Source organism: Roseiconus nitratireducens, from assembly GCF_008629675.1.
In the GTDB taxonomy this organism is placed as follows: domain Bacteria; phylum Planctomycetota; class Planctomycetia; order Pirellulales; family Pirellulaceae; genus Stieleria; species Stieleria nitratireducens.
In genome coordinates this window covers 346029-461371 of sequence record NZ_VWOX01000006.1, presented here as the reverse complement: position 1 = coordinate 461371, position 115343 = coordinate 346029, and the positions used below count along the sequence as shown (strand labels likewise).

The 115343-nt window shown below is 60.3% G+C and carries 74 protein-coding genes (2 of these 74 cut by a window edge); 42 read left to right on the top strand and 32 right to left on the bottom strand.

The genetic code is table 11. The features are described from left to right. From FYK55_RS29095 to FYK55_RS13420, 3 genes are all read left to right on the top strand, one after another. Positions 1-4260 carry part of the coding region annotated (locus FYK55_RS29095; RefSeq protein WP_201743709.1) for a beta strand repeat-containing protein on the top strand (this coding region is incomplete at its 5' end). 105 nt of the annotated region lie to the left of the window's left edge, so 4260 of the 4365 annotated nt are shown. Then, entirely contained in the window at positions 4257-6890 is a 2634-nt protein-coding gene (locus FYK55_RS13425) for a response regulator (protein ID WP_150076930.1), read from the top strand. The genes FYK55_RS29095 and FYK55_RS13425, both read left to right, overlap by 4 nt. Positions 6891-7049: 159 nt before the next feature. Next, on the top strand, positions 7050-8585 hold the full coding sequence (locus FYK55_RS13420) for a sulfatase family protein (protein ID WP_150076929.1): 1536 nt from the start codon (positions 7050-7052) through the stop codon (positions 8583-8585). Positions 8586-8587: 2 nt separating this feature from the next. Here FYK55_RS13420 and tmk read toward each other — a convergent pair whose 3' ends face one another. Both tmk and FYK55_RS13405 read right to left on the bottom strand, forming a co-directional pair. Further along, positions 8588-9235, bottom strand: coding sequence for a dTMP kinase (gene tmk, locus FYK55_RS13415; protein ID WP_150076928.1), 648 nt, complete (start codon positions 9233-9235; stop codon positions 8588-8590). A gap of 775 nt (positions 9236-10010) precedes the next feature. Further along, positions 10011-11021, bottom strand: a complete 1011-nt coding sequence (locus tag FYK55_RS13405; RefSeq protein WP_150076926.1) for a helix-turn-helix transcriptional regulator — start codon at positions 11019-11021, stop codon at positions 10011-10013. Positions 11022-11500: 479 nt separating this feature from the next. Here FYK55_RS13405 and rsmG point away from each other — a divergent pair, with 479 nt between their 5' ends. Next, a complete protein-coding gene (gene rsmG, locus FYK55_RS13400) occupies positions 11501-12232 on the top strand; it encodes a 16S rRNA (guanine(527)-N(7))-methyltransferase RsmG (protein ID WP_150076925.1) in 732 nt (243 codons plus the stop codon). 222 nt (positions 12233-12454) lie between these two features. Here rsmG and FYK55_RS13395 read toward each other — a convergent pair whose 3' ends face one another. The 4 genes from FYK55_RS13395 to FYK55_RS13380 all read right to left on the bottom strand — a co-directional run bounded on the left by FYK55_RS13395 (position 12455) and on the right by FYK55_RS13380 (position 21288). After that, positions 12455-15871 (bottom strand): aminotransferase class I/II-fold pyridoxal phosphate-dependent enzyme, encoded by a 3417-nt coding sequence (locus tag FYK55_RS13395; RefSeq protein WP_235908661.1) that lies wholly within the window; start codon positions 15869-15871, stop codon positions 12455-12457. Positions 15872-16289: 418 nt separating this feature from the next. Beyond that, positions 16290-17771, bottom strand: coding sequence for a sulfatase (locus FYK55_RS13390; RefSeq protein ID WP_150076923.1), 1482 nt, complete (start codon positions 17769-17771; stop codon positions 16290-16292). 232 nt (positions 17772-18003) lie between these two features. Further along, the gene (gene folE2 / locus FYK55_RS13385) at positions 18004-18828 is read right to left on the bottom strand and encodes a GTP cyclohydrolase FolE2 (protein ID WP_150076922.1); all 825 of its coding nucleotides are present in this window, start codon (positions 18826-18828) and stop codon (positions 18004-18006) included. Positions 18829-19398: 570 nt separating this feature from the next. Continuing rightward, positions 19399-21288, bottom strand: a complete 1890-nt coding sequence (locus tag FYK55_RS13380) for a tetratricopeptide repeat protein (protein WP_150076921.1) — start codon at positions 21286-21288, stop codon at positions 19399-19401. Between the two features lie 354 nt (positions 21289-21642). On the opposite strand from FYK55_RS13380, the gene FYK55_RS13375 reads away from it, so the two are divergent. Then, on the top strand, positions 21643-22329 hold the full coding sequence (locus tag FYK55_RS13375) for a DUF2293 domain-containing protein (RefSeq protein WP_150076920.1): 687 nt from the start codon (positions 21643-21645) through the stop codon (positions 22327-22329). Positions 22330-22358: 29 nt separating this feature from the next. Here FYK55_RS13375 and FYK55_RS13370 read toward each other — a convergent pair whose 3' ends face one another. From FYK55_RS13370 to FYK55_RS13350, 5 genes are all read right to left on the bottom strand, one after another. Next, on the bottom strand, positions 22359-22826 hold the full coding sequence (locus FYK55_RS13370) for a hypothetical protein (RefSeq protein ID WP_150076919.1): 468 nt from the start codon (positions 22824-22826) through the stop codon (positions 22359-22361). A 241-nt stretch (positions 22827-23067) separates the two neighbouring features. Then, a complete protein-coding gene (locus FYK55_RS13365) occupies positions 23068-23865 on the bottom strand; it encodes an SDR family NAD(P)-dependent oxidoreductase (protein ID WP_150076918.1) in 798 nt (265 codons plus the stop codon). Positions 23866-23922: 57 nt separating this feature from the next. Continuing rightward, entirely contained in the window at positions 23923-25272 is a 1350-nt protein-coding gene (locus FYK55_RS13360; protein WP_235908660.1) for an NTP/NDP exchange transporter, read from the bottom strand. Positions 25273-25502: 230 nt separating this feature from the next. Further along, the gene (locus FYK55_RS13355; RefSeq protein WP_150076917.1) at positions 25503-26543 is read right to left on the bottom strand and encodes a tetratricopeptide repeat protein; all 1041 of its coding nucleotides are present in this window, start codon (positions 26541-26543) and stop codon (positions 25503-25505) included. A 137-nt stretch (positions 26544-26680) separates the two neighbouring features. Beyond that, positions 26681-29707 (bottom strand): hypothetical protein, encoded by a 3027-nt coding sequence (locus FYK55_RS13350; RefSeq protein ID WP_150076916.1) that lies wholly within the window; start codon positions 29705-29707, stop codon positions 26681-26683. 131 nt (positions 29708-29838) lie between these two features. Here FYK55_RS13350 and FYK55_RS13345 point away from each other — a divergent pair, with 131 nt between their 5' ends. The 8 genes from FYK55_RS13345 to FYK55_RS13310 all read left to right on the top strand — a co-directional run bounded on the left by FYK55_RS13345 (position 29839) and on the right by FYK55_RS13310 (position 38699). Continuing rightward, positions 29839-31218, top strand: coding sequence for a hypothetical protein (locus FYK55_RS13345; protein WP_150076915.1), 1380 nt, complete (start codon positions 29839-29841; stop codon positions 31216-31218). A 29-nt stretch (positions 31219-31247) separates the two neighbouring features. Continuing rightward, a complete protein-coding gene (locus tag FYK55_RS13340; RefSeq protein WP_150076914.1) occupies positions 31248-32567 on the top strand; it encodes a hypothetical protein in 1320 nt (439 codons plus the stop codon). A 184-nt stretch (positions 32568-32751) separates the two neighbouring features. After that, positions 32752-33699, top strand: coding sequence for a malate dehydrogenase (mdh, locus tag FYK55_RS13335; protein WP_150076913.1), 948 nt, complete (start codon positions 32752-32754; stop codon positions 33697-33699). A 623-nt stretch (positions 33700-34322) separates the two neighbouring features. Then, positions 34323-35168 carry an alpha/beta hydrolase gene (locus FYK55_RS13330; protein ID WP_161604486.1) on the top strand — a complete coding sequence of 282 codons (846 nt, stop codon included), beginning with the start codon at positions 34323-34325 and terminating at the stop codon, positions 35166-35168. Between the two features lie 127 nt (positions 35169-35295). Further along, the gene (locus FYK55_RS13325) at positions 35296-35727 is read left to right on the top strand and encodes a response regulator transcription factor (RefSeq protein ID WP_150076911.1); all 432 of its coding nucleotides are present in this window, start codon (positions 35296-35298) and stop codon (positions 35725-35727) included. Then, positions 35724-36137: a DUF423 domain-containing protein gene (locus tag FYK55_RS13320; RefSeq protein ID WP_150076910.1), complete on the top strand. Its 414-nt coding sequence runs from the start codon at positions 35724-35726 to the stop codon at positions 36135-36137. The genes FYK55_RS13325 and FYK55_RS13320 overlap by 4 nt, the downstream gene beginning before the upstream one ends. Positions 36138-36396: 259 nt before the next feature. Next, positions 36397-37392, top strand: coding sequence for an aspartate carbamoyltransferase catalytic subunit (locus FYK55_RS13315; protein WP_150076909.1), 996 nt, complete (start codon positions 36397-36399; stop codon positions 37390-37392). Then, a complete protein-coding gene (locus FYK55_RS13310) occupies positions 37389-38699 on the top strand; it encodes a dihydroorotase (protein WP_150076908.1) in 1311 nt (436 codons plus the stop codon). The genes FYK55_RS13315 and FYK55_RS13310 overlap by 4 nt, the downstream gene beginning before the upstream one ends. Positions 38700-38873: 174 nt before the next feature. Here FYK55_RS13310 and FYK55_RS13305 read toward each other — a convergent pair whose 3' ends face one another. Beyond that, positions 38874-41387, bottom strand: a complete 2514-nt coding sequence (locus FYK55_RS13305) for a DUF1549 domain-containing protein (RefSeq protein WP_150076907.1) — start codon at positions 41385-41387, stop codon at positions 38874-38876. Positions 41388-41471: 84 nt separating this feature from the next. Next, positions 41472-42848 (bottom strand): DUF1501 domain-containing protein, encoded by a 1377-nt coding sequence (locus FYK55_RS13300; RefSeq protein ID WP_150076906.1) that lies wholly within the window; start codon positions 42846-42848, stop codon positions 41472-41474. 432 nt (positions 42849-43280) lie between these two features. On the opposite strand from FYK55_RS13300, the gene FYK55_RS13295 reads away from it, so the two are divergent. Next, positions 43281-44132 (top strand): class I SAM-dependent methyltransferase, encoded by an 852-nt coding sequence (locus FYK55_RS13295; RefSeq protein ID WP_201743708.1) that lies wholly within the window; start codon positions 43281-43283, stop codon positions 44130-44132. 123 nt (positions 44133-44255) lie between these two features. Then, a complete protein-coding gene (locus tag FYK55_RS13290; protein WP_235908670.1) occupies positions 44256-45494 on the top strand; it encodes a protein-L-isoaspartate(D-aspartate) O-methyltransferase in 1239 nt (412 codons plus the stop codon). A gap of 13 nt (positions 45495-45507) precedes the next feature. Here FYK55_RS13290 and FYK55_RS13285 read toward each other — a convergent pair whose 3' ends face one another. Beyond that, positions 45508-49056: a serine/threonine protein kinase gene (locus FYK55_RS13285; protein ID WP_150076903.1), complete on the bottom strand. Its 3549-nt coding sequence runs from the start codon at positions 49054-49056 to the stop codon at positions 45508-45510. Between the two features lie 596 nt (positions 49057-49652). On the opposite strand from FYK55_RS13285, the gene FYK55_RS13280 reads away from it, so the two are divergent. Continuing rightward, positions 49653-51032 (top strand): EF-hand domain-containing protein, encoded by a 1380-nt coding sequence (locus FYK55_RS13280; RefSeq protein ID WP_150076902.1) that lies wholly within the window; start codon positions 49653-49655, stop codon positions 51030-51032. Positions 51033-51055: 23 nt separating this feature from the next. Here FYK55_RS13280 and nrdR read toward each other — a convergent pair whose 3' ends face one another. Next, complete coding sequence (gene nrdR / locus FYK55_RS13275) at positions 51056-51526, bottom strand: transcriptional regulator NrdR (protein WP_150076901.1); 471 nt, start codon at positions 51524-51526, stop codon at positions 51056-51058. A gap of 220 nt (positions 51527-51746) precedes the next feature. Here nrdR and FYK55_RS13270 point away from each other — a divergent pair, with 220 nt between their 5' ends. Then, complete coding sequence (locus tag FYK55_RS13270) at positions 51747-52154, top strand: GYF domain-containing protein (RefSeq protein ID WP_150076900.1); 408 nt, start codon at positions 51747-51749, stop codon at positions 52152-52154. Between the two features lie 230 nt (positions 52155-52384). Here FYK55_RS13270 and FYK55_RS13265 read toward each other — a convergent pair whose 3' ends face one another. Together FYK55_RS13265 and FYK55_RS13260 are read right to left on the bottom strand one after the other, a co-directional pair. Beyond that, entirely contained in the window at positions 52385-53755 is a 1371-nt protein-coding gene (locus FYK55_RS13265) for a hypothetical protein (protein WP_150076899.1), read from the bottom strand. 105 nt (positions 53756-53860) lie between these two features. Then, positions 53861-56251 (bottom strand): pilus assembly protein N-terminal domain-containing protein, encoded by a 2391-nt coding sequence (locus FYK55_RS13260; protein ID WP_150076898.1) that lies wholly within the window; start codon positions 56249-56251, stop codon positions 53861-53863. Between the two features lie 321 nt (positions 56252-56572). Here FYK55_RS13260 and FYK55_RS13255 point away from each other — a divergent pair, with 321 nt between their 5' ends. Genes FYK55_RS13255 through FYK55_RS13235 form a run of 5 tightly spaced genes read left to right on the top strand, consistent with a single transcriptional unit; the run spans position 56573 to position 68180 of the window. Beyond that, complete coding sequence (locus tag FYK55_RS13255; protein ID WP_150076897.1) at positions 56573-59461, top strand: PD-(D/E)XK nuclease family protein; 2889 nt, start codon at positions 56573-56575, stop codon at positions 59459-59461. Next, complete coding sequence (locus FYK55_RS13250; RefSeq protein ID WP_150076896.1) at positions 59458-62004, top strand: UvrD-helicase domain-containing protein; 2547 nt, start codon at positions 59458-59460, stop codon at positions 62002-62004. The genes FYK55_RS13255 and FYK55_RS13250 overlap by 4 nt, the downstream gene beginning before the upstream one ends. A gap of 54 nt (positions 62005-62058) precedes the next feature. Continuing rightward, a complete protein-coding gene (locus FYK55_RS13245) occupies positions 62059-63396 on the top strand; it encodes a metallophosphoesterase family protein (RefSeq protein WP_150076895.1) in 1338 nt (445 codons plus the stop codon). Beyond that, the gene (locus FYK55_RS13240; RefSeq protein ID WP_150076894.1) at positions 63393-66944 is read left to right on the top strand and encodes a YhaN family protein; all 3552 of its coding nucleotides are present in this window, start codon (positions 63393-63395) and stop codon (positions 66942-66944) included. The genes FYK55_RS13245 and FYK55_RS13240 overlap by 4 nt, the downstream gene beginning before the upstream one ends. 57 nt (positions 66945-67001) lie before the next feature. Then, positions 67002-68180 carry a hypothetical protein gene (locus FYK55_RS13235; protein WP_150076893.1) on the top strand — a complete coding sequence of 393 codons (1179 nt, stop codon included), beginning with the start codon at positions 67002-67004 and terminating at the stop codon, positions 68178-68180. Here FYK55_RS13235 and FYK55_RS13230 read toward each other — a convergent pair. Beyond that, a complete protein-coding gene (locus FYK55_RS13230; protein WP_150076892.1) occupies positions 68177-69676 on the bottom strand; it encodes a hypothetical protein in 1500 nt (499 codons plus the stop codon). The genes FYK55_RS13235 and FYK55_RS13230 overlap by 4 nt on opposite strands. A 316-nt stretch (positions 69677-69992) precedes the next feature. Further along, the gene (locus FYK55_RS13225; RefSeq protein WP_150076891.1) at positions 69993-70931 is read right to left on the bottom strand and encodes a TIM barrel protein; all 939 of its coding nucleotides are present in this window, start codon (positions 70929-70931) and stop codon (positions 69993-69995) included. Positions 70932-71707: 776 nt separating this feature from the next. Here FYK55_RS13225 and FYK55_RS13220 point away from each other — a divergent pair. Together FYK55_RS13220 and FYK55_RS13215 are read left to right on the top strand one after the other, a co-directional pair. Next, positions 71708-74065: a DUF1588 domain-containing protein gene (locus tag FYK55_RS13220; RefSeq protein WP_150076890.1), complete on the top strand. Its 2358-nt coding sequence runs from the start codon at positions 71708-71710 to the stop codon at positions 74063-74065. Further along, on the top strand, positions 74052-75377 hold the full coding sequence (locus FYK55_RS13215) for a DUF1552 domain-containing protein (RefSeq protein ID WP_150076889.1): 1326 nt from the start codon (positions 74052-74054) through the stop codon (positions 75375-75377). The genes FYK55_RS13220 and FYK55_RS13215 overlap by 14 nt, the downstream gene beginning before the upstream one ends. Positions 75378-75543: 166 nt before the next feature. Here the strand turns inward: FYK55_RS13215 and FYK55_RS13210 are convergent, their stop codons facing one another. Next, entirely contained in the window at positions 75544-76122 is a 579-nt protein-coding gene (locus tag FYK55_RS13210) for a hypothetical protein (RefSeq protein WP_150076888.1), read from the bottom strand. A gap of 187 nt (positions 76123-76309) precedes the next feature. Between FYK55_RS13210 and FYK55_RS29730 the strand changes: the two genes are divergently transcribed. Continuing rightward, on the top strand, positions 76310-76678 hold the full coding sequence (locus FYK55_RS29730; RefSeq protein ID WP_150076887.1) for a hypothetical protein: 369 nt from the start codon (positions 76310-76312) through the stop codon (positions 76676-76678). A 312-nt stretch (positions 76679-76990) separates the two neighbouring features. On the opposite strand, the gene FYK55_RS13200 is transcribed toward FYK55_RS29730, so the two are convergent. Continuing rightward, entirely contained in the window at positions 76991-78577 is a 1587-nt protein-coding gene (locus FYK55_RS13200; protein ID WP_150076886.1) for a PDZ domain-containing protein, read from the bottom strand. Positions 78578-79055: 478 nt separating this feature from the next. Here FYK55_RS13200 and FYK55_RS13195 point away from each other — a divergent pair, with 478 nt between their 5' ends. Genes FYK55_RS13195 through FYK55_RS13185 form a run of 3 tightly spaced genes read left to right on the top strand, consistent with a single transcriptional unit; the run spans position 79056 to position 82116 of the window. Next, positions 79056-79433 (top strand): ATPase, encoded by a 378-nt coding sequence (locus FYK55_RS13195; protein ID WP_235908659.1) that lies wholly within the window; start codon positions 79056-79058, stop codon positions 79431-79433. A 2-nt stretch (positions 79434-79435) separates the two neighbouring features. Next, a complete protein-coding gene (locus FYK55_RS13190) occupies positions 79436-80923 on the top strand; it encodes a hypothetical protein (protein WP_161604484.1) in 1488 nt (495 codons plus the stop codon). Positions 80924-80934: 11 nt separating this feature from the next. Continuing rightward, positions 80935-82116: a FliG C-terminal domain-containing protein gene (locus tag FYK55_RS13185; RefSeq protein ID WP_150076883.1), complete on the top strand. Its 1182-nt coding sequence runs from the start codon at positions 80935-80937 to the stop codon at positions 82114-82116. A 129-nt stretch (positions 82117-82245) separates the two neighbouring features. Here FYK55_RS13185 and FYK55_RS13180 read toward each other — a convergent pair whose 3' ends face one another. Then, on the bottom strand, positions 82246-83544 hold the full coding sequence (locus tag FYK55_RS13180) for a DUF1501 domain-containing protein (RefSeq protein ID WP_150076882.1): 1299 nt from the start codon (positions 83542-83544) through the stop codon (positions 82246-82248). A gap of 76 nt (positions 83545-83620) precedes the next feature. Next, positions 83621-85621, bottom strand: a complete 2001-nt coding sequence (locus FYK55_RS13175; RefSeq protein WP_235908658.1) for a DUF1549 and DUF1553 domain-containing protein — start codon at positions 85619-85621, stop codon at positions 83621-83623. Between the two features lie 500 nt (positions 85622-86121). On the opposite strand from FYK55_RS13175, the gene FYK55_RS13170 reads away from it, so the two are divergent. Beyond that, positions 86122-86655, top strand: coding sequence for a hypothetical protein (locus tag FYK55_RS13170; protein ID WP_150076881.1), 534 nt, complete (start codon positions 86122-86124; stop codon positions 86653-86655). 8 nt (positions 86656-86663) lie between these two features. After that, positions 86664-87623, top strand: coding sequence for a hypothetical protein (locus FYK55_RS13165; RefSeq protein WP_150076880.1), 960 nt, complete (start codon positions 86664-86666; stop codon positions 87621-87623). 122 nt (positions 87624-87745) lie between these two features. Here FYK55_RS13165 and FYK55_RS13160 read toward each other — a convergent pair whose 3' ends face one another. Then, on the bottom strand, positions 87746-88081 hold the full coding sequence (locus FYK55_RS13160; protein WP_150076879.1) for a tetratricopeptide repeat protein: 336 nt from the start codon (positions 88079-88081) through the stop codon (positions 87746-87748). A gap of 41 nt (positions 88082-88122) precedes the next feature. Beyond that, on the bottom strand, positions 88123-90828 hold the full coding sequence (gene acnA, locus FYK55_RS13155) for an aconitate hydratase AcnA (protein ID WP_150076878.1): 2706 nt from the start codon (positions 90826-90828) through the stop codon (positions 88123-88125). A gap of 272 nt (positions 90829-91100) precedes the next feature. Between acnA and FYK55_RS13150 the strand changes: the two genes are divergently transcribed. Then, positions 91101-92249: a hypothetical protein gene (locus FYK55_RS13150; RefSeq protein WP_161604483.1), complete on the top strand. Its 1149-nt coding sequence runs from the start codon at positions 91101-91103 to the stop codon at positions 92247-92249. A 133-nt stretch (positions 92250-92382) separates the two neighbouring features. Here FYK55_RS13150 and tyrS read toward each other — a convergent pair whose 3' ends face one another. The 3 genes from tyrS to FYK55_RS13135 form a co-directional block, all read right to left on the bottom strand. Further along, positions 92383-93672 carry a tyrosine--tRNA ligase gene (gene tyrS, locus FYK55_RS13145; protein ID WP_150076876.1) on the bottom strand — a complete coding sequence of 430 codons (1290 nt, stop codon included), beginning with the start codon at positions 93670-93672 and terminating at the stop codon, positions 92383-92385. Continuing rightward, positions 93647-94381 carry a 2-C-methyl-D-erythritol 4-phosphate cytidylyltransferase gene (gene ispD / locus FYK55_RS13140; RefSeq protein ID WP_201743707.1) on the bottom strand — a complete coding sequence of 245 codons (735 nt, stop codon included), beginning with the start codon at positions 94379-94381 and terminating at the stop codon, positions 93647-93649. The genes tyrS and ispD overlap by 26 nt, the downstream gene beginning before the upstream one ends. Before the next feature lie 72 nt (positions 94382-94453). Then, entirely contained in the window at positions 94454-95614 is a 1161-nt protein-coding gene (locus FYK55_RS13135) for a Gfo/Idh/MocA family protein (protein ID WP_150076945.1), read from the bottom strand. Positions 95615-96193: 579 nt separating this feature from the next. Here FYK55_RS13135 and FYK55_RS13130 point away from each other — a divergent pair. Beyond that, positions 96194-96799, top strand: a complete 606-nt coding sequence (locus FYK55_RS13130; RefSeq protein ID WP_150076875.1) for a hypothetical protein — start codon at positions 96194-96196, stop codon at positions 96797-96799. 15 nt (positions 96800-96814) lie between these two features. After that, a complete protein-coding gene (locus tag FYK55_RS13125; protein ID WP_150076874.1) occupies positions 96815-98833 on the top strand; it encodes an ATP-dependent helicase in 2019 nt (672 codons plus the stop codon). On the opposite strand, the gene FYK55_RS13120 is transcribed toward FYK55_RS13125, so the two are convergent. Then, the gene (locus FYK55_RS13120; RefSeq protein ID WP_150076873.1) at positions 98823-100985 is read right to left on the bottom strand and encodes an amylo-alpha-1,6-glucosidase; all 2163 of its coding nucleotides are present in this window, start codon (positions 100983-100985) and stop codon (positions 98823-98825) included. The genes FYK55_RS13125 and FYK55_RS13120 overlap by 11 nt on opposite strands. A gap of 166 nt (positions 100986-101151) precedes the next feature. Further along, the gene (locus FYK55_RS13115) at positions 101152-102243 is read right to left on the bottom strand and encodes a glycosyltransferase family 4 protein (RefSeq protein ID WP_150076872.1); all 1092 of its coding nucleotides are present in this window, start codon (positions 102241-102243) and stop codon (positions 101152-101154) included. 536 nt (positions 102244-102779) lie between these two features. Between FYK55_RS13115 and FYK55_RS13110 the strand changes: the two genes are divergently transcribed. From FYK55_RS13110 to FYK55_RS29725, 4 genes are all read left to right on the top strand, one after another. Next, on the top strand, positions 102780-103259 hold the full coding sequence (locus FYK55_RS13110) for an Hsp20/alpha crystallin family protein (protein WP_150076871.1): 480 nt from the start codon (positions 102780-102782) through the stop codon (positions 103257-103259). A 204-nt stretch (positions 103260-103463) separates the two neighbouring features. After that, on the top strand, positions 103464-103670 hold the full coding sequence (locus FYK55_RS13105) for a dodecin family protein (protein ID WP_150076870.1): 207 nt from the start codon (positions 103464-103466) through the stop codon (positions 103668-103670). Positions 103671-103724: 54 nt separating this feature from the next. Further along, positions 103725-104435 carry a protein-L-isoaspartate(D-aspartate) O-methyltransferase gene (locus FYK55_RS13100; protein ID WP_150076869.1) on the top strand — a complete coding sequence of 237 codons (711 nt, stop codon included), beginning with the start codon at positions 103725-103727 and terminating at the stop codon, positions 104433-104435. A gap of 839 nt (positions 104436-105274) precedes the next feature. After that, positions 105275-106390, top strand: a complete 1116-nt coding sequence (locus FYK55_RS29725) for a cytochrome P450 (protein ID WP_235908657.1) — start codon at positions 105275-105277, stop codon at positions 106388-106390. A 72-nt stretch (positions 106391-106462) separates the two neighbouring features. Here FYK55_RS29725 and FYK55_RS13090 read toward each other — a convergent pair whose 3' ends face one another. Then, entirely contained in the window at positions 106463-108406 is a 1944-nt protein-coding gene (locus FYK55_RS13090) for an aconitate hydratase (RefSeq protein ID WP_150076867.1), read from the bottom strand. A gap of 377 nt (positions 108407-108783) precedes the next feature. After that, on the bottom strand, positions 108784-108984 hold the full coding sequence (gene hemP, locus FYK55_RS13085; protein WP_150076866.1) for a hemin uptake protein HemP: 201 nt from the start codon (positions 108982-108984) through the stop codon (positions 108784-108786). 403 nt (positions 108985-109387) lie between these two features. On the opposite strand from hemP, the gene FYK55_RS13080 reads away from it, so the two are divergent. The 5 genes from FYK55_RS13080 to FYK55_RS13060 all read left to right on the top strand — a co-directional run. Beyond that, entirely contained in the window at positions 109388-110449 is a 1062-nt protein-coding gene (locus FYK55_RS13080) for a DUF1559 domain-containing protein (protein WP_150076865.1), read from the top strand. Between the two features lie 179 nt (positions 110450-110628). Then, positions 110629-111840: a PepSY domain-containing protein gene (locus FYK55_RS29485; protein ID WP_201743706.1), complete on the top strand. Its 1212-nt coding sequence runs from the start codon at positions 110629-110631 to the stop codon at positions 111838-111840. 460 nt (positions 111841-112300) lie between these two features. Further along, the gene (locus FYK55_RS13070) at positions 112301-114520 is read left to right on the top strand and encodes a peroxidase family protein (protein ID WP_150076863.1); all 2220 of its coding nucleotides are present in this window, start codon (positions 112301-112303) and stop codon (positions 114518-114520) included. A 222-nt stretch (positions 114521-114742) separates the two neighbouring features. Then, positions 114743-114988 carry a hypothetical protein gene (locus FYK55_RS13065; RefSeq protein WP_150076862.1) on the top strand — a complete coding sequence of 82 codons (246 nt, stop codon included), beginning with the start codon at positions 114743-114745 and terminating at the stop codon, positions 114986-114988. Between the two features lie 141 nt (positions 114989-115129). Then, positions 115130-115343, top strand: partial view of a sulfatase family protein gene (locus FYK55_RS13060; protein WP_235908655.1) — the 5' end (the start) only. The gene runs 1253 nt beyond the window's last position; the window shows 214 of its 1467 coding nt (coding positions 1-214); the start codon lies at positions 115130-115132; its stop codon lies off the right edge, out of view.

Below are 115343 nucleotides of genomic sequence, written 5' to 3'. Positions count from 1 at the left end.
GTTCTGATTGCGGATGGCGACGCAGTCCTCGCTGATGTTGACAGTGCAAACCTCGCTTCGTTGACGGTCACCATTTCCAACCTGCTCGACGGTTCTGCAGAAACTCTGACGGCAGATACGACGGGCACCTTGATCACAGCCAATTACTCCGGCGGCGTGTTGACACTCTCCGGCTCGGATACGATTGCCAACTACGAGCAAGTCCTGCGCACCGTTCGTTACGACAATGCTTCTGCGAACCCTGATTCCACCGACCGGATCGTTGAGTTCGTGGCCAATGACGGGTTTGCTGACAGCAATACGGCGACGGCCACGATCTCAATCACGACAAGCAATGATGCTCCCACGCTGGACCTAGATGCGGATAATTCCAGTGGAGCGGTAGGCTCCGACTTCACGGCGAACTTTGTCGAGGGAGGTGGCGCCGTTCTGATTGCGGACGGCGATGCGGCACTCGCAGATGTTGACAGTGCGAACCTTGCCTCCTTGACGGTCACAATCACCAATCTGCTGGATGGGACCGCGGAAGTTCTGACGGCAGATACGACCGGAACTGCGATCACGGCCAGTTACTCCGGTGGCGTGCTGACACTCTCCGGCTCGGATACGATTGCCAATTACCAGCAAGTTCTGAGGACCGTCCGCTACGACAATGCTTCTGCGAGCCCTGATTCCACCGACCGGCTTGTGGAGTTTGTCGCTAACGATGGTTTGCTCGACAGCAGCACCGCTATCGCGACCGTCTCGATCTCCGCGAACAATGATGCTCCGACGCTGGACCTTGATTCCGATGATTCCAGCGGCGCTTCCGGTTTCGATTTCACGGCGAACTTTGTCGAGGGCGGTGGTTCCGTTCTGATCGCCGATAGCGACGCGGCACTCGCAGATGTCGACAGTGCGAACCTTGCCTCCTTGACCGTCACGATCACGAACTTGCTGGACGGCGCGGCGGAATCTCTGACGGCGGCTACCACCGGAACTGCGATCACGGCCAGCTATTCCAGCGGCGTGTTGACGCTCTCCGGTTCGGATACCGTTGCCAACTACCAGCTAGTTCTGCGAACCGTTCGCTACGACAATGCCTCGGCTAATCCAGATGCCACCGCCCGGCTTGTGGAGTTTGTCGCTAACGATGGTTTGCTTGACAGCAACACCGCTATCGCAACCGTTTCAATCACGACAAGCAACGATGCTCCCAATTTAGACCTGGATGCGGATGATTCCAGTGGAGCGGCAGGCTCCGACTTCACGGCCAACTTTGTCGAGGGCGGTGGCGCTGTTCTGATTGCAGATGGCGACGCAGTACTCGCAGATGTTGACAGTGCGAACCTCGCGTCCTTGACGGTCACAATTACTAACCTGCTCGATGGGGCGGCGGAATCTCTGACGGTAGATACGACGGGGACCTCGATCACGGCCAGTTTTTCCAGCGGCGTGTTGACACTTTCGGGTTCGGATACGATTGCCAACTACCAGCAAGTCCTGAGAACCGTCCGCTACGACAATGCTTCTGCGAACCCTGATTCCACCGACCGGCTTGTGGAGTTTGTCGCTAACGATGGTTTGCTCGACAGCAGCACCGCTATTGCGACCGTCTCGATCTCCGCGAGCAACGATGCTCCGACGCTGGATCTTGATTCCGATGATTCCAGCGGCGCTTCCGGTTTCGACTTTACGGCGAACTTTCTCGAGGGCGGTGGCGCCATTCTGATTGCGGATGGCGACGCAGTCCTCGTTGATGTTGACAGCGCGAACCTTACCTCCTTGGCGGTCACGATCTCCAACCCGCTAGACGGCGCGGCGGAAGTTCTGACGGCGGATACCACCGGAACTGGGATCACGGCCAGCTACTCCAGCGGCGTATTGACACTCTCCGGTTCGGATACCGTTTCCAATTACGAGCAAGTCCTGGGCACCGTTCGCTACGACAACGCTTCTTCTAATCCCGATTTGTCCGATCGTCTCATCGAGTTTTTGGCCAACGACGGCGTTGCTGACAGCAATACGGCGACGGCCACGATCTCAATCACGACAAGCAATGATGCTCCCACGCTGGACCTGGATGCGGATGATTCCAGCGGCGCTTCCGGTTTCGATTTCACGGCGAACTTTGTCGAGGGCGGTGGTTCCGTTCTGATCGCCGATAGCGACGCGGCACTCGCAGATGTTGACAGTGCGAACCTTGGCTCCTTGACCGTCACAATCACGAACTTGCTGGACGGCGCGGCGGAAACTCTGACGGCGGATACCACCGGAACTGCGATCACGGCCAGTTACTCCGGTGCCGTGCTGACGCTCTCCGGCTCGGACACCGTGGCCAATTACCGGCAAGTGCTGCGCACCGTTCGCTACGACAATGCCTCCCCAAATCCTGATTCCACGTCGCGAACCATCGAGTTCGTGGCGAATGATGGTTTCATCGACAGCAGTACCGCGACGTCCACGGTTGCCATCACGTCCAGCAACGATCCGCCGACCATCGATCTGGATGCGGATGACTCCGGCGGTGCGACCGGTGCTGATTATTCCGCCAGCTTTGTCGAGGGCGGTGGCGCGGTGTTGATCGTAGACGGAACCGATGCGGTGCTGTCGGATTCCGATGACACGCAGTTGATGTCCCTGACGGTGACCGTGACCAATTTGCGAGACGGGGCGTCGGAGTCGCTTTCGGCGGACACGGCTGGAACCGCGATCTCCGCCAGCTATTCCGGGGGCACGTTGACGCTGAGCGGCGTTGATAGCGTCGCCAACTATCAACAAGTCCTCCGAACGGTTCGGTATGACAACCTGGACGCAAACCCCAACACTTCGACACGCCGGATCGAGTTCGTGGCCAACGACGGCATCAAGGATAGTCAAGTCGCGGTCGCTCGAGTCACACTGTCTGCAACGAACAACGCTCCGATCATTCGTACATCCGGATCGATTCGCGGACTGGAGGACACGGCGACATCCATTGACGGAATCCGGATCCAGGATCCTGACGTGGGGCTAGGGACGTTGGCGGTACGGTTCGCCGTGGGCGTTGGAACGTTGACCGTGGATACTTCCGTGGCCGGTGGCATCGGCGCGTTGAACGTCTTGGGCAATGGAACATCCGTCGTGATTGTGGTGGCCACTCCACTTCAATTGAACGAAACACTTAACGCATCCGATGGGCTGACCTACTTGGGGCCAAGCAACTTCTATGGGGCCGATACACTATTGATTTCGGCCACGGATTTGGTCGCCACCACGAACGAGTCCGTTTCGATCGAAATTGAGGGCGTCAATGACCCGCCGGTCGCTGTCGCCGACTTCTTCTCGACTGTCGGCTCGGATCCGTTGCAGATCACCGTTTCGGATCTGGTCCAGAATGACATTGACGTCGATGGCGATGTGCTTTCGATCACCGCGGTCAGCGATCCCAGTGCGGGAACGTTGTCCGTTGCTGCAGACGGATCTCTGGTTTTTGAAGCTTCCGAGACGTTCAGCGGGCTGGTCACCTTTTCTTACGCCGTCGATGACGGATCTGGAAGCGGTACACACGCGACCGTCCAGATTGACGTCGCACCAGGTCCCAGAATTACCGACATTGACAGCCCGACGTTTGATGACCAGGACCCCGACCCGAATCCGCCTTCAGAAGAACCGGCGACGGAGAATCCCCCCGTCACAGATTCGGATCCGGTGAGTCCCCAACCGCAGAACGCGTTTACATCAGCGGGCAACGACTCCGTCCGATTGGCTCGACTCCTCGCATCGGATACCGATCCGTTCGACGGAGTTGAAATCGAGCAGTTGGGATCTGGATCCTACAGCTATGACGCGGGAGTCCAATTCGACTTGGCGTCGCCTGGAATCGGATCCGCGTTCACGAGTCGCCTGAATTCACAATTGCTGGAATCGCCAGTCGACCGAAACATCTATCAACCGGTCGATAGCAATGTCCTGTGGGAGGAGTTCACCCAGTTGCGTGAGCAGATGGGCCAAGCCGTGGTGTCGCCATTCCTATTCGCAGGCTCGGTCGCAGGACTCTCTGGCGCGCTTTCGTTGGGATACGTGCTATGGACCGTTCGAAGCGGTTTGTTGCTGACCAGTCTTCTGGCGCAGATGCCGGCCTGGCGGATGGTCGATCCGCTGTTGGTGCTCAGCTATCTCGACGAGTTGGATGAGAACGGTGAAGACGATTCACTTGAGAACTTGGTTGAAGACAACGACAAAGACGAACAAGACGATGCCGCAGACGATTCCACGCCTGCCCGGTCGGAGCCATCATGAAATCACCAAAACTGAACGCCAAAACACGAGTGTCAATCGGGCTCGGCTGTATTCTCTTGTCGGTGTTGAGCACCGCCATGATGTTGGGCTTGGTGCCCGAGCAGGAGACAGCCGTTCGCGAGGGACGAGGACGTCTGTGTGAGGCAATTGCCCTGGCCAGTTCCGACTACATTTCGCATGGTGAACGACGTCGGCTGAACGAAACGTTGCGCGCGTTAGTTGAACGCAATCCGGATCTGATGTCGGCTGGAGTTCGCAGAAAGGATTCCACGTTGATCGCGGCGTTCGGAGGGCATGAAGCAAATTGGTCGACGCGCGACAGTGGTTTTTCCAATGAGACGCACGTGTTGGTCCCGATCCGCAATGGGGGCGAACGTTGGGGAGCCGTCGAACTTTCTTTCCGCCCGATGCACGTCAGTGGAGTGATGGGATTCCTCCACCGCCCCTGGATCCAGCTCAGCCTGTTTGTGTGTCTGTCAAGTTTTTTGCTGTTCCAGCTGTACTTGAAAAAGATGCTGGCGCAATTGGATCCTGCGAAAACCGTTCCAAAACGAGTTCGCACCGCGTTGGATTCGCTGGCCGAAGGGTTGCTCGTTTTGGACCGCCATGAACGCATCGTGTTGGCGAATCAGTCGTTTGCCGAATGGTTGCGACGGGATGCGGAGTCTTTGCTGGGGATTCAAGCGGATTCACTCAATTGGGACTTCGACGAGAATAGTGAGACAAGTCCCTGGACGGAGGCAATGAACGGCGAGAGTGTTGTCGCGGGAAAGATGATCGAATTGACCGCGGCCGATGACACGCGACGAACCTTGATGGCCAACGCTTCACCCGTGCTGGGACATGAAGGTCAATGCAAAGGTGTCCTTGTCAGTTTTGATGACGTCACGCAGCTGGAAGAAACCAAACGCGATTTGACCATCGCCAAGCGGATGGCCGATGAGGCCAACCAAGCCAAGAGCGATTTCCTGGCGCGCATGAGCCACGAAATTCGCACGCCGATGAATGCCATTTTGGGATACACCGATGTCCTGCGACGCGGGTTTGATTCGAATGAAAACGACCGGCAGGAGTATCTAGACACAATCCATCAAAGCGGAGAACACTTGCTGGCATTGATCAATGACATTTTGGACCTCTCCAAGGTGGAAGCCGGGCAAATGGAGCTTCAGATGGAACGTTGCTCGCCGTATGCGCTGATCAAAGAGGTGGTTTCCTTGCTGCGGCCAAAAGCCGACGAGAAGGGAATCAATCTCGAGTTCCGCTGCGAGGGTGCATTTCCGGAAACGATTCTGGGTGACGCCGTTCGCTTGCGGCAGACGATCGTCAATCTGGTTGGAAACGCCATCAAGTTCACCGAACGCGGCGGCGTTGAAGTCCTGGCAAGGTTGGAAAGTCGCGATACCGACGCCACGAAGGACGACGAGAAGCATTCCGGCACGTTTCTCGCCATCGACGTCATCGACACGGGAATCGGGATCAGTCGTGAAGCGTTACACAAAGTGTTTGACCCCTTTGCCCAGGCAGACACGTCGATCACGCGTCGATTTGGTGGAACCGGGTTGGGATTGGCCATCAGTCACCAGCTGGCCACTGCGATGGGGGGCGGCATCTCGGTCCAGAGTGAAGAAGGACATGGAACGACGTTCACGTTGCGTGTCGCCGTCGATTCGATCGACGAACTGGTGCTGGTCGATGCGGCGCAGTTGCAGCAGACCCGGCAGTCGATCGGTGCTCCGGCAACCAGAATGGAACGCCTGCCCGGCTGCCGCGTTTTGGTCGCCGATGACGGGTCGCCCAACCGCAAGCTGATCCGGTTGGTGTTGGGCAAGGCCGGCGCGGAGGTCGTGACGGTATGCGACGGCCGTCAGGCGGTCGATCACGCTGCCAAGCAGGAGTTTGACCTGATTCTGATGGACATGCAGATGCCCGTCATGGACGGTTACACCGCGACACGCGAACTTCGGGCGCGGGGGTATGCTGGGCCGATCATCGCGCTGACCGCCAACGCCATGCAGGGGGATCGTGAGAAATGCTTCGCCGCCGGCTGCACCGGGTTCGTCGCCAAACCGATCAAAATTGACGTCCTGATCGCCGAACTGTCCGACCATTTCCACGCCCAGTCGGACTCCCGAGGCGATCGCGTGGAGCCCACGCAGGAGTTCGTCGCGGAGTCGACCAGCACGGCGGTCGAATTGCCCGCCGCAACATCGGGTTCTCGAGAGCCGATCCTGTGCAGTTATCCGCTGGACGACGAGGAGTTCTTGGAGATCGCCACCGATTTTGTCGCGAGACTGCAAGAACGGTTGCCGGCCATGGTGCGGGCCGCGAAGACGGGTGACGACCAACGTCTGGCCGAGGATGCACACTGGTTGAAGGGAGTCAGCGGGAGTGCAGGGTTCCCGCAGTTCATTGAGCCTTCCTCGCGGCTGGAGGCGGTCGCCAAGCAGAGGGATCGTGACCAGTACCACGATCTCATGGAAGAACTTCGCAGTTTGGCGTCACGCATCGATTTGCCAGCGGGAATCCTTGGAGGCCTAGCACAGGAAGGAGATGCCCGTGCGCCGGCGACGGAGGAGACGAAGAGGGGGGATATCCAGGGCATCGAGTCGCGAAAACTTTCCAGCTGACATGGGACGCTGCCGATACGAGGCTGCGACAAGCTGGCATCCTCTTGCGGTTTCCCAGCAGGACACTGCGGTCTGATCTAGAATGAACTCCCGGCAATTCTCCCCGAGTGGAGATTCCGTCGTCGGACTTCCTTCCCACTCTCCCCCCAGTGTCTTTCAATGCCACAGCGTTTCTGGATTCCCCTCTGCGTCAGCTTGTTGTGCGTGCTTGGTTTCACCGGCAACAACAGTCGTGGCGCGGAGCGAAATGTCATTTTTATCATCACGGATGACCAAAGTCCGACGTTGGGATGTTATGGCGACCCCGTCGCCAAGACCCCGGCGATTGACGCGATTGCTGCGGACGGGCTGGTGTTTCGCAACGCCTTTGCGACGACTGCATCGTGCAGCGCCAGTCGTAGCGTGGTGATGAGCGGGTTGCACAACCATCGCAATGGTCAATTCGGACACCAGCACCACTATCACAAATTCGCATCCTTTCACGACGTGGTTTCTCTATCGTTGCCGCGTGTGATGCAGCGAGCGGGGTACCGCACTGGGCAGATCGGAAAGTACCACGTTGCGCCGGAAACCGTTTATCACTACGAAACCTACCTGCGTGGGAATTCTCGCAACGCCGTTGAGATGGCGGAGAAATCGCGAGAATTCTTGACGGACGCGAGCGATGACCGTCCTTTCTTCTTGTACTTCGCCACCTCGGATCCCCACCGTGGCGGCGGCAAGGATCAGTCCAGCGAGCAGGCGTTGAAGCCCGATTTGTTTGGCAACAAGCCGAACCGCGGTGCCTATCCCGGGGTCGACGAAGTCTTCTACGATCCGGCGGAAGTGGTTGTGCCGCCGTTTCTCCCCGACACGATTGAAACGCGAGAGGAGCTGGCCAACTACTACCAGTCTTGCTCCCGAGTCGATGCCGGCGTGGCACGGCTGGTCGAAATCCTGAAGGAAGCGGATCTGTACGACAAAACGATGATCGTGTTCACCAGCGACCACGGGATGGCGTTTGCCGGTGGAAAGACGACCGTGTATGAGGGCGGCCTGAAAGTTCCCTTCGTGGTTCGCGACCCTTATTCGGATCAGCGAGGCAAAGAGACCGAGGCATTGGTCAGCCACATCGATATCACGCCCAGTCTGCTGGACTTTGCCGGCGGATTGGATCGAGAAAAGAACCGACCGAAGAACATGCTGGATCCGGACAATTTTTGGCGCGAGCGTGATGAGGCTGTTAACGAGAATCGCGATGGGAACAAGCCATTCGCTTCCTATCACGGTCAGACTTGGATGCACCTGCTAGCCGATCCGAGTCAGTCGCATCATGAGGCGATCATGGCCTCGCACACGTTTCATGAAATCCAGATGTATTACCCGATGCGTGTTGTGCGCGACAAGCATTACAAATTGATTTGGAACATCGCCTATCCGCTTCCGTTTCCGTTCGCGTCGGATCTTTGGGCTGCCAGCAGTTGGCAGGCGCAGCTGGCCAAAGGGGACGATGCGCCCTACGGTCAAATGACCGTTGGAAGATACGTCCAACGCCCGGAGTTCGAGCTGTATGACATGCAGACGGACCCCAATGAATCAACGAATCTGGCGGACAGCAGCGGTCATGCTGATGTACTGGAAGAGTACAAAGAAAAACTGAAGGCGATGCAGAAAAAGTACGACGACCCGTGGATCCTGAAGTGGCAATATGAATAGCGCTACCGGGGACGTTTCTGCTGCAGGAAACTCTGGACCGCTTCACGCACGGCCTGGGTGACCCGCTCCACCGGCTGCTCGGCCGCGATCACGGCGGTCGCATCGCTGGCCCGAGGCAGCTGCTGAAGGAATGCCTGACGCACCGCCTCCATGTACTCGATCCCCCGGGATTCCATTCGGTCGGCGGGGCGGTCGATCCGTCGCAGGGATTCGGCTGCCGGCATGTCCAGCAGCAGCGTCAGGTCCGGTCGCAGGCCGCCGTTGGCCAAGTCGCCCAGTTGCCATAGTAGGTCCGGGGGAACGCCTGAGCCGTCCGACGCGATGCTCTGATAGACGACGTTGGCCAGAAGGAAACGATCGGAGATGACGCAGTGTCCCTCGGCCAATGCGGGGCGAATCGTCGTTTCGACCATTTCACATCGGCTGGCCATGAACAGCATTGCCTCGGTACGGCGATGCATTTGTAGTCGGCCGTCCAAAAGCAGCGATCGCAGCTTGAGCCCGATTTGACTGCTTCCGGGGTCTCGCGTTAGCACCGGGGCGTAGCCGGCGGCCGTCAGCCAGTCGGTCAGCGCGGCGATCTGAGTCGATTTGCCGACCCCATCGATGCCATCGACCGAGATGAAAACAGCGTCGGAGGAGGGCGACATGGTGACTCCCCCCTGGCCGAGGGTTTTGCTGGTGGTTCGGATTTCGGGGAAAGCGGCTTGCAAATCAGTCTCGGACTGGCCACAGTTGAGGGCGCGAACGGGCAAGGCTCGGCAAGTGTCTATCAAACTATCAGCCGTCGAAACACGGGGCTTTCGGCGGAAATCGCTTGAGACGACGCTGGCGAAGATCGCTTTTCGGCATTTTTCGCTTGATTAGCGGCCGGCGAAGGGGTATTTTCTTCCCTTGTTGCCCGTCCGATTCGGAACCTTCTCTTCTGGAGTGGCACATGAATTCCACAACGCTCATACGATTCTCGCGTTCTTGCCCGACGTGTGGTCGGCGAATCCAGATCCGTAGTTCCCTGTTGGGTCGCACGGTCGCGTGCCGTCACTGCAACGCCGAGTTTGTTGCGATGGCGAACGACGAATCCGTCGGTCAGGTGGATGAAAGCGATCGACTGATGGCTCGGGTTGAATCCGCGTTGGTCCGCAGCCAGGCGGCATTGTCCGTGGGGAGATCGACTGCCAACCTGAGTTGAGCCGGGAGTCCACCGACGCCGACCTGTCCTGGCGTTGGCGGCCCGTGACACGATTGTCAAACATGATCACCCGAGCCTTTGGATGGCTCGGGTGTTTTCGTTTTGCGGCCAGGAATTGAAACCAGGAATTGAAACCAGGAATTTGAAGCCAGGAATTTGAAGCCAGGAATTTGAAGCCAGGAGGATGCGTGCGTGGCCCAGACTGGCGGGCGTGGCCCAGACTGATCGTCCAGCCATCACTGGTAGGCGTCGGCCATGGCCTGGACGGTGTCGGCGACCGTTTTTCGGAATTCTTCCGGCTCAAGAACTTCTGCGTCGGCTCCCAACGCGAGCACCTTCGGCAGCAACTCGCGTGGATGCGACGCGGGGACCGTCAGAATCGTGGCCTCGTCGTCGACACGGTCGAGTGTCTGTTCGGGGTGCCAGGGATCCTCGCTGAGGTAGGATGCGCTGCGGCGGCCGAGTTTGATTTTGACCGTGGCCGGCGAGTCACCGGAAAAGATCCCGATGCTTCGTCCAAGATGTTTGGAAAGGTCGATCTTTGGATCGGGTTTGAAATATTCATCGAGCAACTTGGCGTGATGAAAGCGATCAAGCTTCCAGTTCCGCAAACGCTCCTTGCTGTCGGCAATCTCCGGTGCCGCTGCGACGACGTAAATGCTGCTTTGGTAGACCGCCAAACCGTAGGGTTCGATTTTGCGAGTGGACACCGGTTTTCCGATCGATTGATATTCGATCTCGACGACCCGATGTTCCAAAATGGCACGGTTGATCGTCTTCAGCATGCCCTCCTGACGCTCATAGGATTTGTTCGGTGAACCGAACACGTGCAGTGCGGCACGATAGCGGGCATAGTGGTCGAAAACGCCGTTGGGGACAGCTTCTTGGACTTTGTTCCAAAAGGTTTCGATGCCCCGCCAGTATTGAGTGCCCATCAGCGGGTACAGCAGTTCCCGGCCGATTGATAGTGCGATCAATTCGGTTGCCGAGATGCCAATTTCGTGCACGTCAGTGGTGTTCTGGCCCAGTTTGAAAACGCGGCCTCGCTGGACCGTTTCGGATTGGATGTCAAAACCAGCTGCTTGCAACGCTTCGATGTCCCGGCGTACCGTACGCTCGTGCAATTTGCTCAACCCGAGATCGGCCACCAGATCCGCCCGCAACTCTTCCAGGGTTCGTCCGAAGCGAGACAATTCCAGCAACTGTAAGAGTTTGTGCTGCCGAATCAGCTGTTCATTTCGTGCCATCGGAGTAGCGTTTCCTTGCCTGGATGAAGTGTCGAACGGGATCCGGAAACGGAATGTGAATGCAACCGGTGGGACGGCCAGTCGTCCGTTCGGGCGGTGCTACGCCGAATGCCGGAACCCCGGACTCTGATTCTACCCGGATCCTGATTCTAGACGCCCTTGGCCGGAATGAGCAGTGGCCGCGATCCGTATTCGCCAGCGCTTCGAGATCACGGCCTTCAAGGTGCGGTAACGGCCAGCGGGCACCGCGTGAATGTGGCACCGGGCCTGAGCGGGCAGGCCTGAGCGGGCGGGCCTGAGCGGGCAAGTCTGGAGCGGGCAAGTCTGAGCTGGCGATCCATTGACGGGTGGACGGATCGATGGAAGGGACGGTCCCAGAGTCACAGATGCGGACCGCGAGCGCTATGTTCCCAAATCGAAGCGTCTGCATCATCATAGCGTTGTCATCGTTGACCCACTCTCCAAACAACTGTCCTGCCATGTCCTTGGATCCAGATTTTGCCGCCGCGCTCCAATCCCGCTCGATCGAATTGGATGAGGAAGTCGCCCAGCGTCTGCAGTCCTACGTGTTGGCGATGTGGCGATGGAACGAGCAACTGAACTTGACGCGGCACACCACCTGGGACCTGTTCGTCGGAAGGGACCTGAGAGATTGCCTCCAATTGGCGCCCCTCTTGTCCCCCGGGGAGGAAGTGCTGGATTTGGGCAGCGGCAACGGCGTGCCCGGGATTCCCCTGGCAATCTTGCGAGACGATCTGGACGTCTCTTTGGCCGAATCGGTCGCCAAGCGGGCCAAGGTCCTCAGCGAAATGATCGACGAATTGGGACTGCCGGTTCCCGTTTACGCTTCCCGCGGCGAGGACCTGTTGGACGACTTTCGGTTCAGCACGCTGGTCTGTCGTGCGGTCGGCAGCGTGGCCAAGTTGTGCCGCTGGATCGAGCCCCATTGGACGAACATCGATCGCATGCTGTTGATCAAAGGTCCGCGGTGGGTTGAGGAACGGAACGAAGCCCGACACCTGGGGCTGATGAACGAGTTGCAGATGCGGAAAGTCGCTTCGTACCCGTTGGGCGACGAGCCCCCGTCGGACGATCGACCCGCGGCCGACGAGGCGGACTCCGACGCAGACGCGGACTCCGATTCTTCGTCGGATCAGGGAGTGATCATTCAAATCTGGCCCAAAGGCCGCGTGCTGACCGTCGGCAACTAGATGGCTCTTCGAAGTCCGCCGTTGCCGCGATCAGGGTCGCAAGACCACTCGCCGGCGAGCAGCACTGCCCCGGTTCGCGGCCGGCCGGGCCCACTGTCTTCCGGCTGAGCAAACTCGGTCGGCATCCGGGTTCAGTGCACACGGGGGCAGTTCGCACAGGGAGCCAGTCCGCACAGGGTTCCAGTCCGCACAGGGTTCCAGTCCGCACAGGGGACGGGATCCTCAGGAAGCGACCGTGCTCTTGATCTCGTATCCGAGTTCAGAAAGGTGATGAGCGGTCCGCTCGACCGCATAGCGAATTTGAGCTTCGGAGTGCTCGCTGGTGACGAAGAATCGCAATCGGGCCGCTGACTCGTCGACGGCCGGATACAGAATCGGTTGAACGTTGATGCCGTCGGCTTTCAATCGGTTGGACAATCGCAACGCCAGCATGGAATTTCCGGTGATGACTGGGATCACTGGAGTCCCCTCACTCGCACCGGTGTCCAGTCCCGCTTCCTGGCAAAGCCGCAGAAACAGTTTGCTGCGTTCTCGCAACCGTTCGACCCGTTGGGGTTCCTTCTCCAGCGTGTCCAACGCTGCAATCGCCGCGGCGACCTGTGCAGGCGGCATTCCCACGCTGAAAACGAATCCGGGGGCGGTGTACCGAAGCAATTCGACCAAGGCACTGCTGCCGGCAATGTAGCCACCGCAGGACGCAGCCGACTTGGAAAGCGTGCCCATCCAGATATCGACATCGCGGGCATCCAAACCGAAGTGCTCGGCCATGCCGTGTCCCGTTTTTCCCATCGTGCCAAAGCTGTGCGCCTCATCAACCATCAGCAAGGCTCGATGGCGCTGCTTGACCTCGATGAAGGCGGGGACGTTGCTGAAGTCGCCGTCCATGCTGTAGACGCCTTCGATGATAATCAACACCCGTCGATACCGCGAACGCACCTCCGTCAGGATTCGGTCCAGCGCCTGATAGTCGTTGTGTGGAAAGGGCCGCCGGCGGGCTCCCGAGAGCAGAGCCCCCTGCACGATGCTGTTGTGCGCAAGTGCGTCGTGAAGGATCAAATCCCCTTCGCCGACCAGATGGCCGATCGTGGTTTCGTTGGTGGCATGTCCGCCGACCATCAAGATGGCATCGTCGACACCGATCCAGTCGGCGATCTTTCGTTCCAGTTCGCCGTGAATGGGCTTTTCCCCGGACACCAGCCGGCTGGCTGAGACGCTGGTGCCGTACTTTTGCACCGCGTCGGCAGCGGCTTTGGAGACTGAGGGGTGCCCGCTGAGGCCCAGGTAGTTGTAGCTGGCAAAGCTGATCAGTTCCTGCCCGTTGATGATCGTGGTGTCCGCCACGATGCTCTCGTGAACGCTGAAGTACGGATTCGGAACGCCAGTCATCCGCATCTGTTCCATCGTGGTTTTCAGCCGTCGGTACTCCGCGAATTGCTCCACGTCGTCTTCGGGTTCGACTTTCGGCGATTCGGGGGCGGGTGTGTCGATGGCTGGTCGGTCGGCGGTGGCCCGTTGCATCGAGGTGTTGCCCGAAAGCATTGCCTCGGCGCGGGCGTCGGCCCCCGGCGGAAGGTATCGCTGAATTGCCAGGGCCGTCTGTCCAATGGTTTCAATTTCGTCCAGGACCTGCTCGGGAAACCGGCCGCCGAACGTGCGTTCCAGGTTGCGAGCAATCTCCAAACGCTCCAGGCTGTCCAGCCCCAGATCCAAAACGATGTTGGTCTCCAGGGTCAGCCGAGTTGCCCGTTCGCCGGCGACGCTGCGGACGTGGTATTGAATCGCCGCCACGACCAGCGGATTGATGTCGGCTTCATCGACGGCTTCGCCGTTGCGGCTGGCGGCCGCCTTCATCATCGGCGCAGAATCGCTCAGGAACGGGCTGCCGGTCGCTTCCTCCCAACGGACCCATTTCGCGATCAGTTTCAATTCTTCGTCTTTGACCGCATGCAGACAGGCGTGACGCTGGATCTTGCCGCTGCTGGTTTTGGGGACGCTACTGTTACGAACCAGGTACACGGCATCGGGCGGAAGGTCGTGTTCCTGGGTGACCGCGCGGCGGATGGCTTGGATTTCCGAGTCCCAATCCACGTCTCGGATGCGGACCGTTTCCGCCACGATCGCCAACTGTTCCCGCCCGTCGTGTTCCATCGCAAACGCCCCGACGGCGCCGGCCTGGACCACGCTGCTGGCCTGTTCGACCGTTTCTTCGATGTCCTGCGGATAACGATTGACGCCGCGGACGATGATCATGTCTTTCAAACGGCCGGAGACGTACAGCTGGCCTTGATAAAGAAAGCCCAGGTCGCCGGTCCGCAGGAAGGGACCACGCTGGTCGGTTGTCATCGCCTTGAAGGTTCGTTCGGTCGCTTCTTTGCGGTTGTAGTAACCCGCACCGACGGAGGGGCTGTCGACCCAGATTTCGCCAATTTGGTCTTCGGCCAGCGGCTCACACGTTTGCGGATCGACGATCAGCACGGTCTCGCCCGGAAGCACCGCACCGCATCCCACCAGTCTGCGTGCCGCAGGATTGTCATCGGCGATCGGAACAACGTGTTTCTGGTCCAGTTCCGTCCGGTCAAATGACTGCATGATCGGCCGAGGCTCGCTGGGGCCGCCGGTGACGATCAAGGTGGTTTCCGCCATCCCGTAACAGGGCAGACTGGCGGACGATCGGAACTGGTACGGTTCAAACTTTTGGCGGAATGCTTCCAGCGTATTGGGACGGATCGGTTCAGCGCCGTTGAAGGCAATATCCAACGTGCTCAGATTCAATCCTTCCATTTCGTGCGGAGCGATCTTGTCCACGCACAATTGATAGGCGAAGTTCGGCCCGCCCGTGATGGTGACGCCATACTTCGTGATCGCACGCAGCCAACGCACCGGGCGCTGGAGGAAAGTCATCGGGCTCATCAGCACATTGGTGCAACCCAGGAACAGCGGCATCAAGATGCCGCCGACCAGGCCCATGTCATGGTAGGTCGGTAACCACGACAGCCCGACCGTTTCCCGCTTGGGTTCAAACGCATGCCAGATCAGTTGGGCGTTGGCGACCAGGTTCTTCTGAGTCAACATCACGCCTTTGGGCGATCCCGTCGATCCCGACGTGTACTGCAATACCGCCAGCGTGGAAGGATCGATGGCCTGGGGCCGGTAGCGCGGAAGGTCTCGGCAGGCCGGGCTGTCGGTCCCCAGAACCTGAACGCCGACCAAATCCTCGTGCCAGGTTTGACCGGTCAACCTTTCGGCGATCCCCGTCGTGGTCAGGGCCCATTTAGCGTCCGCGTCCACCACAATGGACCGGATCCGAGACGCCTTGCGATTCGAACGAGGCGGAAATGCTGGCACCGCAATCGCGCCCGCCGCGTGGCAAGCAAAGAATCCGACGATGAAATCCAACCCGGGCGGATACAGCAACAACACGCGATCGCCCGGACGAATCCGGCACCGTCCTTGCATGTACCCGGCCAGCGCGCGTACTTGGTCCCATAATTCCGAAAACGTGAACGCCTGGTCGAGCGTTTCGACATCGGTGAACCGAAACGCGACGCTGTCGGCACGGTGGTTTGCCCAGTGCTCAAGGATCGAGACGTAGTGGTCTGTCGGGGGGGCGACGTCGCCGAAGAATTGCTGGAAGTCCACGAAGTAAACCAACGAGCGCGGTGGAACCTGGAGTCGAATGCCGCGAGTCCTTGCGATACAAGCCCCCATCCCTGGAACGAATCGACAGAGAAAGACCGGTCGACCCTCGGCCAATTTCGGATGTCGCGAACCGCGTGAATCAATCGCATCGACACCAATCCGCCCAGCGGGCCTTCGGCCCCGCCGGAGATGACAATTTGCGCGATCGTAACGCGACCCTTCAGGATAGTCGGAAATGGCGTCTCTTTACGACGCCCCTGACGCATTTAGACCCGCGACCGAGCGTCACTGTCAACCTTGCGGTCCGGCCCTCCCACCGAAGCGGCACTCACAAATGTCTGTACAAATGACCATATTCGCGTTTGGGTCGGGTTTAGCGAATGGGTGGTGCCAGACGCGAATTGCCCAGTTTAACCTCCTAGCGTTTTGATTTGACCATTCGCGGAACCGTCGTTTCGGTCCGTTTGAACCCTTCGGGCACCCGATTCGCTTGGTCGATCCGCTCGCGAAGTTGCCCGGAAAGTTGCGTCCTCACCTGCCGCAGGTCTTCGTCGTCGGCCCGGTTGTGCAGTTCCTCCGGGTCAGCCCGCCGGTCGTACAATTCGGCGCCCGCCGCCCCGTCCGGGCCCCATTCGGTGTAGCGGTACCGTGCCGTTCGCAGACTGTAGCCCCCGTCGAATTGCGTCAGAGCGGACTCTCGGACCACCTGCGTCGGATCCTGCAATGCCGGCACCAAACTGGTTCCGGACAGCATCGGCGGGATCGGAAGCCCAGCCAGCTCTGCCAGGGTGGGATAAAAGTCGGTCATCTCGGCCATCGTCGCTGCAACACCGCCCCGGTGCAAGCCAGGTCCGGCCAGGATCAATGGCACGTGGGTGGCATTCTCAAACAAGGTGGTTTTTTGATAGTGCCCGTGTTCGCCCATGTGGTAGCCGTGGTCCGACGTAAACAACACGATGGTGTTGTCTGACAGATTCAATCGCTGCAGTGCGTCGAGTATCCGGCCAAGCTGCGCGTCGGCGAACGTGATCGAAGCGCGGTATGCCTGGATCGCCTGTTTCGCCAGGGCGGGATCCAAATTCACTTGTTCCTTCTTGCGAGTGATCGACTGCGCCGCGGGTTTGGGAAGTGTTTCCAAGTAACCGTCCGGGACGGTCGGAACGTTGATCTCGTCGATCGGGTAGAGGTCGAAATATTTTGTCGGGGCGACATACGGGGTGTGCGGCCGATACAGGCCGACCGCCAAAAAAAACGGTTCGCCTGTTCCGGCATGATGTTCCAAACGTTCGATGGCGTGATCCGCCGCGATGCCATCGGTCTGTTCCTGATCGTCGCCTTCGGCGGCAAACCAGCTGAGCGTTCCGCCGTACTGACCGGGGCGAAGCGAAAACACCTGATCCTGGTCGATGACGTCCCGCCCCCGCGGGTTGATGGTCTGGTCCCAAGAGTAGGGATCGTCATGGCCGCCCGTGCCGATGTGCAGCGGAACGTTGTAGTGAAAAATTTTGCCGATCCGGGTGGCCAAGTATCCCGCGTCGCGAAAATGCTGTGCGACGGTCAGGGCCTGGGGCGCCCGCTCGCGCAAATGAATCGCGTTGCGGTGGATCAGAGTCTGATCCGGGTACCAGCCAGTCATCATCGACGCCCGGCTCGGTCCGCACAGCGGGTATTGGCAGTAGGCGTTGGCAAATCGCACACCGCGGTTGGCCAACGCGTCGATGTGCGGCGTCTGGACCTGGGGATGCCCGTAACAACCGATGTCACAGTTGAGGTCATCGCAAATCAAAAACAAAACGTTCGGGCGTTCGGCAGAAGACACCTGGGCCGGGGTGCCGACGCAAGCCAAGACAACCGCAAGAAAAAGCACGCGGCGTAGCGTCCGAAAGGGCGTGAAACGCATGGGGGGAATCCGAGAATCGTCAGCGGGTGGGGAAGACCGGAGCCGACCAGCATAACCTCCACGGTCGATACCCGCTTGACACAGCGCTCTTGCCAATCGTTTCGCTCAGGCGGCGTTGCTGTCGCCGCTTCGCGGCGAGTGAGATTCGGAGACGATTTCCGTCGGCTTGCGCCGACAGCAGGGAGCTGTCTTCGCTTTGCGATTCAGTCGGGTTGCCGCACCGCCAACTGGATCAACCTTCGCGTTTGTCGCATTCGATGAACGCGTAGGCGTTATGGTTGTGAATCGACTCGTAGTTCTCACTGCTGCACTGGTACCAGACGATTCGGTCGTCGTTGTTCAACGCCACGGCCAAGTCTCGGACGATGTCTTCGACAAACTTCGGGTTCTCGTAGGCTTTTTCCGTCACCCATTTCTCGTCGGGCCGCTTGAGCACGCTGAACACCTGCGTCGAAGCGCACTGTTCGACGATCGCGAACAGTTCTTCGATCCAAAGGTGCACGCCTTCAGCCATTCGAACCTTCACGGTCATGTCGCAACGCTGATTGTGAGCGCCGTACTGCGAGATTTCTTTGGAGCAGGGACACAAACTGGTCGCGGGAACCTTCAATGTCATGACGAAATCGTCGGTCCCGTTGCTGGCCAATTCAAAGGTCACGTCGAAGTCCAATTTGCCCGACTGGCCGGTGACCGGTGCCGCCTTGTCGATGAAGTACGGAAAGGTGACTTCCAGGTAGGCATCCCTGGCCTTCAGCTTTTCTTTCATCCGATGGGCCACCATCGGCAGCGTGTCGCTGCACAGCTCCTGGTGGTACTCGTTAAGTACTTCCAGGAACCGGGACATGTGGGTGCCCTTTTCGTGATGCGGTAGCGAAACCATCATGTTGATCGTCGCGACCGTGTGGAGAAACTCGTTGCCTTTGCCCTTCCCCGGCGTTCTCAGCGAAATCGGATAGCGCACGTTCGTGACACCGACTTTATTGATCGCGACGCGGCGGCGATCCCCGGTTGATTGAATGTCAGGCAGGACGGGCGATGGCGTGGCGACGTCGGACATGGGGAGGAATTCAAATCTGGGGCGAATAGAAAGGTTTGGAACGGCATCCCGGTCTACCGGTGACCGCGTTCGCCCTTCAAGGCATAACACGTTGGACCGGCGGGACGGGCAGCCCGATCCCTAGGGCGCGCGGAGCGAATCCCGAGGGAGCGATCGAGTTGGGAGCGAAAGCAGCCGACGACCTTACAGCCGCGGACAGCAGATTGCGGGCACATCGGTCCGCGTTCCGGTTTCCGGCGGCGGAATCACATTCCGTCGCCCGCCGGCAGGCCGTCTGGTGCGTCTTCCCAACGGGGGTGCGGTGGTTCGAAACAATCGAGCAAGAAGAGGCGGCTACCGCGGGCGAGCCTTTCCTTGCTGGCGGGAGTTCGTTGCCTGGAACCGCCCCGATTTCGTCATCGAGAGGCTCCTAGGCCGTTTGCGAGTGCAGTCGTCCCGGCCGTTCTAGTGTGACGTGATGACAACCCCTCGACAATGCTTGGAGAACGGATTGGCTGGGCATCTGCTCTTTTTACGCGAAAAAAACGTCCAGCTTCCGCAGTGATCTGGAATTGACATTTTTGCAACGCGTCAGGGAGTGACCAACGGAGGTGCAGTCCTGTTTGCGGCGCTGCTCGGTGGAGAGGATTGAATCGTGGCGGCGGCATCGAAGCATTCCTGGGCCAGGGCGTCCTCGCCGAGCCGCTCGTGCAGTCGGCCGAGGGATCGAAAGGCGTGGGCTTGAGTCTGACCTTGCGTGGCGAAAATCGCTTCCATCAGGTAGGCCTTGGCAGCAGAGTTTTCCCCCCGTTCGGCCAGCAGTTCTCCATAGGGGAGCAACGCTCGGTCGAAGGTTCCGGTCTGAAACAGCGTCCGATATTGGTCCAGTGCGGCATCCTCCTGACCCGAATTCGCCAAGCTGTCGGCCAACACAAATCGGCTTTCCAGGTCGGTGGGCGAGAGTCGCAACGCGTCGCGGGCGCTGCGGCTTGCTTCGTCAAATTTGCCGGCCCAATGCATGACTTTGGCAAGGTTGCGGAACGCGATCGTTTGTGCCCTGCGATCGATCCCGCCTTCGATGGTGCGTCCCGCCCGGCCAACCTCTTCGGTCGTGGGAGTCCGCTGGACAACGTGCTCCCGCACCAGCGCGGCGATGATCGCCCTGGCGAGCAGGCCGTGGGCCTCGATCGAGGGATGGACGTGGTCCAAAAAACTCTCGTTGCCAAGACAGCGGTGACCGATCTCCGCCTCGACGTGATCGGATAGTTTCTTTTCAAAGTCGACTTGGATCACATCGTCACGCCGCGCTACTTCACGAAGAATCCGCTTGATCGGGCGTGTGGCGCGCAACGGACAGACGTCTTCATCGATCGCATTCTGCATTGCCGCCAACGCGGTCTCCGGTTGTTCTTCTGCTAACAGACCATTGCCGAGCAGGAATTGCACCTCGGCGTTTCGGGGATCGGTGGCAGCAATCGGAATCAGCCTTTGCAAGCCGCCTTCGGCGTCGCCGACTTGCAGAGCAGTCTTCGCCTGCCGGAGTTGCTCGGACAGTGCCGCGGTTTCTGCTTCGCTGAGGGATGCGTCGAAACTCGATTTGAAAGGGGCACAGTCGCGTAAGTTGGAAGCGGGATTGACCAGCACCAGCCTCGCGCCGGCAGCGGAGGCGATGTCGCACATGCGGTGTAAGTTCAGGCGAAAATGGCTTTCCACGCCACGGTGCCAGGCGTCGTCACGGTCATAATCGACCGGGCCAATCGTATGGTTCAAGATCTCATCGACTTCGCCGGACAACAGGGTCTTGCTCGCGGCATCGTCCTGCGGTGTTTCGAATCGTTCCACCAGATCCGAAGCCAATCGTCCTAAATGAGTGGCCAACGCGAACCGCGAAATTCGTGCGGTGAGTGTTGGCGGACCCATCAAATCGCCATAGGTGCGCTGCTCCAGAAACTCATTCTGTCCGGTGTACAAGATGAACAGGTCAACCTCGTACGGTGAGAACTCCTGCATCACCCTCGCGACCCGATAGCTTGCGTAGCTGATGCCCCCGGCGTTGATGACTTCCCAGTTTCGTTCGTCGTCGACCATGGGAAGCAGGTGTCGAAGCCAACCGCAAAACGACGTGGAATCGTCAAACGGACGACCGAAGGTTGTTGAACCACCCAGGCAAACAATGCGGTAAGTGCGCGGCGGCTTGTCGGCCAGAAACGATTGGTTGTTGAACCACACCAACTTTGCACGATTGAATCGGACCAAACCGCGTCCGGTTGAATCTTGTTGTTCCTCCAACAACGGCAGACTGCCGGCGAATCCCACATATGGATCTTCCAGCGAAGCCTGCCGTGAGGGCATGGTTGCGGCGAGTAGCAACTCAATCGCAACCACAAATCCCGCCGTCGCGACAACGGCAAAAAGCAGCTTCTTTCCGATCCCGAGGGATCGGGATTTCAATTCGGGCGAGGTTGCGGGCGAGGATTTCATCGTGGGAAGGACTTCAACGACGGAGGGCGCGGTTGCGTGTCGGGGAACAGGGACGTTCGATCGGTTCCATTCTGGGACGCCAGGAATAGGAACGCAGCGTGGCCGTTGCAGCGGCGCGAATTGAAATCTGACGAAATCTCAGCATCAGTATACGCATCGGTGTCGTCCGATCCGATCGCAGTTGTCGGTTCCGATTCGGGATCTTTTCAGATTGCGAGGGTTGTTTGGGCGCGGGCTTCGTGGCACAACGATGCCTGCCGGATCGGCCGAGATGAAAGGGACGGTCCTCCGAATTCCTTCTCTTGTTCATGACCCGCAAAAAACGCTTGGAGCAAGATGCCCCCGACATCCAAGATGCCTCACAAATCGTTGAACGTTTCCCCGGGCAAGACCGACCGCCAAGTCATCGACGCCGAAGGTTCGGTTCGGCAAGTCCCTGAGGGCTGGGAATTGTTGGCTCCCGGGGATGCCGGACTGACGCGTCGGGTCAAAGCGGCCGGGCCCAGTTGGACGGTGAAGGAAAAGAAGGGGCGTCGCGTTTTTTCCCGTGGCGTCTGGGCGGACAGCCGTCAGATTGCTGCCGAACGGGAGAAGTTGGACGCCGAGCGTTCCACCGAACAGTACGCCCGCCGTCGCCAGCAGGATCTGCGGCGGCGTGAAGTCAAACAGGATGCTTACGTCCGTGAATTTGAATCCGCGGTCGTTGCGTTCCTGGACTTCGACCCCGTGCATTCCGATTTGGCCAAGCAACTAGCGCGGGCGGTCACCGCTCACGCCACACCGGTGGGAAGTGGAACGGTCGCGCGCACCGAACGGATCCCGGTGGAGCGTCGTGCCGAGTCGGCCGTGATCGCGTGGATGCGCCATCAGACGACCGCGTACGATTCGATGAAGATACCCCGCGTGCGAGGCAAGCGACGTGAGGTCCGACGGATGCTGGCGGCGGAGTCGAAACGGTTGCTGCAGGTCTACCGGCAGGGACGGCCGGTCACGGGGACGTCATGCCCACTGCAAAACGCATTGCAGCAACCGCCGGCGTGAATTCCGCAGTTGAACGTGTTGCTGTTCAGTTAGCACGGGGCTTCTTTCGGGGGCAACAATTGAGCCGCGGTGTGATTCAGTTCGGAGAGTTTGCGGCCATAGCGTTTGTTTGCAAATTCAATCAACTGGGTCCCGATCGCCCAGTATCCGCCGCCGAGTCGCTGGATGTGGCGCACGTCGCCCAGAAAGTACCAGGGTTCGACCATCTCGACCGACTGTAGCCAGTATCCCAATACCACCTGCTCGTGACGCAGCGGCTGATTCAGTATCACGCGGACGCCGCGGTCGGACAGGTCACTGGTCAAACAGATTGTCATTTCTTCCTTGATCGGTGCTCCGTCGTCCCAGGGACACAGCAGCGTTGGCAGTGCCCGATTGAAACGGTCTTCCGATCGGCCCGTGACGGTTGTTGCGAGGTTTGGGGTGGTCAGATCGCAGATCCGCCGAACATAGGGATAGAGTTCGACCGTTTTTTTGTTTTTTGCGAATGAAAACATTTTGGTGCCCCAGCAGGTAGCAGATGTTCCGCGAACGCCGACCGGTGTGGCCAAAGCCTTCTGCAAGCTACATAGTTCCGGTCTCGAGCTTCCGCAGGGACCGGTTCGATCGACCCGACCGGAATGACGGGCGGCGGGGGGCAACAGATCGCAGGATCGCCAGAATCCGAATCAGGAAGGGACCGCCGGGCCGGTTGTTGATCGATCGATTCGCCCGCGGCAATCCGGTTCGGCGGGTGGTTCATGGGTGGTCTGCGGGAGGGTCGGGTTGTTGCCACACGCTCATCCCTCCATCGACATACAGCGTTTGTCCGTGAATATGACTGGCTTCGTCCGAAAGTAGAAAAACAGCTGCGCCGGCGCAGACCTCGGGCGGTGGAACCTGCCCATTGGGTGTGTGCAACTGCATCCATTCAAGCAACCCGTTGTCCTGGTCCAACACGGTATTGGTCAACGGCGTTCGGACGAGCCCGGGAGCGATCGAATTGACGCGGATCCCATGCGGGGCCAATGAGACGCACAACGATCGAACCATCGCCGCAACGGCTCCCTTGCTGGTGTCATACGCGGTGTGGTCCGGTTCAGCCAACAATCCATTGATGGAGCCGGTAAACAAGACGCGTCCGTTGACCTTTTCGGCGACCCAGCGTTTCGCAAACGCCTGCGTCAGGAAGTATCCGGCGGTCACGTTCAAGTTCATGGTCCGTTGATAGCGCTGCAAATCCATCTCCAGGAAGCCGACGTCGACATAGGTCCCGGCATTGTTGATCAGGGTGTCGATGCCCGGAAGTGTTTTCTCGGCACGTGTGATCAGGTCGTCGACGTACCGGTCGGGAGATTGCGAAAGATCGACGGTCAGGAGATCCGCCTTCACACCTTGTTGACGACAGTCCGCCAGGGTCTGCTCGGCTGCCTGGTCGTGTTGCAGACCGACTAGCAGCACGTCCGCGCCCGCTTTGGCCAAGGCAATCGCGATCTCCGCGCCGACGCCCTGCGTGCCACCGGTGATCAGGACGCGACGGTCTGTCAGTTGAAACATGGAACACAACTCGGTCGATGAAGGTGAAACGGAATCTCCGACGAAGACTATCGAGCGTCAACTTTCAGTGCTCTGCTGTTGTGACAATTCGGTTTGTCGCCGTCCAAGTTGCAGCGCGGTCCAGGCCCAGACGATGACGGCCGGAATGGCCCAAACGTTCAAAGTCGCGAAGCTGAATCCGGCCAGGTTTCGCAATGATCCGAACACCTGGCTGGCCGCCGCATCGCCGCCGCGCAGTACCACGGTATCGATAAAGCTCTTTGATTTGTATTTGTCTTCACGGCTGACAACAGTGAACAGAACTTCGCGAGCCGGGACCGTGATCCCGTAGCCGGTGGCACGCGCGGCGACCATGGCCGCCGCCAAGATGACAAGCGTTCCGTGAAATGCCAACGCCACGAACGAGACCAGGTACACGACGGGAAGCACCAACAGCGTGAGTCCGACGCCAAAGCGTCGAAGCAGTGGGCCGGAGATGACCAATTGTGCGATCAAGGTCAGTGACTGCGTTGCGAAATCAATGTAGGCAAAGAATTCCATCTTCTCCTGGTGGTCCGATATCGCACCCGCGACGATTTCCGCTTGTTGAAAATACAGATGGGTTCCGGCCGCCTGAACGAAGACCAAAAACACACAGATCAGCGCCAGATAAGAAGACTTGAAAACGTGTGTGATGCCGTCCAGCAATCCGCCGGCGGCGGGCTGATCGCCGGTTTGGCCGCCGGTGTTGCCGAATTCGTCTGGCAACAATCGCACCACGCGTTCAAGACGCCACGCGCACCACAGTCCCAGCTGAAGCGTGACGATCGGTAGCAGTAGCAATGAGGCAGTCGGAACGCGTGTTGCAATTTGACTGGTCAACAACGATCCGGCGATGGCGCCCGCCGTACCACCGGCAGCAATCCGTCCGAACAAACGTTTCCCCTGGTCGCTGGACAGCAAATCGGCCAGGACGGACCAAAACACGCTGGTGACGAACAGGCCAAAGACGTTGACCCAGACGAAAAACACGCGTGCTGCCACGACTCGAAGCGATTCGCTTCCCGCGTTCATTGCCACACTGAATGCCAACAGTGAAACGCAGAAAAAGTGGAAAACGATCCGCACCAGCCATCGCCGCGGCAGCCGATTGACCAGCACCGAATAGATCGGCACGGCGACCAGCATCACGAAAAAGCTGACCAGCATCAGGCCTTGCAATTGCATCGTGCCCGCAATGGCGCCCATGGTTTCGCGGACCGGCCGAACGACTGAATAGCTCAGCAGAATAAAGAAGAACCAGGCTGCCGCCCACGGCACAACGCGTGATTCCCCCAACGCATGCTCCGTCGGTGGACCGTCGTCCGGCGACGGTCCTGCCGTTGCTTCCGACGGCTCGGAGGGACGGTAAGGGTTGAAATCGGCCAACGCTTAGCCAATGTCCACGGGTAAAAATCAGGCGACCGAGCCATTGTCGGCGGCTGCATCGAAGCTTTCCGACGGCATCGTTTGCCGCATCGCCGCAGGGCGCGAGCACCGGTACTGTAGCAAGATTGGCGCGGCGGGGCACTCCGCGTGCCGCCATGCCGCGCCGGCTACCACGTCAAGCATTCGGCAAGCGGGGCGATCGCGATCCGAGTGTTCGCAACGCCGGAAGCTCAATCGGCAAAGCCGGGGTAGCGTTGCTGCAGCTCCTGGCGGGCTTCAGCGGCCCGTTCCGTCCGCCCGACTTTGGGCCACAGTTCGACCAGGCGCTGGAGCGCCTTGACGTGCGCATCCGGCTGGCTGGAAAACATCAACTCGGTGTGCAGGTACGCCATGATGGCTCCCTCGATATCACCGGATGCTTCGTAGCTGGCTCCCTGAGCATTGTAGATCTGGGCGGCCATTTCGATATCGGTCGGATTGAGCTGCGAGATGACCGAGTTGACCAGGTTCAAACCTTCCTGGCCCTTGCCGCTTTGGGCCAGCGCGACGGCTTGTCCGGCTTTCGCCAGGGTCTTCAGCCGCAGTGCTTCGGTGGATTGGACGTCGACCGATGCCACGTCGGAAAAAGCCTTCTCGGCGGCCGGCACGTCCCCCTTCTCCAGCATTGCCAAGCCGGTCAGGTAGCGCGACAGGATCTTCTTTTCGGCCGAGGGGGCTCGTGACAGGTACCCGTAGTACTGAACGGCTTTGTCATGGGCTCCGGTCGCCATCGCCAGATCGCCCAGCAGTCTTGCGACCGAGAAGAAGTGGTAGGAGTCTCCATGATTCTTGGCAAAATCGATAGCCGCCGCGATGGCGGCGTTGCGGTCTCGCTGTCCCGCCAGGGCCAGCTTCGCATAGCAGAGCACCTTGTAATAGGTTGCGTCGGCCTTGATCAGGTCGCGAGGAAGCCCGTTGATGTTCAGCCCCTCCAGTTCATCGAGTGCTTGCTCGTATTGGCCGTCCGCCGCAAATTCTCTCGCACGCGTCAGTTCCGCCGGATCGCCTTGGAATGCGATCTTGCGAATCTCGTTTTCGTCAAAGTCTTTGGTATTCGAACCCGTCTTCAGCTGCACGCCGTTCTTGGTCGCCTGCGTCACCGTCCCGGCCGACGCGTTGGTGTTGCCCACGGTGTAAACGCGATCCAACTGGCCGTGGGCGGTCCCGATCAGGGCGCCAAGAACCAGGAAGGGAACGAGCGTCAGGGGACGAGCAAGTTTGAAGTGAATCATGGAACGGATGCGAGGCAGGATGAGAGTAGCGTTGGCGTTGAGGGTGGCATTTTGCGGCGGGCAACCGGGTGACCGCCGAGTGATAGGTCCTGGCGGTCCGGTGAAGTGATGTGCCGCGTTCACCGGGGGGCAAGGGACTAAGAACCGGAAGCAGCCGATGGTGTTTCCAGTCCGGTCGGTTTGTCGCCGACCGCTCGCTGGGCTTCTTTCAGCAAGGCGTTGTACTTGCCCCGCTGGGCAGGACCGCCCATCTCCGGGTACAGCGTCGCGATTTGCTTGATGTCCTTGATCGCTTTGCGGATGTCCGAGTCGCGATCGGCCGCGCGGCCCATCAGAAACAGGCACAGAGCGACGTGATAGCGAGACTCAAAGAATTTCTCCTTGAAGGCCGGATTGCGGTTGGTCTGCTTGCTGATTTTCGCCCAGCCCCAAATGGTGTTCTGCTTGTCGGTATCGTTTGGGCGAGCGCCTGTCAGTGCGGCGGTGTAGGCCTTGTAGGCGACGGCCGGTTTCAATTCGCCGGCCCAAGATTCGTACGCCTGGGCACCTTCAAATTGGGCATCCAGCATGGTCGGCTTGTCCACCAGGATCTTTTCCAACGCGTCCAACGCGTCCTTGTACTCACCGACCAGCCGCTGCGATCGGGCCAACAGGTAGGCGGTGGTCACGTCGTCGGTGTTGTCCAGTGACTTGAACGTTTCGGCCGCTTGCGAGATCAGATCGGCCGCCTGACCGGTGGCTTTGTTCTGTCCCGGCTCCATCAGCGATTCGCCCATCGACATCAACGTTTGTCCGACCCATCGAAGCGTGGCCTGATCACTGGTGGAGTCGGAAATGCGTTTGAGCATCTCGCGAAACGCTTCGATCAGTTTGCCCCGCTTGGCCGGGGAGGCGGAATCGAGTTGCTCTCGCAGGTCGCTCGCCAGTCGCATGTACGTTTGGGTCAATCGCGTTTGCGACTCCGGTCCGTCGAACGATTCTCGCAGCGTCTCCATCGTCTTGGTCATCCGATCGAGATACGTTCCCGGATCCTGGCTGTTGAGCATTTGGCCGACGAGGGCTTTCAATTCCGTGCTGTAGACGTCGCCGGCAAAGTTTTCCGAGGGCGCATCGATTTTTCCCAGCAGATTCAGAGGACCATATTTGGGATGGTCCAACACCTTCAGCGCTTCGGAGGATTCCCCAAGCAACAGGTGAACCTTCGCCAACACGGCGGCGGCTTGCATGCCTTCCGTTTCAACCAGGTTGCCTTCAATTCCATCCAGCCCCGCCTGCAGACTTGCTTTCGCTTCGCCGACCAGACGGTCCGCGGTGGTCGGATCATTCTTCTGAGATCGCGTCATGATCGACTGGTTCCACAGCAGCTGGCCCAGCAACCGTCGGAACATCGCACGTTCGTTGCCGGCGGCCATTTGGTCGATCAACTCTTTGGCGCCTTGGAAGTCGTCCTTCTGCAGCATCAGCCGGATTTGAATTCCCTTGGCCGCCGCCGCTTGGGGATCATTCGGCCAGGTTTTCGAAAGGTAGTCCCCCAAGGATTCCAGCTGGCTGATCAGGCCGCCGTTTTCTTCCTCCGGGACTTCGCTCAACAGCATCTGCAGCGAGGTGAGCGCCATCAGCCCGCCCTTGAGTCCGACGTCGGATCCGGGGGCGTTGCGGGCCAAGAAGCTGCCCACGACGGCGGCGTCCCGGTGCTTTTGGTCCTGGTACAGGAAGTAGGTCAAAATTTGTCGAGCCTGGTTGACCGATTCGTTGTCCGTGTCGGAATTGATCATCGCCAAACCGGCGCGGAGCGTTTGGATTCCGATCGACCGCGATTCGCGAATCTGCTGTTCGATGTCGTCTTTCTGCTGTTGCAAATCCGAATTCGATTCATCCCGCTTGGCCAGAATCTCCAACGCCTTTTCCAGGTCACTGGTGACTTGCAGCACCTCGCGCGCTTTTTCCATCGCGTCGTCGAAACTCTTCGGCGGCTCGGCCGTGGGAAGCGTCTCGGTGTCTTGCTCGATTCCCAGATCGGCCAGCATTTGCTGGGCCTGTTCGACGTGCGGGCCCGGCACCTTGCTGGCGGCCAGCAGCAGTTGTCGGCCCTCGGATTTGGCTCGGCCGATCTCACCTTTTTTCAAGGAATCATCGGCCGCTTTTGCCAGATAGGCTTTGGCCAACTCCATTCGGAATTCCTGCACCGAAGGCGTGGATTCTTCGTTGGGCCGGATCTCGCGGACCCACCCTCCGACGCGATCAATCGCGTTGGAGTACTTGGGCGGATCGGATTTCAGGTACAGGCGAATCAGTCCGCTGGCTGCTAGGAATTTGGCATCCCGCAACGGGGCGGCGTCCGGCTGGTCGAGCATTTCCAGGTACCGGTCCATCGCCGCCTGATCGTTGCCCTGCAGTTCGTTCACTTGGCCCAGGTGCATCAATGCCAACGCCCCGGGGACGTAGCTGGCGTACTTTTCATTGAGCTCGGTGAACCGCTTGGCCGCATCCTGCAATTGTGACTTGGCGTTCTTCGCGGGGTCTTCGTCGGTCTTGGCAGCCAGCGTGATCGCCTCGGCGGCATTCAGCTGTGACTGCAGGAACTCAAACCGGTACTGGTCGCGGAGCGCGGCGGCTTGGGGATCGGTCGCGGGGTCGATTTTCTGTCCACGCATCTGCTCCAATTTCTGACGCAGGTCACCAACGATTCCGTCAAAGGTCTTTGACGCGGCCAGATAGCTCTGCTTGGCCTGTTTCTGCTTGGCTGGGTCGGGCTCTCCGGCGAGCAATTGGGCGGCCCGGATCATTTGCAGCTTGCCCAGCTGTAGCCTGGCCTCCGACGCCCGCGGGTGGTCGCCGTCGGTTAGAAATTGTTGCAACGCGGCTTCGGCGTTCGCAAAGGCTTCGTCGCGTGCTTCGGCGTTCCGCGACCGCAGCGCCATGTCGATGTAAGTCTGGGCTTTCTCCAAGGGGATCGCGGCGACAAAGGACGGGTCGACCCCGGGGAGCTGGTCGGCACGTTCCAGATACGCGATCGCGGTGTCGAAGTAGCCAGCGTTTCGCAGCTGTTTGATGAAGGCTTCGGCCGGTTCTCCCTCGGCGCGTAGGGCGGGCGTCAGGCATGCAGACGAAACGGCGAGGGCCAGAACCAATCGAAAACCGGGGGCGCGAATCAGTTTCGTCATGCCGCAGGGGGGGCGAGAGAGAAGAAGTATTGCGAAAGAGGTTGGCTGGAACGGTCGTACGCCGCACAATCTAGAGTAGAGACGGATAATCCGTCATACAAGCGCGACCACCGCGTCTCGTCGGAGCAGACATGCGAATCCCCTCGCAATTTAACGATTCCAGCCTTTATCGTGTCCGAAGCGACTCCGATCAGCGCGGTCGCCGCAACCCAGGTCGCCGCAGCCCGGGTCGCCAAATGATCCGGCTGTGCGTTGCATTGTTGCTAGTCCTGGTGGTCATACGCGAAGCGAGCAAGCCTGGTTTGTACGAATCGTTTTTCGTCGACCCGAATGCCGCCTGGACTCCGATCCCGCCCGGGGACTTCGCTCAAGCCGCCGATGGGGCCGCGTGGACGACCACAGCGAACGAAACGCTGGTGGTGACCGAATCGCTCGCTGGCGGAGTCGCCCAAGCAAGCCCATCCGGCCAAGCAGGCCAAGCCGACTCGCCGGCGCCCGATCAAGTCACGCGGGCCGCTTGGAGTGATGCGGGCCGCTGGGTCGCTGCCATGGATCTCGCGATGCAACGGGAATGGATGCAGGGCTTGGTGCAGTTGCGCCGGGGAGTCGCCGACGGCGAACGGCCGATCGACGATGACACGTTGGAACGTTCGAAGCAGTTGCTGATCGAGCAGGCCGGGGGCGACGCTTCAGCGGCCCCGTCGGAACGCGTCATCAGCGACCTGAATGCGTGGACATCGGATTCTCTGCCCAACTGGGCGCAAATCTCTTGGTGGTCGCAGCCGACGCTTGACGCGCTGGACTCCGCGGCGCTGCGTCGAGTCGTTGATGGAACTTTCTGGGCCGGGGCCGATAGCGATGCTTTTTATCTGCAATTGTCTCAGGTGGACACGCTGACCAGCGACGGTGCCGTCCAGACAGGCACCTTGCCGCTGCTTCAACAGCCTGACGTCTATCGGGGTCAGAGGGTGAAGGTCGTTGGCCGGCTTGGGATGGCTGAACGGCAAGCGGCCAAAGAAAACGACTTCGGAATCACCGAGTACTGGACGTTGTGGATCGTTCCCGAGGATGGCGGAATTCGTCCGACCGCATTGGTGACCCCGCAGTTGCCCGACGCGTTGCGAACCCATTTGGATTCCGAAGGGCGGTGGATCCCTCAGCAGGACACCGGCAACCCGGAAGGACGGCTGATTGCGGTGGGGAGATTCGTCAAACGGTTGCCCTATCGATCTTCGGTTGGTGCGGACCTGGCACCGGTATTGATCGGACGGGTCACGGCGGTGCGCGACGAACAGGACAATTCGGTTTCGGCGACCGGTTCGAATTCACAGCGCGAAGATGAATCCGAGGGAACTTGGCGCAGCATGGGACTGGTGGTCGCCGCAATTTTGGGGATCGTGATCGCTGCGGGGTTGATGTACCGGGCCAAGCTGGACCAGCGGCGAACGCGAAGGCTGCGCTCGCAGGGGCAACTTGATTTAGACCTGGACCACATGCGGGAGGACCCGTGATGCGAACCATCGGATTCCGTCGAAGCCTGATGTCTGTCTTGATCGCGATGGCGTGGGTGGTTTCGTCCGCCCGGGCCCAATCGGCGCTGGACCTGATCGGTGGGTTCGACCAGCAGCGTTTGGAGAGTTGCTATCCGATCGAGAATCTCCGACAGGCCGAGGACGTCGCAAAGTTGCTGTACCGGCTGCGCACCGTCGACCCGGCCCAGTTGCGTGAGCGTGTCTACGAGGGATTGGACCAGCTACAGGTCGGCGACGCGAACCCCGTCGAAGGAGTGATCGAGAAACTGCGGCGTTATCGCGTGCCGGAGAACCTGGCGCCTTACTTGGAAATGGAATCCTTCTACGAAATCCGGTTGGCTCCCCGTTCGGACGAAGCCGGCCTGAGTCGGCCATCGGTCACGCCGTCGGCCCTTTTCGTTCCCGAAATCAGTTCGCACGCGGCCGTGGGTGACCGGATTGAATCCATCGGCGTGGTGCTGGCGAATCACCAGCGGGCGCCGGTGTTGGCTTGCGGACAGGTGTCCTGGTTTCCGGCCGCATCCGATTCCGCGGGCTGGAAGCTGCTGGCGGACCTGGGCGTGGATCTAAGCTTGGTGGATACCGCCCGGCAGCGAGACCGGCACACGCTGGGGGCCGAAGATGGAAACGCCTTTTACGGTTTGCTAGGTGCTGCGGAGAAACTTCGCCAGCGGGCTGAGGCGGAAGAAGTCGTTCCGGCAGCCCTGCCAATGGATCCGATCGAACTGTTGAAGGATTCAGGATCGCACCACGGAGATTGGATCACGATGAGCGTTTCGACGGTGCGGGTGACTCGCGTCGACGTGACCGATCCGGGGCGACAACGTCAGTTGGGACAGGATCATTATTATCAGGTGGATGCCAGCGGAGACCTGGGGGACACGATTGTCGAATTGAAGCGTCCGGAAGGTGAGCCCGGGGAGCCAATACGGATGAGCGGCATCTACCCGGTCTCATTGGTATCGGTGGAGTTGCCGACGGAAATTCGTCAGCCGCTCGAGACGCAAGGGTCGGTCACCGCGATGATCCGTCAGCCGGTGCGGATCGAAGGTTTTTATTATCGGTTGTGGAGCTACAGCAGCGAGTTCATGACGCGGGAGGGTGGCGGGAAGCAAGTCGCCCCGCTGGTGGTCGTTGCGGACTGGGAGCCGCTGGAGCTTGCTCCGCTTCCCGAGCAGCAGGTGGCGATTCTGGGATACATATTGGCGGCGGCGATTGCTGCCGCGATTGTGGGCATTTTTCTGTGGACGCGGCGCAATGCGGCCCAGGACGCCTCGGCCAGAGCAGCGCGCGAACCGCCGGCGCGCATTGACATTCCCCGCCAGTAGCGGTCCGAATTGCCAAGCGGGCCGGACCGTCCTCGGCAGGTGGTCCTGTCGGAGGAGCCGTTTGTGCGCGGGACCGCCGCAATGCATCCGACGTCCTCTTGACCCCGGCGTGGGCAATGGGACGATAGCGGGCGCTGTGATCTGAACCCGCACCGTTCCCCACCCTCTTGAAAAGAATCCTGCTATGCGCCGCGCAAAAATTTCGATCATCGGAGCCGGAAACGTCGGAGCCACGTGTGCCCACTGGTGTGCCGCCGCTGAATTGGGCGACATCGTCTTATTGGACATCCCTGCAACCGAAGACATGCCGCGCGGCAAGGCACTCGACTTGATGCAATCGTCACCGATCATGGGTTTCGATTCCAACGTCGTCGGCACCACCAGTTATGACGACACCGCAGAAAGCGATGTGATCGTGGTGACGGCGGGGATTCCGCGAAAGCCGGGCATGAGCCGTGATGATTTGTTGAGCACCAATGCCAAAATTGTCACCAGTGTCGGGGAGCAGATCAAACAGAGCAGCCCGAACGCCGTGGTGATCGTCGTCAGCAACCCGCTGGACGCGATGGTCCAGCAGATGTGGAAGGTGACGGGCTTTGATCCCGCCCGTGTCTGCGGTCAAGCCGGCGTGTTGGACACGGCTCGCTATCGCACCTTTTTGGCGATGGAGCTGGGGGTCAGCGTGGAAGACATCAGCGCGCTCCTGATGGGTGGTCACGGCGATACGATGGTGCCGATCCCCAGCTGCACCAGCGTGGGCGGAATCCCCGTGACACAGCTGATCGATGCGGGCCGCTTGGAAGAGATTGTCGAACGCACGCGAAAGGGCGGTGCGGAAATCGTTTCCTTGTTGAAAACCGGTAGCGCCTACTATGCCCCGGCAGCGGCGTGTGCCCAGATGGTCGAAGCCGTCGTCAAGGACAAGAAGCGGCTGATTCCGGTCGCTGCACTGTGCGACAAAGAATACGGAGTTGGTGGATATTATGTCGGCGTGCCCGTGGTGATGGGCAGCGGTGGTGTGGAGAAGGTCATCGAATTGAAATTGACCGACGCTGAAAAGGCCGACTTCCAAAAGAGCGTCGATGCCGTCAAGGGATTGGTGGCGACGATGGACGAATTGCTTTCGGCATGAGCTGACTAGCAAGCGTTCGACGCACATCGCTCGATTGATAGCAATATTCGGCCGCTGGCAAGAAGCGGTCGGTTTTCCGTCATAAAGCAAAGCGGTCTTGCGGGGGCGCCTCGTCTCGCGGAAGAACGTTGTCCACGCTTGTTCGATGAGCAACGTTCGTTCGCAAAAATGTCCTGCGCAAGGGAGACGATGTGGGCGTTCGCGTTGTTGAGAAGCTGGTGTCGCTCACCGAGCGGGTGTCGGGTTGTGGTTCGCAACGGGGTGCGCCGCGAGTGCGAACGGAGCCGACTTTCAAGTCAAATTTGATTCGGTTGGCACGCCAGTTAAATTTGGTTTTTGGTTGTGACTTTGTTGTCTTCAGCGTTGACACATCCGATAGGCCAACCCTACGTTTGTAGCCTAGTCGTGAGCGAGCGTTTCGGGGTGTTGGCGGTGGCCAAACGAACCGGCGCACGAGACGAACCGAGAACGCCGACGGGGTGACGGCGATTCAAAAAAACTGTTCGCAAAAGTGCCAGGTGTTGATCATGATTGGCGAGTCCGATGGTGATCGACTGAGCGGGCAACGTTGGTGAATGGTTTCCAATCTAGTTCCACGCCTTCAAGATGAGCACCGGTTTCCTATGAACCGATTTGATGCTTCCCTGCTTTGGAACTCGGTTGCCGACGACTCGGCGGATGATTCTTGCGAGCTTGAGGAGCCTGCGTCGTATGGGACTTTCGATGAGTCCTGCGACGAATCGGACGGTGAATGCTCATCGGTTTTGCAATCCGCTCCGGCCGGCGAAACCTTTTTCGTACCGCTCAGCTACGAACCGAATTACCGCTACCCGTTGATCGTCTGGCTGCACAGCGACGGTTTCAACGAGAACCAGGTATGTCACGTGATGCCGCACGTGAGCACGCGGAATTATTTGGGCGTGGGCGTTCGTGGGACTCAAGCGATTGATGCCGCGGGGCATCGATTTGACTGGCACAGCAGTTCCGCCGCGATGGATGTTGCCCAGCGACGCGTTCTGCACGCGGTGCGTGCGGCGACTTCAAAGTACAGCGTGCACCCGGACCGCATTGTCTTGGCCGGCTATCAGCGCGGCGGCACCATGGCGATGCAAATCGCGATGCGAAATCCTGAAATGTTTGCCGCGGCAATCTCGCTCGGTGGTACACTGGGGCGAGTCGGCGGGGCCACGATCGACCTGGATCAGCTTCGTCAGCGACGTCTTCCGATGCTTTGGCAGTGGTCCATTCAGGGTGACCACTATTCCCAGGAGACGTTGGTCAAAGAAATCCAGTTTGTGATGAATGTCCGATCGCAAATTGAAATTCGGCAGTACCGAAACGATGACGAGATGAACACGGTGGTGCTTTCCGATCTGAACCAGTGGGTGATGGACCACGTGGTCGGCGGCGCCCCGGTCGCAAAGATAAATCCTTGGGATTCCAGTCCCACCTCATTCTCTGAGAACTGACCTGCGTTGGTCGTTTTCATTGCCCGCCTTGCCCTCCCCGCGTCGGCGTTTGATTCTTCCGCTGCACCTTCCTCGAATCAGACCCGATTGCAGTGTCCCCGCCGATCCGTTGCCCGCACCTTGATTGATGACCGATCAAAAAAACAAACTGACCTCCGGTAATGAGTCCGTGGGAAAGCACGACGCCGATTCCCCGGCGAAGATTCTGATTGTCGACGACGATGCGGAGATCATCGAATCGGTCCGTTACGCGTTGGAAAGCGAAGGGTACGAAGTCGTGATTGCCCGTGACGGGAATCAGGGGCTGGCGTTGGCCGAAAGAGAATCACCTTCGCTGATCATCTTGGACATGATGATGCCCAAGCGAAGCGGCTTTCTGGTGTTGGAGAAGCTGCGTCGGATGTCCGACCAAATGGTTCCGGTGATCATGATCACCGGCAATGAAGGCAGCCGGCACAAAGCCTACGCGGAATTGCTGGGTGTCAGTGCTTATCTTCGCAAGCCGTTTCAAATGGACAAACTTCTGCGAGCGGTGGAAGAACAGCTCGCATCGACATGAGTTCGTCGGCTGTCCGTTGGCTGATCGTTGTCGCTGCCCTTGCCGGTGCCAGCGGTGTCATCATCGGGGCCTTCGGCGCACATGGCTTGTCGGGTTTTTTGGAAGACCGTGGGGCGTCGGCTGAACTGCTGGAGAAACGACTCGCACAGTTTGACACCGGCGCCCGCTATCACTTGGTGCACGCGGTCGCCCTCTTGGCCTTGGTCGGAATTCGACCGGGCCGTCCACGCGTGCTGCAGGGTGTGGCCATCCTGTTTGTCGCGGGCATCGTTCTTTTCAGTGGCAGTCTGTACTTGTTGGTGCTGACCAACACACCGTGGCTGGGGGCGGTCACGCCGTTGGGGGGCGTCGCCTGGATCGTCGCGTGGGCCCTGTTGGCCTTTTGTCGCCCCGTCGCCGCGGTCGACTGATCGGCCCCGTCGGTTGATCGGCCCTGTCGGTGCGCGACAACCCCGAGTCAGAGGTTGCCTGTCCTGGTGGGGGCGCCGTAGATTTCCGTTCAAGCTGCCAAAACGGGCAAAAACAGGACGTCAATTCGGCTGAAAGCCTGGCTCCCGTGGCGGCTTCAAAAATGGTGCCGGGGCCGCTCGCGAAATCGCGGACGATCGTTTAGGTTACGACTTCGCAGGGCATCTCTTCGATGCGCCCAAAGCGAGTGAGTGAAGCCGAATGACTGAAATTCCAGATCTGGATCCGTACGTCGAACGTTGGAATCGTCGACATTTACTTGATTTGGAACGTTTGTCCGAGGATGAACTGGTCACACTGCTGGATGTCGCGCAGATCTTGAAGGATGCGACGGAGGGTTGTCGCCGCAAGGTTCCGCTGCTGAGCGGGCGAACGTGTGCCAACCTGTTCTTCGAAAATAGCACGCGGACGCGGAACAGCTTTTCTTTGGCCGCCAAACGATTGGGCGCCGACACCGTGGAATTCGGTTCCAGCGGTTCCAGCATTGCCAAGGGAGAAACGTTCACCGATACGGCGAAGACGATCGAAGCGATGGGCGTGGACTGGGTGGTGACCCGCCATCAGACGCCCGGGACTCCGCACTTGTTGTCGCGTGAATTGGACTGCTGTGTCCTCAATGCCGGCGACGGTCCGCACGAGCATCCCACGCAGGGTTTGCTGGATTTGTTGACAATCCGGCAGCATCGTGGATCTTTCGCAGGACTGACCGTTGCGCTGGTGGGGGACATCGCTCACAGTCGGACGGCGCGCAGCAACATCTGGGGTCTGAAGAAATTGGGCGCCCACGTCATCATTTGCGGCCCGCCGACCTTGGTCAGCCAGCGATGGCAGGAAATCGGATTCGAAGTCGCCCACCGGCTGGATGAGATCCTGCCCCGTTGCGACGTGTTGAATCTGCTTCGCATCCAGTTTGAAAGACAGAATGCACGCCCTTTTCCCAGCGTCCGCGAGTACGCGGCGCTGTACGCGATGAACGCCAGTCGGATGAAGCGAGCCAAGGATGACATCCTGATCATGGCTCCGGGGCCAATCAATCGCGGCGTCGAGATCACGCCCGAAGTCGCCGACGGACCGCACTCGGTCATCTTGGAACAGGTGACCAATGGGATCGCGGTCCGAATGGCAGCGTTGTATCTGCTTGCGGCCGCCGACGAAAAACGCGCGCACACCGGACTTGAATACCAGAGCGTTGTATGAACCGTCCGCTTCTGATTGAAAACGGAACGCTGGTGGATCCCAGCCAGAATTTGAACCGCGTGGGTCGTTTGCTGATCCAGCAGGGAATGTTTGCCGCGTTGGATCCATCCGATGACGATCTTCCCGAGCAGTGTCAAAGGTTGGACGCCACGGGCTGCCTGGTGACACCGGGTTTGGTTGATCTGGGAGTCGAACTCCGTGAACCGGGCTATGAGGAAGACGAAACGATCCACACCTGTTCGCACGCGGCCCTGGCCGGTGGGTTCACCACGATTCTGGCCACGGCTAGCACCGACCCGGTGATCGACTCTCACGGGGCAGTTGAGTTTGTTCGTCAAAAGGCGACCACCGCACGTGGTGCCCGCGTCCACGTGCTGGGATGTTTAAGCAAGGGACGCGACGGAGAACAGATGGCGGAGTTGGGGCTGCTAGCCGAGGCCGGCGCGGTGGGCTTCAGCGACGCGCCCCGTGCGGTCCCCAACGATGCGTTGTTGAAACGCACGCTGGAATACTGTCGGATGCTGGACCGGCCCATTTTTGACCGGCCGGAGGTGCCGGAGCTGGCGACGGGCGGGGTGATGCACGAGGGCCAAGTGTCGTTGGTGTTGGGGTTGAAGGGGCTGCCGACCGAGGCGGAAGATTTGGCCGTGGCCCGTGACGTGCGTCTGGCCGAAGCGACCGATGGACGGTTGCATGTCGGACCGGTCAGCACGATGGGGGCGGTGGACATGCTGCGTCGCGTGAAGGATCGCGGCATCCCCGTGACCGCATCCTGCTGTCCGCACAACCTGCTGCTGAGCGACGCCGTGATGCGCACCTACGAATCTCGATTCAAGGTGCATCCTCCGCTGCGGAGTCCACGACATGTCGAAACGCTACGACAAGCGGTCCGCGATACCACCATCGACGCGATCCAGTCGGGGCACATGCCTCGCAGCCGCGAAAAGATGATGAACGACTTGGATCAAGCGCCGTTCGGAATCTCGGCGCTCGAAACCGCGCTGGCGGCCAGCGTGACCGCACTGCTGCAAACGGGGATTGTTGACTGGCCAACGCTGATCAACCGCATGGCAACTCGTCCGGCGCAGATCGCCGGGTTGGAGGCAGGAACCCTTCAAGTCGGGCGTCCGGCCGACGCCATCGTGATCGACCCTCGCGAAAGTTGGACCGTCGATCCGAACGCATTCCGCTCCAACTGCAACAGCACGCCGTTCGAGCGGATGGAACTGATGTCACGCGTCAGTCATGCCTTGGTCAGCGGGGAAATTCGCTTCGCCCGTGACGAAGTGATCGCGGCTGCGAAGTAGCCGAGCTGGCGAAGCATTGGTACTTCCAATGCAGCTGTTAAGGCGAAGGAAGTTGAAGCAAAACGGCATGACCTCCGCTCGCGAAGCGATGAAAGCTCCCTGCCGTCGACGTAAGGCGACGGAAACGGCTTCCCGGAACTTCACCAGCCGCGAAACGGCGGATCGCGGTACTGCTTAGTGGTTGAACGTGAATTCGGTGCTCGTCAGGATGCTCCAAGCGGCGTCACGAAGTCCGGTGATCCGTTCTTCGGCGGAGTATTCGTTCAGCACCGCAAGAATTCGTTTCCGTTCGCCGGGTTCCGGTTTTCGAGCCAGCGCCCGGACGAATAGTCGGTCGATGATTTCGCGCTCCGGCGTTCCTTCGGCGACCAGCCGCGACACCACGTTGTGATCCGCCGCCAGTTTGGGGTTCAGGGTTTCGCCGTTGGAAAGGTGCAGCACCTGCACCATGCTTGGTTCCTCGCTGCGTTCACATTCACAGGTGATCTCGCGAGGGTTTCTTCCAAACGTCTGTAAGAAATAGGAGTTCACCGCGGCATCGTACAGTTCGATTGCGCGTGTGCCTTTGTCATAGAAATCCGTTTTCTGGCGGTCGGCGCCGGGAAACGCGATTTCGTTGAATGTCGTGGACGTTTCCAAGACCTGGTCGATCGAATCCAGCAGGACTTCCGCCATCAGACGCTTGGGGTAGTACCGGCTATGGTAACGGTCTTCGGCACGGTTTTGATCCAGCGGACGACTGCTTCGCTGGTAAGTTTCGCTTTGCAGAATCGTCCGCATCAGCTGCTTCAAGTCGAAGCCGGCGTCCACCAGGTGACGGCTGGACGAATCCAGCAACGATTCATTGGAAGCAGGATTGCTCAATCGCAGATCATCGACCGATTCCACCAGCCCGCGCCCGAAGAAGTTGGCCCAGACGCGATTGGTAATGGCGCGAGCAAAATACGGATTGTCCGGGTCCGTCATCCAGGCGGCCAGAACTTCGCGCCGGTCTTCGCTGCTATCCGATTCGACCGGCGGGGCGTCCAGGGGCGCCGGGGGTTGAGGCTTACCGGTTGTCGGTTGAATCAGGTCTCCGGTGGCTGCGACGTACAGCGTCCGGATACCGTCTCCGTTGCGTCCGTCTCCGCCCCAGCCTTTGGCCCGCACCCGCGCGAACAGGTTGGCCATGGAGTAGTACTGGTCGTTGGTCCATTTCTCCAGCGGGTGGTTGTGACACTTCGCGCATCCGATCGACAACCCCATGAACGCCTGGCACGCGTTCTCGGTCATTTCCTCGGGCGTTTGGTGCAACGCGTAAAAGTTGGTCGCACCGTTTTCATCGCTTCGGCCGGTTGCGGTCAAAATCTCGCGGACGAATTCGTCCCAGGGTTGGTTCTGTTTGACGCGCTGGTAGACCCAGTCGTAGTACGTCTTGACGGCAACCGGACGCAGTCGCGTGCCGTTGATCAGCAGCAGGTCGGACCACTTGTAGGCCCAGTAAGCGACGAAATCCTCGCTGGCAAGCAGCCTTTCGATCCATTGGTCTCGGCGCGTTCTGGGGTCCCAGGCCAAAAACTGCTGGCGTTGTTCCGGAGTGGGGAGTCGGCCGATGGTATCCAGGGTGGATCGACGCAGGAACGTTTCGTCGTCGCAGCGTGGCGAAGGGCGCAGGTGCAGCGTTTGCAGCTGTTGCAGGTTCTCGTGATCGATGAAATTTCGTTGCGGGGCTTGCTCGTAGATTTCGGCGTCAACTTCGTATTCGAACGGGACCGTCATCCGGGCCAAGGCCACTTTGCTTCCGAACCAGACCAGCACGGCGCCTTCACCGGCACCGTTGACGGTGGCGACGCCGTCTTGATCGACGCTGGCGACCGTTTCATCGGTGGACGAATACTGGGCCCAGTGCGTCACGTCCACCACGCGTCCGTCATCGTAGTTCGCTTGCACCAGGATTTGCGATTGTTCACCGGGAGCCAGCGAAGCGACGGCGGGCAAGACCCGAATTCCCGTCAACCGGGCATCGCTGGAAGTCGGCCGCGGAGCGCCGCTGGCGATCCACTCGGCCAGAATCTGATAGTCGCGAGAGTTCGGATCCAATCGCAAGCCGCCCTTGTGCGGCAACGCGCCGGTTGGTTTTGCCAACAGCAGGCTTCTGCCGGGGTCGGCCAATTCGATGCGGCGACCACGCGCCTCACGAGTGATCGTGAAAAAATCCTGGTCGCTGTCGTAGCCCCGCAAAGACAGTTTGAATCCGCCTTTGCCAGCCAAGGCACCATGGCAAGCGCCGGCATTGCATCCCGCTTTGGCCAGGATGGATTGAACATCGTTGCGGAAGCTCCAGCGGTGGTCTGCTTCCACCCCGCGGACGACAATCGGCACCGATCGAGTTTCGTCACCCACCTGCACCACCAACTCGGTCACTCCATTTCCCACGGCGCGAACCAGCGATCCTTCGATGGTCGCGACGGATTCGTCCTTGACCGTCCATTGCAGGTCGGACGGGGAAACCATCGCCGAAGGCATTTCGTTGCGGCGCGTGACCACGGAGACCCGCTGACGGGCTTCGCCGCTGTCCAGTTTGATTTCGCGAGGCAGCACTTCGAACTTCAAGTCTTCCGCCGCGGCGGTGGCGGCCAGCAGCACGAGCGGCGCTAGAATCCAGCGGGGATCAGGAAAGCGAAAGCGAGATTGGTTGAAAGGAAGCATGTTGAGATCGGCTTCGGATTGCGCGGGGAAAAATCGACTGGGCGTTCAATTGGAAACGCAGGGGGGGCGTGACGCGCGAACGTGTCACGCGAATAACTCCCCGACTTCCCGCATGCCAAAGTCGACCAGCGGGAAGGGGCGCCCACCAGGGCCGGGGATCTCCGCGTGCAGGTCCAGACCGAGCGCGTGGAAAATCGTCGCCACGAGTTCTCCCGGCTGCGTCGGGCGGTCGGCGGGAACAGCGCCGATCGGATCGCTGGCGCCGATGGCGCGTCCGCCCCGGACACCGCCTCCGGCAAACGTGGTTGAAAAGCATTGGGGCCAGTGATCGCGGCCGCCGGCGGGATTCACTTTGGGGGTTCGTCCGAATTCGGCCAGGCCACAGACCAAGGTGTCGTCCAGCAAGCCGCGATCGGACAAGTCGGTCAGCAACGCCGAATACGCCTGGTCGTACATCGGGGCCACGATGTTCTTCATGCCTTCGATTGTCGTGAACGGTTTACTGCCGTGGATGTCCCAGGTGATCTCGTTGAACACCGTCAGGAACGTGTTGATGGTGACAAAGCGAACACCGGCTTCGATCAAACGCCGTGCCAGCAAACAGCATTGCCCGAAACGATTCATGCCGTATCGCTGACGGACCTGGTCGGGCTCTTGGGAAAGATCAAAGGCCTGGCGTGCCTGGGGACTGTTCATCAGGCGATAGGCCGATTCAAAATTCTTGTCCAGCATGTGGGCTGCTTCAGTCGCCTCCAGCTGCTTCATGCGACCTTCGACGGCGTCACGCATGCGACGTCGCCGATCAATTCGGACATCTCCCAGAGTCTTTGGCGGCAGAAGATCGGGGACTTTGAAGTTTTCCTCACTGGGATCGGCCATCAATGCGAACGGATCGTAGGCCTTGCCGAGGAACCCGCCCGCCTGTCCGTTGGGCAAGTTTCCGCCGCCGCGGCCCATGGTTTCGGGGAGCACCACGTGCGCCGGCAGGTCACTTCGACGACCGCGCATGTATTGCACGACCGCACCGGCGTGCGGGTAATTGACGCCCCCGGTGAACTGTCGACCGGTTTGCAACATTTGCCATCCCGCGTCGTGCACCGCTGCCGCCGTGTGGTAACAGGAGCGGATGATGGAAAACTTGTCGGCGATCTCCGCATGTTTCGGCAGAATCTCGGACAGCTGGAAATCGCCCTTGGTCGAAATCGCCTTGAACGGGCCACGAACTTCCGCCGGCGCGTCCGGCTTCATGTCGAACGTGTCCAGCTGGCTGGGGGCGCCCAGATTGAAAATCATGATGCACGACCGTTTGTCCTTTGCCGGATCAACGGCACCGCGTTCCGCTGCGGCCAAGTACTCGGGCAACCCCAATCCGATCGCGCCCAGGGTGCCGACTTGCAGGAAGTCGCGACGTCGGACGCCGTTGCAGGTGTGGGAGGATCCTCGGGCAGTCAGGTTCAACATGGCGGGGCCTGAATCCTGGGTTTCAAATCGTGAATCGGTTGGGAGGAGGCGCTGAGTCCAGCCGACGTCGTTGCGACAATCAACGCAACCTGTCGGATGGTGTCTCGGTGTTTTGGGCCGACTTGCCGTCGGGCATCGCGGTCACGATCTCGCCTGGCTGACCTGACGATCACCGCTGCGGTGCCGATCGGTTGGTGGAAATCGGCAACGAAGTCAATCAAATTCGGTCGGCAGCGGTCCGTGGTGACCGGGGGAGTCAAATCCGACGGCCGAGCGGGTGACCCGTGTCAGCCAGGGGTAGGCGATGCGTGCCGGCGTCATTGGCGGCACACGGTTTCGAAACGCCTGGGGTGGGAACTACATTGTATTGGAAGAATGGGTGCCTGGGCGAATCGAATCGCCGACAACTGACCGTTCCGGAGCGGTATTTCTTTGGATTCGACTGATTTTAACCGTACCGCCTGGGATAATATCGCGGCCCAGGGGCGAAAGTGGTTCACGCCGGCCAGCGGAGCGGAGATCGAAGCGGCCCGAAGCGGAGAGTTCTCGATCCGGCTGACCGCATGCAAGCCGATACCTGCCGGGTGGCTGGGGTCGGTGCGGGGCCGCCGGGTGCTTGCCCTGGCTGCCGGCGGCGGGCACCAAGGGCCGCTGCTTGCGGCCGCCGGTGCCGACGTCACGGTCGTCGATTTCAGTGCCGGACAATTGGCAATCGATCGGCAACTGGCGACGGAACATTCGCTGCCGCTGGAAACCGTTCTGGCGGACATGGCTGATTTGAGCAGCATCCCCGATGCGTCCTTTGACATGGTGGTGAATCCCTGTTCGGTCAACTTCGTGGCCGACGCGCGTCCGGTGTGGCGAGAAGCGGCGCGGGTCTTGCGTGCCGGCGGCGTGCTGCTGACCGGGGTGATGCTGCCGGTGAATTTCTTGTTCGACGCGGTGCAACGAGATCGGGGAAAACTGAAGATCCGGTTCTCGATCCCGTACAGCGATCTGCAGTTGCCGCCGGAGGAACGTGATCGGACACTGGGGCCCCAACGGCCAATCGACTTCGGACACTCGCTGTCGGATTTGTTGGGCGGGCAACTGGATGCCGGATTTCAATTGACCGACTTGATGGAAGATCGATGGGGCGGCAAGGATGTTTTGTCTGAAAGGACCGCGACGTTTCTGGCCACCCGCGCCGTGAAAGCCACCGCGGAGGCACGTTTCGAAGCGTTTCCGGGGGCGATGTCAAATCGGTTCCCGGGCGAAGATCTGGATGAGCTGAGATCCGAATGAAACGAGAGTGGAATCGAACCTTCCCGGGTCTTCACCGATATCCTCACCGAACACTATTTTCCCCTTGTAAGTTTCGATCCGCTGTCGGTCACCGAACAGTCGGGTCGGATGGAAGTGCACATGATGGTTTCTTTTGACGCTTCGCGGCCTTGCCGGAGTTTCGCTTTGGCCTGTTGCCTGGTTTCCTGCGCCGCCGCGGCGGATCCGTTTCAAGCGGCTCGCGATCGACTGGTCGAGACGCGGATTGCGACCGCGGGCGTGACCGACTCGCGGATTCTGGATGCGATTCGACGGACGCACCGGCATGAATTCGTGCCCCAGAGTCAGGTGCCCCGGGCTTACTACGACATGGCCCTTCCGATCGGACAGTCCCAAACAATCAGCAGCCCTTTCATCGTCGCGCTGATGACCGAAGCGTTGGATCCCCAGCCGACCGACAAGGTGTTGGAGATCGGGACCGGCAGCGGATACCAGGCCGCGGTTCTCAGCCCGCTGGTCGATCACGTCTACACCATCGAAATCGTTCGGGAATTGGGGGAGCGAGCCGCCGAAACCCTCGCGCGTTTGGACTACGGGAATGTCTCGACGCGAATCGGTGACGGCTTCTTAGGGTGGCCCGATGCCGCACCGTTCGACAAGATCATTGTGACCTGCAGCCCGGAATCGGTCCCGCAACCGCTGGTGGATCAACTGGCCGAAGGCGGGGTGATGGTGATTCCGGTGGGCCAACGTTACCAACAAACCCTCTACCGCATGGTCAAGCTGGACGGCGAATTGCAACGTCAGGCCCTGCGTCCGACGTTGTTTGTGCCGATGACGGGCGCCGCCGAAGAAACGCGAGCCGTGCTGCCCGACCCGGCCAACCCGGGGGCGGTCAACGGTGACTTCGAAACGCTGCCCGAAGGTGACGAGGCTTCGCTGTCCGAATTTGTTCCGGGATGGTACTACGGCCGCCAAGTGGTGCAGGCGGGCAGCCCGGACGATCGGGCGCCGCAAGGCGAGCACTTCGCGAGGTTTCGGAATGAGACTCCCGGCAGGAACAGTCACTTGTTGCAGGGGATCGCGATCGACGGCCGCGAAGTTTCTCAAATCCGCCTGAGCGGCATGGTCCGCACCGAGGGCATTGAAAAGGGACCGACCTCGGATGCGATGCCGATGATCGCGATCAGCCTCTACGACGAGTTGCGGCGAGACTTGGGAACCTTCCACTTGGGGCCTTTTCGTGGATCCCGTCCCTGGCGTACCCACAGCCGGTTGGTCCGCATTCCTCACCAGGCCCGCGAAGCGATCTTGCGAGTGGGCTTGTTCGGCGCGACCGGTCAAGCGGATTTCGATGCCGTGACCGTGGAACTGGTCGACTGACGCGACGATCCGATTAACGATTGCCAAAGAAGGACAGCATCGGCGGCTTTCTCTTGTCGACTTCCGGCGGTCGGTGAGCCAACCATTGCCGATCGACGTAGTCCCTGTCCTGCTTTGACAATCGCGTTGTGTCGACCAGGTGCAGACTGAAGTCGTCGTAACGCAGACGCACCGTTTTGGCATCGATGACGGCGTCCAGCAAGGCACGTTGCGAAATCTCACCGTTGGTGCTGGTCCAAGTCCGCATCTGGTTGTCGGCGATCCATCTTTTCGCTTGCTCGTCAAGCTGTTCAAACGGGATGGCCAACTCACGTAGAGGTGGAAGGCGATCCATCGTCGCCGGGCCCCAGGTATCGATCACGACGTCTCCGGCATGATAGTGGCTGTAGCGGCCGATGGTTCGCTTCTGCCCGGCCACGGACCATTGGAAGACGCCGGCACGGCTGAGCTTTTCCTGCGTTTCCCTTGCGGTTTTGGCCAACGCAGCCTCATCGGCGGTCAACGGTGCAAGATCGGATCCGCAATCGAGCAGCTCCAGATTGACCTCAAACTGACCCGGGACGTTCAGCCTGACGTGCGCGAATCCGAAGGGCACCTCCTGGCTGCGATACAGATCGTAGGTGACGCTTTGTTTTTCCGGCGTCGTCTCCGGCGGCGTCACGGTCCAGTGGTAACCGTGAAAGCTTTTCTGAGCCGATCCCGGCGTTTCAATCACGCATCGTTTGGCGGTGCGATTGGCGGAGGCTTTGACGATCAAACCGGCCAGCGAGGGTCGGGCATCCTGCAACCGCCCGGCCGATGGGAACTTGGCGTCGAACAACATCGAGAGCACTTCGTGCACCGTCAGCCGCGGATGCGAGGGCCGGCGGTGAATCCAGCAGTGCATTTGTTCCGTCAACGCAGAATCGCCGTCCTGGAAATCGTAGACTTCCCAGCCCAGCTCGTGCCAGCCCTTGCGGACGATGAATTGCCGTTGCTGCTGGTAGGCTTGTTCGTCGATCAGCAGTTTGACACGTTCGGCGGATAGCAGCTGCCCGGTCAATCCGCTTTCGATGGCAACTTCAATCCATCGGTGCGGGCGCCCGTCAATGTTCTGAAGTTTGCCTGCTCGGACGGTCGACGAAAGTGTCAATTCGGGATGCCTTCCAAACCGCACGCTGCCCCGGTGTCGCGACCAATCACCCTCGGTCTCCGGGAGCGTCGCGCGAGTGATGTCGTCGCTTTCCGGAGACGCCAGTTGCGTCAGTTTCAAGGACTCGGCGGAGAGCTGTTCCAAATCGGGGAAACGCACCACGCCATCGAATCCGCCCTTCGAACGCTCCAGGGTTAGTGTCTGAAACGGATCCTGGATCATGACGTGCAGATAGCCAAAGGGAACCTCGTGAGGGTAGCGTCCCCGCTTGATTTCGTACTTCACTTGCCGCTCGATGTCGAACAGGTCGGCCGGTTGACCCGCAATTTTCAAACACGACGTTTTTTCCAGTCCTTCGCTAAACGTGGAAAACTCGACGACCCTTTCGGTGGAAGCCCCCAGCAGATTGCGCATGTTGCTGATCGGTGCCGGAACGGCTGGGTGCGACAAGTCGAAGATCATTGCCAACAGCGACTGCATGCTGATTCGGTTGGCGGGCCACTGAAAACCCCAGTCGTCGGCGACCTGTTGCAAAGGGTCTTCGCGATGGCTCCAGGCAACGGCGATGCGCGGTCCCAGAAAGGTCGTCAGGTTGCGCTCCTCCAGCGGCAGTTCCGCCTGGATGAAACCTTCTCGGATCGAAAGCGTCTTTTCCTTGTCGTACAGTTCGGTGTCGACTAACAACCAGGCGGTTTCGCAGTAATCGGAGTTACCCACTTCGGCCTGGATCCAGCGATAGTCGACGCCCTCGATTTGTTCGCTTTCCAGACTGCGAAAAACAACATGGTACGCCTGCGCCTGTTTCGCATCGCCGCCGGCCGGAACGATCTGGGCCTTGTAATGGACGTAGGCACCAGCGTGATCTGGGATTTCGGGGTACTGGATGTTCTGCAGCTTGGGGATCAGTGAGAGTTCCGTGACGGCGCCCGCGGTCAAAGTGATTGTCTCCGGAGTCGCGGCGGTCCAGCTGTCCGAGAGCAAGCGATAGTCGCCCGTCGGAACGGAGTTTGCCCCCAGGTCGACCTCCAGTTTTTCCCCGGTGATCACGCTTTCCAACAGGACGGTTTTTGGAACAACGGCGTTGCCCGAGACGCCATGTTCCACCCGAACATTCAGCGTCGCGGACGTTGAGGCGGCGACCGGATGCGGATCGCTCAGCAGCCCATTGGCCTGGAATAACAAGGCCAATGCCGAAATCACACAGACCGATGCGGCGGCGGCTGCGAACCAAACGGAAAACACGCTGGCCGTCGACGTCGGATTCGAGGGCAAGGTCGATGTGTCGACCTTTGGCGGGACCGCGGTTGCCGGCACGACGCCCTGGCGGCGACGCTGGCGGTAGATCTCAAACAACGTCGGCAAGTCGTGACCGTCGGTCCATCGCAACAAACGATCGGCAACTTCACCGGCCGACTGAATTCTCTCGGACGGCTGAAGTTCGGTCATCGATTCAAGCAGCGAAATCAAATCGTCGGGGATGTCATTGCGAAGCATTTGAAGGCTGGAGCAGTCGACACCGCGGTGCAATCCGCTCAACGGCAGCTTGCCGCGCAACAGCTCAAACAGCGTCACGCCCAGGCTGTAAATGTCGCATGTCGCGCCGACGCTGTGGCAATCATCGAACTGTTCGGGCGGCATGTACTTCAGTGTCCCCATCCGCAGGCCGTCGACGGTCAGTTCTGAACTCTGCGTGAACGGCTGATTCAATTGAGCCAAACCCAGGTCCAGCACCTTGACTCGTCCCGCAGGCGTCAGCATCAAGTTGGAGGGCTTGATATCGCGGTGGATCAATCCGAATTGGTGCGCATGGTCTAATCCCAACGCTGCCTGCCGCGCGAGTTCACAGGCTTCGCTCACTTGCAACGGGGGGCAAAACTTCAGCAAGTCCGCGAGATCCGCCCCTTCGATGTATTCCATCACCAAGAAATGAAGTTCGTCAAACTTCCCGGCGTCGATCGCGCGGACGATGTGTTCGTGATCGAACCGACCGACCGCCTTGATTTCCTTGCGGAACAGTTTGACGGCGTTGGTGTCCCGCCCACGGTGATCGTTCAGAAACTTGATCGCGACCCGTTTTTCCAGCTCCGTGTGAAACGCCAGGTACACGGTTCCCATGCCGCCTTCACCAAGCTTTCGCATCAACTGGTACTTTCCCACGTACTGAGCCGTGCGAGGCAATTGTTGCGATGCGGGGTCGGCGACCGACCGATCGTCCCCAGCGCCCACCGTGATCCGATTCCGGTCGATGAACTGTCGAACGTTCCTGATGTCCGAAAAGAAGGACTTCAGCGCCTGTTCGTACTCGGGGTGTCGGCGGACAAACGTGTTCACGTCCACGCCATCGTCCCGTTCGATCGCGTCGAAGTAGTCTTCCAGGATCCGGTTGAACTCGTGATCGACTTCGGGTTCAAGCTGATCTGAATTTCGCATCGGTCAGCAGCTCCAGGCGACGGCCCAAGGTGCGGATGCCGAAGATGCCTCTCCGGCGCGGCAACGCACGGGCGTCACGTCAGCGAGTGGTGTCTAGGTGGATCGCTCTCGCTTGAAAGAACGATGGGCCATTTCTTCCCGGCTGGGCACCGCACGCGCCAGGACCCCGCCGGCCGATCCTGCCGCGGCCCCTGGGTGCATCTTACCCTCTTCCGGGTGGGGTCTGCTTGCGGTCGTGAGAGGTTTCCATCCGCTTCTCGCCAGCGGCGGCGATCGCAGGGTCACGTGATGGTCGGACGCACGCTGATCGGTTGACTGGGATGCGGTTCCCCCGAAGCAAAGACAAGATTTCTTGGGCGTATGACCGGTAAAATGATCAGGATTTCTTTATCCACGGCCCGCAGGCGGTAGGCTGGGGGGAGTTGACCGGCCTGCTCTCATCTCCCGTCGATTTTGACACTTCAGGCCGGCACCGGTAACGATCATGCTTCCACGCCCTCCGCCGTCGTCGGGAATTCGGTGGAGAACCGATCGGCGGGCCGGTGCGGCGACCTAGAATGGCGAAACCTCCGGCGTTTTGCGGGGTTTTAAAAGACATGAACACCAAAAAATTTCTGCCGTTGATTGTCGTGTGCCTCCTGGGAATCGGGGAAGCGGAGTTGGCGCGTGCGCAGTTCGGCCCTCCCGGAGGATTTCGGGGGCGCGGCGGCGATGAAGATGGCGGCGGACGCGGTGGCGATCGGGGCGGTGACCGAGGTGGCGGCGGATTCCGCGGCGGCCCTCCCGGAGGCGGCCCTCCCGGAGGCGGATTTCGCGGCGGGCCTCCCAGCGGCGGTCGTGGCTCGCGCGGCGGTCCGGGCGGCGGATTCGATCCCAGTGGGTTTTTGAGCCGGCTGGACCGAAACGGCAACGGGACGCTGGACCCGGACGAACAACAGGGCCCGGCGCAGTTTCTGATTCAACGGCTGCAATCGGCCGATCCGAGCATCAAACCCGGGCAACCGATTTCGATCAAGAAAGTCACTGAGTCGTTTGAGAAAATGCGTGAAGGTCGCGGCGACGACGACCGTCGATCCTCGCGTGGCTCCGAAGACGAGGGGCTGACGCCGGAACTGCTGGTTCCCGGTTTCGGCGAAGTAGCCGAATTGACGCCGCTGTCCGGTTTCGGCCCGGCCGCGGAAATGCTGTCGGTGGTTGTGACGGACGATGATTTGCGTGAAGCCAGCCAAACCCTGCGTCGTTACGACCGCAACCGAGACAGCGTGTTGACCGAAAATGAGTTGTCCAGCCGAATGTCGGGCAACCCCATGGATTTCGACCGCAACAAAGACGGACGGCTGACGGAACGTGAATTGGCCGTCCGCTACGCGCGACGCCGCGAGAGTATCGAGGCCAGTCGCGACGAAGAACGCGAACGGCGGCGACGCGGCCGCGATCGTGACGGAGAAAGCGAAGTCGAAATGCCCGATGTCTACAACGGTCGCCGCTCTTACCGGCCGACCGAAGGAAAGGAATTGCCCGAAGGACTGCCAGGGTTCTTCACCGACAAGGACGCCAACCAAGACGGCCAGGTGGACATGTCCGAGTTCGCCAGCAAGTGGGACGACGCCGCCGTCAAGGAATTCTTCCGATCGGATCTGAACCGCGACGGCATCATCACGGCCCGCGAAGCGGTTCAGGCGGTGGAGCAAGGGAACGATGGCGATGATGACCAAGGATCTTCCGCCGCCGGATCGTCCATGGCGTCTGGCAGCGGTGGTTCCTCCAGTCCGGGCCCGGTGGGCAAGGTGGATGACAAAATGGTTCGCTACGCCGAGCGCATCATTGGTCGCTACGACGAAAACAAGGATGGCAAGCTGACGGCCAGTGAGTGGAAGTCGATGCTGATGAGCCCGGCCGATGCGGATGTCGATCGAGACGGAACGGTCACGATCGAAGAGTACGCGTGGTGGATGCAATCACGCTCGAAGAAATAGGCCGCCGATACCGGTGCGGGCGGTCACGATCGCTGCGCCGCGGGTAGCTTGGTCAACCGCGTCACTTCGCGGATGAAATCGTCCGCGGAGTGAAATTCCTGGTAGACGCTGGCAAATCGGATGTAGGCGACCTCGTCCAAGGCGGCCAAGTGCCGCATCACAATTTCACCGAGCTCCTTGGCCGGGATCTCAGTGTCGTAGTCGTTGTAGACTTCTGATTCGATGCTTTGAACGACTTGCTCGATGCGTTCGCTGGTCACCGGCCGCTTGGAGCAGGCACGTTCGATGCCTCGCCGGATTTTTTCGCGATCGAGCGGTTCGCGGGTGTCGTCACGTTTGACCACGCGGACCGACAACTGTTCGATCTTTTCCACCGTCGCGAATCGGCGATTGCAACTGGTGCAGACGCGTTTTCGCCGCACCATGTAGCCGCCCTCGGCGGTCCGGGTGTCCAGGACGCGGTCTTCGTCGCGGTGGCAAAATGGACAACGCATGCGCGGCCGTTCGGTGGGAGGATTCTGACGGTCGTCATTATTCCGTTGAACGAACCGGGCACGCAAGCCCGCGAGATTTCGATGCAACCGTGCGACATTTTGCTAAACTTGACAGGCGACCAGACGATTCCGCTACCCCCAACGGGACGGGCGCGTCGGATCGAGGCGAATGGTCGGCTTCGCCTGCAAAGATCGAGAACTCCCTGGAGCGATCCCGAAAGTGTCTCAATGGTTTTTACAGCGACGCGAGGGCAACGTGCAAACGGAGGTTGGTCCGCTCAGTCCTCACGAACTGCTCGGATTGGTTCGCAAGGGCGAGATCAAACCGGACACGCGTCTACGCAAAAACGATTCCGCCTGGTTCCCTGCCAACGAGGTCGGGGGGCTGTTCGAGGCTGCATCACGCAAAGAGATCCAGTACTTCTGCCCGGGGTGCTCGCGTCGAGTGGTCAAACCGCCGGTCGTTTGCCCGAATTGTCTCCGTGAGATCCCGCGTGGCGGGGCACGCGAAATCCAGCCGGAGTCGTCCGTCGCGGTCCCGCAACCGGAGAACCCTGCTCATGCCGACGAGGGAAAACGGAGCGTGCAGAGTTGGTTGAAAAAGAAGGTCGGAAAGAAACCGTCCTGATCCACCGGTTGCCATCAAGGCCGGCATCGCCGTCAGAGCCTCGCCGGACCGTGCCGGCGTGTGGCAAACCCGTGCCCAAGCAAAGCTCGCCAGGAAAGCGCCAGGAAATCCCTGTTTGCTAGAAAAGCCCTGTTTGCCACCAAAGCGGGCGCGGGATGACAGGGGGCGGGGATCAGGTCCACCGCCTGGCGACGGTGGCTACCTCGTCGGGCAACCGCGGCGCGACGCCCTTAGAATCTCAGCTCGGCACTCGCCGTCACACCGACGAAGAAGATGTCGTCGTCGATGTCGACATTGCGACCGAAGTTCTCAGTGACACGCGGCGTCAGTTGATCCGACGCGGTGGCCAACCCGGCGATGTACCAGATTTCGCCGCCGACGCGGACCGACAACATCTCACCGCATTGCAACCGCAGTCCGGCACCGCCTTCGAACACGCCTGCCAGTTCGACATCGTCGTCCTGGTTTCGGATCGCCAACTCGGCCTGGTTGTACAATCGGACGTCCGATTCGGCGACGTTCAGGTACGCACCGGCGCGGCCTCGCAGGTCGGTGTACAGGTGCCGTGCGACCGGGTACAGCATGTCAACGCCGACTTGGGCCCCGATCAGATCATTCTCAGTCATGCTGGTAATCAATCCGGTGCCCGGGTTTCCCCAACCGGTCAATCGGTAGTCCTCGTCGAAATTGATGTACCGACCTCCGATCAGCAGCTTCACGACGTCCCAGCCCATCAACGTTTTGTTCAATTCGAAACTGGAGTATTCGCTGCTGTAGGTCTGTGCTTGATAGGTGGAGTTCTGGAAGGGAGCGACCAGGCTGGGGTCCAAGTCGCCGGCGGCAACCAACACGGACTGGATTCCCTCACCCGGATCCACCACCGAGACGCTGCGGTCCCAATCCAGTTGTCCGATCCAGGTGAATTCGAAACCGTTGACGCAGTCGGGAACACGACCGATCGTGATCCGCGGGGCGAATTCAAAATCGAAGTCGTCCATGACCACGTTGCGGGTGTAGGAGAAGCCGTCGTCGCCGCCACGATTCATGTACAGCCCTTCCACGGTGACGTAGCAATAGGGATCGCAGGGCACGCCACAGGCCGATCCGTACGAGGCACCGCTCATCGATGCTCCGTAGCCACCGGCGTAGCCGCCCGAGTAGCCACCCGAGTAGCAACCGCCGTTACAACTCGATCGGGAGCAACTTCGGCAACCAAAGCCGACCTGAGCGATGGCGCCCCGCTCGTTTGCGTCGCTGACGCCCACGGCTTGGGCGATCGTTCCGGGCGCCAGTGGGCCGCTTGGACGTTGTGCGGCTACGGATGACCTTCCGGGCGTCACATCCGCGGCGGTACGTACTTGCGATGCCTGGATGACGCGCGTTCCCGGCGACAATCCGAATGCGGTTCCGGCAGAGTAACTTGCGGCCGGCCCCGGACCGAATGCTGCCGCATTGGCAACTTCGGCATCGATCAGCTGGCTGTCCGCAAGCGACTGCGCCGATGTTACCGTACCGCCCAGATTCATCGCGGCCGTGGCTGCAAGCGCCAATACCGTGGCGGCACGATGCCGGAGAACGGTGTGGATCAGACGGATGTTCATGTCGAACCTCGTGGACTTACAAAGCGGATCGATGCCGCGTGGAATCATGGGTGAATGGGTTTGGCTCGGCCGCTTTACCGGCGAGCTGGAAAATGGTTTGCCCGCTTAACGCGTTTCCAGTTCGTCGACGACGGGAACCAGACAGCTTTTTCTCACCAGGCGCAGAATCTGCATCGCCGTTTCTTCGTCGGCACAGACTCCGGAGACCACCAGGTTGTTCTCAGTGCGAGTGACAATCACGCTCGCTTGAGGGAATGCCTTGTCGATCGAATCATTCAGCAGAGCCGTCTGATCGGCGATTCGATCGGTGTGCGAGCTCATGTCGTCGCCGACTTCCACCTGGAAGATTTGCATCCGAGTGGGCTCGCCGGGAATCACATCCGCCCAGACGGTCAATTCCGTCGAACCTGTTCCGGTTCCAATCAATTTCAGTTGATTGGGCCCGGAGGCGAATGCTTGGCACACGTCTTTGTTGGCGATGCTGACCCGTCGCAGCCGTCCGCCGATGGTCATCGATCGGACTTGAGCTCGCGCCAATTGCAGACGCACTGGCTTTTTGGGCGCGTCGGAAGTTGGCGGTTGGGGCGGCTGGACCGCACCGGTTGCCATGCTGCGCGACGAGGCCAGTTTGGCTGGCACAGCCGAATGGCCATGGACCGGCTCTCGGGCGAAGTGCTTGGGTCGAACATCCAGCGTCGGGGAGGCGGGCGAACCGCTACCCAGATTGCTTTCGCCGGCGACCTGCGACGACGCGGGTGTCGGTACCGGATCCCGCAAGGGCGTTTCCCGGCTGGGTTGTGCTTCAGCGGCGAGATGTGGAACGTCGGGGCGAGGAATCGGCGCGGGTAGGACGGGCGCCGGGAGCTCTGGTCTCACCTCAGGACGTTGCGTCTGGGGAGCGGCTTCCGCGATGGCGGCTTCCAAATGCGACAAATCTTGTTCGGGCGATTTCGGCGGCACGGTCTCATCGGCGGCAATGGATTCCGCCGGATCCAGTTCCGGCAGCAACACGTCCATGCCCTCCGGCGGCGTCGGACCGGTCATTGAACCCGGGTTCGTCAGTGGATCTTGCAGCACTGCGGCGACGGCTGGCCGATACGTCTGGCCTTTTTCGGTCGCGTTCTCGATGGCGATTGGCGGCGTGACCACGGCGATGGCTTGCCGACGTGGGCGCGTGATTCGCGGCGGTTCACCTGCCGGTTGCGGAGTCATCGCGGCGACGCGGCCTTTCTCGGCCGGAGGTTCGTCGGTCCGAGACTGGCCTTCTGCCGTTGCGTCAGAGGCGACTTGGGGCGCGTTCGCCGTTGATTCAGAGGGCGAGCTGGGACCGCCATCGGTCAGTGAATTCTGCAGCGGTTTGCTGAAGTCGACGATCGGTGCCAACTGCACAGGAGTGTCCAGTTGAGCAAGCGTGTGCTTTTTCGATGGGTCATCTGATCCCGAAAGCGAAAATGCCGGGGCGGCGCTGACCGGGATCGTCGGCGGGGCCAGATGCACCGGGGAACGCTTTGCACGCGGCAACACCTTGGCCTGTTCAGCCGATGACACTACGGGGGCCGTGTGCGTTGAAGCTTCTGGAGCACTCGATGCTTCCGGCGCATCCGAAGGACGACTCGCGTCTTCGGCATGACTCGCATCGGTCTCCGTCGCCCCTTTCTGTGCGTTGGCGGTTCCGTCGGTCATCGAAAAGAAGATTGGCTGTGTCTCGCGGATCGGCGTTTGAGCGTCGCGGGCATCGGTCACCGGCATCACCGCAGCGGGACCGGGAACCGCAATCCGTTCTGGTGAGACTGCTTTCGGGGAGGAATCGGCGTTGCGTCCCCCGTAGTGCTTCGCGAACGCGTTCCGCGTCTCCGGGGTGGAGTTCTCGGTCGTTCCCGCTTGCGGAGCAGCGATCGGTTCCGGGGATGCGGGATCGTCCGCCGTCGGCATGTCACCACCGGAGTCGCTCAGGGAGAAAACGTTTGAGCCAAGTTCCGGCGTCGCCGCAGGCAGCAATCGCGCCGGGCGACTGGGGGTCGCCAGCGTCGGTGCCGAAGACGGCCGCAATTTTGAGGTTTCTTGCGCGATCGCGTCAGATTCCGAAGGGGTCGGCGCGATGAACGGATTGTGGCGGATTGCCGGTGCGGGTGATGGCGTGATGGTGATCGGATGATCCGCCAACCGGGCCGCGTGCGGCTGATTGCCGGACGCGATCGGCTGGAATCCGATCGAAGCGTCATCGGCTTTCAGACGGACACCGGAATGAGCGGATGCGCCGGGTTGGGATTGGGTGTCGGTCACGAACGGGTTGCCCCGCACGATACCGATCGGTTGGGTGACCGTGGCGTTTGGCTGCGATCGGGCCGACGGAGCTTGGATCAGGGTCCCGCTTGGAGCTTGCGCCGCAGCGGTCCCCCCCGACGAAAGGAGCAAGGCAGCCAGGATTGCCCGCTTTGCCGATCTTGTCACGTCGGTGTTGTTCGCTTCGGTGTGTCTCGCGATGAATTCACGCATGCCGCGTCTCTGCTTCCGGTGTCTTCGATTCCGGTGATTCCGTCTCCGGGGCGGAACGATGTGCCCGCCTTGGCACACCGGCAGACCGCGATGTCTGCGCACCGCATGTCCGATGGTCTACGTATCGGATGCCGCTTGGTAAGACATTAACGATTCTCCGGTCTCGCCCGGCTGTATCAGCCGAATCGGCTGGCGCGGTTGAACTGCCTGTGCGGGGTCACGAAAATCCATCCTTCGCGATACGATTGACCAAACGTGTCACACGAATGCGCGATACCTGACAGCCGACTTTCCCCACCGTTCGCTACCGGCCGCCCGCCAATGTCGCTTGAATTGTTTCCGGATTTCGCCTGCCAACGGGTGTTTCTGGGGTGGGATGCGCCGTTGCTTCCCGCGGCCGTGAAACATCTGGCATCCCAGGCGGGAGAGGGGCATCGCTGGCGGCTCTCCGATTGGGTTTGCGTGTTGCCGTCGGCCCAATCCCGACTGCGGTTCCGCCAGCTGCTGCAGGCGGCGGTTCCGGAATCCGATCGTGGCAATCTTCCGACGATCATCACGGCGGGGGAGTTGCCCGAAAGGTTGTACGAACCGTCCCGCACTCCGGCGATCGAGTTCGAGCAGACGCTGGCCTGGACGCGGGTGTTGCGGCGACGTGATCCGATCGAGTTGCGGCCTTTGTTGCCGGTCTTGCCGGAGGGAGAGTCGTTGGAAGCCTGGATCGAGCTGGGCAGCACCCTGCGGCGGCTGTCGGAGGATTTGGCCAGCAATGGAGTCTCCTTTGCCGAAGTTGTCGATGCCGCCGACAGCGACGCCGACCGGAACCGTTGGGAACTGCTGCAGGGTCTCTTCGATGCTTACCTGCGGGAATTGCGTTCGGCCTCGCTGAGCGATCCGCTGGTTGAACGGAGACAAGCGATTTCGGCTGGCCGCGTGCGCAGCGACCGCCCGATCGCATTGGTCGGCACGAGCGATTTGAATGAGTCAATCGTCCAGTTGTTGAATCAGCTGGACGGGGAGGTGATCGCTTGCATCGCCGCGCCACCCGAGCAGTCGGACCGATTCGACTGGGTGGGGCGATTCAAAACGTCTTCGTTCCTGGATTGGGAGTTGCCGATTGAAGACGACCAACTGATTCCGGCGACCGACATTTCGGACACGGCATCGGTCGTGTCCGGTCGAGTCCGACAATGCTTGGTTGACCGCACCCCTGATCAAGTATCGATCGGTGTGACGGACCCCTCCCATGTCTTGCCGATCGAGTTGCAACTGCTTGACCACGGGGTCGGCACGTATCGGCACATCGGTTGGCACGTCTCCATGACGTCCGTGGGGCGTTTGATCGAATGCATTCGTCGCTTGGTGATCGGCCGCAGTTGGGATGCGCTGGCGGCCCTGGTCCGACACGCGGACGTCCACCGAATTGCGAGCGAACAACTGCAGTTGCAATCGGTCGAATCCGACTTCTTGATTGACCTGGACCGGCTAAGGTCGGAACACCTCCCGGTGTCGCTGGATCATCCGTTGCCCCGTGGCATTGCCGATGCTTATCCCGCGGCGGTGCGCGTTCGTGACTGGGTGGACCAATGGCTGGCGGAATTCCTGTCCGTCGATCAAACGGATCGGGCAGCTCGACCGATCGCCGATTGGTGCGAAAGTTTGCTCCATTGTCTGGACCGTCTTTATGATGGCATGGTGACGAGCAAACCCCGTGACAACGAACCGGGGGACAACGGGGACAAAGCTTTGACGGCGGTCGCGTTGGAAAACGTGCGAGAGTTGCTGGGACGTTTCAGCCGGCTGAGTTCCCGGCTGGACGTTGCCGTGTCGGCTTCGTCAGCCATGGGCATGTTGATCGGACGGCTGGCTGAGGCTCGCGTGGGGAGGGACAAATCCGCCGAGGATGTGCAGATCCGCGGTTGGCTGGATCTTCCGCTGGACGACTCTCCGGCGATGGTGGTGTGTGGGCTGAATCATCCGTTTGTCCCCTCCGCAGTGACCAGCGATCCCTTCCTGCCCGGATCTTTGCGGGCAAAACTGCGATTGTCCGACAACGACCGGCGCTACGCTCGCGACGTGTTCGCGATGCAGGTCATGCTGTCATCCAGAAAGGAGATCTGTTTCGTGGTCGGCAAGACAGCCGCCGACGGTTCACCGACTCCGCCGAGCCGTTTGGTCGCCGCGGCGCGGCCGGAGACCGTTGCCCGTCGCATTCGGCTTCTGTCCCATCGATCCGCACACGATCGCGGCCCGGACGAAGATTCCCGCTGGGACGCGGCGCCGAAACGCACCGAATTGCCTCTTCCGACGGTAACACTGGATACCTGTCCGGTGCGTGGAATGAGTGTCACGGCCTTTAAAATGTACCTGGAGTGTCCGTTCCGTTTCTATCTTCGGCACGTGTTAAAGTTGAAGCCGGTCGACGACTCGGCTCGCGAGCTTGCGGCAAATCAGTTCGGTGACCTTGTCCATGCCGCGTTGGAAAACTTCGGGGTCTCGGATCAAAAGGACGAAGCGGACGAACAGAAGATCTTTGAAGCACTGCGACATCACCTCAATGAGCACGCGGCCAAACGCTACGGCCGGCACACCGAGAGTGCCGTCCGGTTGCAGATCCGTCAGGCCGAGTTGCGGCTTCGCCACGTTGCAGCCGCGCAAGCCGTGCGCATCGCGGAAGGCTGGCGTATCTATGACACCGAAGCCATCGTCGACGGAGACAAAGGCGCTGCGATTACCGTGGACGGCCAGCGGATGCCGTTGCACGGTCGCCTGGATCGAATTGACTATCACGCGGCGACCGGTCGGTGGGCAATTCTGGACTACAAAACCCACGGACACAAACCGGAAAAGAAACACCTTCGGACTGACCCGGCCAGCGGACAAATCCGGTGGATCGATCTGCAACTGCCGCTGTATCGCCAGATGATTCCCGCCTTGGGCATCGACACGGACCCCCGCGAGGTCCAATTGGGGTACTTTAATGTCAGTGACAAAGCCGAGCAGACTCGCGTCAACGTGGCCGACTTCGGCGAATCGCTGATGGACGAAGCGAAGCAATTGATTGAAGATTGTGTGCGGCGCATTTTTGCCTGTGACTTCGCGCCGACCACCGGTCGCGTGTTGTATGACGACTACGCGATGATCCTGCAGACCGGCGTCGCCAGCCGGCTGTTGCAAGAAGCGATGGTGTCCGGCGAGGGAGAGGACGAATGAGCACGGAGCTAGCAGAAGGTGTCCAGAACGCCGGGGACGTCTTTTCTGATTTGACGTTGCCGCCGTTGGTAGTCCGCGCGTCGGCGGGGACCGGAAAGACGTATCGGTTGACCGGCCGGCTGTTGCAGATTTTGTTTCAGGGCGCGGCGCCCGAAACCGTGTTGGCAACCACCTTCACCCGGAAGGCCGCCGGCGAGATTCTGGATCGAATCCTGTCGTCTCTCGCGGCCGCCTCGGATCCCGAGCAACCGGAGGCCCTGCAGACTCTGCGGCAGCAAGTGGGAATTGATTCCCTGTCGAACCGGGCCTGTTTGCAACTGCTGAAGAAACTGGTTTCGGAAATCCATCGAGTTCGGATCTGCACGCTTGACAGTTTGTTCACACAACTTGCCAAGGCGTTTCCGTTCGAGCTTCAGTTGCCGCCTGCCTGGCGATTGACCGATGAGATTGAAGAAGAGTGGCTCAGGGAGCGGGCCGTCGGTGCGGTCGTGTCGTCGCTGGGGCCGTCGGAGTTGTCGACCTTGTTGGCGATGCTCAGCAAGGGTGAAACCAAACGGTCGGTGGCTTGGGAGCTGTTGCAGGTGGTCTCCGGGGCCTACACCCTTAGCCGGCAAGCGGGCGAAGAGGCTTGGAATGATTTGCAGGCGCCGACGCAGCCGGACGACGTCATCCTCAGTCGCGCCGCTGCGGCATTCCGGCAGTGCGATCCTCCGCAAAAGACCGTCCGAAAGAAGTTGGATGCAATGGCGGATCTGCTCGACGCCCGTGACTTCGATTCGTTGACCTGCGAAACGTTGATCAAGAACTACGCGACCGCGCGACGCACCGGCGAAGTCACCAAACTGGGGCGTTCCGTGCTGCCCGACGGCTTGGATGAAGCATTGGGCACGCTGTACGCCGCGGCGAGATCCGCGACGCTGGCGGTGTTGGCCGCGCAAAATGGCGCCACCGGAGAGTTGTTGGCGTTGTACGACCGTCATGCCACGCAGCTGAAACAATCACTTCGGTTGTTGGGATTCGACGATGTCGCTGTTCGACTGGCGGGGCAATTCTCCGGCGTCGACGGCCCCACGCTCAGCCGCCGCATGGATGGTTCGATTGACCACGTTCTGTTGGACGAATTTCAAGACACGTCGCCGGCTCAATGGCAGGTCTTGCGACCGTTTGCGGTTCGGGCCGCCGAGCAGTCGAGCGAGCAGTCCAGCGGGAACCGGGATCCTGACGAACCCGCCGGGCGATCATTCTTTTGCGTCGGTGACACGAAGCAAGCCATTTATGGATGGCGCGGCGGAGTTGCGGAAATCTTTGACGCGGTGTGCGAACAGTTGCCCGGCGTCCAAACCGTGGAACAGAATGTCAGCTTTCGCAGCAGTCCAATCATCATGGACGCGGTCAATGCGGCGTTCGGTCACCTTTCGCGGCACGCACTGGCTGACCAGGCAGATGGCGATTCCGCCGACAAATCGGTAGACGAAGGGCGTGCGATCCGTGCTTTCACCGAACAATTCCCCAAGCACAGCGCCTCGGATCCGTCGTTGCCCGGCTACGTTCGCATGGAAACCTGTCGGGCCATCGAGGGACGCGACAGTGCCCAAAAAAACCTGGCTTGTTTTCGCTTGGCGGCGGAGCGCATCGCGGAACTGCATCGCGCCTGCCCCGAGAAGTCGGTCGGTGTTTTGACGCGGACCAATCAAGCGGTCGCACAGCTGATCTACCTGCTCGAACAGCTGGAAGTGGATGTCAGTCAGGAAGGCGGCAATCCGCTGACGGATTCCGCTGCCGTCGAACTGGTCCTGTCGGCGTTGATGATGAGCGAACATCCGGCGGACGGCCGTTGGGCCTACCACGTTGCCAATTCGCCGCTGGGCGCATCGGAGACCCTGAACGCGCGGTACGTGCGGGACCTCGTCACCGAGTGGGGGATCGCCCGCGCCGTCCACCAGTTGGCTGCGATGGTTGCCCCGGTGTGTGACCAACGCGATGCGACGCGGTTGAAACAATTGGTGCAACTGGCGATCGCGTACGAGCCGAATGCGACGCCGCGGCTGAGCGATTTTGTGCGGATGGTCCGGCAGAAGCGGGTGGAACGTCCCCGTGCCGCCGCGGTCCGCGTGATGACCGTGCATCAGTCCAAGGGACTGGAGTTTGATGCCGTGTTTCTTCCGGAACTTGATGGCGGATTGTCCGGCCGGCCACCCCTGTGCGTCGCTGATCGGCCGGAGTTGGTGGCGCCGCCGCGGGGAATGTCGCGGTACCTGACCAGCCAGGCATGGCATTTTCTGGATCCGCGGTGGCGTCGTGCGTTCGGTGAGGACACCGCGGGGCGGATGACGGAGTCGTTGTGTTTGCTGTATGTCGCCATGACACGCTCGCGACAGGCGCTGTATTTGGTCGCTCCGCCGTTCAAGCCGGAGGACAAGAAACCGTCGGCGTTGTTGTACTGCGGTTGGAACTGCGACGCAGATTGTCGCGCCGAAGAAACGTTGCTGTATGAAACCGGTGTTCCACGCTGGTGGATGCCGACTGAACGGGGCCGGAATTGACGGTGCAAAGTTCAGCGTCATTGATCGATTGGGAGCAGGAGAGGACAGAAAACCTTGGGTGATCGTAGAATCTTGCACGCGGCGGATATCCATTTGGATAGCCCGCTCCAAAAGTTGGACCAGTACGAAAACGCGCCGGTCGATCGGATCCGCGGGGCGACACGTCGCGCGATGGAGTCGTTAACTCGCTTGGCGATCGAAGAGCAGGTGGATCTGGTGGTGATCGCCGGGGACTTGTACGACGGCGATTGGGTCGATCAAAACACGGGATTGGCGTTTGTCGGCCAAGCCGCGAAATTGGTGCGTGCGGGAATCCCGTTGTTGGTCATCCGAGGAAACCACGACGCAGCCAATCAGATGACGGCTTCCCTGCCGCTTCCAAAGAACCCCGACGGAAGCGAGATTTTTCTGCAAACGGGGCAACCGGAAACACGCCTGTTCGAGGATCTGGGGTTCGCGGTCCACGGACAATCGTTTCGTTCTCGTGCCGAGCGTGCCAACCTGGCCGAGCGGTACCCGCCGCCGGTGACCGGGATGTTCAACCTGGGACTGCTGCACACGGGACTGGAGGGCGATTCCGGCCATGCCCACTACGCACCTTGCACCGCGGCCCAGTTGACCGACAAACAATACGACTACTGGGCGCTGGGGCATATTCACCAACGCGGTGATTACGCCTTGGAGGGTGGCGCGCCGATCGTCTTCAGCGGGAACATTCAAGGTCGGCACATTCGCGAGAGTGGGCCAAAAGGTTGTCTCCTGCTGGAAGTCGATGCAAAGAACCGATGCCGATACGAATTTCATGCGCTGGACGTGGTCCGTTGGCAACAGTGCACCATTGACGTCAGCCCCTTGAAACATCGCGACGAGATCTGTGATCGGTATCAAAGTTGGCTGGCCACGCAGATCGATTCCGCGGACGGCCGACTGTTGGTCGCCCGAGTGCGATTGCAGGGCGCCACGCGACTGCACGCGTCACTTCACCAGCACCAGGCTGCGTTGCGAGCGGATCTGCAGTCGATCAGTGTGGCCTTCGGCGCCGATCAGGTTTGGTTGGAAGATGTCAAGGTGCGGACAAAGTTGCCCGCCGAAGGCGGTGTCCGCGCCGAGATGGAGGGACCTTTGGAAAGTTTTGCCCACGTGGTCGAGGAACTACGGCAATCGTCCGACTTGGCTTCGGTGATCGGCGCCGAACTCAATCCCCTGGGCAGAAAACTGCCGAAGGAATTGCTCGGTGAATCCGAGCAAGCCGCGTTTCCGATGACCGATCCGGAATGGATCGAAGAACTTTTCAGTGCCGCATCGGCCGATGTCCTCGGGCGGCTGCAACCGACCGAAGATCAGGCGGCTGACGCAGCCGAACATCACGATCGATCGCAGGAGGCAACATGATTATTGAACGGCTGGATCTGCGAGCATTCGGGCGATTCACGGATGTTTCATTGGACCTCTCCGCGGCGCCCCATCGATTTCATCTGGTTTACGGACCGAACGAATCCGGCAAGTCGACGTGCCTGCGGGCCATCGAATCATTGCTGTTCGGGATACCGACACGGACTCCGGACAGTTACCTCCACGCCAACAGCAAGTTGCGCGTGGGGGCAAAACTATCTGATCACCGCGACGGGCCATTGGAAATCATCCGCCGCAAGAACGGCAAAGTGAAATTACACGGTGCCGATGACAAGACGCCGGTCGATGAAAACTTGCTGGCGGACATGCTTGGTGGGATTGACCTGGAGACCTTTCGTCACCGCTTCGGGCTGTCTCACGCGGAATTGGTCGCCGGCGGACAGGCGGTCGTCGACAGCAAGGGGGAATTGGGGGAAATCCTGTTCGCCGCCGGAGCCGGTGTCGGGCAACTGAAAGCGGTCCAGCTGGCTCTGGAGAATGAGAGTAAGGAGCTGTTTTTGGAACGCGGGAAGAAGAAGCTCATCAACGAGCTAATCAAACAGTTGGATGACAAACGCAAAGAGCTCCGTGCCTTGCAAACGATTCCGGCAGAGTACCGCGAACTGCGAACGAAGCTTGCCGACGCCGAAAAGCTTGCCACCCAGGCGGACGAGCAAATCGCCGACATCTCACGTCAATTGGAACGACAGTCGGCCTGTCGCGAGGCCCTGCGTATCGTTCCCTCGTGGCGAGCCGGAAAAGCACGGCTGGAAGAATTGCGGGAAACGCCCGATCTGGACGAGGATTTTTCCGGTCGTCGTCGTGAGGCGATGATCAAACGGGACACCGGCCGGCAGCGTGTCGAACAGCTCCGGAGCAAGCTGGCCGAAGTCGAGCTTGGTCTGGACGAGGATGCGGTCCGCTGGGAATTGATTGAATACGAACAACCGATCGTCTCGCATTTCCAAAACGTCGCCGCACGGCAGGTCGCATGCCGCGAACAAGTGGAGTTGCAGGGGGTGGTTCGCAATCATGATCGTCACCTGCGAGAGTACCTGCGCGACCTTCAGATCGATGTTCCTGACCAGTCGAACGCCCAGCAGATTGATGCACTCATCGAAAGACTTCACGTCAGTGATGCCGATCAAGTCCGCCTGGACGAGCTTGCCGGAGACTACGAAGTGTTGCGTAAAGAAGAACGTGACGCGTCGGAAAACGTTCAGGCGCTGAGGCGTCAATTGGCGGATCTGGACGACGAACTGGAACGGATTCCAAGCCAGCGCGATCCCGGTCAGATCGAAGCCGTTCTCGCGGACCTTGGGGCGCCGTCCGCTTTGCTGGAAACGGCTGAACAGCTCACCCGTCAGTCGGACGAGCTGCGAACCGAATGCACCGGGTTGTTGGCGCAGCTGAACTTACCGGCAATGGCGTTGGAAGAAGTTGTTCAACTTCAACTTCCCCCGGAAGCCTGGATCGAGCGCCACGAAGAGTCTCTGTCGCGACGCACACGCGGTTGCGAAGACGCTCGCACGCAACGCCAGAATTTGCAGAACCGCCAGCGGGAGGCGATGGATCAGCTGTCGCGTTTGCAATCCGATTTGCCCCTGCCCACCGAGCAGGAGTTGGAGGAGACCAGGCAATTGCGCGACCGCGCGGTTGACGCATTGGAGACCGACGTCGAGCGTCTGGAGCAGCTCCCCGAAAGGGTTCGCGCGGCACGCGGGGAGATCCGCCAGGCGGATCGTCTGGTCGATCGGATTCGGTCGCATCAACGGCAAGTCGCGGAGAGGGCGGCTGTGGAGCGTTCACTGGAGAGCGTTGCCGCGGAATTGGCCGCGTGCGAGCAGCTGTGTGAAAGTCGGGACAAGGAGCTTTCCGACGCGGAACAGGCTTGGCAGGAGCTTTGGGAGAACTGCGGCATTTCGGCCCAGGAGCCGCGTGCGATGCGAGCCTGGAAGGCGTCGCACGAAAGTTTGGTGGACCGGCACCGACAGCTGCAACAGTGCGGTCACCAACTGACGGCGGCCGAATCTCGGATCCGCCGCGCCGCTTCGCGGTTGGTTTCCGTGATCGAACAGAGCCAGGTTTCCAGCCCGGTGATGGCAGGGGGCGTTTCGACGGAACGAATCAACCTGGACGAAATGACGTTGGAGGCACTGCACGACCATGCGAACCGTCTGCGGGCGGAGCTGTCCGAGGTCCGGCAAAACCTGATCGAACTGAAACACCAGCGTGAGCGTACCGCGGCGGAGCTTCCAAAAGCTGAGGCTCGTCACCAGACGAGTGTCGAGAGAAGAGAACAGTGGGACCGGGACTGGAAGGACGCGATCGAATCGTTTTCCGGCAAAGTGGACTCCAGTCCCGCGGTGATTTCCAAGCGTCTGAAGAAGATTTCGAAAATGTTTGCGGTGCGAAGGGAACGCAACGCTTTGATCGGCCGCATCGAGTCCATCAACGATGACAATGCGAACTACGCGGACCAAGTCGCACAGCTTGCAGAACGCTTGGGAATTCCGATCACGGCGTCGGGATCCAGCGAGGAACTCGCGTGCGAGTTGCATCGCCGATTGATGGAAGCCAAGTCGGCAGCGGAGCATTATCGCCGCTTGGAGCGAGAACGCGATGAGCTGCGACAAGAGTTGAGAACCGAATCGTCGACCTTGTCAGCCGCGGACAGCGAATTGTCGATGTTGTGTCGCGAAGCGGGGACGCAGCAAACCGAGGCGTTGCCCGAGATCGAAAGTCGCGCGAAGGAAAAGTTGCGGGCCGCGGCTGATGTTCGCCAAGCCGAGGCGCAATTGACTTTGATCGCCCGGGGCGAGAATCTGGAATCCTTCGTCGAACGGGTTCAATCGCAAGATCCCGCCGAATTGGATCGACAGATTGAGGGGTTGCAGGCCGATCTTGCGGACCTTCGTCGGCGTCGTGAAGCAGCCCAACGGCAGGTCGGTGGGTTGAAGAGAGAGGTGGATGCGATCGATGGCGGTGACCGGGCGGCCGAACTGAATCAGGAGATTCAGTTGATCAGCGGACGGATCCAACGCGAGGCTCAACAGTACGCCAAACTGCGGATCGCGTCCTTGATACTTCGTCAGTCGATCGATCACTATCGGCGTGAACACGAGAGCCCGGTCCTGAAGTTGGCGTGCGAAGCGTTTCGCGACTTGACCTGCGGTCGCTACGTCGGGCTAAAACCCGAATACGATGATCGCGGCCGATCGACCGTGTTCGGCATCCAGAAGGAAGGTAAAGGGGAATCGCTCGTGCCAGTGGAAGCGATGAGTTTGGGGACCGCCGATGCGCTTTACCTGGCGATGCGATTGGCATCGTTGGAACATCAGTTGGAAGGGGGGCGAGCCGTTCCGGTCGTGATTGATGACTGCTTGATCCAGTTGGACGACGAACGAACGGTGGCGGCAATGAAGCGATTTGCCCAACTTTCACTGCGGACTCAGGTGATTCTGTTCACACACCACCGACACCTGATCGAGTTGGCCGAGAGCAATCTTTCATCCGAAGAGTTCCATTTGCATCGGCTGGCAGTGTAAGGTGAGTGGTGCCCATCGGCAGGCGTCGTCTTTACTGGCTGCAACGGTTCGTTGGTCGTGACAACAGCGAATGGCAAATCGGATTCGGAAGCACCTCCGTCCAACGTGGCGGATGTGGAAAGCGGACTGAACCCCTACCAGCCGCCGGCTCCGGTAGCCGAGGAGCCATCAAAAGGCGGGACGCAATCCGGCCAGGACTTGATGCGGTTCCGCTCCGACTGGTCGCGGGAAGGGCTCCACCAACGCCGGGTATCGATGCGGTCGAACACGCTGTTTTTCGTCCTCGCTGTCGCAGCGGCGATCGCCGCTGCATTCGTCAGTGTGACCTCGTTGGCTTTGGCGATGATTGCGGTTCCGGTCGGCATCGGATTGCTGTCCGGTTGGGCGCTAAGTAGTTTGTCTGGACCGTCGTCGCGGTTCTGGTTGTATTATCCGGGCTTTGCGGGACCGGTCGCCGGTTGGTTGAGCAATGATTTCATCGCCGTCGATGGTCCCCATGCCGCCGTGGCGGCGAAGTTGTCCTCTCATGGCTGTCGCCGCGCGGGGGCAACGACGATGGTCACGATGCCGTTTGCAACGTTGCCGGTGCCGGTGATGGATAGCGACATCATTGACGGCGACGAAGCCCCAGCAATCAATCGAGAACCCATCGCCGCCATCCGCGAATTGATGTCGCTTCAAAACACGATGGAGATTCGCGGCGAACTTTCCGAACGCGACTTCGCGGGCACCCCGAGGGCGCGTTGGCGAAAACTGGGTGTCGCCTGTTGCTTGGTGCTGGCTGCCGTATTGCTGGCGGTTGCCATCGGGATTGGAATGTCACTTTCATCCCGTGCCATGGCATTCCCCCGTGGTTATGCCATCCGCGATCAGCAAGTCGGTCGCGAGAACGGAGCGTTGGTGGCCTTAGCCATCGGGGTCGTGGTTTTCATCGCCGGCGGCTGGCAATGGATTCTGGGGCGAAGTTCGATCGGTGAATTCTATTGGTCGCTCAGTCCGAAATGCGTCGCTGTGGCGGCCGCACCCTACCGTGTTTGCTATGCCTACCATGATGCCGCCCTGGAGCATTTTCGCTGGTCGATCACGGGGTTGCTTCTGGTCGGGGGCGACGGAAAGGAACGGTTGCTGTTGCCCGCGCGTTGGCTGACCGCAAGGCAAGCGGCACAATTGGCAGCGTGGTTTCCTGAACCCGATACGAATCCCGACCGCAACTATTTCGTTGGTCCATCGATCTAGCGAGCTTCGATCGGTGCTCCGTCGGAGCTGCCGGGGGCGTTTTGGGACGGAAGAGCATCGGACGCGCGTCGACGTTGCTTCTCGGCCAGCCGAATTCGGTCGGATGCCCTGCGGTTATGGCCTTCAAGATGGTCGTTCCATCGTCTGCGACCATGCGCCTGGATCGGTGCCGGAGCCACCAGGAAGACGGTTCCCAAGCCGAAGATCAATCCGGCCATCATCGAACCGAAGGTCATCGTCGCGGTCCCCGGACCCACGGGGCGGTCGGAGACCTGCGGGGGGCCCAATTGGGAGACCAGGCTGGTTGCCATGGCGGCCGATCGGCTGGCATTGGCCTCCGCCAGGCGTTGTTCCGCGGCGGCAAGCTGCTCGGTGCGCTGTTTCAGTTCAGCGTCAACTTTGGCGTAGCTCACGCGAGCCTCCGCCAGGGCTTCCAGTCGATGGGCAAGCTGGTCTTTCTTGGTGGTCAGCTTCGCAACTTGAGCTCGTTGCAACTGCAACATGGGTTGCATCGAAGCGATGACCGATTGCGTTTCCAGGATGATTCGTTCGCGAATCTCCTGCTCCGTCGCAATCGCTGCTTTGCGTTTCGGGTTCTCCAAGGTGTAGATGCCTGACAGTTGGCTGGATTTCAGCTGCGCGTCGATCAACCCGTCTTTCAAGCGTTGCAGAGAGGGTTGGCTGTTGAGCAGGTCGCCACCGCTGATCAGCAGGTTTTGTGGATCTTCGGCTCCGGCGACCAGCAAGCGATGCAGCGATTCCAGCTTGTCCAGTTCCAATTCGGCTTGTTGGAGTTGTTGTTGGGTTTCTTCAAGCGCGCGGCGGTTCGACCCTTCGCCGCTGAACTTGTCATTCAGATTCCGGAGCTCGGCCAGATCCGCACCGAATCGGCTTTCCATCGCTTGCATTTGATCCGACGCGGAAGCCAGATTGAGGCGTGCCAAATCGCGAGCGTGGGAGAGTTCCACGATCACGCTGTCGGCCCGCACGCGGCGGACATCACGAAGGTGTTTCGTCAGGTTGTCGAACATCGCGCGGCAGAAAGCGATCGAACGTTCCGGGCCTTCGGCTTGAACCTGCAGGTACACCACTTCCGTGTTCCCGAACTCGGCACCCTGGGGCGCAAGAATGTTGACCGACTCCTTGATGGTTTCGTCAATGTCGCGAATGGACGGCCAATTGGGGGCGGAATCGTCGTCCGGGGGACCAATCTGGCGGAGCGCTGCGGCCACCACCTCCCGGTTCTGAGCCATTTCCAGAATCGTTTCCTGGGCCGCCTTCAATTCCGTCTGGCTGGCGAATCGTCCCAACCGGTCGACCGTGCTGCCGGCTTCGTCGCGAACCACAAGCGGCTGACGCGCACAGTAGATGTCGGGTGACAGGAGCGAATAGGTGACGCCGATGGTGCCGAACAGCAGGATGGCCCCGACCCACAGGGGGGCGAATAAGATCAGAACGTTGCGAACATGTTTCCAGGGGATGGGCGCGGAAGACATAGCGGGCGTTCTACAAAGCTGGGAGCGCGAAAAAAGGTCGCTGAACCCTAGGAGCGCTTTGCCGGCGGCTCGTCGATCGGCCGCGATGATCCGATGGTGACGCATCGCACGCGTCTCGGTCGGTGCGAATGCGCCGGTCGTAACGACTCGCGAGTTGCTGAAACTCCGATACCGCTAAATGCCGGGGGAAAGTGGTTGCGCAACCCCTGCTGGACCTCAACGCCGGCCGTGCGGCCGGCGATCGATGCGGTCCGATACGCCAAGAACGGCGGCACAGCCCGATGTGCCGCCGGGGAGATGTTCGCCGAAGCCTAGGTCAGGCAACGGGCGTCGGTTCGACCGGGATGTCCTCGATCAGGTCCATCGGCAGCGGTTTGACCTCCACACCGGCTTCGGTGCAGATCGCGTCGATCGCTTCCTGAGCCTCCTTGACCGTGTTCTCACGTGTTTGCCCCTTGTAACGCATCGGCGATGCCGAGGGAGAGATGGGGCCTTCGAAGCCGGCCGAGGCCAGTTGTTTGACAACACTGACGTGGTTCAGCGTTCCCTCCAACGTGGGCAGGACACGGTCGGCGCGGGTCAGATTCGCCGGGTCGGCATCTTCGGCAACCGTTCCCAAACGCACCGCGACAATTTCGGACCCGGCGATTTCGCTCAACTGGTCCATGCCGCCGTCGCCAACCACCCAGTCCCACGTGTCGATCACGTAGCCGACTTGGGGATTGCCGACCGCCTTGACGATCGCGATCAGGCCTTCGACGTTGCGGACAAAGTCGAACTGTTTGTCCTTGGCCAGTTTTTTCTCGGCGTTGAATCCCACACCCAACTGGATGTCCTTGGCGCCCAACACCTCGGCGATTTGACCGAGTCGGGTTTGTTGGTTCTCGAAGTACTCGTGATAGGGCAACCGGTCGGTCGACGCGGGCAGCATGATGTAGGCACGCGTGACGCCCAAGTCGGCCGCCAATTCGGTTAGCGGGTGCAACGCACCAACCTGACTGGTGAATGCGTCGTCATCGGCGTCCATGTCAATTTCCAGCGGAAACCCGCCGATCGCTTCCAGGCGGCCCATTCCTTCGCCCAATGCGGCACGCAGGAACTTCGCTGCATCGTCGGCGGACGTCCGCTGCGAGCGACGCAACAATTCGTACATGTCGATGTCCATCGACCGAAAGCCGTAAGTCAGGGCGAGCTCGATCAGCTCACTTTGGCGGCCATTGATTCCAAGCGATTTGGGCGAAAAGTTTTTGAGCATTCCAGTTCCTGTGTGCGAGCCTGCCGGAAACGCCCTGCTGTTCGGAGGCGGCGAACATCCACCTTGAATCGGCGCGGCAGAAAAAAGAGGGAAAAATGTTTTGGCGATGGTTTTGGGGCGGCAGTATCGCAGAAGGACCCCAAATCAGCCAAGGGGCGTTTCATCCGCGATTCTTGGCCATTTTCACGGCTGATCGTGAACCGGAGCGGCGCCCATTTTTCGTGAAGCGGAGAAACGCCGGCCGGTCACTTCGCGAGCCCCGCATCAAGAACCCATCCTCAGGGGGGGGGGTTGTCGTAGCCGGGGCAGGATTCGCTGCTGTGCAGAATTTGATCCGCCGATATTGCTTTCTGCGTGCATCTTGGCGCGAATTCTGCAATAATTTTCATCGCCGGCGACTTGACCGGTTCCCACCCGAAAACAGCGTCACATCGATCCAACTCCGTCGTTGGCCCTCCCCCGAGTGACGAAACAATGACCAACGTGGCCGTCAAGCCGTCAATTCAGTGCGGTAGCACGGTGCTGCGTACCGTCGGCGTCCTGGCACCTGCGCTGTTCGCACTGCCGGACTGTCAGCCGGTTGTGTGCAGCTGATTCGATTTGTCAGCCCGCAATCATTCCAGACAGGAGTGTCGTGCAGGCGTGACGGATCGGTTCCCGTTTCCCCGTCAGAAATCCCTTCCTTGCAAGTAGAACCTTCGATGCCGCTAGGCCTCGCAAATTTGCCATCCCGACAACGTCGACGCGACGGCGGCGACCCGCCCACAGCGCAACCGATGGCCATCTTCGATTTCACCCTCCCCGGTGCCGGGGCGGTGTTGGCGGTTGCCCTCGCGCTGCTGACCGCTCCAACGTGCGCAGCCGAATCGGCAGATCCGATGGCGCGCGGCAAGGCCATCTACGTGGAGCAGTGCGCCACGTGCCACGGCGCCGAGGGACAAGGCGAATCCGGTGCTTACGAAGCGGAGCTGGTTGGTGACGCATCGGTTGGTGAACTGGCCGCCGTGATTGGCGACACGATGCCAGAAGGCGAACCCGAGTTGTGTGTTGATCAGGACGCTAAAGCAGTCGCCCAATACATCCATGAAACGTTCTATTCCGAAGCTGCCCGCTTGAGGAATCGTCCGCCCCAACAGCAACTGTCGCGGTTGACGGCGGAACAGCTGCAGCAAAGCCTGGCGGACATGTACGAGCATTTCTTCGGGTCCGCTTGGACCGAGAAGAAACGCGGACTGAGTGCCAATTACTTCAATGCGGGACGCTGGGACAAAGACAAGCTGAAGGTCGAGCGAATCGATCCCGCGGTCGATTTTGACTTCGGGCGAGAAGCCCCGGTCGAGGGCGTGACCCCCGACGAGTTTTACATTCACTGGGCCGGATCACTCCGCGTCGACCACACCGGCCGCTATGAGATCGTGGTTCGTTCAACGTGCTCGTTCAAATTGCGCTTCGGTCATCGTGATAACACGCTGATCAACAACCACGTTCAGTCTGAGGGTAAGACCGAATTCCGGAAAGCGCTGAATCTGATCGCCGGACGGCAGTACCCGCTGCTGATCGATTTCACGCAAAGGAAGCGGAAGACTGAGATGCCGCCGGCGAACATCTCGCTTTGCTGGGTTCCCCCGGGCGGCGTTGAGGAAGTCATTCCGCCGGAGAATCTGGTGCCGGCGACCATGCCGAACACGTTCGCATTGCAAGCGAAGTTGCCACCGGATGACGAAAGCTATGGCTACGCTCGTGGAACGAGCGTCAATCGACAATGGGAAGATGCCGTGACCCAGGCCGCGTTGGAGTTTGGAGTCGCCGCCGAGAAGGAACTGTGGCCCCAGTACAAGCGAAAACATCGAAAGGACTCTAACGAGAACCGTCAACGGCTGCGTGACTTCCTGGCCGAATTGATTGGCGTTGCATTTCGTCAGCCGATCGACGAGGAAACTCGGAAGATCTACATCGATAAGCAACTGGATGCGGTCGACGACGACGGCCAGGCAATTCGCCGAGTCTGCTTGCTGGCCATCAATTCACCGCGATTCCTTTATCCCACATTGGATCAGCAGGCACCCGCCAGCAACCGCGTTGCAACACGGCTTGCCTTGACGCTGTACGATTCGCTTCCTTCGGACGAATGGTTGCTGAAAGAGATTCAGAAAGATCAATTGAATCCCGAGCAGCCCGATGCCCGAGAGCACATCCGTGAAGTTGCTACCAGGATGACCAACGATGCCCGGCTGCACGGCAAGGTCATGGAAATGTTCTTCCATTGGCTGGACGTCGATCCGTCCGCGGAGATTACCAAGGACCAGGACAAGTTCGAGGGATTCGATCGCGCGTTGGTCCTCGACCTGCGGCGGTCGCTTGAACGATCCCTTTCGGATGTCTTTTGGAGTGATGCCAGCGATTATCGGCAATTGTTTGTCGGTGATCGGGTCTGGACGAACCAACGGTTGAACGAATTCTACGGTCCCGCCTGGGATCCCGAAGAGTCGCACGACGCGTTTGCGATGGTGCGAAGCAAGCCGGCGCCGGGTGAACGCTATGGGGTGCTCACTCATCCAATGGTGATGAGCCACCTGAGCTACTACGACACGACGTCGCCGATCCACCGGGGCGTTTTTCTGATCCGGCGCGTGCTGGGACGGACGCTACGTCCGCCGAACGAAGCATTCACGCCGATCAACCCCGAACTGCACCCCGATTTGACGACTCGTGAACGAGTGATCTTGCAAACCGGAGAATCCAAGTGCCAGGTCTGTCACGAAAAGATCAACGGGCTGGGATTCACCCTGGAAAATTTTGATGCGGTCGGACGCTATCGAACCACTGAGAAGGACAAACCGATCGATGCCACGGGCGGCTACGTCAGCCAGGACGGAACGCAGGTCGACTTCGGATCCGCCGAAGACCTGGCCCGCTACCTGGCTGAAAGCGAGGACGCCCAGCGAGCATTCGTCGAAGTTGTCTTTGAACATTTTGTGAAACAGCCGCTGGCCGCTTATGGAAGTGAGACGGCCGAACGCTTGGTCAAGCAATTCCGCGAAAGTGATTTCAACATGCGACGCTTGATCGTCGAAGTCGCGGTGACTGCCGCGATCCATCCCCACCAACAGGAGAAAGCCAATGAATCGGCGTGAATTTCTGATGCGAATGGGCGTGAGTGCCACCGCAGCGAGTCTGCTGGCAGGACTGCCCAGCCTGGCCTTCGGCGGTTCTGCGGCACAGCGACGCCGGCGTTTGGTTTTCATCTTTAGCCCCAACGGTGTGATCCCCGATCACTTCTGGCCGGAGACGACCGGAAAGGATTACGACATCAAGCGGATTCTGTCGCCGTTGGCCGAGTTCCAAGATCAGATGCTGACCATCAAGGGCATCTGCAACCAGATCAAGGGCGATGGCGATGGCCACATGCGTGGCATCGGATGTCTGTTGACAGGGATCGAATTGTTCCCCGGTGACGTCCAGGGCGGCAGCGATACCCCGGCCGGTTGGTCGATGGGGATCTCGGTCGACCAGCACATCAAGAATCGCTTGCAAGCCCAAGCGGACACGCAGACGCGATTCGGATCGCTGGAATTCGGTGTGATGGTTCCCGATCGCGCCGACACTTGGACGCGAATGTCGTATGCCGGCCCCAACCAGCCGGTGGCGCCGATCAGCGATCCCTACCAGATGTTCGACAAGTTGTACGGCCAGACCAAAAACCGTCAGATGCTGGCGAGTGTGTTGGATGACTTGGCCGGCGATTTCAAACGCGTCAGCAAGATGCTCAGCACCGAAGATCGGCAGTTGCTTGATCGCCACCTGAACATGGTGCGCACGGTCGAGAAGGATCTGAAGACGGAGTTCGCCGCGGCGACCAAGAACGATGGCGTTCAACATGCCGTGCCGAAGCTGCCGCCGAACATCGAAGAGCAGAACGACAACATGCCGCAAATCACGGAGATGCAAGTTGAACTGCTGGTCAACAGCTTCCTGGCGGATTTTGCACGGGTTGCCACGTTCCAAATCACCAACAGTGTGGGGCAACCCCGAATGCGGTGGCTGGACATCAACGAAGGCCACCACGGCTTGTCGCACGAGCCCGATAGCAACGAAGATTCGTATGAAAAGTTGATCCGCATCAACACCTGGTACGCGGAACAGGTGGCTCACATGGCGCGGCGAATGAAAGAAACGCCCGATCCGTCCGGCCACGGATCGTTGCTGGACAACACCACCATCGTCTGGACGAACGAGCTGGGTAAAGGGAACTCACACACCCGGAATGACATCCCGTTCGTGATGATCGGCGGCGGCTTGGACTTCCGTCAGGGTGAAGCGTTCGATTTCAAACACGTGCCACACAACCGTCTGTTGCTGAGCATCCTGGAAGGATTCGGTATGCCGGAGAAGACGTTTGGCAATCCGGACTTCTGCGGCGATGGGCCTTTGACGGGCTTGATCTGAACCGTTTGAACCGGGGGCGTCGCTTCCGAGCGTGCGCAACCAGACGGCGATTCAACGGGAGTGAGCCAGCGCTCGCTCCCGTTTTCTGTTGGCTTCAACGGTTGTCGAAGCGTCGGATTCGGTCAAGGCTTGCCGAAGGGGCATCGCCACTCGCCGACCGGACGATTCAGGGGATTCGTTGAATCGACACGACGATGCATGGAGCCTTTCCGGTGCTCGAAGTCGAGAGCAGGCGTTGCTTGCCGAGCACGTAGAGCTGGGTTGCTTGCACCGTGTTGGTGACGACATCGGGAGGCGAATCGTCCGTTCCGGCTCCGTTCAATCGGGAAGTCGAATAGTCGATTTCAGCGAGCGCGCCCTTCGCGTGTGAGGCGACTCGAACTCGCAGCATCGTGCCAATCTCGATTGACTCGGTCTGCTTTGATGTGACCGGTCCGCGTATCACCTTCCCTGTTGTCACGGTGACCCGTTGGCCAAAGTGGGCCATGCTTTCCGTGTCTTCCGTTGCCGTCATTCTTACCGACTCGACGGGAACCGCTCCAGAATCGCGCACGCTGTCAAGGATCTCGACTTCCGTGGCATCGACCGGGATCGGTTCTTCAAGATGGTACTCCGCCAGCGTGACCAGGAACTGTGTGCCAAAGGGTGTTGCGGTTGCTGCATCATCGGTCTTTGCAGTTTCTTCGCAACGGGCAACGCCCGCGGTGCATGCAAGTAGAACAACAATTAAACAAGAGAATCTCATCATCATCTCCTAGCGAGGGTTTGCCGGTCGTGCGGTGAACAAAGAACTTAATCACGCGAGATCGTTATTGTAAGTCGATGGTGATCGCAGCGGACGGTTCGGCAGGCCCGTCAAATCCCAATCGCGAGCACGAGAGCTGCCGCTGTGCGTCGATGCACGACGAATCTTCGTGCCAGAGGGATGTGCGATGAGTCAGAAGATTGAAAGCCGGGATGTAGAATCAAACCAGCAAGTGACGGCTGCGTCCAACAACGCGATGGCCACCACCAGCCTGACGAGCAACGTCTTCAATCGCCCCTTTCGCAGGAACCTCAACACGCAGAGCATCAACAAAGGCGGAAGGACGACGGTCGCAGTCAGGGCCCAAGAACTGGTCAATATCCTGTCCGGCGAGGCGGATCCGCTGTCCAGGCCAAGGGAGGGTAGCAACGAAATAAAAAAGCCTTGGATCGTTGAATTAAGCCAGGCCTTGGGCCATTGCACAATGGCGAACACGGGAAGTTCGCCGATCCAGACGTCATCGGCGAAGGGTAGCGTGACGATGCTCGTGACGTAGTAGATGCAGTAACAAATGGAACAACCGACAATCCAGTGTTGGGATCCGGATTTGGAACAAGAGCCCGGCGGCTTGCTGAGGTCGGTCGTTGGCTTGTAGGGGGCTGGCATAGGTTTGGGCAACGGAATGTGTCACTGGATCCCCGCGGAATCAAAGCTGCCCGGATGCCCAATGCGTTCGCCCCTCCTCGGAAAGAACGGTGAAATAGAGCTGCGCGATCTCCTCGCGGGAGGGTGAAGCAGAGCATGCGTGACACCGATCAATGGACGCACCTTTACCGAACTGACCCCTAGGAACAGGACACTTGAAGCACTAATCGTCTAATGCGGCTTCCAATTGTTGCAAACGCTGACGTAACGACTCGATTTCCTGCTTGATGGCGGAAGCTTTGGGATCCGACTCCTTCGGCTCGTCCGCCGGCACCGGAGCCGGTGGCGGCAGTTCCATGGTTTCGCCAGTTTCCGGTTCGTCGTCAACGATTGGCTCCAAGGCCAAGACATCTTGCCCAGGCGAGGCCTTGCGCGTCGACGCATCGCCGCGGCCAGGCCGGTCGGACGGGGGCCGCGAATCTGCAGGCGAAGGGTCCAGATCGCGTTCGGGCGGTGGTAGCTCGGCCGACGGTGTCGGCTGGGCAGATTGATTGAACATCCCGCCAAACATCGATCCCAAGCCGCCCACAATCGATCCACGATTGCTCTCGGATGCGGGCGCGTCGCCAGCGGCTTCGGGGGCCGTGGTGGCAGTCGCTTGACCTTCAGCCTGCGCCGTCGGGACGCCGCCGTCGGTCAAATCAACCGTCGCGTTGATCAACTGGCTTCCACGAATCAATCGCAGTTCGATCTGATCGCGGCTTGCCTGCCGCGCGAGCAACTGCTTGAGTCCTTGGGAGTCGCGGATGATCCGCCCGTCGACCGAAACGAGTCGATCTCCCGTTTGAATTCCGGCTCCGGCCGCCCTTGAGTTGGGGGCAACCGAAGTCACGGTGACGCCGCGTTGGCCGGTGATGTCGCGAACACTGGCGCCCAGCTTTGGCGGGGTGGGCTGAGCCGTTCGCGGTGCGGGCAACAGGTCTGCTCGTCGAGAGGCTGCCGAATCGCCAGGTTGGGCTTCCGACGCCGGAGCGTCCAGTTGCATCGAGCCCCTCGGTGACGCGTCGCTTGCGTCGCTTTCGGGTCGTGCCACCAGCGGCACCTGCAGATCACTGACGCGTCCTTCACGTCCGATTCGCAGTGTCACCTGAGATCCCGGCGAGTAATCCGCGATGACATTTGCCAATGCCCGGACGGAAGGGGTCGGCGTTCCATCGACGGCGAAGATGTAATCGCCAACGTCCAACCCCGCTTCGTCGGCGGTCGAGTGATCCAGAAAGCGAACCACGCGAGCAGCGGGATAGCCGGGGTTAGCGTCGACCGCCTGGATGCCGATGGTGGTCGCACCGGGGGCCGAACCTGTTCGTGGAAAATTCTCATCGGCATCGCCCGGAGGACGCAGGATGGAACGGCCAAACAGCGAACCTCCGTCCTCGTCGGCGGTCGGCGACGACGCGTCACGCTGCGGGCCACCCGGCCGGCGGCCATCCGGAGATTCGACGGCCGGTGTTGGGATGCGGTAGCGAGCGGTCGGGTTGTCCGCTGGTGGATTGGCCGATCTGGGGTCATTGGCATCGGGAAGCGCCGGCGTACGCTGCAAACGGGCCCCCAACCGCGACGCGTCCGGAATGGGCCGATTGGGCAGGGGCGCGTTGGGGACCGGCGGTGGAGCAATGATCGGGGCCAGGCGGCTACGCAGCCTTTGCAGCAGGCCCTGAGCATGGGCGTCGGAAGTCGGTTGTCCAAGACAGATGCCGCCGAAGAGCAGCAGCAGGGAAATCGTTCGAAGTCGAGACGATTGGGAATTCATCACAAGTAACCCGGTGGAGGGTGGATCTGTTACCGCGGGCGTCGCGTCGGGCGGGTGGATGCTCTCGAACGCGACCCCCTTTGGATCTTACGCGCTGGGGCGAAGAAATCGAGACAGTTGGTCGGGCGGCGGCAGGGAACGCCGAGCGTCTTCAACGCTAGCATCGCGAAGCAGGCAACGAAAGAAGCGATTCAAATTCACCTTGCGTGCGGTGAAAAAAAAACGCTATGCCAAACAGACGTGCAGCGGAACTTGAGAGATTTTTGTGATTTTGGACGAAAAGATCTGAGTTTCGGCGATTTCGCCGGTTTCGTGAAAACACGGCGTCAAGCGTGCGTCCGAACCGGCCCGTCCGGCTCTTTGCAGCCGCGTCGGCGGGATCGGCGCAGATTCGCGAACGAAACCTGAACGTCAAACTTTTTGGGAGGCCAGGATGGCCAGTCGATGGATGGATCCGAAATCGTGTCGAAATCTTGCCGTGCTGGTTGAATCCGTCACGGCGCCGCTGTTGATCGAGCATCCCGCCGCGGTTTGTCTGGAGATGGATATCGACGTGGAAATGCCGATTCCCTGCGACAACCAACGCGCAGCGGATCTGATCATCGCACTCTGCACGCAAGCCTTGACTGCGATGCCCGATGGAGGTGATCTGTTGATCACTGCCGTCGAGACGGCTCGGGGGATCGAGTTGGAAATCGCCGACAGCGGGACAGATGTTTCCACGCGGGAGCGGCATTTGCCGATCGCCGCCGCAGCCATCCAGGCCGATCTGACGTGGCAAAACTGCCCTCAGGGCGGGGTGGCGGTCACGATTCTGTTTCCCGGTCAATCAGCTAGCGGCCGACTGGCGGCATAACGGTGTTGCGTCAGCGTGGCGAAATCCTGAAAGACCGGTTGGACGCGGTGCCCGTCCGAGCGCGCGGTGCCTTGATCGCGATCGCTCTGGGGCTGATCGCAACCGGAATTCTGTACTTGGCATCCGGTCGCACCACCGACCCGACCGAGCCATTGTTCGGTGGACGTGCGCTAAGTGAATTGGAACTCGATCAGGTTCAGCTTGCCTTTGGCGAGGCCGGATTGAACGGTTGGCGACGTGAAGACGGCCAGATTCTGATCCCGACCGGGACACGTGCCGAATATTACGCGGCCTTGCAACAGTTCACCGCCCTTCCCTACGCACTTCGTAGTCGCGTGGACGATGCATTCGCGGCCGGGGGCTACTTTGAATCCGATGCGGACAAGCGGGCCAGACACCAGTACGCCAAAGCGCAGGACCTGGGCCACAAGATTGCCGCGTTCGCTGATATTCGTTGGGCCAGCGTCGACTATGACGAACAGGTCGTCGGCGGCTTTTCCAGAGAAGTCCTGCGGACCGCCAGCGTCATTGTGGAGCCGGAGAACGGGGAACCTGTTTCGCCGGCGCGGATCCAAATGATTCAAGAGATGGTTCGGGGCTCCTACGCAGGAATGTCGGCCGAGGACGTCGTGGTGACCGATACCAGCGCCCGCGATACCTGCAACATCGCCGACGATCCCGCTTGGAAGCGGCGTCGGCAAGCCGAGTACGAACTTGAGCAAAAAATCCGGCACCTGCTAAGCGGGTTTGGGACACTGCAAATCGCCGTCAATTGTGTCGACCCCGACCCGCAGGGACCGATTGGTCCAGATTCCCCAACGGACCCGGTCGACGATTCGGGTCCGTCGGAACAGGCCGACATTTCGACACGAGCCGCCAACCGTTCGACAGACGGTCCGGGCGCCGTGATCCCGATGCGAGTGTCCATCGGCGTTCCGGATTCGCACGTTCACACGCGATGGACCAGGCAGTCGGTTTCCACGACGCGCGGTGCGGATGCAACGGCCCCACCAACCAAAGAACAACTGCAGCAGATGGAACAAGATCTGTTTGCACACATCCGTGATGCGGTTCGGCCCTTGTTGCCTGGGCCGACGACCTCCGACCGCGCCGATAGGATTCAAGTGTGGACCTATCCCGATCCCGACCGAGCGGTGCCGCAGTATTCCGGCAACGCTTTCACGTGGCGATTGCCGCGCTGGCCCGAGTTGTTGCAGGACAACGCGGCCCTGGTGTTTCCGTTGGCAGGGCTGCTGCTGGTCAGTTTGATCGCGTTGACCGCGGCGGTGCGGATGCGGCTCCGCGTCTCTCGTGTCCCGGTCGCATCGACCGCAGAGGACGAAGAGCCGCTGTCAGGTTCTGCAAAGGAACACCCTGTCGTCGCGGCGCAACAGGACGCCACGCTTCGAGACGAATTGGCCGAGCTTGTCGAAGCCAACCCGGAGTTGGCTGCCCAGATCATTCACGGTTGGATCGCTGACGCCGCTTGAGGAAACCAACGATGCTTCAACTTGAACGCGACCCGGTGTCCAGGGATCACGACATTCCGGTCCGTCAAATCGCGATCCTGCTATTGGCCCTGCCAAAACGCACCCACCGAGCCTTGCTGGGCCAACTCAGCCCGTTGGACAAGCAGCGAGTGGTCGAAAAGATCGACGCGTTGGGCGAGGTGGACCCCATGGAACAGTACCGCGTGCTGTCGGTGATGCGCGAGCAGTTGCATCGCGAGACCAAGAGCGTCGAATCCGTTGAGTCCGAAATCCAAGATGAAATCTTGATCGGCCGCGCGCGGCTGGCAAAAAAACGATCCCTATCCTTGGCGCGAAGTCGAGAGCCCGTCGGCACGTCTGGGCGACCGACCTCGGCGTCCCATCCATCGGACCCTCGGGACGAAGCTTCGACGCAGTCCGGTTTGCAGGACTCGGCCGGGCCGATGGATTTCTTGCTTCGCATGCACACCAACGATGCGGCCAGGTTGTTGCATGGGGAAAGCCCCCAGACGATCGCCGTCGTCCTCTCGTCGATCGAGCCGCACACCGCCGCCTTGTTGCTACCGAAGATGCCGGAGCATTTGCAGGCTGAAACGCTCAGTCGCCTGGCCCGACTGGGCGAGGTGCCACCCGAGACCGTCCAGGAGATCGCAGCCCACTTGAGGAATCGCATCGATGCCGATTCGGGCCGGCCCCTGCAAATGGCTCCAGAGATGTTGCAGCAGTTGGTGGATCAACTGCATCATCCCGTCCAACCGTCTGAGGCCGACACTTGGCCAGTCAGCTATGACCTGCAGGCCGAACGACTGAAGCGTCGCCGACACCTTCCAAAGGACGCCGCCAGCGGCGATCACGGTGATCAAGTCCGCTCAGTTGGTCCGCCGTATGCCACGTCCGGTGACTCGGGGGACGCGGAACGGGTGGACCAATTCCTCTTGGAGACAGATCCCAAGACGTTGTGTCGGGCCTTGGGGATGGTGACCACCAAGCAAGCGTTCCTGGTGCTTTGTGGACTACCCAATGAAACGGCGGAAACGATCTTGGGGCTGTTGCCCCGTCGCACGGCACGAAAAGTGCGCAGCGATATGCGTCGCGTCGGGCAGTTGCAACTGTCAGAGATCGACGCGGCGAAACGACAGGTTTCCCAAATCGTGATGCGGATCACCGCGGAATCCAGATCAATGGTTGCCTGACTCGGCGGCCATCGGCATCCGGCGCTGTCCAGCGATTCGCTGGGGCGGTGTTGCTGTCGGCGCTTCGCGACTGGAGCATTTACCTGAGCCCTGGACGGCAAGGTGAAGCAAGCGTGAAGCAAGCAGGGGCTAAGCCAACAGGGCCGCAACCGCATCCCCGTCGCCGCCAATCTTGAACGGACGGCCGTTGGGTGCGAACTGTTCTTTCTCCAACGGCAACCCGGCGGCGGCAGCGATCGTCTTGTTGAAGTCGCTGACCGAGACATGGTCTTCGGCGACCGAGAAGCCTTTTTCGTCGCTGGCACCATGCACTTGTCCGCCGCGGATACCGGCACCCGCCAAAAGAGAACAGAATGCGCCCGGATGGTGATCTCGACCCGCGTTGGCATTCAATTTCGGTTTGCGGCCAAATTCGGTGGTGAGCACGACCAGCGTTTCCTCCAACAGGCCCAAGCGATGCAGGTCTTTCAACAAGATCCCCAGGGCGGTATCCAAGTGTTCGGCACGTTCGTCCAACCGGCCATAGAGGTCCTGGTGCATGTCCCATCCGCCGTAGGAGACTTCCACGAACCGGGCACCGCTTTGCACCAACCGCCGGGCCAGTAGACAACCCTGGCCGAGCGTGTTGTTGCCGTAGGCGTCGCGGACTGCCTGAGGTTCTTGGCGGATGTCAAACACCTTCAGGTGCTCGCTGCCCATCAGGTTGCGTGCTTCGTGATACAACTGGTTGTAGGCTTCGATCTTGGGGTTGCTGCGGTGATCGGATTGGAAGGACGAGTCGAATTTGCTTGCCAACATCAGTCGCCGCTCAAACAGCGGTTCGGGCAAATACTTGGGCAATTTGATGTTCTTGATACCCGCACTCGGGTTCGCAATGGGGACCGGTGACAACGACGGCTCCAAGAAGCCGGCTCCCGGATGTCCATTTCCAGACCCGACGACGTAATTGCCGGGAAGCTCGCGATTGAGTCGCCCTTGCTCCGACAGCATCCAAGCGCCCAGCGCAGGATGCTGAATGCTGTTGAGCTGTTTGTAGGAGGTCCGCATCAGGTACCGCCCCTTTTCATGCGCCCCCGTTTCGGTGCTCAGCGAACGCACGACGGCGATCGCCCCGGCCAGGTAGGCAAGTTTTGGAAAGCGGTCCCCGAATGCCATGCCCGGTACGCGTGTCTGGATCGGTTTCGTCTCACCAGCCTCTTCAACGCCTGTTTTGGGATCGAACGTGTCCAAATGCGACATCGCTCCCTCCATGAACAGGTAGATGATGTGTTTGGCCTTGCCGCCCGGAATCTCAGCGGCCTGGGCTTCGCCCAGTGACGTCATCGCTCCACTACCGACCGCGCCGGCGAAGGAAACGCCCAAGCAATCCCTGGCGATGTGACGCAAAAATTCGCGGCGGCTCTCGGTACTAATCTCGGGACGAGTCATCGGTTCGGTTCTGAAAGCGTGGGGATTCGGGCCGGTGAGAGGGGACCCCGGATTCCGGGGCTGAAGATGAGCGGACTTATTGGATGAACAAGAACTCTCGCGTATTCAGCAACGCCCAGATGATGTTGCCGTATCCGACGTTGTCATTGCTCGTCCTGGAAAGCTCTTTGGCCGCGACGATTCGATCCTGGGACGAAGGGCGGCGGGCCAAAACACTTAGGAAGATGGCGTCAATCCGTTCTCGGGTTGATTCGATGGCCAGGACGTCGTCGACAATTGCCGATCCGGGTTCCAACATCACGTGGGTGATCGGTCCATTGAACATCGCCAGGATTTGCGGGACCGTCGCGTCCTTGACCGAGCCGTTGATGGTTTCTCGGTCGCTTTGCCCGAATTGTCGCAGGAAGTGATCGCCGTTTTGCGGTGAGGGCAATTCACTGGCGCGGCACAGCACGTCGCCTTGGTAGGCATGTTGATTCAGGCTTCGCTTGTACGCATTCAAGAAATACGTCGACGCGAACTCTTCCGACTGCGTTTTTGCCTGGGGGAAGGTCAACGTCGCGAAGTTGACGTCCAAAATCGGGGCCAAGTCTTTCACGCCGGGCCGCTGGAAGGGCATCGGATTGCGAACCGCCAGGGTCAACATCGAATCCCAGACTTGCTCGGCCGTCATGCGTCGCACGATCGGCCCAGGAAAGAAATAAGGTTTGCCGCTGGTGGTGTCGTAGTCCGATGCTGATCGCTGGTAGCTGCGTGAATACAGAATCGTGCGGATCAGGTCCTTCAAATCGAATCCCGATCGGATCAGTTCCTCCGCGAGGAACTTCATCGCCGGTTCATTCACGCACGGATGTTCATCGCGAAAATCGTCGATCGGTTCGACCAGGCCGACTCCGAGGTAGTGTTTCCACAATCGATTGACGATCGTCTCGCTAAACCGTTCATTCTTCGGGCTGGTCAGCCAAGCGGCGAACTGGTGTCGCGGTGAGGCGTTCTGGGACTTTGTGGGGACTTCCCCCCACAGCACGGCCGGCTTGACCACGGCGTTCGGCTTCGCATCCGAGTATGCGTAATCGTGCGGCAGTCGCATTGCGGCATCGACTTCGGAAACTTTGTAGGTGTTGGCTCGAACGAGTCGCTGGAAGGGGCCCGGCACGCGCCCTTTGTCATAGTGCTTTCTCGCCTCGTTGATCATTTCATTGGCGGGATTGCGTTTTTCGAATCCGGGGTCGCCTTTGCGAATTCGGGTCCGCGTCCCCGTGGTGAACGCGGCTAACTCATAGAACTGAAATTGGGTCCACTGATCAAAGGGGTGATCGTGGCATTGGGCGCAGCCGATCTGCGTTCCCAGAAAAACGCGGACGGTGTTGTCGACGTACGGCAACGGCATGCCGTCGTCCCGCAGTGGGTATCCGACGGCCGGGTTCTCCCAAACCTTGCCTTCTGCCGTCAACATTTCGTAGACCCACTGGTCGTACGGCTTGTTGGTGCGGATCGATTCTTTGACGTAGTCCAAAAAGGGTTCCAGCACGATGTTCGGCTGGGGCCGTTCGCACAACCGCAGCACGTCGGCCCAGAAGTTGTAAAAGTGGCTGACGTGGTCGGGGCTGCTCAGCAACTGATCGATCAGTTCCAGACGTCGGTCGGGGTCCTCCGAATCCAGAAACGCCTGGGCTTCCGAGAACGTCGGGATCCTGCCAGCCACGTCCAGGTAGACCCGACGCAAGAAGACCTCGTCAGAACATTCCGGATTGGGGGGCACCCCCTGCTCGCTCAGCTTGGCCTCGATCAACCGATCCAGTTCGGCAGCGGCCAATTCCAATTGGGTCCGTCGCTCCGCCGGAACCGACGGCACGGTCATCAGGTTCGAAGGGGCCGTTCGGACGCTTTGTGGAAGCCGAATCTTGCGAGCCGCCGGAGCACGCTTGCCTTTCTTCTTGGCCGACTGGCCGTACGCCTCGCCCGTCATTACCGGCAGGATCGTGATGGTCAGAACGAGCAGCCAGCTGGTCCGCATGGCGACGCCGGCAATGTGGATTGGCGAGAAGCAGATGGGAGCGAGTTTTCGCTTCGGCATTGGCGGCGATCGGGCGAGAAGGAAACGAGAAGAGGCGCGTTCACCTGAAAAACGAGTTGACTTAATCTTTGTACCCCACAGCAACGCTGTAGCGGCGGATTCTGCGGCAAACGGGCCGGACCGCGTCCCCCGGTCGGCGGATCGGCACCCCCTCGTTGTCGATCGAGCTTCCCTGGGAAGGAGGATGAAGTAAAACCGCAGGAGCTCCAGTCGCGAAGCGCGGCAGTCCGCCCTGGCCGTCGGCGCAAGCCGACGGAAACGGCGGGGTGGCTGGCGGAGCCAGCCTACAGTGCGATCCCGGGCGGGAGCCCGGGAACGAGGCAGTGCGTACCGAGGGGCTGGCGGAGCCAGCGTGCAGTGCGTTCCCGGGCGGGAGCCCGGGACGAGGACTTAGGCGATTGCGTGGGGAAATAGGACACTTGCCTTTCGGCCGGCGACGCGGCTTTGCTACAAAACCTGATGCAAGGTTCCGCCACCGCCAATCACCACCACCAAGCGAAATGCTGGGCGAGTACAAAGTCAGCCGTTGTAGCCGCCAATGCTACGTCGAGAAGCGTCCTTTGAAGGAGGGCGAGTGGTACTACTCCGTCGTCATCGAAGGCGACGATCAATACGAGCGGCGGGACTACAGCCTGGATGCCTGGAAGGGTCCGCCCGAAGGCACCGTGGGGCATTGGAAGTGCCGGATGCCGACCGCGGGCGAAAAGAAGTTGGTGCTCGCCCCGCGCGAAGTCCTGATCGACCTGTTGCGGCAAATGGAAGCGATGCCGGATCAGGCGAAAACGCGATACCTGCTGGCGTTGATGTTGCTTCGGCGGCGGCACGTCCGTCTTGCCGAAGCGCCGGCGGAGCAGTCAGTTGCCCCCGAATCGGCCGGTGCCGCCGAACCTCCCATGCTGCACGTGGAAGTCGTTGACGACGGTTCGGTGATCAGTGTGATTGAATGTCCGATCGGTCGCAGCGAGGCGGAGCGATTGAGTGAAGCTTTGAACGAATTGCTGTACTGTGAAGCCGGCGAAACGCACGAGGAGTGATGCGACCGATGAAGCTTGATTTCGCCGCCGCACGCTGTTGGGTCGTCTTGTGCATGTTGGGCGTGCTGTTCGTCTCCGGCGGGGCCACGTGTTCGCGACGGCAGGAAATCATGCCGCTTCCCCCGCCGCCACCGGTGCTGAACGAAAACCTGGGCCTGGCCGAGGTGGCGGCCGCGGTCAATCGGACCTCGGTGATCCGCGAGTTGTCCAGCAACACGGCGACCGTCGATGTGTTGTCGATGCCTAGCGTGCCGGAGTTGTCCGCGACGCTGGCCCTGCGCCGCGATCGTGAGTTCCGACTGCGCGCCAGTTTGCCGATCGTGATGGGGTCGGGCCTGGACATGGGCAGCAACCCCGAAGTCTTCTGGTTTGAGGTTCCCGAAGGAATCGGCAAAACCCTGTACTTTGCTCGGCATGACGAATACCAGCGGCAACTTGATCGAGCCATCCTGCCGGTCGATCCCACCTGGATCATGGATTCGCTAGGACTGGTCCAGATCGATCCGGCGCAGGTCCTTCAGGGGCCGGTCCGTCGCCCGGACGGCAAGCTGGAGATCCGGAGCGCGATGCCGACGCCCGCGGGTGTGTTTCAACGCGTGTGCTACATCGATGCACAGGCGGGGCACGTGACCGACCAGATCCTGTATTCACCCAACCGCGTCGAAGTGGCCAGAAGTAGTGCCAGGAACCATGAATTCTTTCCGGAGCAGCAATGCTCCCTGCCGCACATCGTGGAGCTGCAACTCTCGCCGGTCGGCGGACCGCCTTTGCACATGAAGATCGAAGTCGGCACCTATGCCATCAACCAGATCCTGAGCGGCGATCCGAATCTGTTTGTGATGCCCCAGGGCGCGTCGCAGTCGGTCGACCTGTCGCGTGTTTCGCCGGCGGCGATCGGCGCTGGGACGCCGGCGACCTACCAGGCATCGGCCCGCGACGCGATGCCTTATCGTGGCTTTGTCCGCTAGGGTAGGGTCTGACCGCGGCGTTGCTGTCGCCGCTTCGCGGCTGTGATGTTTGGGCAGTCGCTACCGTCGGCTTACGCCGACGGCAGGGGGCTGTCGCCGCTTCGCGGCTGGAGGCACGCCGATCACCGGCTTTGCAGCATTTGCGCTTTCGCCATCGCATCTTCGGCTTTGGCGATGTACTGCTGGTCCTGAGTCCCAGCCCAGGCCCGCTGGTAGGTGACGCTCATCGCCGTGAAGTTGAACGGATCGTCCGGTTCCAACTCGCAAGCCTTTTCACCGTGTTGGATTGCTTCGGCGTGTTGGCCCGTTTTGGTGTACACGCGGGCCAGAGCCAAATGCGCTAGGACGTACGAGTCGTCTTCCTCCACGATCGCGGTCAAGCCTTCAATCGCTTCGGGGTACTTTTCCTCGTCGATCAGTTTTTCGACTTCGTTGTAGCGTTGGTGCAAATCACTCATCGGTTCTTCATTCCGGGTCGATGTCTGTTGGGCGTCGATGACTATTGGGCAAGGTTGCGGAGCACGGTGGGAAGGATGCCGCCGTTGCGGTAGTACTGCAGTTCGACCGGGGTGTCGATGCGAACAATGCAATCGAATTCGGTGACCTTCCCGTCGTCGGCCGTGGCTTTGACGGTGATCGTGCTGCGTGGCTGCATGTCGTCGGACAGATCCGGGATATCAAAGGTCTCTTCACCGGTCAGCCCAAGCGACTGCCACGTTTCTCCTCCGGCAAATTCCAGCGGCAGGACACCCATTCCCACCAGATTGCTGCGGTGAATGCGTTCGTAGCTGGCAGCGATCACTGCTTTGACGCCCAGCAACATCGTGCCTTTGGCGGCCCAGTCGCGGCTGCTGCCGGTACCATACTCGGTCCCCGCCAGAACCACCAAAGGCGTGCCCTCGGCCTGGTAGCGCATCGAAGCGTCGTAAATGCTGGTCACTTCACCGGTGGGCAAGTAGCGTGTCACGCCGCCTTCGGTGCCCGGGGCCAACTGGTTGCGAATTCGGATGTTGGCGAAGGTGCCCCGCACCATCACCAAATCGTTCCCTCGGCGCGATCCAAAGCTGTTGAATTCTCGCACCGGCACGCCGCTCTCTTGCAGAAAGCTTCCCGCTGGTCCGTCGGTCGCGATGGCGCCGGCTGGAGAAATGTGGTCGGTGGTCACGGAATCTCCCAACAGGACCAAACACTTCGCACCCGAGATCGGATGGATGTCCGGGACATCCTGGCCGGTGACCTGATCCAGGAATGGCGGGTGGTGGATGTAGGTGCTTTCGTCACTCCAGGGGTAGATTGCTCCCTGGGCCGCTTCGATCGCGTTCCACAATTCGTTGCCTTTAACGGCGGCCTCGTACTGTTCGGTGAACATCGATGGATCGATGGCCGACCGCATTGTTTCAACGATTTCTTCGGCCGACGGCCAGATGTCTTTCAAGAACACGTCGTTTCCGCTTTCATCCTGGCCAAGCGGTTCGCTGACCAGGTCGATGTCCGTCGTTCCGGCCAAGGCATAGGCGACCACCAGCGGTGGGCTGGCCAGGTAGTTGGCTTTGGTCAGGGGATTGACGCGGCCTTCAAAGTTTCGGTTGCCGCTGAGCACGGCCGATGCCACCAGATCTCCGGACTGAATCGCTTTGGCGACCGGCGGCGGCAACGGGCCGCTGTTGCCGATGCAGGTGGTGCACCCGTAGCCGACCGTATGGAAACCGAGCTTCTTCAGCGATTCGGTCAGTCCCGCCTTGTCCAGGTACTCACTGACGACGCGCGATCCGGGAGCCAGGCTGGTTTTGACGTGCGGGGCAACTTTCAATCCGCGGTCGGCCGCTTTCTTGGCCAGCAGACCCGCGCCCAGCATCACCGTGGGGTTGCTGGTGTTGGTGCACGAGGTGATGGCCGCGATCACGACGGCCCCGTGAGTGATCTGGCTGCTGTGGCCGTTGTTCTCTACCGTTCCGGTCCGTTTCAGGTCGTCGCTTTGCAACCCGAAGCCGGTCTTTCCGATCGGGGCGGTCAGCGAGTCCCGGAACGACTTTTTCATGGCGGACAGGGAAATCCGATCCTGCGGTCGCTTGGGGCCTGCCAAGCTCGGTTCGACCGTGCCCAGGTCCAAGGAAAGCGTCTTGGTGTAGTTCAGGGTCGGTCCATCGTCGACTCGGAACAGCCCCTGCTCCTTGCAGTAGCGCTCGACCAATTGCACCGTTTCGTTGCCGCGGCCGGTTTGCCGGAGGTATTCCAGGGTGACATCGTCGACCGGGAAGAAGCCCATCGTGGCTCCATACTCTGGGGCCATGTTGGCGATGGTCGCCCGGTCGGCAACGCTCATCGTGTTCATGCCGGTTCCGAAGAACTCGACGAACTTGCCCACAACGCCTTCTTCGCGAAGGATCTCCACGACGCGAAGCACCATGTCGGTGGCGGTTGCACCGGACGGCAGCTTGCCGGTCAATTCGAATCCGATCACCTCGGGCATCAACATGTACAGCGGCTGACCGAGCATGTTGGCTTCTGCTTCGATCCCGCCGACTCCCCAACCCAAGACGCCCAGGCCGTTGATCATGGTGGTGTGGCTGTCGGTTCCGACCAGCGTGTCGGGCATCGCAACCGGACCATCGTCGGTGTCACGAATTGCGACCACGCGAGCCAGATACTCCAAGTTCACCTGGTGAACGATCCCCACGTTGGGTGGCACCACGCTAAAGTTCGCAAACGCCTGCTGTCCCCATTTCAGGAATTCGTATCGTTCGCGGTTGCGTTCAAATTCGACTTCGACGTTGCGTCCGAGCGCGTTATCCGAGCCAAAGAAGTCGACTTGGACGCTGTGGTCGATGACCAGGTCGACGGGGATCAACGGATTGATCTTGTTCGGGTCCCCACCGATCCGTTTCATCGCCGAACGCATGGCGGCCAGATCGACAACGGCCGGCACGCCGGTGAAGTCTTGCAGGACCACCCGGTAGGGCTTGAACGGAACTTCGTGTTTTTCCGGCGCCGCGGCATTCCAGGCGGCCAGGTTTTGGACGTCTTCTTCTCGCACCGAAAAGTCGTCGCAGTTCCGCAGCACCGATTCGAGCAGGACGCGAATCGAAAACGGCATGCGGTCGATTTCGCCTAGCCCGGCCTCCTGCAGTCGGCTGAGCCGATAGATGGTGGCTTTTCCGTTTCCGGTATCGAATTGGTCGCGGGCGCCGAACGGGTCAAAACTCACTGCAGCAATCTCTCACGTAAATGGCGGGATGGGCGTGGTGTCCACGGGCACGTCGAGGCGGCAGTTTAACGTCCGCGGGAAAAAAAATCGCCCCCGCCAAATTGTCGGTCACGCGATGCGACGCTCCGCCGCCCTCGCGGGCCGCTGGGGTGAAAATGGGCAACCTGCGGATTCTTTTCCGGAACTTCCGATTCTCGTGGTCATCCCGATTCTTTCGCGTCGATAGATTCTTCCGGGCAAGGATTATTTCAAGAGGTTTCCGGATGAAACGCATGACAAGGACCGCTCCCGAACGCAACGCCTCGGCGGCGGACGCTGCCGCCCGCTGTGTGGTCAGGCCAAGCTTGACCGCAAAGGGTTCGATCGCACACCGAATCGCCGCGGCAGGCTTTTCGGCGGCACGATTTGCCACCGCTGGAAGTTTGACCGCCGCGGTGCTGAGCGGAACGCTGGTGCTTTCGTCCGCAATGCTGTCCAGGTCGGCCTTCGCGGGCACTGCCTGTGACACCTACGAACCGACCTGCGGCGCCGCCGGATGCGATTGCGGTGAATGTGATGCCGCCGAACCGGACTGCGGTTGCGGCCACACTTGCAGCTGTGGGACGCGGGGGTTCAAAGACGGACCGGTCTATCAAACGTTGGACGCGTTGGCCGGTGGGATCGAACATGTGCTGGGTTTGAACCGTTGTCGAACCGCGGGGTGCGGGCAATCCAATTGCGACGACGGATGCGACGCATGTGCCGGCGGATCGTGGATGACGCCGATGGAGGATGGCGCGCCTTACCCTCCGGGAGCAATCATTCATCCGACCCCCGTTCCGATGCCCGGCGTCCAGCACCATCCGCAGGTCGTCCAGCCACGTTTGCCGTCCGTGCCGCCGTTGGAAAGCGCTCCGCGGGTCGTGCCAAACAGCACCGGCGGTAACCGCCAGCCCGAACGGTTGCGCCCGGCGCCGCAATCCGGTGGCGGTCAACCATCGCAGCGGAATCTGCCCGAGCCTCAGCGGACGGTTCCGGAACCAGCACCCGCGCCGACGAAGCCCGATCAATCCAAGCCCAATCAAGCCAAGCCAGATCAACCGCAGAGAGACGAATCGATCTTTGATTCGCTGGACGATCCGTTCAGCGATGACGAAGCGAGCGTTGGACGCCCGTACGGTTCGATCCGTCCGACCGGACTGCGTCGAAGCTCCGCTTTACCCCGGCCGATCACTCACCGCGATGCCCGGCCCCTTCGTCCTCGGCTGACCAATCCGACCGGCAACTTGGGGCCACAGCAATCCGGCGATGTGATCGGGAGCGGACTGCGTCCGGCAACCAACGTCGAACCGTTGCGGCCGGTCGGCTATGAAGCGCCGCTCAGCCCTCCGCCGGCCAAGCAAAAACGCGTCCTGGCACCCTACCGGCCTTCGCGAAGCTAGGTGGGCTGCGGCAGGCACACGTGCTGCCTGGCGACGATTTAATCGCCACCGTCCGCTGACGGTGGCGAGGTGAAACTGGGCGGGTCAGGCGGTACAAACGTCACGTGACCGGTTGCGGTCTCTGATCACATCTTCAACGGCCGGTGAACCGCAGCAGCGCGTAGTTGCGTTTGCCTTTGCGAAGAACCATCACCGATTCGCTCGCCAGGTCCGACTCGGTCAGTCGTTGATCCATGTCGCTGACGCGTTGGTTGTTGACGTACGCCCCGCCGTCTTTGATCGCGCGGCGTGCCTCACCGCCGCTCTTGGCCAGCCCCGCTTGTTGGAACGCTTCGACGATCCAGAATCCTTCCCCGGAAAGCAAGTCACGGGATAATTCCTGGCTGGGGACGTCGGCGAAGATCTCCACGAGCGCCTGGTCGTCCATCCGCTCGATCTCGCCACCGAACAAGATCTTGCTGGCTGAGAGAGCTGCGTTCAGGCCTTCGTCGCCGTGGACGAATTGCGTCATCCACTCGGCCAGGCGTTTTTGCGCCACCCGTCGCCCGGGATCCGACTGCGTCGATTCAGCGAGCGAATCGTATTCATCACGCGGAATCTCCGTCAGGTAAGCGATGCAGCGCATCACGTCTTCATCGTTGACGTTGATCCAGTACTGGTAAAACGCGTAGGGGCTGGTTCGATCGCGGTCCAGCCAGACGGCGCCCGATTCGGTCTTGCCCATTTTGCGGCCGTCGCTGGTCGTCAGCAGCGGCGCCGTGATGCCGAACACCTGTCTTCCGAGCATCCGTCGGGTCAAGTCGATCCCGGCGGTGACGTTGCCCCACTGGTCACTGCCTCCGGCTTGGATTTGGCAGTCGTATTCTTTGCACAAGTGGACAAAGTCGTAGGCCTGCAGAAGCATGTAGCTGAACTCGGTGTAGCTCAAACCGGCTTCGCTGCCCAACCTGGCCCGCACCGATTCCTTGCCCATCATCGCTCCGACGGGAAAGTTCTTGCCGACATCGCGAAGGAAGTCCAAGTAGCTGAAATCCTTCATCCAGTCAAAATTGTTCAGCAGGATCGCCGCGTTGTCGCCGTCGAACGACAGGAACCGGCTGATCTGTTCCCGAACGCCGGCAATGTTCTCCTGCAGTTGCTCGGCCGTCAGCAGGTTGCGTTCTTCGCTCTTCCCGCTGGGATCGCCAATCATCCCGGTCGCGCCACCGACCAACGCGATCGGCCGGTGCCCGAATTGTTGGAAACGACGCAACATCATCAACTGCATCATCGAACCGACGTGCAGCGAGGTCGCGGTCGGATCGAACCCGATGTACACGGTTTGCGGTCCGGAGGCCAGTTGTTTGGCCAGGGCCGGTTCATCGGTCACCTGGTGGATCAGGCCTCGCCAACGCAGTTCAGCGATCAGGTCTTGTTCGGGCATGTTCGTGTTGGGACTGGATGTTCAAGATCGCTTGCGCGATGGTCAGGTCGTGAGGGTAAGTGATTTTCAGGTTTTCCGGGGATCCGGGAACCAGGGCCACGTCGATTCCGATGCGCTGCACCAATTCGGCGTCATCGGTAGCCGGGCGTCCCCGATGTTTGGCGTATGCCTGGCGAAGCAGATCGACGCGAAAAACTTGCGGGGTCTGTGCCAACCACAGCGTCTTTCGATCCAAAGTGTGACACGAATGGCCGTCATCGAAAGACTGTTTGACCGTCGACGTCACCGGGGTCGCCAGGATGGCGGCACCACACTGATCCGCTTTTGCAAACACTGCGTCCAGGTGATCGTGACGCACAAGTGGTCGCGCGGCATCGTGGATTGCAACGAGCGCGACGGAGTCGTCGTCCCCCAGGGCTTCCAGACCCGATCGCACGCTGTCGGTTCGCTCTTTTCCGCCAGCGACCAGTTCCACTTCGGACTCGGCGACCGCCTGGGCGAACTCGGTCTCAAAACGGGGCCGGTCCGACGCCGAAATCGGCATCAGGATCCGCCCCACGCGCTGATGCAATCGCAGCCTTCTAACGCTAAACAGCCACAGCGGGACGTGTTCCAGCGTCGCGAACAATTTGTTCTGGACGCCACCGAAACGCTGTCCACTGCCCGCAGCCGGCAAGATCACGGCGACGTCGTTTGAGGAAGCCTTCATGCGTTCACCGGCAAGTGTCCCGGGGGTCGGGCGGTTTCCCCGGGACCGTCAGGTAACCCAGGACGGGTGCGATCAACGCCGCGCCGCATCGTGTTTCAGGGGCAGCCAAGCGGCGTTGTCCTGGCTGCTGGCGACGCACTGTTGGATGAAGTACATGCCTTCGACGCCGTCAAACACATTGGTGTACACCGTGTCGCGGCGTTCAAAACTTTCGCCACTGGCACGCTTGGCCATGTCGTCAAAGGCCGAACCGTACAGGTTTGCGAACGCTTCGAAAAACGCCTCGGGGTGGCCGGCGGGAATCCGGCACGCGGCGGCCCCCAGCGGGGTCATGAACGGGGCGTTGGGATCCCGGGTGTAGATCTGGTGCGCCTTGCCGTTCTGGCGATAGATCAATTCGTTGGGGTTTTCCTGACGCCATTTCAGCGATCCCTTGGTGCCATCGATCTCGATCTCCAAATCGTTTTCGCGGCCGTGACTGATTTGCGAGGCCGTCACCGTGCCCAGACCGCCGTTGTCGTAACGCACGACGGCGGTTCCGTAATCGTCCAGACGGCGTCCTTCGACAAACGTTTTCAGGTGGCAACTGACCTGATCGGGCAGCAGCCCGGTCATGAACCGACCCAGGTTGTAGGCGTGCGTCGCGATATCGCCGAAGGCCCCCGCGGCACCGCTCTTGCTGGGATCGGTCCGCCAGGATGCCTGCTTTTGCTCCTCGGCTTCCAGCGAAGTGCGCAGCCAACCCTGGATGTATTGAGCTCGAATCGCATTGATTTCGCCGAGGTCGCCGCCCAGGATCATTTCGCGAGCCTGGCGGACCAGCGGATATCCCGTGTAGTTGTGTGACAGGGCAAAGACGACGTCGCTGTCGCGGACCGTCTGCATCAACTTTTCGGCCTGCGCCAAGTCATACGTCATCGGTTTGTCGCAGACCACGTTGAAGCCGGCTTTGACGGCCGCATCGGCGACTTCAAAGTGAACGTGGTTCGGCGTGGCGATGCTGAGGAAGTCGATCCGCTCGTCTTCCGGCAACTTGGCCTCCGACTCCAACAATTCCTGATAGCTGGTGTAGGCACGTGCGTCTTCGATGCCGTAGTCCGGGGCGGAGCTTTTCGCCCGCTCCGGATTGCTGGACAGGGCTCCGGCGGTCAATACCGCGCGATTGTCCAAGCAAGCGGCGATCGAGTGCACGCGTCCGATGAACGAACCCTGGCCACCGCCGACCAGTGCCATGCGGAGCTTTCGATTCAGGGGTGCGTTGATGCCCATAATGTTGTGTAGACCTCGGAGATCGAAAGGGAGAAGATTCTTGTGGGGAACGGTTTTGCCGGGGAAACCAAACGGTTGCATCGGCAACGCCGGACGAGCATCAACGTGTGATGCGAGAAGCGTGCAATGCAGCCGCAATCCTAAAGAGACGGCCGCTCGCCCACAATTCCCCGCCGTCCGTTGCCGCGGTCGCGGGAAGGCTTTCCGCCGGCGTCGCCGCCGCCAGATCGCCCGGCCTCGCGAATCTCGGCCGAAGTCGATTCGCCGGATCGGCGGGCCACCGGAATGGCGGGCGACCGGATCGCAGGGGACGGGGCGCTGCTGGACCCAAATCATTTCTCCGGACCTGACAATCCACCGGACCAGAATGTCGCCCGACCAGAAACTGGCCCGACCAGAAAAATCCGGCGGCCAAACCGGACGGCGTCTCTCGCAGCGCTTAAATTAGAGCGCATTGACGAATCGCTTGCGGCGGGGCAATTTGTGTGACTTCCCGACCGCCCGCGGCTTTCCTTTTCTCGCTTGATGCACGGAGCAATCTTGATGGCTGAACAGCAAATCCCCGTCGCGACCCGAAACCAGCACGCGCGACTCTTGGTGGCCGTCTGCGTCGCCGTCACTCTGATCTCGTGTTTCACCGCCGCCTATTTCGCCGGCCAATCCCGGGCGTTGCGGCAGGCGGCTGCGGACGCCCAGGCCAAACCGGCGGGTGTCACTTTTCCAAAACTGGATGCCACCGCGGCGGTCACCAGTGAAAAGTTCTCCATGGCGACCGGCCTGGTCAGCGACCGTGCGGAAGGCCTGTTCGTGCTCGATCACAACTCGGGCCTGCTGCAGTGTTCGGTGATGTACCCGCGGTTGGGAAAGTTTCTCGGTCAGTTTACGGTCAACGTCCAAGACGCATTGGGGACCGGCAAGGGATCGCAGTACATGATGACCACCGGGTTGGTTGACATGCCCAGCAGCAACAACAACCCTATCGCGGCCTCGGTCGTGTACGTGCTGAATGCCAGCACCGGCGCGTATGCCTGTTACTACATTCCGTTCAACCGCGTCAGCATGAATGCCAACCGTCCACAGCAGGGGCAACTGGTGCTGCTGTCGACCGGTTCGGCCGACCCGGTGGTTGATCGCGACAACCTGCGATAACGCAAGGGATTCTCTTTGGCTCACGGATTGAACCCGGCGCAATCGGACGCCGTTGAAACACTTTCCGGTCCCCTGTTGGTCCTGGCAGGGGCCGGAACCGGCAAGACGCGGGTGGTGACCTTTCGGATCGCGAATCTGATCCGTCATGGGACGCCGCCGGACAGGATTCTGGCGGTGACCTTCACCAACAAGGCGGCCGGCGAGATGAAGGAGCGCGTCGGCGAATTGCTCGGATCCAAGGTCAAACGCGGACGAAAGAAAGACAAACGTCCCGAACCGACGATCAGCACGTTCCACGCCCATTGCGTCCGTCTTCTTCGGCGTCACGCCACGGCTCTGGGCTACCCGGCCAAGTTTTCGATCTATGATCGCAGCGACCAGGAATCCCTGGCCCGGGCGGTGCTGCGTGAACTGCGGTTGCCGACCGCCGCGCTCAAGCCCAGCGACCTGCTGGCGATCATCAGCAATTGGAAGAATGCCTCGGTGCATCCCGACCAGGCGCCGATGATGGCTTCGACCGACAAGGAACATTTGGCTGCTGCCGGATACCGCCGCTACCAGACCGGACTGAAAAGTCGTGGCGCAATGGATTTCGACGACCTGCTGCTGCAGACCGAAGTGTTGCTGAGCGAACACGAGCAGGTTCGCGACATCGAAGCCGGCCGCTTCGATCACATCCTGGTCGATGAGTACCAGGACACCAACGGCAGCCAGTACCGGATCACGCGTCACCTGGCGGCGAAGCACCGCAATCTGTGCGTCGTCGGCGACGACGATCAGTCCATCTACGCGTGGCGTGGTGCGGACGTGACCCACATTTTGAACTTCAAGAACGATTGGCCGGAAGCCAAGATCGTTTGCCTGGAGTCCAATTACCGAAGTTGCGGCGCGATTCTGGAGATGGCCAACCGGTTGATTCAATTCAACGCCGAGCGCCACGACAAGGTCCTTCGACCGTCTCGTCCCGACGGCATCCGGCCTCGGATCGCCCAGCACAAAGACGAAATCAAGGAGGCCGAGTCGGTGGTCGGCGAGATCAAACACTTGATCGAGAACGAGCACCTTCCGCCACGGGACATCGCGATCCTGTTTCGGACCAATGAACAACCCCGATTATTCGAAACCGAATTGCGCAAGGCCAACGTGCCCTACGTGATGCTGGGCAGTCAGTCCTTTTTTGATCGCCGCGAAGTCAGGGACATGGTCGCCTATCTGAAATGGATCGACCAACCGGACGACGAAGTCTCGCTGTTGCGCGTGATCAACACCCCGGCACGAGGGCTCAGCCCCAAAAGCGTCAAAACGTTGATGGAGCACGCCGTCGCTGACGGCGTTTCGATCTGGCAGGTGATGCAGCGGCCCGAAGTCGTTTCGCAACTCACCCCCGCGGCTCAGCGGGGCATCGACTCGTTGCGTTCGCTGCTGCAGGATGTGCAACAGCGCGCTCGGCAAGATTCACTTTCGGCCGCCATGGAAACGTTGGTCACCCGCACCGCCTACGCGGACGAGATCAATCGACTCTACGACGAGCCCGAGGACCGGCAGGCGAGACTGGCATCCCTGGGCGAAGTCGCCAACGCCATGTCGGCCTTTGAGGACAGTCGCGACGAAGCCGACTTGACCGGTTTCCTGGCCGACATCGCCCTGACCGGGCGGGAAATGGGCAACGAAAAAGACAAGTTGGCCCTGCAGAACGCCGTCTGGCTGCTGACCCTGCACGCCGCCAAGGGGTTGGAGTTTCCGGTCGTCTACATGGTCGGCATGGAAGAAGGGCTGTTGCCGCACAGCCGCAGCGTCAAATCCGGTCGTGACGAGGACATCGCCGAAGAGCGGCGGTTGTGCTACGTCGGAATCACTCGGGCGCAAGAAAAGTTGACGTTGTCGATGGCATTGACCCGCCGCAAATGGGGCAAACCGCGACCGACCATCCCCAGCCAGTTCCTCTACGAAGCCACCGGCCGGGCGCAGAATCCGAATCAATTCCGCAAGAAGCGAGCCACCGCTGGAAACCGGTTTCGGTCGCCTACCCCGTGATCACGATTTGGATGTCGCCCCGCTTTCGCTCCACGTTCATTCCGACGTCTCGCGGATGCCGACGCAGGGCCAGATCGACCACGCCGTTGCCGACACGCAGGTTTTGGATTCGGACCCAATTCAGATAGGGCGGCAGCTGCGGCGAATCGAACCGCACGTGCGGTTTGGTCGAAGCGAATGACAGACCCAGGATCGATTGCAAAATCAGGAACACCGCTCCCGCCGCCCAGGCTTGGGGGGAACAGGCGACCGGATACAAGGTCGGTGCGTGTCCGGTCATTCGATCAAAGCCGCAGAAGAGTTCCGGCAGCCGGTGCAGCTCGTTGAAAAGTGACGCGCTGAACAACCCCGTCGCGATCTCCATCGCCTGTTCTCGGAATCCGTATCGGCAGAGCCCGGCGATTCCGATGGCCGTGTCGTGTGGCCACACCGATCCGTTGTGATAAGACATCGGGTTGTAGCGAACCTCGCCCTCGGAAATCGTACGGATTCCCCAACCGTTGAATGTCGATTCGGCGGTCAATGCCAGGCAAACCGGCTCAGCGAAATCGGACGGAACGATGCCGGTGTACAGCAGGTGTCCGATGTTGGAATTGTGGACCGCGCAAGGGCGTTTCTGACCGTCCAACGCGATCGCGTAGGTTTGGATCTCGTCAACCCAAAACGCTTCGTGGAATGCCGATCGCAACTGCTCGGACTCGCGTCGCAGTTTCTCGGCCCAGGAGGCTTCGCCCATCACGTCGGCAAGTTCCGCGGCCAGCTGCTTCGCTTGGTAGACATAGCCTTGCACCTCGCTAGCTGCGATCGGACCGGTCGCATCGGTCCCGTCGGCGTGGAAGATGGAGTCGTCCGAATCCTTCCAGCATTGATGAACCAGTCCGCGTTCGTTGTGGGACGCGTACTCGACAAATCCGTCTCCGTCGTAGTCGCCGAAATCGTCGATCCAACGAACCGCCCGACGGATGTTTGGCCAAATCGATTCGATGAAGCCTCGGTCCCCGGTGCGACGATGGTATTGACCGGCAAGCATCACAAACAACGGCGTAGCATCGACGGTGCCGTAGTAGCGTCGGAACGGAACCTCGCCCAGCGCCGCCATCTCTCCTTCTCTCATTTCGTGGATGATCTTGCCCGGCTCGGCTTCCGACACCGGGTCCACGTCGGTTGCCTGCGTTGCGGCGAGAAAACTCAGCACGCCCCGCGACAGTTGGGGATCCATCCAGAGGGTTTCCAAGGCCGTGATCAGACCGTCGCGGCCGAATGGCGTCGCAAACCAGGGGACTCCGGCGTACGGATAGCTGCCGTAGTCGGTTTCCGTCACCAGCATCCGGAGATCCGCCACGGAGCGATCGATCCACTCGTTGAACTGTTCGTTCGAGGTGAACACCACCGTCGACCGCTCCGCCTCGCGTTGCAATCGGGCCGTGGTTTCCGCGATTGCCGCGGCTTGATTCTTGACCTCCCGGGGATGGGGCCTGTCGCTGCAATGCACCGTCGCATGAATCGTTCGTTCTTCGCCGACATCCAACCGCAGCCGCAGCAGGCAGTGGTCGGTTTGCAACGATTCGATTTCGCCGTCGAATTCGATCATCGTTTTGCGGGTTTGTCCGTCCAGTCCCTGGTAGCCGAGCACCGCCGAATCACCGTCGGCCTGCGGAGCGAACAGGCTGCCACGTTGACTGCGGTGGGCGCCGCGGACTTCGAAGATGTCACGGAAATCGGCGTCGTACCGATATTCCAGAGTCAATTCCAAGGGGCGCCGTGAATAGTTCGTCAGTCGACAGTGCTCGTAGAAGGTGGACTCGTGCACGATCAACGACCGAAACACGTGCAGGGTTCCGTGCGGCAGCATCGTTTCGTCGTCCAACCGAATGTCCGGCGTCGTCATCTGAACCACGAGCAGACTGTTGTCTTGCTTCATGGTGGAATTGAGCACCATCGGACGGTGGCCGCCGACGGACAGTTCCCAGGCCGACAGGTGTCGAGTGCCCAAATGGAAGAGGCCCTGGTCACCGCTCTGGCAGGAACTGATTTGTCCCATCCGCCCGAAGACGGCGAACGTGTCCGCCTGTTTCAAAACTTGGCCGCCGTCGCCGGAGGGATGCGAACTTGACGTCAATTCGCAGGAGTCGGTTGAACAGATGTCCGTCATGGCATGATCTCCCCGAGCGTGCTTCCGGATGCTGGCCCGAATCTCAGGTTCAAAGGGTCGCCTTCGGTCCACCCCGCTTTGCAAGGCGGAACCTGCCAATGGCTTACCTCGTGATCGACAAGGACCCGATCGACGAGAACACGGTCGGCAGGAATCGATGGCGGAATCAGATGGGGCGGGCGTGTGGATGAATGGGGCGTAGGTCGAAAGGGGATCGGGAGGGGGCGGTTTGACGCTCGCCAATCAGTTGCGTGTAGACCTGGAGATAACCTTCGGTCATGCGTCGAACACTGAAGTGATCTTCAAAGTAACGTCGGCAGCCCCGTCGATCGATTTGGTCCACCTTGGCCGCGGCCGCCACCGCCTGGTCGAGGTCATCGACGACGAATCCGGAAACGCCGTTGCGCATCACTTCTTCGACCGATCCGTTGCGGCGCGCAACCACCGGTGTCCCGCAAGCCATTGCCTCGGTCATGACCAGGCCGAACGGCTCCGGCCAGGCGATCGGAAACAGCAGCGCCCGGGCACCGCCGAGCAATTCATTCTTGCCGTTCTCGTCGACCTCCCCGATGTACTCGATCAACGGATCATCCAGCAAAGGGCGGACCTCTTTTTCAAAGTAATCACGATCCACCGCATCGATCTTGGCAGCGATCTTCAGCGGCACTCCAAGCCGCTGGGCGATGCGGATCGCGTCGGTTGGCCCTTTCTCCGGGCTCAACCGCCCCAGAAATGCGAAGTAATTGTCGGGCGTGTCTCGGAACACGTAGTTTTCCAGCGGAGTCCCGTTGTAGACGTTGTCGATCCAGTTGGCCCCCGGCACGGGAGCTCGCTGGGCAAACGAAATCGACACCACCGGCAGTTCGTTGTACTCTTCAAACAGCATCGGATAGTCCGGCAAGTCCAATCGGCCGTGCAGCGTGGTGACCATCGGCGTGTTCAAGAAACGACACACCGGGAAATGCAGGAAATCGGTGTGGAAATGCAGCACGTCGAACTTGGGCGACAGGCGGACGACTTCGGCGATCTGACATAGTTGGCGGATCACCGGGTCCTGGCCGCCGGATGACGTGCGCAGGGACGCTTTGACGATTGAAACCAAATCCGCTTTCGTGCGGGAATCGCCGCTAGCAAACAGAATCACATCGTGTCCGAGTGACACCAGGTCTTCGGTCAGGTAGTGGACGACACGTTCAATGCCACCATAGGTCTTCGGGGGGACGCTTTCGGCCAACGGAGCGATTTGCGCAATCCTCACGGCATTTGCCTCGGAGGGGGATGACGGATGATGCCGTCCATCTGACGGATGACGCCGTCCATCCAGGTAGCAAGCGGCGTGCCGGCAGCCAAGATCTTGGAGCGAGCCGGAGTTCAGGTTGATCGAAAAGTTTCCGGCAGCAGGAAAGGCAATTGTTTGCAGCGGGTCGCAGAATTGTGCACTGCGGGCGCGCGCGTGACGGGGCGCGCCTACCGCACTGGCGCCATCCGGTCATCGTGGACAAACGAATCGGAAGATGATTCCGACGCCCAAACGGTCGCGTCGGCGGACCAATCTTGTTGTTGCAGGACAGCTTGGGCTTCACGAAGGTGCTTTGAAGCCCTGCAAGCGGTCCGGGGACATTTTAAACGGACCGGATGAGGCCTTGATCCGGCGGTGGCGCAAGTTTTGCAACGCTTGCCGGACGTGTGAACTGCGCCGGACGCCACCGGAAATCTTCACGTTCGGTTCGTGCTTCGCGCAGTTGCCGAATCATCAATCCATTCAATCAAACTGACAGTGGAGGGAGCATCGCGATGAGTAACGCGTTGAGCCGAGGTGAAAACCAGAATCAAGTTTCGCGTCTGTACGACGATCCGTTTTCGTCGTTGGAGAATCGGATGAGCCAATTGTTCCGGGGCATGTTCGGTCCGGTGTCGGCCGAGTCGGGGCTGTCGGCCTATCCCGTCGATGTGGAAGAAGACGACGACAGCATCACGGTCGAAGCGGAGATGCCTGGCTTCAAGCCGGAAGAAGTCGACGTCAACATCGAGAACGGCGTTTTGACCATCAAGGCAGAACGTAGTAGCAAGTCGGACGAGGGCGGCAACGGAAAGAAGAAGAAGACGCATTTGCAAGAGCGTCGCTACACTCGGGTGCAACGGAGCTTCACGCTGCCCCGGACCGTCGAAGACTCCGACATCGATGCCACGCTCAAAGACGGCGTTTTGAAATTGGTTCTGAAAAAGGCCGAGGAAAGCAAACCGCGGCGGATTCAGATTCGCGGCGAAAGTTGATTTTCAGTTCGCAGCATCGAAAGATCAAAGCAGGCGGCGTCAGCAATCGATCGTCCAGGCGTTGGGATAACCTCGCGTGGCATCATGTTGCGGCTGCCGTCGATGACGCTCGGACCAGCGGGCTGGTTCGAGCGTTTTGTTGTACAATCCACCTGTACTTCACAGGATTTCCCTGTGCTTCACCGATTCCGCTGAGGAAATGTCATGGAACTTGCAAAAGTGGTTCAAATCGTGTCGACGTCCCACGAGAGCTTTGACGACGCGGTCAACTTGGGTGTGGCCAATGCGGCCAAGACCATTCGCGGCATCAGCGGCGTGAAAGTGACCGACTGGACCGCCAAAGTCAAAGGAGACAAGATCATTTCCTACAAGGTGACCATGGACATTGCCTTTGCGGTCGAGTCGAAATAATTCGACAACGCCGTGAATCCTCCTTCCGCCTGAACACCATTGGGTTTGTGACCAATCGAGACGAGAGAACCTGACAGCCGTGCCAAGGAGTTTGCTTCCAAGCGGCAGCAGCTCGGCCGGCTGATTCGACGTCGCGGTTTCACCAATGAAGCCGTTCTGGATGCCATCTTGCAAGTTTCTCGCGAGCAATTTGTTCCGGATGATTTTCGCGATCAGGCGTACTTCGATCAGCCGTTGCCGATCGGCAAGAACCAGACCATCTCTCAGCCGTTCGTTGTCGCGATGATGACCGACGCCTTGTCGCTCGGTCCCTCCGATCGCGTGTTGGAAATCGGTACCGGTTCCGGCTACGCCGCGGCGGTGATCAGTCGGATCGCCAAGCATGTCGACACGGTGGAGCGGCACGTTGAACTTGCGGAATCCGCTGCCCGGCGGCTGGCCCAGTTGGGCTACGACAACGTGCAAGTTCACTTCGGCGACGGGACACACGGCTGGCCGGAACGTGCCCCCTACGACGCGATCGTCGTGGCCGCGGGCGGACCGCAAGTCCCCCCTTCGCTGACCGACCAACTGGCGGTCGGGGGACGCTTGGTGATGCCCGTCGGGAAGCACCGCAGCGTCCAGCAATTGATTCGGATGCGGCGCTTGTCGGAAGATCGGTTCGAGGAAGAGGATTTGGGCGGAGTCAGTTTCGTCCCGCTGGTTGGCGCCGCAGGTTGGGATGCAGCCGATTCCAGTTTCCCTTCGACCCGCGCGCGACGGTGACAGCCGCCCGCGGCTCTCACGGCCCGTCTGCCGAGGGGTGAACCCCGACTGGCGAACCCCGACCGGTGAACACGCCAGGGCACCGAATGACATTCATTGCCGAACAACGCTGATGTCCGAATCCCAGCGTTGCTGCCCACAGACGATGGTCGCACGGTCTGGACTGTAGTGGTGGAACAGGCCTCACGGTCCTCCCCCAGACTGGTCCGAAATCATGCATTCGAAGCCCCTTTAGAACATTCTGTGGACGCTCTGTTCTGGAATTGTCCTCGGGATGATTCCGATGATCGCCCTGGCTCGGAGCCCCGGAAGGGTTTCTTGGCCAGTTTAAATTGAAGATCGGTACGCGCCCTGCTCGTTTGACGAGGCGAGAGCCAGCAACGCTACCTTGAAGCAGAAAGCTCGCTTATCGCGAAGTCAACGTAACGACGACTGTTGTGTCGCCGCACACTGTTTCAATGTGGCGTGCGCCATCCTCGCATCGCCACGTGATGGTTGAGGTTCCGACATGGCGACGTTAAGGCAAACGCCGCAACGACCGTTGGACGCCGCCCAGTCGATCGGGCGCGACGCCGCGTTCATCGCTCGTCGGTCCATGCAAGTTGACTGCCACTCTTTGCCCACGACTCAGGGTTGGAACGATGAGAGAAATATCAACAAGACGGAGTATGCCGTGGCTGTTCGAAAGTTCGTTCGGGTTCGCCACGGATCCGTATCGGTACATTTCCAAAACTTGTCGGCAACTTCGAAGCGACGCTTTTGCAACCCGGTTGAGACTGCGACGCGTGATCTGCATGACAGGTGAGGAGTCCGCGAGGGTATTTTACGACGAAAGGCGCATGCGGCGTGAGGGAGCGGCGCCGTCGCGAATTCAAAACACCCTATTTGGACAAGGTGGTGTTCAGGGATTGGATGATCTGGAACATCGGCACCGAAAAGCCTTGTTTGTTCAGTTGACAACACCCGAACACGCGAATCGCATTGCCCGAATCGCCGAAGGATGGTTGCTGAGGTATGCCCGTCGGTGGTGCGAACAGCGTCAGGTCGTTCTCTATCAGCAACTGCCCGAAGTGCTGACCCGCACCGTTTGTCAATGGGCCGGTATTTCACTTCGTGAGGATGAGGTGCGGTGCCGTAGCGCTCAACTGACCGCTCTGTTTGATGACTCCGGAAACTTTGGACCCGAGCACTGGTGGTCGCGAGTGAATCGAATTGCAGCGAACCGTTGGGCGTCCCAGTTGGTGAAGAGAATAAGATCTGGCGAAATGGATTTGCCGCCACAGGCGCCGGCCGCGATAGTCGCCCAGCACCGTGACCTTGCGGGAGATCTGCTAAGCAGCCAAGCCGCAGGGGTCGAACTATTGAACCTCTTGCGACCAACGGTTGCCGTCTCTGTCTATCTGGTCTTCGTCGCACACGCGTTGCATCGCTTCGCCGATGCACGGCGATTCGTTGACAGCGGCACGGACACCGCGGTGCATTCGTTTGTGGAAGAAGTGCGGCGGTATTATCCGTTCTTTCCGTTTCTGGCTGCGATTGTGAGAAAAAGCTTTCAATGGCACGGATTTCGGTTTTCCCGCGGCAGACATGTGATCTTGGACCTGTACGGAATCAACCATGACCCGCGGCGATGGAATGATCCCAATCAATTTCAAGCAGCACGCTTCGAACATCCCGGGCATTGCCCATTTCACTCCGTGCCTCAGGGCGGAGGGGACGTCCGAACAGGACATCGCTGTCCGGGTGAGCCCGTTGCACTGGAGCTAATGAAGATGATGACGCGGTTCTTGAATCAGTCTCTCACCTTTCAAGTTCCACGAGAGCAGGATTTGACTGTTGATTATCAGCGATTGCCTGCGTTACCGAAAAGCGGATTCGTGATGGAAGAGGTTCATCTTCGATCGAATTCCAGTGTGTTCGATCACGCCTCGGCGATGACTGCCGGCCGGCACTGATGGCCGAACGCTTCGCTGTTTTTTCGCGGCGAAGGGCGATCACCCGGATGGCATTGCCGCGTGTCATCATGGTCATGACTTTTGCATTCGTTTCCACGCGATCAGTCCTCCGGCGGCCAGCACGTCTTGCTGCCGCGCCGACAGATCGTGCCGCGTGGTGAACTGAGAGGATCGGGTGACATTCTGGACCGTCACTTCGTCGCCGCCACGGATCTGCTCCATCGGGTTCTCAATTCGCAGCTGATCTCCCTGTTGCAACGATTCGACGTCATCGTCATCGATCACTGACAGCGGCAGGACCCCGAAGTTCACCAGGTTCTGCCAGTGGATTCTGGCAAAGCTCTTTGCGATCACCAGTTCCAGTCCCAGGTACCGCGGGGCGATGGCCGCGTGTTCGCGGCTGGAGCCCTGGCCGTAGTTAGCGCCGCCGACGATGGCATGGCCACCTTGATGCTCACCGGCCCGCTTGACGTAGTCCGGGTCAACGTCGACGTAGACGAACTCGCTGATCCGTGGAATGTTGCTGCGGAAGGGCAGCACGCGTGCGCCCGCCGGCAGAATCTCGTCGGTCGAAATGTTGTCGCCGACGGACAACAACACGGGGACCTCGATCACGTCCTTGATCGGATCACTTTCCGGCAGCGAATGGATATTGGGTCCTTTGACCAGGTCGACGCGAAGGGCGTGGGGAGGATCCATCGGAGGGAGAAAGCAATCATCTTGGGTGATTGGTTCCTCGGAATCCTGGATCCGCGGGTATTGCATCTCGCAATCGCGCGGGTCGGTGATCCGTCCGGTCAGTGCCGATGCGGCGGCCGTTTCGGGGCTGACCAGGAACACGCGGTCTTCCCGGGTCCCGCTGCGGCCCGGGAAGTTTCGGGGAACGGTTCTCAGACTGTTTCGTCCGGTCGCCGGTGCTTGTCCCATCCCGATGCAACCGTTGCACCCGGCTTGATGCAGCCGCGCGCCGGCTTGCAGCAAAGCCACCAGATGTCCGTCCTTGGCCAGACGGGTCAGGATTTGACGCGAGGAAGGATTGATGTCCAGCGAGACGCCGTCGGCGACGCGTTTGCCGCGAACCATTTCCGCGACCACGGCAAAGTCGCGAAACCCCGGGTTAGCACTTGAACCGACGTACGCTTGGTAAATCGGTTCGCCGGCGACTTCGCGGACGGTGGTGACGTTGCCCGGGCTGGTCGGTTTGGCGATCATCGGTTCCAGCGTGTCCAGGACGATCGTTTCCACGCGATCGTAGCTCGCGTCGGGCTCAGCCGACATCGGTTGCCAGTCTTCCGGACGCGCCTGGGAATGCAGATAGCGGCGGGTCTGTTCGTCGGATGGAAACACGCTGGCCGTGGCTCCCAGTTCGGCACCCATGTTGGCGATCACGTGCCGATCCATGGCGGACAGATGTTCCAGCCCGCTGCCGGTGTATTCCAACGTGTATCCCACGCCCCCCTTCACGCCGTGCCGTCGCAGCAGCTCCAAGATGATGTCTTTGGCGCTGACCCAGGCGGGAAGATCGCCTTCCAGGCGAATGTTCCAAACCCGGGGCATCTTGACGTAGAAAGGTTCGCCCGCGATGGCCATGGCAACTTCCAGGCCACCGGCGCCGATGGCAAGCATCCCCAGGGCGCCCGCCGCGCACGTGTGGCTGTCGCTTCCCAGCAGCGTGGCGCCGGGTTTGCCAAAACGTTGTTGATGCAACGGGTGGCTGACGCCGTTGCCGGGGCGACTGAACCACAATCCGAATCGTTTCGCGGCGCTCTCCAGGAACAGGTGGTCGTCCGGGTTCTTGTGGTCTTCTTGGAGCAGGTTGTGATCAACGTATTGCACCGAAACTTCCGTGTGTGCCCGCTGCAGATTCAACGCCTCCAACTCCAGCATCACCAGGGTGCCGGTCGCATCTTGGGTCAGCGTCTGGTCGATGCGAAGGGCGATCTCCGACCCCGGCGTCGGGTCGCCGGAAACCAGATGTTGTTTGATCAGTTGCTCGGTCAATGTCAGCGCGGCCATGGCTCATCCCGGTGCGAGAGTGGTTTGCAGTCAGAAGCGATCTTTCAGCACGCGGCTCAACCCGGACGAACCGGAACGTTGCCAGGGCGGACCAGGCATAGACGGCTCCGACGAAGACAGCTGAGAATCAGCCGACGATTGACCGCGCGATCGCGCTTTGCCGGAAGGTGCGTTGCAAATGACATTCCTTGGTCGTGGTGTCCGTCGGCTTGCGGCGTCGGCAGGGGGCTGTCAACGCTTCGCCACGGAAGTCAAGAAAGGTCGAGGATCCGCGACGGGTAGCGTTCACCGTTTCTCACTGAGTCGCGAATTTGCCGCACAGAAAGCGAAGAAGGGTCGCGGCGGGGCACCGTGGGCCGCGATCAGGTGGGCAGCGATCATTTCGTCAGGATCAGTTTGCCTTGACGGGTTTTGCGGAGTCGATACAGCTGGCCGTCGTGCTCGATCCAGATCTCATCACCGCAGGGCGTCAGGTCCTTGAATCGGACAATCTTGCCGGCCAGATGGCGGTCCCAGACCTCGCGTCGGGCGGTAGTTTTTTCCCGCTGGTCGCTCGGATTGTCGCTGGGGAATGCCATAACTCGTTTTCTGCTGGCGGTTTGTGACTTGGACGCGGTTTTCCGCAGCCATTCTTGCGTAAATCCATTGGACTGACAATACTTGTTGCGACTGATTCGCAATATCAGTCATTCGACGACGCAGCAAGCGACGGGTCCCTGCCCTCTAGCCAGCCACGCTCGAACCGATCCCGAAGCCGTATTCGGGACGGATCCCATTTCACACCGTCGCGTGGCGCCCGGTCTCCTTGGTCGATGCTTCCGCTGATCGGTGCCGTTCGGCCTGCCCATGCGTCTCTGTCGACCGACCCCCTCCGGGTACCGGTCGGTCATTGTCGGGAGAGCCCTCGGCGTCGGCATCGGATTGCACCTAGGCGATCGCCAGGCTTTCCGCCGGCGGTTTCCAGCGTGGAGAGGAAATCCCATGTCGCTGAACTCTTTTGTTCCCGCAAACCCTGATCCGCGTCCCGACGGGCGCCGGGCGTTCACCCTGGTCGAATTGCTGGTGGTGATCGCCGTCATCGGCATTCTCGTGGGCCTGTTGTTGCCGGCGGTCCAATCGGCCCGCGGGGCCGCACGCCGCATGAGTTGCAGCAACAACCTGAAGCAGATGTCACTGGCGCTGCACAATTACCACTCGGCGTACAAGCGTTTTCCCGGAATCGGCGACTCGATCAGCAACGGCTGGAGTGTCCAGGCACAATTGCTGCCGTTTGCCGAACAGCGGGGACTTCATGAATTGATCGATTTCGCCGCCGGGCTCGGGCGAGCTTCGTCTGCGGAAGGCTTCCGAACGCCCAATGATCAGGCCGCGGCAACGCGGGTCCCGTTCTTCAATTGTCCCAGCGACGATGTCGAGCCGAAGAAATGGGTGACCTACACCCGCGGCAAAAACTCTTACGACTGGCTTCATGCCGGCATCAATTACGCCGTGAACGTCGGTTCGGGCACCGGGACGTACGTCAACTACGGCGACCGCACTGACGGCCTGTTTTGGCGCGAGTCTCAAACGGCGTTCCGCGACGTCTTGGATGGCACGTCGTCGACGGTCGCGTTCGCGGAGACCTTGATGGGGATCGGTAACGATCAGACCGAAATCCCTTACACGCAAAAAGACAAGTTCATCGCCAACGGTTCCGGGCGATCGGTCGAGGACATGCAGGATTATCGGGACGCGGTCTGGGCGATGGATCCACAGAGTTTTGTCGAATCCCACGATCGATGGAGCGGGACCCGCGGTGCCAACTGGATCTCCGGATTCGGCAGCAGCGGCGGTTCGATCAACGGTTGGTACACCCCCAACCACCCGCTACCGGATTTGAGCATTCGCGCTTATCAGGCGACCGGACCGAGAAGCCATCACACCGGTGGCGCGATGATTTCGCTGGCCGACGGCAGCGTGACTTTCATCACCGACAGCATCGACCTGGACCTGTACCGGTCGCTGTGGACCACGCGGGGCCACGAAGTCGTCGGGGAATTCTGACTCACACCCCCGCCGCGTCCACCGGCGGAATTCATTGGATGCTCGTCCCGGTCGACTTTGGCTGCTCAGTCGCCATCGACCGCACTCGCCATCGACCGGGGCGTGCCGACTCCGCATTTCCAACTTTGCCGACCCCACAACCTTCGCCAGGAACCGGTGGATTCCCACCGGAAGCAAAAATGACCACTGTGCTTGATGTCGCCACCGAACGTGACCCGATGGAACCTTCCCAATCCGATCAGTCCCAATCCGATCAGCCCCAGTCCGGTCAGCCCACGGACTCGGCCACACCGGCTTCCAAACGCAAACCCAAACGGAAGACGCTGGCCGGAAAGATGGGCCGATCGGCATTGATGCTGGTGCGGCGCGTCCACCTCTACTCCGGGATCTTCATGTTCCCGTTCGTGTTGCTGTATGGCTTTACCGGTTGGTTCTTCAATCATCCGCGTTTGTTCACGGGCGATCGAGTTGTTTCGTTTCACGCGGCCGAGTTGGATGACCCCACGCTGTCCCGCTTGCCGTCGCCGCGCCAGGCGGCCGAGGCGGTGGTGGAAGAAATGAATTTTGAATCGCTGATGGCGCAGGGGCCCGTGATTGATCTGAAATCGGATCGGTCGCCGCGCTACACCGGGTTCCTGACGTACACCGTCCGCGCCGATGATGCCTCCCACGAGGTGTCAATCAATCCCATCACCGGCGACGGTGAGGTCCGAACGACCGTGATCGACGCGGAAGAAGCATCGGAACCGGAAAGGAAATCGAATCCGTTGGACGTGGTGAGTCGGATCGATCTGGAATCCAACGCGTTGTTGGACGTCCAGCGTCAGGTCCCCAAGATCTTGGAGCAGTTGGGGCTGTCTTCCGGCGAAGCGGTCTCCGGTCGGCGATCGGCCAATCTGGAGTTTGCCGCCGAGGCCGAAGGGGTGCCCTGTCTCGTCACCTATGATTTAGCCAGCGGTCGAATCGCGTCGGTCCGAGAAGACGAGCGGCCGGAACTGAATGGCAAATCATTTTTGCAACGTCTGCATCTGGCCCGAACGTATTCGCCCGGGTTCGATGTGCGTTGGGTCTGGGCGCTCCTGGTCGATGCGATGTTCGTGTCGATGGTGTTTTGGGGAGTCTCGGGGCTGATGATGTGGTGGCAAGTCAAGCGCACTCGACTGGTCGGTGGCGGCGTGCTGCTGGCCAGCGTGGTGTTCGCCACGTTGATGGCCTTCAACATGCATGACTCGCTGACCGCTTCGTCCGGCGGTCGTGGTGGCCACGGTCACGGCGGCGGTCCGGGAGGTGGACGCGGAGGTCGGGGGTTTGGCGGGCGCGGCAATCACGCCAATGTTGAAGAAACGCCGTCGATTGCACGCCCGAGCGTCGCCAGCAATCGACGCCCATGATTCGTCGCCGGCGTGGACCGGCGCGAGCGACGTGATGCTGAATCCGGAGAGAGAGACGCTCGAGCCAATGTTCACCGAAGTCGGCTGGGAATTGTTTCGCGAACAGGTCGACAGGCGTTTACAATCGGGTCGCCACCACCTGGGCGACGCCTTCGAAACGAGGCGTCGCCAAAGCGTCCATAGCGATCGGCCAAAATAAAAAAAACGGCCGTTGCCCAGTTCGGGAGAACGTCCGTTGGCAAAATCAGGGACGACTTTCGGCGGACGGACGCCCGCACTGCGCGGTCGCGGTCCTCTTCCATCCCCGTAGCGGGGTGACGCTTGATCTGTGATCTTCCGCGAGCAGAATGTCGCTGCAGTTGCGACACGGATGCGCGCCGGCGCCCTTAGGGGAGCAGAGCGAATGGTGATCGGTCGCTTCCCTTTCTGTCTGACTGGCCTCGGTGAACAGGACGCTTCCATGAAGTTCTTCGAATCACATTCTGTCGTTCGAATCGGGTCGGGCAGTGGACGATTGTTCCGGCGATGGCGCGTGTCGGCTTCTAGGCCTTCCGTGACGCGACCACGGGGGCGTCGGCTCCGCGGGGAACGCTTGGAGTCGCGGCAGCTGTTGGCGGCAGACGTCGATGCGCTGCGTCATAATCCCTTCGAATCGGAAGACGTCAATGATGACGGGCACGTTTCCGCGATTGATGCGCTGGCCCTGATCAATGCGATCGATCGCGGTGGCGATGCAAGCATGTTCACGGACGTGAACAACGACGGTCGGCAAACACTTAGCGACATCCTTTGCGTGATCAATCGTTTGGCACGCGACCAAAACCGGGCGGCCGGATTGGCGATGCCCGACGACGGTGCTCAACGACTGCCGAAGATGCCGTCGGAAGTGCGTTCGATCGACGGGACGGGAAACCACTTGGTGCACACGGATTGGGGCAGTGCCGGACAACCGCTGCTGCGCGTTGCACCCAGTGCCTACGGCGATGGTGTGTCCAGCCCTGCCGGTCAGTCCCGACCTGGGCCGAGGGTGATCAGCAACCGGATGTCGGATAGCCAAGGAGTGGAGACGCCCAGTCAGCGGGGATTGTCCGCGATGTTGTATGTGTGGGGGCAATTCATCGACCACGACATCGACTTGACCGAACCGCCGGAGGATGGGGAACCGTTTGACATCAAGGTCCCGGCCGGGGATCCCCATTTTGATCCCGAGGGATTGGGTGACGCAGTGATTCCACTGACCCGGTCCCGATTCGATCCGTCGACCGGAACTTCGCCGAGCAATCCGCGTCAGCAGATCAATCAGATCACCTCTTATCTGGATGCCTCGATGGTTTACGGCAGTGATCTTGAAACTGCCAACCGGTTGCGTTCGTTCGAAGGGGGGCGGTTGAAAGTGCGCGAAGGTGGACTGCTTCCGGTCGACGACGCCGGGATGGTGGTGGCCGGAGACGTCCGCGCTAGCGAGAACGTTTCGTTGACCGCGATCCAGACCCTGTTTGTGCGCGAGCACAATCGTCTGGCCGACCAAATCTCCGGCACGGATGATTCGCTTTCGGACGAGCAGATCTATCAGCGGGCGCGCGCTTTGGTGATCGCGGAGGTGCAGGCGATCACGTACAACGAATTCTTGCCGGCATTGCTGGGTGACGCAGGCTTGAAGCCGTATGTCGGCTACGACCCGAGTGTCGATCCGTCGGTGGCCACGGAGTTTTCGACGGCTGCCTTTCGCTTTGGTCACAGCACGCTCAATGAGCGACTGAAGTTCTTTGACAATGACGGGCGTTCGATGGCGGATGACGTCGAACTGGCGGAGGCATTCTTCCGCCCCTCGATGTTGGATCAGATGGGAATCGATTCGCTGTTGAAGTTCAACGCGTCGACGCGGTCCCAGGAAATTGATTTGAAAGTCGTTGACGGATTGCGCAACTTCCTGTTCGGTCCTCCGGGAGCCGGCGGAATGGACCTGGTCGCGATGAACATTCAACGCGGGCGTGATCACGGTCTGGCCGACTACAACGCGACGCGTCGCGCCTACGGTTTGCCGCAGGTCGACGATTTTGCCCAGATCACTTCGGACTCGGCGACCAGCCAAGCGTTGGAAGAACTCTACGGCACCGTCGACGACATCGATCTGTGGGTCGGATTGCTGGCGGAAGATCACCGCCGCGACGCATCGGTGGGCGAATTGGCCGGGGTGATCATTGCCGATCAGTTCCAACGCCTGCGTGACGGCGATCGAATGTATTACGAAACGATTTTCAAAGGCGCTGACCTGCGGGATTTGCAACGGACCACACTGGCGGACGTCATCGAACGGAACTCAGACGTCGCCGGAATTCAGGACAACGTCTTCTTCATGTTGGTCGAAATTCGAGGGAAAGTCACGCTTGCCCGCGGGGCAGATTCCCAGTCATCCATCTTGACCGATTCGGCGCTCAGTGGAGCGGCGCTTCGCGATGGTCGAGCCGGAGTTCCGGACATGATGGTGGAGTTGCTCGACAACCGCGGCGAACGGGTTGATGCAACCGTCACCGATCATCGCGGTGAGTACCGTTTCTGGTCGATTCCGGAGACGGGGGACTATCAAGTCCGACTGGCCGCAACGGGCGCGACCATCGACATGCTGGTCAGCAGCGGCGACCTGCGATTGAGCAAACTTGATTTTGAGATTCCGAGCTGACAACGACCTCGCTGGCCGGACAGCGCCACTTCGAAGTCGCCACGCTCGCCAGAGCGTGGAAGATGTCGCCCCTGGCACCGTCTGCCGCCCGGGTCGACCCGGTTCGTTAAGCTTTCCGTCAAGGCGGGGTGGGGCGTCCCTAAAGCCCCTGCCATCTGTGCGCCGCGCGCCGTTGCGTTATAGTCGGCATTCGTTTTCGTCTCATACCTTGGAGATTCTGTGATGTCGCGTATTCGTGTTGGCGTCGCCTTGTTGGCTTTGACTTTCTGTTTCACCGGTTGCTCGAAAGAAACGCAGCAGGAAGCGGGCGAGGCGCTGGATCAAACTGGCCAAGCCATTGAGCAGGCGGCCGAAGATGCGGCCAATGTGACCGAGGGTGCCATCGAAGGCGCCAAGGACGCGGCCGAAGAAAACACCGCCGAACCGGAGCCCGTCACCGCCGATCCGGAACCCGTCACCGCCGAGTGACCTTGGTCGTCATCGGCTGTTTCGGCGGACCGTCAGCTGGCGGGCCGATTGAGATCAGGATTCACGCGATCCGGAGATTGTTGATAACAGCAACGATCAAGTCGTTGCTGCCGCCGTGACCGATTCCACCCCTGGTGTGCAATGATGTTTGGTCCCACGGACAAGAGTTCAAAGAAAGCTTCCTGGAACCGGATCGGTCCGCGGCGGATGGCATGCTGCGTCGCATCCTGGTGGATCGCCTGCGTAGCGTTCTCGGTTGCCACGCCTGCCACGGCGCAGCAGCCGCAAAGACCCAATCTGCTGTTGATCCTGGCGGATGATTTGGGATTCGGTGATGTCAGTTACCAGGGGGCTC

What these genes read in the sequence shown, in the direction of transcription:
- FYK55_RS13420 (WP_150076929.1), top strand. Translation starts at nt 7,050, where the DNA reads ATGCCACAGCGTTTCTGGATTCCCCTCTGCGTCAGCTTGTTGTGCGTG.
- FYK55_RS13265 (WP_150076899.1), bottom strand. Translation starts at nt 53,755, where the DNA reads ATGAACATCCGTCTGATCCACACCGTTCTCCGGCATCGTGCCGCCACG.
- FYK55_RS13065 (WP_150076862.1), top strand. Translation starts at nt 114,743, where the DNA reads ATGTCGCGTATTCGTGTTGGCGTCGCCTTGTTGGCTTTGACTTTCTGT.
- FYK55_RS13290 (WP_235908670.1), top strand. Translation starts at nt 44,256, where the DNA reads ATGGTTTCTTTTGACGCTTCGCGGCCTTGCCGGAGTTTCGCTTTGGCC.
- FYK55_RS13315 (WP_150076909.1), top strand. Translation starts at nt 36,397, where the DNA reads ATGACTGAAATTCCAGATCTGGATCCGTACGTCGAACGTTGGAATCGT.
- FYK55_RS13250 (WP_150076896.1), top strand. Translation starts at nt 59,458, where the DNA reads ATGAGCACGGAGCTAGCAGAAGGTGTCCAGAACGCCGGGGACGTCTTT.
- FYK55_RS13210 (WP_150076888.1), bottom strand. Translation starts at nt 76,122, where the DNA reads ATGAGATTCTCTTGTTTAATTGTTGTTCTACTTGCATGCACCGCGGGC.
- FYK55_RS13345 (WP_150076915.1), top strand. Translation starts at nt 29,839, where the DNA reads ATGCGAATCCCCTCGCAATTTAACGATTCCAGCCTTTATCGTGTCCGA.
- FYK55_RS13350 (WP_150076916.1), bottom strand. Translation starts at nt 29,707, where the DNA reads ATGACGAAACTGATTCGCGCCCCCGGTTTTCGATTGGTTCTGGCCCTC.
- FYK55_RS13090 (WP_150076867.1), bottom strand. Translation starts at nt 108,406, where the DNA reads ATGGCCGCGCTGACATTGACCGAGCAACTGATCAAACAACATCTGGTT.
- FYK55_RS13355 (WP_150076917.1), bottom strand. Translation starts at nt 26,543, where the DNA reads ATGATTCACTTCAAACTTGCTCGTCCCCTGACGCTCGTTCCCTTCCTG.
- FYK55_RS13305 (WP_150076907.1), bottom strand. Translation starts at nt 41,387, where the DNA reads ATGCTTCCTTTCAACCAATCTCGCTTTCGCTTTCCTGATCCCCGCTGG.
- FYK55_RS13390 (WP_150076923.1), bottom strand. Translation starts at nt 17,771, where the DNA reads ATGCGTTTCACGCCCTTTCGGACGCTACGCCGCGTGCTTTTTCTTGCG.
- FYK55_RS13070 (WP_150076863.1), top strand. Translation starts at nt 112,301, where the DNA reads ATGAAGTTCTTCGAATCACATTCTGTCGTTCGAATCGGGTCGGGCAGT.
- FYK55_RS29725 (WP_235908657.1), top strand. Translation starts at nt 105,275, where the DNA reads ATGCGGCGTGAGGGAGCGGCGCCGTCGCGAATTCAAAACACCCTATTT.
- FYK55_RS13425 (WP_150076930.1), top strand. Translation starts at nt 4,257, where the DNA reads ATGAAATCACCAAAACTGAACGCCAAAACACGAGTGTCAATCGGGCTC.
- FYK55_RS13320 (WP_150076910.1), top strand. Translation starts at nt 35,724, where the DNA reads ATGAGTTCGTCGGCTGTCCGTTGGCTGATCGTTGTCGCTGCCCTTGCC.
- FYK55_RS13260 (WP_150076898.1), bottom strand. Translation starts at nt 56,251, where the DNA reads ATGCGTGAATTCATCGCGAGACACACCGAAGCGAACAACACCGACGTG.
- FYK55_RS13130 (WP_150076875.1), top strand. Translation starts at nt 96,194, where the DNA reads ATGGCTGAACAGCAAATCCCCGTCGCGACCCGAAACCAGCACGCGCGA.
- nrdR (WP_150076901.1), bottom strand. Translation starts at nt 51,526, where the DNA reads ATGCGTTGTCCATTTTGCCACCGCGACGAAGACCGCGTCCTGGACACC.
- FYK55_RS13180 (WP_150076882.1), bottom strand. Translation starts at nt 83,544, where the DNA reads ATGACTCGTCCCGAGATTAGTACCGAGAGCCGCCGCGAATTTTTGCGT.
- FYK55_RS13225 (WP_150076891.1), bottom strand. Translation starts at nt 70,931, where the DNA reads ATGCTCAAAAACTTTTCGCCCAAATCGCTTGGAATCAATGGCCGCCAA.
- FYK55_RS13110 (WP_150076871.1), top strand. Translation starts at nt 102,780, where the DNA reads ATGAGTAACGCGTTGAGCCGAGGTGAAAACCAGAATCAAGTTTCGCGT.
- ispD (WP_201743707.1), bottom strand. Translation starts at nt 94,381, where the DNA reads ATGAAGGCTTCCTCAAACGACGTCGCCGTGATCTTGCCGGCTGCGGGC.
- rsmG (WP_150076925.1), top strand. Translation starts at nt 11,501, where the DNA reads ATGTCCTTGGATCCAGATTTTGCCGCCGCGCTCCAATCCCGCTCGATC.
- FYK55_RS13105 (WP_150076870.1), top strand. Translation starts at nt 103,464, where the DNA reads ATGGAACTTGCAAAAGTGGTTCAAATCGTGTCGACGTCCCACGAGAGC.
- FYK55_RS13165 (WP_150076880.1), top strand. Translation starts at nt 86,664, where the DNA reads ATGAAGCTTGATTTCGCCGCCGCACGCTGTTGGGTCGTCTTGTGCATG.
- tmk (WP_150076928.1), bottom strand. Translation starts at nt 9,235, where the DNA reads ATGTCGCCCTCCTCCGACGCTGTTTTCATCTCGGTCGATGGCATCGAT.
- FYK55_RS13370 (WP_150076919.1), bottom strand. Translation starts at nt 22,826, where the DNA reads ATGTTTTCATTCGCAAAAAACAAAAAAACGGTCGAACTCTATCCCTAT.
- FYK55_RS13185 (WP_150076883.1), top strand. Translation starts at nt 80,935, where the DNA reads ATGCTTCAACTTGAACGCGACCCGGTGTCCAGGGATCACGACATTCCG.
- FYK55_RS13285 (WP_150076903.1), bottom strand. Translation starts at nt 49,056, where the DNA reads ATGCGAAATTCAGATCAGCTTGAACCCGAAGTCGATCACGAGTTCAAC.
- FYK55_RS13380 (WP_150076921.1), bottom strand. Translation starts at nt 21,288, where the DNA reads ATGAAATCCTCGCCCGCAACCTCGCCCGAATTGAAATCCCGATCCCTC.
- FYK55_RS13280 (WP_150076902.1), top strand. Translation starts at nt 49,653, where the DNA reads ATGAACACCAAAAAATTTCTGCCGTTGATTGTCGTGTGCCTCCTGGGA.
- FYK55_RS29485 (WP_201743706.1), top strand. Translation starts at nt 110,629, where the DNA reads ATGACCACTGTGCTTGATGTCGCCACCGAACGTGACCCGATGGAACCT.
- tyrS (WP_150076876.1), bottom strand. Translation starts at nt 93,672, where the DNA reads ATGCCCGAACAAGACCTGATCGCTGAACTGCGTTGGCGAGGCCTGATC.
- hemP (WP_150076866.1), bottom strand. Translation starts at nt 108,984, where the DNA reads ATGGCATTCCCCAGCGACAATCCGAGCGACCAGCGGGAAAAAACTACC.
- FYK55_RS13405 (WP_150076926.1), bottom strand. Translation starts at nt 11,021, where the DNA reads ATGGCACGAAATGAACAGCTGATTCGGCAGCACAAACTCTTACAGTTG.
- FYK55_RS13300 (WP_150076906.1), bottom strand. Translation starts at nt 42,848, where the DNA reads ATGTTGAACCTGACTGCCCGAGGATCCTCCCACACCTGCAACGGCGTC.
- FYK55_RS13240 (WP_150076894.1), top strand. Translation starts at nt 63,393, where the DNA reads ATGATTATTGAACGGCTGGATCTGCGAGCATTCGGGCGATTCACGGAT.
- FYK55_RS13220 (WP_150076890.1), top strand. Translation starts at nt 71,708, where the DNA reads ATGGCCATCTTCGATTTCACCCTCCCCGGTGCCGGGGCGGTGTTGGCG.
- FYK55_RS13330 (WP_161604486.1), top strand. Translation starts at nt 34,323, where the DNA reads ATGAACCGATTTGATGCTTCCCTGCTTTGGAACTCGGTTGCCGACGAC.
- FYK55_RS13365 (WP_150076918.1), bottom strand. Translation starts at nt 23,865, where the DNA reads ATGTTTCAACTGACAGACCGTCGCGTCCTGATCACCGGTGGCACGCAG.
- FYK55_RS13200 (WP_150076886.1), bottom strand. Translation starts at nt 78,577, where the DNA reads ATGAATTCCCAATCGTCTCGACTTCGAACGATTTCCCTGCTGCTGCTC.
- folE2 (WP_150076922.1), bottom strand. Translation starts at nt 18,828, where the DNA reads ATGTCCGACGTCGCCACGCCATCGCCCGTCCTGCCTGACATTCAATCA.
- FYK55_RS13375 (WP_150076920.1), top strand. Translation starts at nt 21,643, where the DNA reads ATGCCTCACAAATCGTTGAACGTTTCCCCGGGCAAGACCGACCGCCAA.
- FYK55_RS13255 (WP_150076897.1), top strand. Translation starts at nt 56,573, where the DNA reads ATGTCGCTTGAATTGTTTCCGGATTTCGCCTGCCAACGGGTGTTTCTG.
- FYK55_RS13340 (WP_150076914.1), top strand. Translation starts at nt 31,248, where the DNA reads ATGTCTGTCTTGATCGCGATGGCGTGGGTGGTTTCGTCCGCCCGGGCC.
- FYK55_RS13135 (WP_150076945.1), bottom strand. Translation starts at nt 95,614, where the DNA reads ATGGCACTGGTCGGCGGTGGCCAGGGTTCGTTCATCGGACGCGTGCAC.
- FYK55_RS13175 (WP_235908658.1), bottom strand. Translation starts at nt 85,621, where the DNA reads ATGCCGAAGCGAAAACTCGCTCCCATCTGCTTCTCGCCAATCCACATT.
- FYK55_RS13170 (WP_150076881.1), top strand. Translation starts at nt 86,122, where the DNA reads ATGCTGGGCGAGTACAAAGTCAGCCGTTGTAGCCGCCAATGCTACGTC.
- FYK55_RS13215 (WP_150076889.1), top strand. Translation starts at nt 74,052, where the DNA reads ATGAATCGGCGTGAATTTCTGATGCGAATGGGCGTGAGTGCCACCGCA.
- mdh (WP_150076913.1), top strand. Translation starts at nt 32,752, where the DNA reads ATGCGCCGCGCAAAAATTTCGATCATCGGAGCCGGAAACGTCGGAGCC.
- FYK55_RS13310 (WP_150076908.1), top strand. Translation starts at nt 37,389, where the DNA reads ATGAACCGTCCGCTTCTGATTGAAAACGGAACGCTGGTGGATCCCAGC.
- FYK55_RS13160 (WP_150076879.1), bottom strand. Translation starts at nt 88,081, where the DNA reads ATGAGTGATTTGCACCAACGCTACAACGAAGTCGAAAAACTGATCGAC.
- FYK55_RS13230 (WP_150076892.1), bottom strand. Translation starts at nt 69,676, where the DNA reads ATGTCTTCCGCGCCCATCCCCTGGAAACATGTTCGCAACGTTCTGATC.
- FYK55_RS13150 (WP_161604483.1), top strand. Translation starts at nt 91,101, where the DNA reads ATGACAAGGACCGCTCCCGAACGCAACGCCTCGGCGGCGGACGCTGCC.
- FYK55_RS13325 (WP_150076911.1), top strand. Translation starts at nt 35,296, where the DNA reads ATGACCGATCAAAAAAACAAACTGACCTCCGGTAATGAGTCCGTGGGA.
- FYK55_RS29730 (WP_150076887.1), top strand. Translation starts at nt 76,310, where the DNA reads ATGAGTCAGAAGATTGAAAGCCGGGATGTAGAATCAAACCAGCAAGTG.
- FYK55_RS13080 (WP_150076865.1), top strand. Translation starts at nt 109,388, where the DNA reads ATGTCGCTGAACTCTTTTGTTCCCGCAAACCCTGATCCGCGTCCCGAC.
- FYK55_RS13120 (WP_150076873.1), bottom strand. Translation starts at nt 100,985, where the DNA reads ATGACGGACATCTGTTCAACCGACTCCTGCGAATTGACGTCAAGTTCG.